The sequence below is a fragment of the Arthrobacter sp. FW306-07-I genome (assembly GCF_021800405.1).
GTDB lineage: Bacteria > Actinomycetota > Actinomycetes > Actinomycetales > Micrococcaceae > Arthrobacter.
The window spans coordinates 2,564,749-2,678,682 of the sequence record NZ_CP084550.1 but is presented as its reverse complement, the minus strand read 5'-3'; the positions used below and the strand labels follow the sequence as shown (position 1 = coordinate 2,678,682).

104 protein-coding genes, 5 tRNA genes, 1 other RNA gene and 1 riboswitch (1 of these 111 only partly in view) are annotated in these 113,934 nt (G+C 66.6%); of the genes, 75 read left to right on the top strand and 35 right to left on the bottom strand.

Going from position 1 to position 113,934, the window contains the following annotated elements:
- Positions 1–116: 116 nt before the first annotated feature.
- The 6 genes from serA to LFT46_RS12370 all read left to right on the top strand — a co-directional run bounded on the left by serA (position 117) and on the right by LFT46_RS12370 (position 9,440).
- Positions 117–1,706, top strand: coding sequence for a phosphoglycerate dehydrogenase (gene serA, locus LFT46_RS12395; RefSeq protein ID WP_236798694.1), 1,590 nt, complete (start codon positions 117–119; stop codon positions 1,704–1,706).
- Between the two features lie 234 nt (positions 1,707–1,940).
- Positions 1,941–4,739 carry an ABC transporter permease gene (locus tag LFT46_RS12390; protein ID WP_236798693.1) on the top strand — a complete coding sequence of 933 codons (2,799 nt, stop codon included), beginning with the start codon at positions 1,941–1,943 and terminating at the stop codon, positions 4,737–4,739.
- Positions 4,736–5,491 (top strand): ABC transporter ATP-binding protein, encoded by a 756-nt coding sequence (locus LFT46_RS12385; protein WP_141160114.1) that lies wholly within the window; start codon positions 4,736–4,738, stop codon positions 5,489–5,491. Before LFT46_RS12390 ends, LFT46_RS12385 begins: the two co-directional genes overlap by 4 nt.
- A gap of 34 nt (positions 5,492–5,525) precedes the next feature.
- A complete protein-coding gene (gene metG / locus LFT46_RS12380; protein WP_236798692.1) occupies positions 5,526–7,082 on the top strand; it encodes a methionine--tRNA ligase in 1,557 nt (518 codons plus the stop codon).
- A gap of 80 nt (positions 7,083–7,162) precedes the next feature.
- Positions 7,163–8,215, top strand: coding sequence for a 3-isopropylmalate dehydrogenase (locus LFT46_RS12375; RefSeq protein ID WP_236798691.1), 1,053 nt, complete (start codon positions 7,163–7,165; stop codon positions 8,213–8,215).
- Between the two features lie 112 nt (positions 8,216–8,327).
- Positions 8,328–9,440: a branched-chain amino acid aminotransferase gene (locus LFT46_RS12370; RefSeq protein WP_236798690.1), complete on the top strand. Its 1,113-nt coding sequence runs from the start codon at positions 8,328–8,330 to the stop codon at positions 9,438–9,440.
- Between the two features lie 81 nt (positions 9,441–9,521).
- Here the strand turns inward: LFT46_RS12370 and LFT46_RS12365 are convergent, their stop codons facing one another.
- Positions 9,522–10,115 carry a hypothetical protein gene (locus tag LFT46_RS12365; RefSeq protein ID WP_236798689.1) on the bottom strand — a complete coding sequence of 198 codons (594 nt, stop codon included), beginning with the start codon at positions 10,113–10,115 and terminating at the stop codon, positions 9,522–9,524.
- Between the two features lie 120 nt (positions 10,116–10,235).
- On the opposite strand from LFT46_RS12365, the gene LFT46_RS12360 reads away from it, so the two are divergent.
- The 4 genes from LFT46_RS12360 to LFT46_RS12345 all read left to right on the top strand — a co-directional run bounded on the left by LFT46_RS12360 (position 10,236) and on the right by LFT46_RS12345 (position 14,207).
- Complete coding sequence (locus LFT46_RS12360; protein ID WP_442863644.1) at positions 10,236–11,093, top strand: MBL fold metallo-hydrolase; 858 nt, start codon at positions 10,236–10,238, stop codon at positions 11,091–11,093.
- 5 nt (positions 11,094–11,098) lie between these two features.
- Positions 11,099–11,875 (top strand): fumarylacetoacetate hydrolase family protein, encoded by a 777-nt coding sequence (locus LFT46_RS12355; protein ID WP_236798687.1) that lies wholly within the window; start codon positions 11,099–11,101, stop codon positions 11,873–11,875.
- An 80-nt stretch (positions 11,876–11,955) separates the two neighbouring features.
- On the top strand, positions 11,956–13,470 hold the full coding sequence (gene gltX / locus LFT46_RS12350; protein WP_236798686.1) for a glutamate--tRNA ligase: 1,515 nt from the start codon (positions 11,956–11,958) through the stop codon (positions 13,468–13,470).
- Positions 13,470–14,207, top strand: coding sequence for an HAD family hydrolase (locus LFT46_RS12345; RefSeq protein ID WP_236798685.1), 738 nt, complete (start codon positions 13,470–13,472; stop codon positions 14,205–14,207). Before gltX ends, LFT46_RS12345 begins: the two co-directional genes overlap by 1 nt.
- 80 nt (positions 14,208–14,287) lie before the next feature.
- Here LFT46_RS12345 and LFT46_RS12340 read toward each other — a convergent pair whose 3' ends face one another.
- Complete coding sequence (locus LFT46_RS12340) at positions 14,288–15,850, bottom strand: hypothetical protein (protein ID WP_236798684.1); 1,563 nt, start codon at positions 15,848–15,850, stop codon at positions 14,288–14,290.
- Positions 15,851–16,152: 302 nt separating this feature from the next.
- Between LFT46_RS12340 and LFT46_RS12335 the strand changes: the two genes are divergently transcribed.
- The 4 genes from LFT46_RS12335 to LFT46_RS12320 all read left to right on the top strand — a co-directional run bounded on the left by LFT46_RS12335 (position 16,153) and on the right by LFT46_RS12320 (position 19,999).
- A tRNA-Gln gene (locus tag LFT46_RS12335) sits at positions 16,153–16,224 on the top strand.
- Positions 16,225–16,351: 127 nt separating this feature from the next.
- Positions 16,352–16,427, top strand: a tRNA-Glu gene (locus LFT46_RS12330).
- Between the two features lie 171 nt (positions 16,428–16,598).
- The gene (locus tag LFT46_RS12325; RefSeq protein ID WP_373462113.1) at positions 16,599–18,386 is read left to right on the top strand and encodes a dynamin family protein; all 1,788 of its coding nucleotides are present in this window, start codon (positions 16,599–16,601) and stop codon (positions 18,384–18,386) included.
- The gene (locus LFT46_RS12320) at positions 18,383–19,999 is read left to right on the top strand and encodes a GTPase (protein WP_236798683.1); all 1,617 of its coding nucleotides are present in this window, start codon (positions 18,383–18,385) and stop codon (positions 19,997–19,999) included. The genes LFT46_RS12325 and LFT46_RS12320 overlap by 4 nt, the downstream gene beginning before the upstream one ends.
- Here LFT46_RS12320 and LFT46_RS12315 read toward each other — a convergent pair.
- A complete protein-coding gene (locus LFT46_RS12315) occupies positions 19,996–20,556 on the bottom strand; it encodes a DUF1697 domain-containing protein (RefSeq protein WP_236798682.1) in 561 nt (186 codons plus the stop codon). The two genes, LFT46_RS12320 and LFT46_RS12315, sit on opposite strands and share 4 nt — an antisense overlap.
- A 43-nt stretch (positions 20,557–20,599) precedes the next feature.
- On the bottom strand, positions 20,600–21,319 hold the full coding sequence (locus LFT46_RS12310; RefSeq protein ID WP_009356552.1) for an IclR family transcriptional regulator: 720 nt from the start codon (positions 21,317–21,319) through the stop codon (positions 20,600–20,602).
- 113 nt (positions 21,320–21,432) lie between these two features.
- Here LFT46_RS12310 and leuC point away from each other — a divergent pair, with 113 nt between their 5' ends.
- The 6 genes from leuC (at position 21,433) to LFT46_RS12280 (ending at position 27,949) form a co-directional block, all read left to right on the top strand.
- Positions 21,433–22,887 carry a 3-isopropylmalate dehydratase large subunit gene (gene leuC / locus LFT46_RS12305; protein WP_236798681.1) on the top strand — a complete coding sequence of 485 codons (1,455 nt, stop codon included), beginning with the start codon at positions 21,433–21,435 and terminating at the stop codon, positions 22,885–22,887.
- Between the two features lie 10 nt (positions 22,888–22,897).
- Positions 22,898–23,500 carry a 3-isopropylmalate dehydratase small subunit gene (gene leuD, locus LFT46_RS12300; RefSeq protein ID WP_142133504.1) on the top strand — a complete coding sequence of 201 codons (603 nt, stop codon included), beginning with the start codon at positions 22,898–22,900 and terminating at the stop codon, positions 23,498–23,500.
- 146 nt (positions 23,501–23,646) lie between these two features.
- Positions 23,647–24,972: a UDP-N-acetylglucosamine 1-carboxyvinyltransferase gene (gene murA / locus LFT46_RS12295; protein ID WP_236798680.1), complete on the top strand. Its 1,326-nt coding sequence runs from the start codon at positions 23,647–23,649 to the stop codon at positions 24,970–24,972.
- 9 nt (positions 24,973–24,981) lie between these two features.
- Positions 24,982–25,752 (top strand): lysophospholipid acyltransferase family protein, encoded by a 771-nt coding sequence (locus LFT46_RS12290; protein WP_236819897.1) that lies wholly within the window; start codon positions 24,982–24,984, stop codon positions 25,750–25,752.
- Entirely contained in the window at positions 25,749–26,798 is a 1,050-nt protein-coding gene (locus tag LFT46_RS12285; RefSeq protein ID WP_236819894.1) for an NAD(P)H-dependent glycerol-3-phosphate dehydrogenase, read from the top strand. Before LFT46_RS12290 ends, LFT46_RS12285 begins: the two co-directional genes overlap by 4 nt.
- A gap of 2 nt (positions 26,799–26,800) precedes the next feature.
- A complete protein-coding gene (locus tag LFT46_RS12280) occupies positions 26,801–27,949 on the top strand; it encodes a D-alanine--D-alanine ligase family protein (protein WP_236798677.1) in 1,149 nt (382 codons plus the stop codon).
- 49 nt (positions 27,950–27,998) lie between these two features.
- Here the strand turns inward: LFT46_RS12280 and LFT46_RS12275 are convergent, their stop codons facing one another.
- Positions 27,999–28,502, bottom strand: coding sequence for a DUF3515 domain-containing protein (locus LFT46_RS12275; protein WP_236819893.1), 504 nt, complete (start codon positions 28,500–28,502; stop codon positions 27,999–28,001).
- Positions 28,503–28,571: 69 nt separating this feature from the next.
- On the opposite strand from LFT46_RS12275, the gene thiL reads away from it, so the two are divergent.
- Genes thiL through rsmD form a run of 4 tightly spaced genes read left to right on the top strand, consistent with a single transcriptional unit; the run spans position 28,572 to position 33,556 of the window.
- Positions 28,572–29,618 (top strand): thiamine-phosphate kinase, encoded by a 1,047-nt coding sequence (gene thiL, locus LFT46_RS12270; protein WP_236798675.1) that lies wholly within the window; start codon positions 28,572–28,574, stop codon positions 29,616–29,618.
- Positions 29,619–29,640: 22 nt separating this feature from the next.
- Positions 29,641–30,627: a DAK2 domain-containing protein gene (locus LFT46_RS12265; RefSeq protein ID WP_236802882.1), complete on the top strand. Its 987-nt coding sequence runs from the start codon at positions 29,641–29,643 to the stop codon at positions 30,625–30,627.
- Positions 30,617–32,884, top strand: coding sequence for an ATP-dependent DNA helicase RecG (locus LFT46_RS12260; RefSeq protein ID WP_236819891.1), 2,268 nt, complete (start codon positions 30,617–30,619; stop codon positions 32,882–32,884). The genes LFT46_RS12265 and LFT46_RS12260 overlap by 11 nt, the downstream gene beginning before the upstream one ends.
- 42 nt (positions 32,885–32,926) lie before the next feature.
- On the top strand, positions 32,927–33,556 hold the full coding sequence (gene rsmD / locus LFT46_RS12255; RefSeq protein WP_236802881.1) for a 16S rRNA (guanine(966)-N(2))-methyltransferase RsmD: 630 nt from the start codon (positions 32,927–32,929) through the stop codon (positions 33,554–33,556).
- Here the strand turns inward: rsmD and LFT46_RS12250 are convergent.
- Both LFT46_RS12250 and LFT46_RS12245 read right to left on the bottom strand, forming a co-directional pair.
- Positions 33,553–34,341: a spermidine synthase gene (locus LFT46_RS12250; protein ID WP_236798673.1), complete on the bottom strand. Its 789-nt coding sequence runs from the start codon at positions 34,339–34,341 to the stop codon at positions 33,553–33,555. The genes rsmD and LFT46_RS12250 overlap by 4 nt on opposite strands.
- The gene (locus LFT46_RS12245) at positions 34,341–35,570 is read right to left on the bottom strand and encodes an aminotransferase class I/II-fold pyridoxal phosphate-dependent enzyme (protein WP_236798672.1); all 1,230 of its coding nucleotides are present in this window, start codon (positions 35,568–35,570) and stop codon (positions 34,341–34,343) included. The genes LFT46_RS12250 and LFT46_RS12245 overlap by 1 nt, the downstream gene beginning before the upstream one ends.
- Before the next feature lie 43 nt (positions 35,571–35,613).
- Between LFT46_RS12245 and coaD the strand changes: the two genes are divergently transcribed.
- The 5 genes from coaD to mutM all read left to right on the top strand — a co-directional run bounded on the left by coaD (position 35,614) and on the right by mutM (position 38,724).
- Positions 35,614–36,114: a pantetheine-phosphate adenylyltransferase gene (gene coaD, locus LFT46_RS12240; RefSeq protein WP_236798671.1), complete on the top strand. Its 501-nt coding sequence runs from the start codon at positions 35,614–35,616 to the stop codon at positions 36,112–36,114.
- A gap of 122 nt (positions 36,115–36,236) precedes the next feature.
- On the top strand, positions 36,237–36,761 hold the full coding sequence (locus LFT46_RS12235) for a YceD family protein (RefSeq protein WP_236822036.1): 525 nt from the start codon (positions 36,237–36,239) through the stop codon (positions 36,759–36,761).
- A 36-nt stretch (positions 36,762–36,797) separates the two neighbouring features.
- A complete protein-coding gene (gene rpmF, locus LFT46_RS12230; protein WP_009356569.1) occupies positions 36,798–37,001 on the top strand; it encodes a 50S ribosomal protein L32 in 204 nt (67 codons plus the stop codon).
- A gap of 20 nt (positions 37,002–37,021) precedes the next feature.
- Positions 37,022–37,750 (top strand): ribonuclease III, encoded by a 729-nt coding sequence (rnc, locus tag LFT46_RS12225; protein ID WP_236798669.1) that lies wholly within the window; start codon positions 37,022–37,024, stop codon positions 37,748–37,750.
- A gap of 5 nt (positions 37,751–37,755) precedes the next feature.
- Positions 37,756–38,724 (top strand): bifunctional DNA-formamidopyrimidine glycosylase/DNA-(apurinic or apyrimidinic site) lyase, encoded by a 969-nt coding sequence (mutM, locus tag LFT46_RS12220; RefSeq protein ID WP_236798668.1) that lies wholly within the window; start codon positions 37,756–37,758, stop codon positions 38,722–38,724.
- 30 nt (positions 38,725–38,754) lie between these two features.
- Here mutM and LFT46_RS12215 read toward each other — a convergent pair whose 3' ends face one another.
- Genes LFT46_RS12215 through LFT46_RS12205 form a run of 3 tightly spaced genes read right to left on the bottom strand, consistent with a single transcriptional unit; the run spans position 38,755 to position 43,411 of the window.
- On the bottom strand, positions 38,755–39,726 hold the full coding sequence (locus tag LFT46_RS12215) for an NAD-dependent epimerase/dehydratase family protein (RefSeq protein ID WP_236798667.1): 972 nt from the start codon (positions 39,724–39,726) through the stop codon (positions 38,755–38,757).
- Positions 39,723–42,395, bottom strand: a complete 2,673-nt coding sequence (locus tag LFT46_RS12210) for an alpha/beta fold hydrolase (RefSeq protein WP_236819889.1) — start codon at positions 42,393–42,395, stop codon at positions 39,723–39,725. The genes LFT46_RS12215 and LFT46_RS12210 overlap by 4 nt, the downstream gene beginning before the upstream one ends.
- Complete coding sequence (locus tag LFT46_RS12205; RefSeq protein ID WP_236798665.1) at positions 42,389–43,411, bottom strand: 3-oxoacyl-ACP synthase III; 1,023 nt, start codon at positions 43,409–43,411, stop codon at positions 42,389–42,391. The genes LFT46_RS12210 and LFT46_RS12205 overlap by 7 nt, the downstream gene beginning before the upstream one ends.
- Before the next feature lie 230 nt (positions 43,412–43,641).
- On the opposite strand from LFT46_RS12205, the gene smc reads away from it, so the two are divergent.
- The gene (smc, locus tag LFT46_RS12200; protein ID WP_236819887.1) at positions 43,642–47,235 is read left to right on the top strand and encodes a chromosome segregation protein SMC; all 3,594 of its coding nucleotides are present in this window, start codon (positions 43,642–43,644) and stop codon (positions 47,233–47,235) included.
- Positions 47,236–47,340: 105 nt separating this feature from the next.
- Positions 47,341–48,546, top strand: a complete 1,206-nt coding sequence (gene ftsY / locus LFT46_RS12195; protein ID WP_236819885.1) for a signal recognition particle-docking protein FtsY — start codon at positions 47,341–47,343, stop codon at positions 48,544–48,546.
- 60 nt (positions 48,547–48,606) lie between these two features.
- Here ftsY and LFT46_RS12190 read toward each other — a convergent pair whose 3' ends face one another.
- On the bottom strand, positions 48,607–49,848 hold the full coding sequence (locus tag LFT46_RS12190) for an MFS transporter (protein WP_236819883.1): 1,242 nt from the start codon (positions 49,846–49,848) through the stop codon (positions 48,607–48,609).
- A gap of 226 nt (positions 49,849–50,074) precedes the next feature.
- Between LFT46_RS12190 and LFT46_RS12185 the strand changes: the two genes are divergently transcribed.
- The 3 genes from LFT46_RS12185 to LFT46_RS12175 all read left to right on the top strand — a co-directional run bounded on the left by LFT46_RS12185 (position 50,075) and on the right by LFT46_RS12175 (position 52,840).
- Positions 50,075–51,427, top strand: a complete 1,353-nt coding sequence (locus LFT46_RS12185) for an ammonium transporter (RefSeq protein WP_236798661.1) — start codon at positions 50,075–50,077, stop codon at positions 51,425–51,427.
- A complete protein-coding gene (locus tag LFT46_RS12180; RefSeq protein ID WP_159631736.1) occupies positions 51,424–51,762 on the top strand; it encodes a P-II family nitrogen regulator in 339 nt (112 codons plus the stop codon). Before LFT46_RS12185 ends, LFT46_RS12180 begins: the two co-directional genes overlap by 4 nt.
- 109 nt (positions 51,763–51,871) lie before the next feature.
- Positions 51,872–52,840 (top strand): IS481 family transposase, encoded by a 969-nt coding sequence (locus LFT46_RS12175; protein WP_236801834.1) that lies wholly within the window; start codon positions 51,872–51,874, stop codon positions 52,838–52,840.
- 124 nt (positions 52,841–52,964) lie between these two features.
- On the opposite strand, the gene LFT46_RS12170 is transcribed toward LFT46_RS12175, so the two are convergent.
- Positions 52,965–54,368, bottom strand: coding sequence for a glucose-6-phosphate dehydrogenase (locus LFT46_RS12170; protein WP_236819881.1), 1,404 nt, complete (start codon positions 54,366–54,368; stop codon positions 52,965–52,967).
- A gap of 84 nt (positions 54,369–54,452) precedes the next feature.
- Here LFT46_RS12170 and ffh point away from each other — a divergent pair, with 84 nt between their 5' ends.
- Positions 54,453–56,036 (top strand): signal recognition particle protein, encoded by a 1,584-nt coding sequence (gene ffh, locus LFT46_RS12165; RefSeq protein ID WP_236819874.1) that lies wholly within the window; start codon positions 54,453–54,455, stop codon positions 56,034–56,036.
- Between the two features lie 103 nt (positions 56,037–56,139).
- Entirely contained in the window at positions 56,140–56,874 is a 735-nt protein-coding gene (locus LFT46_RS12160) for an alpha/beta fold hydrolase (RefSeq protein ID WP_236819872.1), read from the top strand.
- Here the strand turns inward: LFT46_RS12160 and thiC are convergent.
- Positions 56,871–58,697 (bottom strand): phosphomethylpyrimidine synthase ThiC, encoded by a 1,827-nt coding sequence (gene thiC, locus LFT46_RS12155; RefSeq protein ID WP_442863643.1) that lies wholly within the window; start codon positions 58,695–58,697, stop codon positions 56,871–56,873. The genes LFT46_RS12160 and thiC overlap by 4 nt on opposite strands.
- Positions 58,693–58,800: riboswitch (TPP riboswitch) on the bottom strand. Its footprint overlaps the gene before it by 5 nt.
- Positions 58,801–58,880: 80 nt before the next feature.
- Here thiC and LFT46_RS12150 point away from each other — a divergent pair.
- The 17 genes from LFT46_RS12150 to LFT46_RS12070 all read left to right on the top strand — a co-directional run bounded on the left by LFT46_RS12150 (position 58,881) and on the right by LFT46_RS12070 (position 72,232).
- Positions 58,881–59,963: an amidohydrolase family protein gene (locus tag LFT46_RS12150; protein WP_236819870.1), complete on the top strand. Its 1,083-nt coding sequence runs from the start codon at positions 58,881–58,883 to the stop codon at positions 59,961–59,963.
- A gap of 99 nt (positions 59,964–60,062) precedes the next feature.
- Complete coding sequence (locus LFT46_RS12145) at positions 60,063–60,938, top strand: VOC family protein (protein WP_236819868.1); 876 nt, start codon at positions 60,063–60,065, stop codon at positions 60,936–60,938.
- A gap of 144 nt (positions 60,939–61,082) precedes the next feature.
- Entirely contained in the window at positions 61,083–61,535 is a 453-nt protein-coding gene (locus LFT46_RS12140; RefSeq protein WP_236819866.1) for a hypothetical protein, read from the top strand.
- A 225-nt stretch (positions 61,536–61,760) separates the two neighbouring features.
- Positions 61,761–62,183 carry a 30S ribosomal protein S16 gene (gene rpsP / locus LFT46_RS12135; protein ID WP_236798655.1) on the top strand — a complete coding sequence of 141 codons (423 nt, stop codon included), beginning with the start codon at positions 61,761–61,763 and terminating at the stop codon, positions 62,181–62,183.
- 1 nt (position 62,184) lies between these two features.
- Complete coding sequence (locus LFT46_RS12130; RefSeq protein WP_018759999.1) at positions 62,185–62,427, top strand: RNA-binding protein; 243 nt, start codon at positions 62,185–62,187, stop codon at positions 62,425–62,427.
- Between the two features lie 118 nt (positions 62,428–62,545).
- Positions 62,546–63,094 carry a ribosome maturation factor RimM gene (gene rimM / locus LFT46_RS12125; protein ID WP_236798654.1) on the top strand — a complete coding sequence of 183 codons (549 nt, stop codon included), beginning with the start codon at positions 62,546–62,548 and terminating at the stop codon, positions 63,092–63,094.
- Positions 63,095–63,907, top strand: coding sequence for a tRNA (guanosine(37)-N1)-methyltransferase TrmD (gene trmD, locus LFT46_RS12120; RefSeq protein WP_236819864.1), 813 nt, complete (start codon positions 63,095–63,097; stop codon positions 63,905–63,907). It abuts the gene before it with no gap.
- 235 nt (positions 63,908–64,142) lie between these two features.
- On the top strand, positions 64,143–64,502 hold the full coding sequence (gene rplS / locus LFT46_RS12115; RefSeq protein ID WP_018768283.1) for a 50S ribosomal protein L19: 360 nt from the start codon (positions 64,143–64,145) through the stop codon (positions 64,500–64,502).
- Between the two features lie 82 nt (positions 64,503–64,584).
- Positions 64,585–65,265 carry a signal peptidase I gene (gene lepB / locus LFT46_RS12110; protein WP_236819862.1) on the top strand — a complete coding sequence of 227 codons (681 nt, stop codon included), beginning with the start codon at positions 64,585–64,587 and terminating at the stop codon, positions 65,263–65,265.
- The gene (gene lepB, locus LFT46_RS12105) at positions 65,266–66,087 is read left to right on the top strand and encodes a signal peptidase I (protein WP_236798651.1); all 822 of its coding nucleotides are present in this window, start codon (positions 65,266–65,268) and stop codon (positions 66,085–66,087) included.
- 2 nt (positions 66,088–66,089) lie between these two features.
- Positions 66,090–66,893 carry a ribonuclease HII gene (locus LFT46_RS12100; protein ID WP_236802879.1) on the top strand — a complete coding sequence of 268 codons (804 nt, stop codon included), beginning with the start codon at positions 66,090–66,092 and terminating at the stop codon, positions 66,891–66,893.
- Between the two features lie 48 nt (positions 66,894–66,941).
- On the top strand, positions 66,942–67,268 hold the full coding sequence (locus LFT46_RS12095; RefSeq protein ID WP_056335405.1) for a DUF2469 domain-containing protein: 327 nt from the start codon (positions 66,942–66,944) through the stop codon (positions 67,266–67,268).
- Positions 67,269–67,366: 98 nt separating this feature from the next.
- A complete protein-coding gene (locus LFT46_RS12090) occupies positions 67,367–67,723 on the top strand; it encodes a YraN family protein (protein WP_236798650.1) in 357 nt (118 codons plus the stop codon).
- Positions 67,723–69,267: a YifB family Mg chelatase-like AAA ATPase gene (locus LFT46_RS12085; RefSeq protein ID WP_236798649.1), complete on the top strand. Its 1,545-nt coding sequence runs from the start codon at positions 67,723–67,725 to the stop codon at positions 69,265–69,267. The genes LFT46_RS12090 and LFT46_RS12085 overlap by 1 nt, the downstream gene beginning before the upstream one ends.
- Positions 69,268–69,383: 116 nt before the next feature.
- A complete protein-coding gene (gene dprA / locus LFT46_RS12080) occupies positions 69,384–70,520 on the top strand; it encodes a DNA-processing protein DprA (protein ID WP_236802878.1) in 1,137 nt (378 codons plus the stop codon).
- A 46-nt stretch (positions 70,521–70,566) separates the two neighbouring features.
- Positions 70,567–71,493 (top strand): tyrosine recombinase XerC, encoded by a 927-nt coding sequence (locus tag LFT46_RS12075; RefSeq protein WP_236798648.1) that lies wholly within the window; start codon positions 70,567–70,569, stop codon positions 71,491–71,493.
- Positions 71,494–71,728: 235 nt separating this feature from the next.
- The gene (locus LFT46_RS12070; RefSeq protein WP_236798647.1) at positions 71,729–72,232 is read left to right on the top strand and encodes a DUF3145 domain-containing protein; all 504 of its coding nucleotides are present in this window, start codon (positions 71,729–71,731) and stop codon (positions 72,230–72,232) included.
- A 111-nt stretch (positions 72,233–72,343) separates the two neighbouring features.
- Here the strand turns inward: LFT46_RS12070 and fabF are convergent, their stop codons facing one another.
- The 6 genes from fabF to aceE form a co-directional block, all read right to left on the bottom strand.
- A complete protein-coding gene (gene fabF / locus LFT46_RS12065) occupies positions 72,344–73,579 on the bottom strand; it encodes a beta-ketoacyl-ACP synthase II (RefSeq protein WP_236798646.1) in 1,236 nt (411 codons plus the stop codon).
- Positions 73,580–73,754: 175 nt separating this feature from the next.
- A complete protein-coding gene (locus tag LFT46_RS12060) occupies positions 73,755–74,000 on the bottom strand; it encodes an acyl carrier protein (RefSeq protein ID WP_009359314.1) in 246 nt (81 codons plus the stop codon).
- Positions 74,001–74,077: 77 nt separating this feature from the next.
- Positions 74,078–75,139 carry a beta-ketoacyl-ACP synthase III gene (locus tag LFT46_RS12055; RefSeq protein WP_236798645.1) on the bottom strand — a complete coding sequence of 354 codons (1,062 nt, stop codon included), beginning with the start codon at positions 75,137–75,139 and terminating at the stop codon, positions 74,078–74,080.
- Entirely contained in the window at positions 75,136–76,065 is a 930-nt protein-coding gene (locus LFT46_RS12050; RefSeq protein ID WP_236819860.1) for an ACP S-malonyltransferase, read from the bottom strand. Before LFT46_RS12050 ends, LFT46_RS12055 begins: the two co-directional genes overlap by 4 nt.
- An 88-nt stretch (positions 76,066–76,153) precedes the next feature.
- On the bottom strand, positions 76,154–77,398 hold the full coding sequence (locus LFT46_RS12045; RefSeq protein WP_236798643.1) for a PucR family transcriptional regulator: 1,245 nt from the start codon (positions 77,396–77,398) through the stop codon (positions 76,154–76,156).
- Positions 77,399–77,569: 171 nt separating this feature from the next.
- Positions 77,570–80,311: a pyruvate dehydrogenase (acetyl-transferring), homodimeric type gene (gene aceE, locus LFT46_RS12040; protein WP_236819858.1), complete on the bottom strand. Its 2,742-nt coding sequence runs from the start codon at positions 80,309–80,311 to the stop codon at positions 77,570–77,572.
- Between the two features lie 427 nt (positions 80,312–80,738).
- Between aceE and LFT46_RS12035 the strand changes: the two genes are divergently transcribed.
- The 5 genes from LFT46_RS12035 (at position 80,739) to LFT46_RS12015 (ending at position 83,136) form a co-directional block, all read left to right on the top strand.
- Positions 80,739–81,158, top strand: a complete 420-nt coding sequence (locus LFT46_RS12035; protein WP_236798641.1) for a DUF3052 domain-containing protein — start codon at positions 80,739–80,741, stop codon at positions 81,156–81,158.
- Positions 81,155–81,649, top strand: coding sequence for a peroxiredoxin (locus LFT46_RS12030; protein WP_236819856.1), 495 nt, complete (start codon positions 81,155–81,157; stop codon positions 81,647–81,649). The genes LFT46_RS12035 and LFT46_RS12030 overlap by 4 nt, the downstream gene beginning before the upstream one ends.
- A gap of 6 nt (positions 81,650–81,655) precedes the next feature.
- Complete coding sequence (locus LFT46_RS12025) at positions 81,656–82,576, top strand: NAD-dependent protein deacetylase (protein WP_236819854.1); 921 nt, start codon at positions 81,656–81,658, stop codon at positions 82,574–82,576.
- 93 nt (positions 82,577–82,669) lie between these two features.
- Positions 82,670–82,745: transfer RNA gene (locus tag LFT46_RS12020), tRNA-Val, on the top strand.
- 100 nt (positions 82,746–82,845) lie between these two features.
- Positions 82,846–83,136 carry a hypothetical protein gene (locus tag LFT46_RS12015; protein ID WP_236798638.1) on the top strand — a complete coding sequence of 97 codons (291 nt, stop codon included), beginning with the start codon at positions 82,846–82,848 and terminating at the stop codon, positions 83,134–83,136.
- A 212-nt stretch (positions 83,137–83,348) separates the two neighbouring features.
- Here the strand turns inward: LFT46_RS12015 and LFT46_RS12010 are convergent, their stop codons facing one another.
- Positions 83,349–84,074: a FadR/GntR family transcriptional regulator gene (locus LFT46_RS12010; protein ID WP_236819852.1), complete on the bottom strand. Its 726-nt coding sequence runs from the start codon at positions 84,072–84,074 to the stop codon at positions 83,349–83,351.
- Positions 84,075–84,331: 257 nt separating this feature from the next.
- Here LFT46_RS12010 and gndA point away from each other — a divergent pair, with 257 nt between their 5' ends.
- Complete coding sequence (gene gndA, locus LFT46_RS12005) at positions 84,332–85,768, top strand: NADP-dependent phosphogluconate dehydrogenase (RefSeq protein ID WP_236798636.1); 1,437 nt, start codon at positions 84,332–84,334, stop codon at positions 85,766–85,768.
- A gap of 83 nt (positions 85,769–85,851) precedes the next feature.
- Here gndA and epsC read toward each other — a convergent pair whose 3' ends face one another.
- The 3 genes from epsC to msrA form a co-directional block, all read right to left on the bottom strand.
- A complete protein-coding gene (gene epsC / locus LFT46_RS12000) occupies positions 85,852–86,436 on the bottom strand; it encodes a serine O-acetyltransferase EpsC (RefSeq protein WP_142133583.1) in 585 nt (194 codons plus the stop codon).
- A gap of 39 nt (positions 86,437–86,475) precedes the next feature.
- Positions 86,476–87,411, bottom strand: coding sequence for a cysteine synthase A (gene cysK, locus LFT46_RS11995; protein ID WP_236819850.1), 936 nt, complete (start codon positions 87,409–87,411; stop codon positions 86,476–86,478).
- Positions 87,412–87,475: 64 nt separating this feature from the next.
- Entirely contained in the window at positions 87,476–88,000 is a 525-nt protein-coding gene (gene msrA / locus LFT46_RS11990; protein ID WP_236798634.1) for a peptide-methionine (S)-S-oxide reductase MsrA, read from the bottom strand.
- A gap of 101 nt (positions 88,001–88,101) precedes the next feature.
- On the opposite strand from msrA, the gene LFT46_RS11985 reads away from it, so the two are divergent.
- Together LFT46_RS11985 and LFT46_RS11980 are read left to right on the top strand one after the other, a co-directional pair.
- Complete coding sequence (locus LFT46_RS11985; RefSeq protein ID WP_236798633.1) at positions 88,102–89,025, top strand: Nif3-like dinuclear metal center hexameric protein; 924 nt, start codon at positions 88,102–88,104, stop codon at positions 89,023–89,025.
- Between the two features lie 90 nt (positions 89,026–89,115).
- Entirely contained in the window at positions 89,116–89,853 is a 738-nt protein-coding gene (locus tag LFT46_RS11980; RefSeq protein WP_236798632.1) for a zinc ribbon domain-containing protein, read from the top strand.
- A gap of 39 nt (positions 89,854–89,892) precedes the next feature.
- On the opposite strand, the gene LFT46_RS11975 is transcribed toward LFT46_RS11980, so the two are convergent.
- A complete protein-coding gene (locus LFT46_RS11975) occupies positions 89,893–90,657 on the bottom strand; it encodes a YaaA family protein (protein ID WP_236798631.1) in 765 nt (254 codons plus the stop codon).
- A gap of 56 nt (positions 90,658–90,713) precedes the next feature.
- On the opposite strand from LFT46_RS11975, the gene rnpB reads away from it, so the two are divergent.
- The 5 genes from rnpB (at position 90,714) to LFT46_RS11950 (ending at position 94,654) form a co-directional block, all read left to right on the top strand.
- An RNA gene (rnpB, locus tag LFT46_RS11970) (RNase P RNA component class A) lies at positions 90,714–91,102 on the top strand.
- 45 nt (positions 91,103–91,147) lie between these two features.
- Positions 91,148–91,681, top strand: a complete 534-nt coding sequence (locus LFT46_RS11965) for a TspO/MBR family protein (protein WP_236819848.1) — start codon at positions 91,148–91,150, stop codon at positions 91,679–91,681.
- 304 nt (positions 91,682–91,985) lie between these two features.
- Positions 91,986–93,428, top strand: coding sequence for a glyceraldehyde-3-phosphate dehydrogenase (locus tag LFT46_RS11960; protein WP_236822034.1), 1,443 nt, complete (start codon positions 91,986–91,988; stop codon positions 93,426–93,428).
- Positions 93,429–93,502: 74 nt separating this feature from the next.
- Positions 93,503–93,712, top strand: a complete 210-nt coding sequence (locus LFT46_RS11955; protein WP_236798628.1) for a hypothetical protein — start codon at positions 93,503–93,505, stop codon at positions 93,710–93,712.
- A gap of 126 nt (positions 93,713–93,838) precedes the next feature.
- Positions 93,839–94,654 carry an HNH endonuclease family protein gene (locus LFT46_RS11950; RefSeq protein WP_236819846.1) on the top strand — a complete coding sequence of 272 codons (816 nt, stop codon included), beginning with the start codon at positions 93,839–93,841 and terminating at the stop codon, positions 94,652–94,654.
- Positions 94,655–94,717: 63 nt separating this feature from the next.
- Here LFT46_RS11950 and def read toward each other — a convergent pair whose 3' ends face one another.
- The 3 genes from def to orn form a co-directional block, all read right to left on the bottom strand.
- A complete protein-coding gene (gene def, locus LFT46_RS11945) occupies positions 94,718–95,290 on the bottom strand; it encodes a peptide deformylase (protein ID WP_236798626.1) in 573 nt (190 codons plus the stop codon).
- A gap of 131 nt (positions 95,291–95,421) precedes the next feature.
- Positions 95,422–95,494: transfer RNA gene (locus LFT46_RS11940), tRNA-His, on the bottom strand.
- Between the two features lie 129 nt (positions 95,495–95,623).
- A complete protein-coding gene (orn, locus tag LFT46_RS11935; RefSeq protein ID WP_236802877.1) occupies positions 95,624–96,211 on the bottom strand; it encodes an oligoribonuclease in 588 nt (195 codons plus the stop codon).
- A gap of 197 nt (positions 96,212–96,408) precedes the next feature.
- Between orn and mptB the strand changes: the two genes are divergently transcribed.
- Positions 96,409–97,965 carry a polyprenol phosphomannose-dependent alpha 1,6 mannosyltransferase MptB gene (gene mptB, locus LFT46_RS11930; RefSeq protein ID WP_236819844.1) on the top strand — a complete coding sequence of 519 codons (1,557 nt, stop codon included), beginning with the start codon at positions 96,409–96,411 and terminating at the stop codon, positions 97,963–97,965.
- Between the two features lie 10 nt (positions 97,966–97,975).
- Here the strand turns inward: mptB and LFT46_RS11925 are convergent, their stop codons facing one another.
- Positions 97,976–98,680 (bottom strand): DNA alkylation repair protein, encoded by a 705-nt coding sequence (locus LFT46_RS11925; RefSeq protein ID WP_236819842.1) that lies wholly within the window; start codon positions 98,678–98,680, stop codon positions 97,976–97,978.
- A gap of 79 nt (positions 98,681–98,759) precedes the next feature.
- Between LFT46_RS11925 and LFT46_RS11920 the strand changes: the two genes are divergently transcribed.
- On the top strand, positions 98,760–99,662 hold the full coding sequence (locus LFT46_RS11920; RefSeq protein ID WP_236819833.1) for an aldose 1-epimerase family protein: 903 nt from the start codon (positions 98,760–98,762) through the stop codon (positions 99,660–99,662).
- Here LFT46_RS11920 and LFT46_RS11915 read toward each other — a convergent pair.
- Both LFT46_RS11915 and LFT46_RS11910 read right to left on the bottom strand, forming a co-directional pair.
- Positions 99,659–100,429, bottom strand: a complete 771-nt coding sequence (locus LFT46_RS11915; RefSeq protein ID WP_236819831.1) for an alpha/beta hydrolase — start codon at positions 100,427–100,429, stop codon at positions 99,659–99,661. The two genes, LFT46_RS11920 and LFT46_RS11915, sit on opposite strands and share 4 nt — an antisense overlap.
- A complete protein-coding gene (locus LFT46_RS11910; RefSeq protein WP_236798621.1) occupies positions 100,426–101,505 on the bottom strand; it encodes a LacI family DNA-binding transcriptional regulator in 1,080 nt (359 codons plus the stop codon). Before LFT46_RS11910 ends, LFT46_RS11915 begins: the two co-directional genes overlap by 4 nt.
- 168 nt (positions 101,506–101,673) lie before the next feature.
- On the opposite strand from LFT46_RS11910, the gene LFT46_RS11905 reads away from it, so the two are divergent.
- The 3 genes from LFT46_RS11905 to LFT46_RS11895 are packed head-to-tail and all read left to right on the top strand — an operon-like array spanning position 101,674 to position 104,893.
- Complete coding sequence (locus LFT46_RS11905) at positions 101,674–102,843, top strand: Gfo/Idh/MocA family protein (protein ID WP_236819829.1); 1,170 nt, start codon at positions 101,674–101,676, stop codon at positions 102,841–102,843.
- Complete coding sequence (locus LFT46_RS11900; protein WP_236819827.1) at positions 102,843–104,057, top strand: dihydrodipicolinate synthase family protein; 1,215 nt, start codon at positions 102,843–102,845, stop codon at positions 104,055–104,057. The genes LFT46_RS11905 and LFT46_RS11900 overlap by 1 nt, the downstream gene beginning before the upstream one ends.
- Complete coding sequence (locus tag LFT46_RS11895; RefSeq protein WP_236819825.1) at positions 104,054–104,893, top strand: sugar phosphate isomerase/epimerase family protein; 840 nt, start codon at positions 104,054–104,056, stop codon at positions 104,891–104,893. Before LFT46_RS11900 ends, LFT46_RS11895 begins: the two co-directional genes overlap by 4 nt.
- A 138-nt stretch (positions 104,894–105,031) precedes the next feature.
- On the opposite strand, the gene xylB is transcribed toward LFT46_RS11895, so the two are convergent.
- Together xylB and xylA are read right to left on the bottom strand one after the other, a co-directional pair.
- Positions 105,032–106,456: a xylulokinase gene (xylB, locus tag LFT46_RS11890; RefSeq protein ID WP_236819822.1), complete on the bottom strand. Its 1,425-nt coding sequence runs from the start codon at positions 106,454–106,456 to the stop codon at positions 105,032–105,034.
- A gap of 116 nt (positions 106,457–106,572) precedes the next feature.
- Positions 106,573–107,760, bottom strand: coding sequence for a xylose isomerase (gene xylA / locus LFT46_RS11885; protein WP_236819820.1), 1,188 nt, complete (start codon positions 107,758–107,760; stop codon positions 106,573–106,575).
- 147 nt (positions 107,761–107,907) lie between these two features.
- Between xylA and LFT46_RS11880 the strand changes: the two genes are divergently transcribed.
- Positions 107,908–109,134, top strand: a complete 1,227-nt coding sequence (locus LFT46_RS11880) for an ROK family protein (protein ID WP_236819818.1) — start codon at positions 107,908–107,910, stop codon at positions 109,132–109,134.
- Positions 109,135–109,183: 49 nt separating this feature from the next.
- On the opposite strand, the gene LFT46_RS11875 is transcribed toward LFT46_RS11880, so the two are convergent.
- Positions 109,184–109,256: transfer RNA gene (locus tag LFT46_RS11875), tRNA-Arg, on the bottom strand.
- A gap of 207 nt (positions 109,257–109,463) precedes the next feature.
- Between LFT46_RS11875 and LFT46_RS11870 the strand changes: the two genes are divergently transcribed.
- The 3 genes from LFT46_RS11870 to ettA all read left to right on the top strand — a co-directional run bounded on the left by LFT46_RS11870 (position 109,464) and on the right by ettA (position 112,572).
- Positions 109,464–110,018, top strand: coding sequence for a single-stranded DNA-binding protein (locus LFT46_RS11870; RefSeq protein WP_236798614.1), 555 nt, complete (start codon positions 109,464–109,466; stop codon positions 110,016–110,018).
- Between the two features lie 222 nt (positions 110,019–110,240).
- On the top strand, positions 110,241–110,828 hold the full coding sequence (locus LFT46_RS11865) for a DUF6993 domain-containing protein (protein ID WP_236819811.1): 588 nt from the start codon (positions 110,241–110,243) through the stop codon (positions 110,826–110,828).
- Between the two features lie 61 nt (positions 110,829–110,889).
- The gene (gene ettA, locus LFT46_RS11860; protein WP_236798612.1) at positions 110,890–112,572 is read left to right on the top strand and encodes an energy-dependent translational throttle protein EttA; all 1,683 of its coding nucleotides are present in this window, start codon (positions 110,890–110,892) and stop codon (positions 112,570–112,572) included.
- A gap of 90 nt (positions 112,573–112,662) precedes the next feature.
- Here the strand turns inward: ettA and LFT46_RS11855 are convergent, their stop codons facing one another.
- Both LFT46_RS11855 and LFT46_RS11850 read right to left on the bottom strand, forming a co-directional pair.
- Positions 112,663–113,631, bottom strand: a complete 969-nt coding sequence (locus tag LFT46_RS11855; RefSeq protein WP_236799412.1) for an IS481 family transposase — start codon at positions 113,629–113,631, stop codon at positions 112,663–112,665.
- A 109-nt stretch (positions 113,632–113,740) separates the two neighbouring features.
- A protein-coding gene (locus LFT46_RS11850) for an acyl-CoA thioesterase (RefSeq protein WP_236819810.1) crosses the window boundary here: on the bottom strand, positions 113,741–113,934 show its end. The gene runs 727 nt beyond the window's last position; 194 of the gene's 921 nt are visible here — the last part of the coding sequence; its start codon lies beyond the right edge, outside the window; its stop codon occupies positions 113,741–113,743.

Genomic DNA, 113,934 nt, shown 5'->3' with positions numbered 1-113,934 from the left:
CCAACCATATAGAACGCCACCGGTGAGGCCGGGCTCACACTTAACAATGTGAGCCCGGCCTTTCCGTCGGCCTAGACTTGTTTCCATCCCCAGGACTGCAACGCAGAGGATCAGCCGTGTCAAAACCCGTAGTACTGCTCGCCGAAGAACTTTCCCCCGCCACCGTCGAGGCCCTCGGCCCGGACTTTGAAATCCGCCAGACCGACGGCGCCGACCGTTCCCAGCTGCTCTCGGCGATCAGTGACGTAGACGCCATCCTGGTCCGCTCCGCCACCCAGGTGGACGCCGAAGCGATTGCCGCGGCCAAGAACCTCAAGGTCATCGCCCGCGCCGGCGTCGGCCTGGACAACGTGGACATCAAGGCCGCCACCCAGGCCGGCGTGATGGTGGTCAACGCCCCGACGTCCAACATCGTTTCCGCCGCGGAGCTCACTGTGGGCCACATCCTCAGCCTGGCCCGCCACATTCCGCAGGCCAGCGCCGCCCTCAAGGACGGCGAATGGAAGCGCTCCAAGTACACCGGCATTGAACTGTTCGAAAAGAAGATCGGCATCATCGGCCTTGGCCGCATCGGCGCCCTGGTGGCAGCCCGGCTCAAGGGCTTCGACACCAAGATCCTGGCCTACGACCCCTACATCACTTCGGCCCGCGCAGCGCAGCTGGGCGTTCAGCTGGTCACCCTGGACGAGCTGCTGGCCCAGTCCGACTTCATCACCATCCACATGCCCAAGACACCGGAGACGGTGGGCATGCTGGGCGCCGACGCCTTCAAGAAGATGAAGAAGACCGCCTATGTGGTGAACGTGGCCCGCGGCGGGCTGGTGGACGAGGAAGCACTCTTCACCGCACTGCAGGACGGCGAAATCGCCGGTGCCGGCGTTGACGTCTTTGCCAAGGAGCCCAGCACCGACCTGCCGTTCTTCAAGCTCGACAACGTCGTGGTCACCCCGCACCTGGGCGCCTCCACGGACGAAGCCCAGGAAAAGGCCGGCGTCTCCGTGGCCAAATCGGTCCGCCTGGCCCTCGCCGGCGAGCTGGTCCCGGACGCGGTCAACGTCGCCGGCGGCGTCATTGCCCCGGACGTCCGCCCGGGCATCCCCCTGATCGAGAAGCTGGGGCGCATCTTCACCGCGCTTACCCACGCATCCCTGACCCAGTTCGACGTGGAAGTGGCCGGAGAGATCTCCACCCTCGACGTCAAAGTCCTGGAGCTGGCGGCGCTGAAGGGCATTTTCGCCGACGTCGTGACCGAGCAGGTGTCCTACGTCAACGCTCCGGTCATCGCCGAGCAGCGCGGCATCAACGTCCGCCTGATCACCACCCCGGACACCGAGTCCTACCGCAACGTGCTGACCCTGCGCGGCGCCCTCAGCGACGGCAGCCAGATCTCCGTGTCCGGCACCCTGACCGGACCCAAGCAGATCGAGAAGCTGGTGGGCATCAACGGCTTCGAGGTCGAGATCCCCATCAGCGAGCACCTGGTGGTGGTTGCCTACACCGACCGTCCCGGCGTCATCGGAACCATCGGCCACATCCTGGGCATGAACAACATCAACATTGCCGGCATGCAGGTGGCGCGCTCCAACGAGGGCGGCCAGGTCCTGGCGCTGCTGACCATCGACAGCTCCGTGCCCCAGCAGGTGCTGGACGCCATCAAGGCCGGGATCGGCGCTGAAATGGTCCGGGAAGTGGATCTGGAAGACTAGCGCCGCAGGACCAGCGCGACACACCGGCCGAAACGCCGAAGCCGCTCCTCCTCCGCAAGGGCACGCCCAAACGGAGCCACATATGATTGGCCGGTCTGCTTACAATGGCTAGGTCCTGATTCAGGACCGTAGCCGGCAGACCGGCCAATACCTTTTGCACATCCGTCCGTCATTGTCCACGTCTGCCCGGGCGGATGGACGTGTGCGCACGCAATCCAGGTTTCAGGGAGTTCCATGAACGCCGTCCAGAGGTTCATCAGAAGCAGGGTGCTGCTGTTGACCGCGGCCATCTTGATCGCAGCCATGTGCTTGTCGGTCCTCGTCCAAAGCCAGTCACAGGCTGCGCTCCACCGGACGGTCGATGAAAACTCAAGGGGGCTCTACGACATCCTGGTCCAGGCCAAGGCTCCCTCCGGGGCACTCCTGCAGCCGGAGATCGCCAACGGCGCCGGCGGCATCGGCTTCGACCAGCTGGACTCCATCCGGAAGCTGTCCGGCACCTCTGTCGCCGCCCCGATCAGCCTGGTCTCGCGCGTCACCCAGAACCTTGAGACGCCCCGGTTGGACGCCATGGACTACCTGGGCTACAACGCCGGCCTGGCCGGCACCGCCACGTCCGACCAAGCAGCGGGCGCCACCGCCCCGGACAAGTGGCCCGCAGCCGAATCCGTGCTGACGGACTCGGCAAAGAAGTACCGTCTCACGGCCAGCGCCGTCAGCTCCGACGGCAGCTCCGAACAGACGCTGTTCAAGACCACCGCCGAAGGAACGCTGGGCAAGGCCAAGCTCGTGGAGGAGAAGGCGGCCGGCGGCAGCAGCATCCGCATCGCCGCACCCGCGGGGGAGACCGGCATCAAGTTCCCCGCCCCGGCCGGCGGCTCGGAGCACAACCTCTTCAACCTCTCGGTGGCACTCCCGCTTGCCCCTGAGGTCACTGAATCCGTGGTGGCCGTTGACCCCGCCGCCGAACGGTCCCTGCTTGGCTCGGCCGGCGACTTCCTGGCTCCGCTGGAAAAGGCGCCGCCCGCCGACGCCCGCGGCGCCGGCGCCGTGGGCCGCTACCTGGAAGGCCTCTTCACCAGCGGCATCAGCATGGACCAGCTCAAGGAAGGCCCCGACTTCCTGGGCGTCAAGCTCAAGTACTGGGCGCCCCTGATGACCCAGTACCAGCAGGCAAAGCGCACCGGACAGCTGACCAGCGCCTCCCAGGCCGTCCCGCTGATCGTCCGTTCCGGTACTTCGCTGGACCTGAAGTACAACGTCAAGATCGAGGAAATTGACGACGCCGGCAAGGTGGTCAAGGACGTCGGGACCGTTTCGAAGTCCCTTGGCAAGGACTACCTGCCGTTCGTCTCCAAGGATCCGTTCACGCTGTCGTGGCCGGGTTCGACCGACCATTCCTCGCTGCTGGGCGCCAACGGCAACTTCAACCCGGGCCTCTACACGCCGGCCAGGTGGAGCACCAATTTCGCCGGCGCCCCGAAGTACACCGACGGCGGCACCGCCTCCAACGGGGCCGTGGACAAGACGGCTGTGCCGGGCGAATGGGTCACCGTCAACCGCCTGCCGGACAAGGCGTCCAACGGCGCACCCGTTGACCAGACCCAGCGCAACCCGGTGGACGAGCGGTCCTACCGTGACAACCTGCCCACCGGCCAGCAGCAGGCTGCGCAGCCACTGCCCATGGTCTACGGCACATTCGACCCCGCTGCCGTAGAGGCGGCCTCGGGCGATGTCAACAAGCTTCCGCTGGGCGGGTACGACCCCACCCCGTTCACCCTGGTCAAGGACGCTGCCGGGAAGGACGTTCCCGAAGCCCAACTGAAGCCGTCGCTGAGCGCGACGGGACTCGCCAGCCAGTCCGCCGGTGCCATCACCGACTACTACGGACTCGCCGCAGCACGTGGCTACAAGCAGAACGCGGCCGTCATCGACGCCGTCCGCGTCCGGGCCAAGGCACCGGGCAGCTGGAAGGACGCCCAGCCCGAGGTGGAGAAGCTCGCCGCCGAGATCCGGGACATGGGCCTGGACGCGACCGTAGTGGCCGGTTCGGCCCGCGAGGACACCAGCATCTTCGTCCCCGGCTACTCCAAGGACGGAGCGGGCAAGGAATCGGCGCTGGGCACCGTCCAGCAGTCCTGGGTCCGGCAGAACGCGGCCGAGGCCGTCACAGGAGCATTGTCCGGAACCAACACCACCCTGCTCTTCCTGACACTGTGCGGGGCAGCCCTGCTGACCGGTGCATCGACCGTCAGCTACATCCGGAAGCGCCGCAGCGAAGCGGGCACTTTGCGGGCCATGGGCTGGACACAGCGGCGGATCCGCAGCTGGGTGCTTGAGGAATTCGGCGTGGGAGCCGTGCTGCTCGCCGCCGCCGGGCTCGTGCTCACCCTGCTGAGCTGGAGCCTTGCCACCGCTTTGGTGTGTGCCGCCGTCCTGGTGCTGTACTGCGCCGCGGCCTTCTTTGCCGCCCAGCAACTGCGCCACCGCGATGTGATCGACCAGGAGCCGCAGCATGACGAACGGCTCATCCAGGTCGATTCCCCGCTGACTTTCGCCAACCGGCAGCTGAGCACCAACAAGTTCAACACCCTGTCCCTGGCTGTCGCCGTCGGCGTCTTCGGTGCCGCAGTCGGCGGGCTGATCGCACTGCTGATCGACATCCCGCGGGCAGCCGGCGCCAGCGCCCTCAGCGGCCTGGCCGCAGCCAGCGTGACGCTGCCCAGCATCCTGCTGGCGCTTGCGGGCGTGGCCGTGGGCCTGGTGCTGACCCTGGTCACCGGCCGGTTCGAGCTCAATGCCAAGCGGCAGTACCTGGGCATCCTGCAGGCCATGGGCTGGAACCCGGACATGCTCCGCCAGGTCCGGTTGTTCGAAAATGCGCTGGTGGGAACCGTGGCCCTGCCACTGGGCGTGCTGGGCGCCCTTGGCATTGGCCTGCTGCTGGCCCCCTATGCAGCCATCTGGGCTGCCATAGCCGGGCTTGTGGCTGTAATTTGCTGGATACCGATTGCAACGAAAGTGGTCCAATGACAAACCCGACGAACGTCCAGCGGAGCCGCAGGAGCGGCTCCAACGAGGTCCCCCTGCAGACCCGGGCCAACACCATCGTCAAGTCGGCCGACCATGCCACCCCGCTGGAGATGCGCGACATCACCATCCGCTATGGCGGCGGCAAGGGCGGCGCCGAGGCCGTGAGCGTGGTGGAGGGCTTCGACCTGACCCTGCACGCGGGCGAGATGCACTGCGTTGCCGGCCGAAGCGGCTCCGGCAAAACCAGCATCCTGACTGTCGGCGCCGGGCTTACCCTGCCCACGTCGGGCCGCGTCTTCTGGGAAGGCGATTCCCTCGAAAGCATGGGCGACGACGAAATCGCCGACCGCCGTCGTGCCCTCATCGGCTACGTCGACCAAGGCGGTGCACTGATCGACGGAATGAGCGCCCTGGAGAACGTGCTCCTGCCTGCCGTCCCGGACGGCGAGGTGGACCAGCGCCGCGACATGGCCAAGGACCTGCTGGACCTGGTGGGCCTGGGCCGGCGCATGCGGCACCGTCCTGCCCAGCTGTCCGGCGGCGAACGGCAGCGCGTGGCCATCGCCCGCGCACTGATCCTGGGCACCAGGGTGCTGGTGGTGGACGAGCCCACCGCCTCGCTGGACCGTGCCTCCGCCAACCGCATCATCAGCATCCTGAAGGACACCACCTCGGACGGGATCGCCGTCCTGGTGGCCTCACACGACCACGAACTGGTCCGCCTGAGCGATACCCTGACAGAACTGATCTAGCCCACTCCACCGCACCGAAGGTAACCGTCCAACCGTGACTGCTCCAGAGAAAACGCCGTTCTACATCACCACGGCCATCACCTACCCCAACGGCGTGCCGCACATTGGACACGCTTACGAGTACATTGCCACCGACGCCATGGCGCGCTTCAAGCGGCTGGACGGCTATGACGTGATGTTCCTGACCGGCACCGACGAGCACGGCATGAAGATTGCCCAGACGGCGGAAAAGGAAGGCATCACGCCCAAGGAGTTGGTGGACCGGAACGCCGGAATTTACCAGGCGGCGCACTCCGCCCTGGGCATCAGCTACGACCGGTTCATCCGCACCACGGACGCCGACCACTACGCTGCGTCGCAGGCCATCTGGAAGAAGATGGAAGCCAACGGCGACATCTACCTCGACAAGTACGAGGGCTGGTATTCCGTCCGGGACGAGGCGTTCTACGCCGAGGACGAGACGGTGGTGAAGGACGACGGCGTGCGCTACTCGAAAGAGACGGACACCGAGGTGACTTGGACGGCGGAGGAGAGCTACTTCTTCCGGCTGTCCGCCTACCAGGACAAGCTGCTGGCCCTCTACGAGTCCCACCCCGAGTTCGGCGCCCCGCAGTACCGGTTCAACGAGGTGATCAGCTTCGTCAAGCGTGGCCTGGAGGACCTGTCCATCAGCCGCACCACCTTCGACTGGGGCGTCCCTGTCCCGGGCAACGACAAGCACGTGATGTACGTCTGGGTGGATGCGCTGACCAACTACCTCACCGGTGTGGGCTACCCGGACGTGGACTCGGAGAAGTTCCGGAAGTACTGGCCTGCCGACGTCCACATCATCGGCAAGGACATTTCACGGTTCCACGCCATCTACTGGCCCGCCTTCCTGATGAGCGCCGGGCTTGAACTGCCCAAGCGCGTCATGATCCACGGGTTCCTGCACAACAACGGGGTCAAGATGTCCAAGTCCCTGGGCAACGTAGTGGCCCCGGCGGACTTCGTTGCCCGCTACGGCCTGGACCAGGTGCGGTTCTTCTTCCTGCGCGAGGTCCCGTTCGGGGCGGACGGCAGCTACAACCACGAGGCCATCGTGGGCCGGATGAACTCCGACCTGGCCAACAACTTCGGCAACCTGGCCCAGCGTTCGCTGTCCATGGTGGCCAAGAACTGCGCCGCCTCCGTGCCCACGCCCGGTGCGTTCACCGCGGAGGACGACGCCATCCTGGCCCAGGCCAATGGGCTGCTGGAGGCGGCCCGCGCCGCCTTCGACAAGCAGGAATTCAGCCGCGCCCTCGAAGCCCTCTGGGGTGTGCTGCACCACACCAACGCCTACTTCGCCGAGCAGGCGCCCTGGGTGCTGCGGAAGACCGACGTCGAACGCATGAACACCGTGCTGTACGTGACGCTGGAGGTGCTGCGGATTGTGGCCATCCTGGCCCAGCCGGTGATGCCGAACGCCACGGCCAAGCTCCTGGACGCGCTCGGCCAGCCGGAAGGCGACGCGCGGCTGTTCAGAGCAATTGCCACCCCAATCGTGCCGGGAACTGGGCTGCCCGCTCCCACCCCCGTGTTCCCCAAGTTCGAGGAACCCGCGGAGTAGCAAAAGCAGGAGCGATGCGCTCGTGTCCAAAAGCTGAGACAGCTTGACCACCATATGGATGTCTTGGCTACCCTGAAAACATGAGCGCATCCTCCATCGATCTGGCAGTAATTCCCGGCGACGGCATCGGCCCCGAGGTCATCGCCGAGGCCCTCAAAGTCCTGGAAAAGGCGGTGGCCGCCGAGGGCGTGCAGCTCAAGCCGACGCACTACGAACTCGGCGCCGGACACTGGCTTGCCACGGGGGAGACCCTCCCCGAGCATGTCCTGGAAGACCTGAAAAAGCGCGACGCGATCCTCTTCGGCGCCGTGGGGGCCGCCCCGGGCGACACCCGCATCCCGTCCGGTCTCATCGAGCGCGAACTGCTGCTCAAGCTCCGTTTCAGCCTGGACCACTACGTCAACCTGCGGCCGTCACGCCTTTACGGCACAGTGGGCAGCCCGTTGGCCAACCCCGGGACAATCGACTTCATCGTGGTGCGCGAAGGCACCGAAGGCCCCTACGTCGGCAACGGCGGCACGCTGCGGGCCGGCACGCCGCATGAGGTAGCCACCGAGGTCTCGTTGAACACCGCCCACGGCGTGGAGCGCGTGGTCCGCGACGCGTTCCGCCGCGCCAGTGCACGGGAGCGCAAGCACGTCACCCTGGTGCACAAGCACAACGTCCTGGTCTACGCCGGGCACCTGTGGAAGCGCACCGTCGAAGCCGTCGCCCGGGAATTCCCCGAGGTCACCCACGACTACCTGCACATCGATGCCGCCACCATCTTCATGGTCACGGACCCGTCCCGCTTCGACGTGATTGTCACCGACAACCTCTTCGGCGATATCATCACCGACCTTGCCGCAGCCGTCACCGGCGGCATCGGCCTGGCGGCATCAGGCAACATCAATATGGACCGCACCGCACCGTCGATGTTCGAGCCGGTCCATGGTTCCGCACCGGACATCGCGGGCCAGGGCAAGGCGGATCCCACCGCGGCCATCCTCTCCGCGGCACTCCTGCTGGACCACCTGGGCTACACCGATGCCGCCCGGAAGATCGAAGCGGCGGTGGTTGCCGACGTCGAAAAGCGCGACGGCACCGCACGCAGCACCAGCGCCGTGGGCGACGCCATCACCGCCGGCCTGTAGCTGTACTGCCCCGGCGGGTTGCCGCCGGCTTCGGGCGTAAGCTTGTCTCGAATCACCAAATGCCGCCTCGTTGTTCAGCGCTGAGCCCCGGGCGGCCGATCGTGGAGGAACCATGACTCAGACCGCCCATGGCGTCGAATTCACCCGGCAGCCCTCGGAGAACCCGAAGTCCGCCGAAGAGCGTGCAGCCATCCTGGCGAACCCGGGATTCGGCAACTACTTCACCGACCACACCGCCATCGTCGATTACAGCGTGGACGCGGACGGCAACGGCGGCTGGCACGATGCCCGGATCGAACCTTACGGTCCGATCGTCCTGGACCCCTCGGCCGCCGTCTTCCACTACGGCCAGGAGATCTTCGAGGGCCTCAAGGCCTACCGGCACGCGGACGGCTCAATCTGGACCTTCCGCCCGGAGGCCAACGCGGCACGCCTGAACAAGTCCGCCCGCCGCCTGGCCCTGCCCGAACTGCCGGCCGAATACTTCCTCACCGCCATCCGTGAACTGGTGGCCGTCGACAAGGAATGGGTGCCCTCCGGCGACGGCGAAGCCCTGTACCTGCGGCCCTTCATGATCGCCACCGAGGCTTTCCTGGGTGTCCGGGCTGCCCGTGAGGTGTCCTTCCGGGTCATCGCTTCGCCTGCCGGCAACTACTTCGGCGGCGAGCTGAAGCCGGTTTCGATCTGGATCTCCCGCCAGTACGCGCGCGCCGGCCGCGGCGGCACCGGTGATGCAAAGTGCGGCGGCAACTATGCAGCCTCGCTCATTGCACAGCAGGAAGCGGAAGCCAACGGCTGCAAGCAGGTGCTGTTCCTCGACCAGGCCAACGACAACGCCGTCGAAGAACTGGGCGGCATGAACGTGTTCTTCGTCCTGAAGGACGGTTCCCTGGCCACGCCCGCGCTCACCGGCACCATCCTGGAGGGCGTCACCCGCATGTCCGTGATCCAGGTGGCCAAGGACATGGGCCGCGAAGTGGCCGAGCGCAAGATCACCCTGGACGAATGGCGCGACGGCGTAGCCTCCGGCGAGATCACCGAGGTGTTCGCCTGCGGCACGGCCGCGGTCATCACCCCCATCGGGGTCCTCAAGGACGACACCGAGTTCATCGGCTCCGAGGACGCCAAGGCCGGCGAGGTGACCATGGCCATCCGCGAAAGGCTCCTGGGCATCCAGACCGGCGTGGAACCGGACACCCACGGCTGGCTGACCCGCCTGGCATAGCCGGGAGTCTTCAAGTACGACGGCGCCTGCCGGACTTTGGTCCGGCAGGCGCCGTTCTGCCTTCCAGCCGACGGCGGGCGGTCAGCGCCGCGCTGCCTTCCGGGCGGCGTTCTTCATCGCCTTGCGCGAGACCGGCTTGAGTGCCTTGCGGGCAGCTTCCTCGGCGAGAGCCCGGTTGCGGCGGGCGTCGATGATGTCGTTCCAGAGCGTGGTGGCAAAAACGCCGCCGTCCTGGGCGTAGACGTCATAGGGGTAGCCGGCGTAGACGGAGGGCGTAGCGCCGCCAGTGAACAGGTCCTGGCTGTTGGCCTTGGCCACGGCGTCAGCCACTGCCCAGGCACGGGTCAGGTGGCGGGTCAGGTTTTCCTGGACGAACACGTTGGCGTCGCTGGACCGGGATGCCTGGTCCAGCAGGGCTTCCAGGTCTGCGGCGAGAATGGCAGCGCCGGCCTGCTCCGCAGGTGCGGGGGCCGCATCCAGTTCCGCCGTGATCCCGGAAACGGCTTCCGTCCAGTCCGCCGTGTCACGGAATTTCTTCCAGGTGGGAAACCAGACGATGCTGCCGGTGGCGTGGTTGTGGATGTGCAGGAGGCCGGTGGCCTTCTCGGTTGCCGAGTGGTCGTGGCCGTCCGCGTCCGCCTGGGCGAGAAGGTCTGCGAGTGTTGCTGTGCTCATGGGAGGGTATCCGGCTTCCTGGTGGGGATCGTAGGGCTGTCACTGGGTGCCAACTCCGGGCTGCTGCCGTTCTATTCCGCCGGTGCGTGGCGGACGCAGGCTGGGGAGCGGCCGACCTGAATGCAGGGAGGCCCCGCATGCAAGGATGGGTTCGTGACCTCTGATTCCGGCCCCTCCCTGCAGCGCAGCTCCGCGCTCACCCAGTTCATCCTGGCCCCCAATCCCGGACCCATGAGCCTGGACGGCACCAATTCCTACCTCCTGCGCGCCCCGGGCCATTCCCGCATAGTCGTGGTGGACCCCGGGCCCCAGGACGAAACGCACCTGGAGGCACTCGCCGGGGCCGGCGCCGTCGAACTCGTGCTGGTCACCCACCGGCACGCGGACCACACGGCCGGTTCCGCCCGCTTGCATGCGCTGACAGGCGCACCGGTCCGCGCCAAGGACCCGCTCCATTGCCACGGTGGGGGAGCACCGCTTCTGGACGGCGAACTGATCCGGGCGGCAGGGCTGGAGATCACCGTGCTGTCCACGCCGGGGCACACATCGGACTCTGTCTGCTTCCACCTGCCGGCGGACGGGGAATCCGGTGCAGTGCTGACCGGCGATACCGTCCTGGGCCGGGGAACCACCGTCCTGGACTACCCGGACGGCACACTGGGTGACTACCTCGCGTCCCTGGACCGGTTGGCTGCGCTGGGCCCTGCAACCGTCCTGCCGGCGCACGGTCCGGTGCTGCCGTCCCTTGAAGGCATCGTCCGCGACTACCGGACGCACAGGGAGGAGCGGCTGGCGCAGATCCGCGCTGCGCTCCACCGGCTGGGCCGGGACGCGTCCGCAGGGGAAGTGGCTGACGCCGTCTATGCCGACGTCGGGCCCTCCGTCCGGCGTGCTGCGGAACTGTCCGTGGCGGCGCAGCTTTCCTACCTCCGCGGCGGGAATGGCGGGAAGGACGACGGCGGCGGGACGGTAGGGTAGGAGCCATGCGTATTGCCAGGTTTGTAGTCGATTCCGATCCCCTGTACGGCGTCGTGGAAGGTGAACCCGGCAGTGAGGAAATCACTGTCATCCACGGCGACCCCTTCTTCAACGGCGTGGAGCGCACCTCCGTGCGCCACAAGCTGGAGGACGTCCGGCTGCTGGCGCCCATCATTCCCCGAAGCAAGGTGATCGGCGTGGGCCGGAACTTCGTGGAGCACGCCAAGGAGCTGGGCAACGAAGTGCCGGCCCAGCCGCTGCTGTTCCTCAAGCCCAACACGGCTGTCGTGGGCCCTAATGATCCCGTGGTGCTGCCCGAGTTTTCCGAAGAGGTCTCCTTCGAAGCGGAACTCTGCGTGGTGATCGGCCGCATCTGCAAGGACGTGCCGGAAGAGCGTGTGGACGACGTCATCTTTGGCTACACCTGCGGCAACGACCTCACCGCGCGTGACGTCCAGAAGACCGACCTGCAGTGGACCCGTGCCAAGGGCTTCGATACCTCCGCCCCGCTGGGACCGTGGATCGAGACCGACCTGGACACGGAGGACCTGCAGATTACTGGCAGGCTGAACGGCGAGGTGCGCCAGGATGGCAGCACCAGCCAGATGATCCGCGGCGTACGCGAGCTGGTGTCGCTGGTGTCGCAGGCCTTCACCCTGCTGCCTGGCGATGTCATTATGACCGGGACGCCCGCGGGCGTCGGCCTGGTCAAGGAAGGTGACCGGTTCGAGGTGGAAATCGAGGGCATCGGGCGCCTGTCCAACCCCATCGTCCGCCGCTAGCGCCCTCCCGGGCCCCGGCCTGCCAGGGTCTTGCCGGGCGGAAGGCCGGGCCCGGCCAGGCGGGTAAAGTTGAAGCCACTATGAGTATCGCTTCTTCGTCACCTGCCGCCTCCATCCCGCCCGTCACCGCCGAAACGCCCGTCCGGGTCCGTTTCTGCCCTTCACCCACGGGAACCCCGCACGTCGGACTGATCCGCACTGCCCTGTTCAACTGGGCCTACGCTCGCCACACCAAGGGCACGCTGGTCTTCCGGATCGAGGATACTGACGCGGCACGGGACAGCGAGGAAAGCTACCACCAGCTGCTGGATGCGCTGAAGTGGCTTGGCATCGACTGGGACGAGGGCGTTGAGGTGGGCGGCCCGCACGAGCCCTACCGTCAGTCCCAGCGCGGCGACATCTACCAGGACGTCATCAAGCGGCTGCATGAGGGCGGGTTCATCTACGAGTCCTTCTCCACTCCGGAGGAGATCGAGGCACGCCACCGTGCCGCGGGCCGGGACCCGAAGCTTGGCTACGACGGCTTTGACCGGCACCTGACCGAGGAGCAGCTGGCCCAGTACCGGGCGGAGGGCCGGCAGGCTGTCCTCCGCCTGCGCATGCCGGATGAGGACATTACGTTCAATGACCTGGTGCGAGGCGAGATCACCTTCAAGGCCGGATCCGTGCCCGACTTCGCGGTGGTGCGGGCCAACGGCGCGCCGCTGTACACCCTGGTCAACCCCGTGGATGACGCGCTGATGGGCATCACCCACGTGCTGCGGGGCGAGGACCTGCTCAGCTCCACGCCACGCCAGGTGGCTCTCTACCGGGCGCTGTACGCCATTGGCGTTGCCGAGTACATGCCGGAGTTCGGCCACCTGCCCTACGTCATGGGACAGGGCAATAAGAAGCTCTCCAAACGCGACCCCGAGTCCAGCCTCTTCCTGCACCGCGAGCGGGGCTTTATCCCCGAAGGGCTGCTGAACTACCTGTCCCTGCTGGGCTGGTCGCTCAGCGCCGACGAGGACATCTTCACGGTGGAGCAGCTCGTTGAGCACTTCGACATCCACGACGTCCTGGGCAACCCCGCGCGCTTCGACCTGAAGAAGGCCGAAGCCATCAACGGCACCCACGTTCGCATGCTTGAGCCCAAGGTGTTCCGCGACCGCGTGGCGCACTACCTGCGCGAGGCAGGCCTGGTGGGGGAGATCCTGACCGACCGCGAGGAAGAGATCCTCACCGAAGCCGCACCCCTGATCCAGGAGCGCATCACCCTGCTGGGCGAGGCGCCGGAGATGCTGGCGTTCCTGTTCAAGGCGGACGACGCCATCGATATCGCCGATGACGCGCGCAAGGGCCTTCCGGCCAACCTTCCCGAGGTGCTGGATGCCGCCATCGCCGCCCTCGAACCGCTGGCTGACTGGACGGCGGAGGACATCCAGGCTGCCCTCAAGCAGGCCTTGGTGGAGGACATGGGCATCAAGCCGCGGCTGGCCTTCGGCCCCGTGCGGACGGCTGTTTCCGGCCGCCGCGTGTCGCCGCCGCTGTTTGAGTCCATGGTGATCCTGGGCAAGGAGTCTTCGCTGCGCCGGCTCCGCGCCTTCCGCGGCTGATGTCCGCTCCCAGCCAGGCACATGCCGCCGCGCTGACCACACCGTTCGGGGTTATCCGGGGCGTCCTGTTCGACATTGATGACACCCTGGTGGACCTTGAGTACTCCATGACCACCGCCCTGCGGGAGGTCAGTGAACACCTCCTGCCAGGCCTGGACCAGGCCGGATGGGAACGCTTCGGGCGTATCTTCACCCACGAAACCACGCACTACTACGACCGCTACCTTGCGGGGGAGCTGACGTTCAATGAACAGCGCCTGCTCCGGGGGCGGGCCGCGTTGGGGCACTTCGGAGTGGAACTTGCCGATGGTGAGGAATCGCACCGATGGCTGAGTGCCTATATGGAGAAGCAGCCTGCGTACGTCAAACCGTTTCCGGACGTGCTGCCGCTGCTGGATGTCCTGGACGCGGCGGGCATTCCTTACGGTGCCGTGAGCAACAACGTGCACGACTACCAGCGGGCCAAGCTGGACGGGGCCGGACTTGAACGGGTCACCCATCTGGTGGGTACCGACACCCTTGGCGTGGCCAAGCCGCATCCGGCAATGTACCTGGAAGGCGTCCGGCTGCTGGGAACCGCCCCCGCTGAGACGCTTTACGTGGGCGACAACCGGCTGCTGGACGCGGAGGGCTCCACGGCGGCAGGGTTGGTGGGCGTGTGGCTCAACCGCTCGGGCGAGGTCGTAGAGGATTTCGACGGTGGCATGGTGGCTTCCCTGAACCAGCTGTTGCAGTAGGCCTGCTGCACAGGGCCTGTGCGGCGGCCGCAGCCCTTCGCGAAGGACTGCGGCCGCCGCAGGTGCGGTTCGGGCCGCCGTCAGGCGGTTTCCAGGCCGACAGCCCGTCGGCGAAGGACCAGGTAGGCGGCGACGGCGGCAGCCACCAGCAGTGCCACGAGCAGCAGCGCGACCGCGGGGCTGTTGAGCCACGACGACGGCGATACGGCCGCCACCTTCGTGTGCAGTTCCTCGGTCCCGGCCGCGATCCTCGAGTTGCCGTCCGCCAGCTTGCCGGCGCCATCGGCGAGTTTGCCCGATCCATCGTCCAGTTTGCCGTTGCCGTCAGCCAGTTTTCCCGTGCCGTCGGCCAGCTGGGCGGAGCCGGACTGCAGCTGGCCCGTGCCCTTGCTTAGGGTGACCGTGCCGTCGGAGAGCGCCTGCGTCCCGGCCAGCAGGCCAGGGTTGGCGGGGTCCCCATCGCCGTTGACTCCTGCGCTGAGTTTGGTGGTGCCGTCCTGCAGGCTGTTGGCGGCGTAGATCAGGCCGGGGCGGTCCGGGTCGCCCGGAACCCCGTCCATGCCAACCCGGATTTTTGTGGTGCCCTCCGCCAGCATCGTGGTGCCCAGCACCACTCCCGGGTTCTGCGGGTCCGTCGCATTGAGTTTCTCGGCCAAGGTGGCAAAGCCTGCCTTCAGCCGGCCTGCGCCGTCGTTCAACTGGCCGGCTCCCGTGCCCAGCTTGTCCGTTCCGGCCTTCAGCTGCGCGGCGCCGTCGTTCAGCTTCGCCGCACCCGCATCGAGCTGGCCCGCCCCTGCGTAGGCCCGGCGCCCGCCGTCGGCCAGCTTGGCAATCTGGTCCTTGATCACTGCCAGCGGCACCAGGCCCTGAGGACCGTTCGCCGCCGCCTCAAGCTGGTCGAGGCCCTGGCTGAGCGCAGCGAGCCCATCACCCTTGGTGGGATCGTTGCCTGCACCCGGGTAACCCTTCAACTGGGCTGTTCCGCTCTTCAGAGCCGCAGTTCCGGCGCTGAGGCGGCCGGCGCCGGCATCCAGTTGGCCGGCTCCCGCCGCCAGCTGGTCCGTGCCTGCAGCCAGCTGCCCGGCGCCGTCGGCGAGATTGTTCGGCGCGTTTCCGGCGGCCGTCGGGGTCAGGGCCGCTGAAAGGGCCACGGCGCCGGCCTGGAGTTTCTTTGCGCCGTCGTCCACCTGGTAGACGCCCGGTACGAGTTTGTTCAGGACATCATTCTGCAGTTTGGTGGTACCGGCATGGAGCTTGTCCACCCCCGGCGCCAGCTGGTCGCGGACTCCGGAGTAGATTTTCCCGGCGCCGGTCTGCAGTTCCGCCGCGCCCGCGTTCAACGCGGCGCTGCCGTCCTTTACTTTGCCGGCGCCGTCCCTCACCTGCGCCGCTCCCTTGTTGGCTGCGCCCGCGCCTGTGGCCAACTGGCCCGAACCGTCCTTGAGCTGGGCAGCTCCGGCAGCGGCCTGCTCCGCTCCATCCATGAGCTGGGCGGCACCGTTGGAGATCTGGCCTGTGAGATAGGTGTAGAAGGCAAGAAAGAGTGCCAACAAAAGGGACAGGGCGATGATCGCGATGGACTGGGAGCGGAGTCTGGGTCTGGCTGCTGCGATGGATGCTGTGCGGGTTGTCAACGCTGACACTTCCTATCTCTCCGCCGGACGACGCTGCCCGGCGGTGTGAACCGTGGTTGGTAAGGCGTTCCCGTTTTCCTCATGGGTGCCCGATGGGTAGGGCGGGGAGGTTGTTACCGATGGGTAACTTACTCGAGAGTAACCACACGGCTGGATGGTGGGCAAGGGTTTTGCCGGAATGCTTTTGGCGGGAGGCTGGGCGCGCTTGGGATGTCGATTTGTGCGAGCTGAAAGTCTCAGGTAAAGTAATTTCTCGTGCTGAGGCGCACGGAGCAGGGAAAACGCCCTGAAAACCGGCCCGAAAGTATCATTGGGATATGGTGTAATTGGCAACACTACGGTTTCTGGTACCGTCATTCTAGGTTCGAGTCCTGGTATCCCAGCTCTGGTTTGAGGGCTGATTTCAGCCGCAAACAGAAGGTTTCCACCCGGTTCGCCGATTTGAAACCTGAGCGAAGTGTGTGAAATACTCACTGAGCTTGAGCAGCGGAAACGCTGCCGGAAGTACGCGGCCCCATCGTATAGCGGCCTAGTACGCCGCCCTCTCACGGCGGTAACGCGGGTTCGAATCCCGCTGGGGTCACCATCGAAATGGTCCCGGGCATCAGCCCGGGACCATTTTTGTTTCCCCACTATGGCTGCACGGCCAAGGCGCGCCATCACGTCTGCGGTAGAACAGCGCACGCCGCCGCGGATCAAGCCTGGCCGACGCGCCGCGGCAGGCCAGGCAAATGGACTGAACTGGCATGATGTTGCTGTGACCTCCCACAACGATTACCACCGGTCCGCACAGACGGACCGCGCCCCCCAGACGGCGCCGCAGGCCGCGGCGGCGGTGACGCTGCTGGAAGAGGTCCGTGCCGGCCTGGAGGATGTCGCGCTGCCGCTGGCCCTGCCGGGTGCCGAGCAGGCGCGGCGGGAGACGTCCGCGGCGAGAGCCCAGCTGGATGACTACATCCTTCCCCGGTACCGCAGCCTGGACGCCCCGCTGCTCGCCGTCGTCGGCGGTTCCACCGGAGCGGGAAAGTCCACCCTGGTGAATGGCCTCGTGGGCCACCCTGTGACCCGCGCCGGCGCCATCCGTCCTACCACCCGCCAACCCATCCTGCTGCACAACCCCGCTGAGGCAAGCTGGTTTGATGGCCAGCGCGTCCTGCCGGGACTGAGCCGGATCCGGGGCACCCTGGCGGCCGGTCCAGTGCCCATGGCTCCGGCCGGCGCTCCGGACAACGCGGTCGACTCGCTGGTCCTGCTGGCCGATCCGGCGGTGCCGGCGGGCATCGCGCTCCTTGACGCACCGGATGTCGACTCCATTTCCGACCAGAACCGCCTGCTGGCAGGGCAGCTGCTGGCGGCGGCGGACCTGTGGGTGTTTGTTACCACCGCCAATCGGTACGCGGACGCCGTTCCCTGGAAGCTCCTCCTGGACGCCGCCTCCCGGGACATCACCGTGGCGGTGGTGCTGGACCGCGTGCCCCAGGGCGCTGAGGCCGAAGTGAGCCAGGACCTTCGCGGACTCCTCGACCGCGAAGGACTCTCCGGAAGCCGCCTCTTCGTCATCCGGGAAACCGCCCTGGACCAGGGCGGCATGCTGCCCGCGGGAACAGTCGACGAGCTGCGCGGATGGCTGTCGTCGCTGGCCGCTGACGCCGCCGGCAGGGCCGACGTCGCCCGGCGGACCCTGAACGGCACCGTCCGCGCCCTGGCCCAGCGCATGACGGAGATCGCGGAGGCAGTCCGCGAACAGGAACGGGCAGCTGCACGGCTCGAAGCGGACGCCGTGGCAGCCTACGGTGATGCGGCCACCCGGATCCTCGACGCCACCAGGGACGGAGCGCTGCTGCGCGGCGAAGTGCTGGCGCGCTGGCAGGACTTTGTGGGCACCGGTGAATTCTTCCGGACACTTGAGCAGAACGTGGGCCGGTTCAGGGACCGCATGGGCGCCTTCTTTAGGGGTGAACCGGCGCCCGCGGTCCGGGTTGAAGCAGCCATTGAGACCGGGCTGCAGGCGGTGATCGTCGACGAAGCAGCCAATGCCGCAGAGGACACGGACCAGCGTTGGCGTTCAGATCCGGCAGGCCGCCAGCTGTTGGGCCGGGAGGATTTGTCCGGCACGGCCCCAGGCTTCGCCGACCGCGCGGCAGCCGAAATCCGCGCCTGGCAGGAAGCGTTAATGGAGCTGATCCGCACGGAAGGGCAGGGCAGGCGCACGCAGGCACGGTGGTTGTCCTTCGGCATCAACGGGCTCGGTGCCGCGCTGATGATCGTGGTGTTTTCGATGACGGCCGGACTGACTGGTCTTGAGATCGGTGTCGCGGGCGGCACCGCCGTCGTGGGCCAGCGCCTGCTCGAGGCCGTGTTCGGCGAGGACGCGGTGCGCCGCATGGCGGACAAGGCCCGTGAGGACCTGGCGGCTCGCTGCCAACAACTGCTGACGGATGAACAGCAGAAGTTCCTGCAGCGGCTGCCGGAGGACAATCCCAACCTCGCGCAGCGGCTTGCCGGCCAGGCCGGGGAACTCGCGCGGCTGGCGGGAAAGGCGTGAGCCGCCACAGCGGGGCACGCGGGTCAACGCGGCTGGACAGCCGGCTCCAGGCCCTCCAGGACGCCCACGAACTGGGGGAGGGCGTGGTCCCGGACGAGGCGCTGCAGGAAGCATTCGACGTCCTGGAACGCGCCAGTTCACGCCGCTCATTGTCCGCCGACCACACCGTGGTGGGGTTTTTCGGAGCGACAGGCAGCGGCAAGTCCTCCCTTTTCAATGCCGTCAGCGGCGCGGAAATCGCAACGGCGGCCGCCCGCCGTCCCACCACATCGGAACCACTGGCGGGGGTGTGGGGAGCAAAGGGGAGCGAGGCGCTGCTGGACTGGCTGGAGGTTGGAAACCGGCACCACGCCGCACCGGTGGAGGGCTTCGCCGATGAACAGACCGGGCTGATCCTGCTGGATTTGCCGGACTTCGATTCGACCCGTGCCGCGAACCGCGAGATCGTGCAGCGGATGGTGGGAATGGTGGACGTCCTGGTCTGGGTGCTCGACCCGCAAAAATATGCCGACGCCGCCGTGCACAACGGATTCCTGGCACCCCTTGTCACCCATGGTGCCGTCACGCTCGTGGTCCTGAACCAGGTGGACCGGCTGCCTGCGCATGATCTGCAACCGGTGCTCGACTCGCTGCACGCGATCCTTGCAGGGGAAGGGCTGGGACAGGTGCGCGTGCTTGCCTCGTCGGCAGTGACGGGAGCGGGAATCCCGGAAGTGCGTGCCGCCATACGGAAGGTTGCCGTCCAGCGCCAGGCCCAGTCCCGGCGCCTGGAGGCCGATGTGACCAAGGCAGCGGAGGACCTGCGGCGCGTTTCCGGCGAGGGGGAGGCTGCGGGGGTGCGGACCGCGGCAAAGACGAGACTGGCTGAGGAACTGGCCCTGGCGGCAAACGTCCCTGCCGTGGTGCGGGCGGTAGGCCAGTCCTACCGTCTGGAGTCGGTGCGCAGGACGGGCTGGCCTGTAACCCGCTGGCTCTCCCGTTTCCGGCCGGACCCACTGCGGCGGCTCAACCTGCGGCGGGATACTCCTGCCGAGCTGAACAGGACATCGCTGCCGCCTGCCGGTGCGCCGGAACGGGCCAGGACGGATGCGGCGGTCAGGGAATTTGCGGATTCGGCCAGCGCGGGCGCGCCGGGACCCTGGCGGGCCGCAATCCGGGGAACAGCAAGGGCAGGAAGGGACAGGCTGCCCGACGCTCTGGACCAGGCCATCGCCGGAACCGACCTGGGAGCCAACCGCAAAGCCTGGTGGTGGGGGCTCTTCAACATCCTGCAGTGGCTCGCGCTGCTGACGGTCCTGGGTGGCCTGGGCTGGCTCGGCGTGCTGGCCGGGCTGGCGTACCTGCAGTTGCCGGTACCGGAGGTACCGCGAGTGGAGGGGTGGCCGGCGCCTACGCTGATGATTGCGCTGGGCGTGGTGTTGGGGATCTTCCTGGCCATCACCGGCCGCTTTATCGCGGCAGGTGCTGCCCGCGCGCGTGCTGCAAGGGCCCGACGCCGGCTCAACAGTGCCGTTGCAGGTGCAGCCCAGGAACTGGTGGTGGCCCCAGTGGAGGCCGGGATTGCCCGGCTTGCAGCCTTCAACAAGGCCCTGAAGAAGGCAGGGCCAGGCTAGGAGCTTGTTGCCTGGGCGGCGGCGAGGGCAGCCGCGGCATCGCGGATCTTAATCAGGGTGCGCAGGTTGCGGGTGGTAGTGGCGGCCTTTAACTTTGCCTTGGCACTGATCTTGCTGAACGGGCTGTCCAGGGTTCCACCCACCGGGGCCAGCCAGGCAAGGGCTTCCGGCCCCAGCCGCCGCTGGTCATGCTTTTCCAGGGCGGACCCTCCTGCTTCCAGCTCATCCAGCACCTTGGCATCCGACGAGAGGGTGATGTAGGTGTGGGTGGACTTGTCGTCTTCGGGGAAGGGGCAGGCTTCCACCAGCTGGGCCACCCTCCCGGCATCCAGGACCACCACCCACGCCTCATAGCCAAACGCTGCACGCAGGCACTGCTCGCATTCCTGTTTGACGGCGGCTGCGTCCAGGGTACTGGAGAGCACCACGTTTCCGCTGGCCAAAAGGGTCTTGGCATCGGTGAAGCCGCGGTTCTTCAGTGCGTCCCGAAGATCGGCCATCTTGATATTGATTCCGCCCACATTGATGCCGCGGAGGAACACTGCATAGCTGCCCATGGCCACAGCCTAGCGGCGTGAACGGGCGGGAGAGCGGACTTTGCTAGTCGTTGTTTTTCCGCAGCGCCTCGGTGAGGATCCGGCCGGCGTTGCACACCACTTCCGCGTGCAGGCGCCCCGGTTGGCGGGTCAGCCGCTCGATGGGTCCGGAAATGGAGACGGCGGCAATCACCCTGCCGGACGGACCGCGGACGGGGGCCGAGACGGAGGCGACTCCCGGCTCGCGTTCGCCAAGGCTCTGTCCCCAGCCCCGCCGTCGTACCCCTGCCAGGACGGTGGGCGTGAAGCGGGCTGACTGCAGGCCCTCAAGGAGCCGGTCGTGGTCCTCCCAGGCGAGCAGGACCTGGGCGGCGGAGCCGGCTTTCATGGACAATTGCGTGCCGACGGGGATGGTGTCGCGCAAACCGATGGGGCGTTCGGCGGAGGCGACGCAGACGCGCCAGTCGCCCTGTCGGCGGAAGATCTGCGCGCTCTCGCCGGTGGCGTCGCGCAACTGCATCAGCACGGGCCCGGCGGAGGCGATCAGGCGGTCCTCGCCGGCTGCCGAGGCGAGCTCAACGAGCCGGCTGCCGAGGACGAACCGGCCCTGGATGTCGCGGCTGACCAGCCGGTGGTGCACCAGCGCCAAAGCGAGGCGGTGGACAGTGGGCCGGGCCAGTCCGGTAGCGGCCACCAGCTGCGCCAGCGTGGTGGGACCTGCCTCGAGTGCGTCGAGCACCTGGGCCGCTTTATCAATGACACCGACTCCACTAGAATTGTCCATGTAATGATATTGCCGTCTCAGTATCTGAGATGCAAATCTTTCGGCTGGCGCAGCGCGGAGCCGTCTTGATTCAGTTGGACTAATCAGCCAAACAGCAGTGAAGGGAGATGGCCATGGCAAAGACATTGGCCGAGAAAGTCTGGGACGCGCACGTGGTGCGCAAAGGTGACGGCGAAGGAGCCAACGCCCAGCCAGACCTTCTGTTCATCGACCTCCACCTGGTCCACGAAGTCACGTCCCCGCAGGCCTTTGAAGGCCTTCGGCTGGCCGGCCGCAAGCTGCGCCGGCCGGACCTGACCATTGCCACCGAGGATCACAACACCCCCACGCTGGACATCGACAAGCCCATTGCTGATTTGACCAGCCGCACTCAGATCGAGACCCTGCGCCACAACTGCGCGGAGTTCGGTGTCCGGCTGCACAGCCTGGGCGACGCAGAACAGGGCATTGTCCACGTGGTCGGTCCGCAGCTGGGCCTCACCCAGCCGGGCATGACGGTTGTCTGCGGCGACTCGCACACTTCCACCCACGGCGCCTTCGGTGCCCTGGCCATGGGCATCGGCACCTCCGAGGTGGAGCATGTCATGGCCACCCAGACCCTGTCGCTCAAGGCGTTCAAGACCATGGCCATCAACGTCGAGGGCACCCTGCGTCCCGGTGTCACGGCGAAGGACATCATCCTGGCGGTCATCGCCAAGATTGGCACCGGCGGCGGGCAGGGCTACGTCCTGGAATACCGCGGCTCCGCGATCCGGGCCCTGTCCATGGAAGCCCGCATGACCATCTGCAACATGTCCATCGAGGCCGGCGCCCGCGCCGGCATGGTGGCCCCGGACGAGACCACGTACGCCTACATGAAGGGCCGCCCGCACGCTCCGGAAGGCGCTGACTGGGATGCCGCCGTCGAATATTGGAACACGCTGAGGACCGACGACGACGCCACCTTCGACGTCGAGGTGGATCTGGATGCTGACACGTTGGAGCCCTTCGTCACCTGGGGCACCAACCCAGGGCAGGGCGTCTCCCTGTCCCAGGCCGTCCCGAACCCGGCGGACTTTGGTGACGAGAACGCCAAGGCTGCCGCGGAGCGGGCCCTGCAGTACATGGGCCTGGAAGCCGGCACCCCCATGAAGGACATTCGCGTTGACACCGTCTTCCTGGGCTCCTGCACCAACTCGCGCATCGAGGACCTGCGCGCTGCGGCGGACATCATCCGCGGGCGCGAAAAGGACCCGAATGTGCGGATGCTGGTGGTACCGGGTTCGGCCCGTGTCCGGCTCGAGGCCGAGGCCGAGGGACTGGACCGTGTGTTCAAGGACTTCGGCGCCGAATGGCGTTTTGCCGGCTGCTCCATGTGCCTGGGCATGAACCCGGACCAGCTGGAGCCGGGGGAGCGCTGCGCCTCCACGTCCAACCGCAACTTTGAAGGACGCCAGGGCAAGGGCGGTCGCACGCACCTGGTCTCCCCGGTGGTGGCTGCAGCCACGGCGGTGCGCGGCACGCTCAGCTCGCCGTCGGACCTTGAACCGGCCCCCGAACCCGCCGCCATCCGCATCGACGCAGCCTAGGACAGACATCATGGAAAAGTTCACCAAGCACACCGGCATCGGCGTCCCGCTGCGCCAGAGCAATGTTGACACCGACCAGATCATCCCCGCGGTGTACCTCAAGCGCATCACCCGGACCGGCTTTGAGGACGCCCTGTTCTCCGCCTGGCGCAAGGACCCGTCCTTCATCCTCAACCAGGAGCCCTACAACGCCGGCTCCGTGCTGGTGGCCGGACCGGACTTCGGCACCGGTTCCTCCCGCGAGCATGCAGTGTGGGCCTTGAAGGACTATGGCTTCAAGGCAGTGCTGTCCTCCCGCTTCGCCGACATCTTCCGCGGCAACTCCGGCAAGCAGGGGCTGCTGGCCGCGCAGGTGGCGCAGGACGACATCGAGCTCATCTGGAAGGAACTCGAGAACGCTCCGGGGACCCAGGTCACGGTGGATCTCGAGTCCAAGACCGTGGTGTGCGGCAACATCGTGGCGCCGTTCGAGATCGACGACTACACCCGCTGGCGGCTCCTGGAGGGGCTGGACGACATCGGGCTGACCCTCCAGCACGAAGCCGACATCACCGCCTACGAGGCGACCCGCCCGGCGTTCAAGCCCAAGACCCTGCCGGCAAAGCTCTCCTAGCTGCCCGGACCATTCCGGCGGCAGGGGCGGGTGCGCCACGCCCCGCCGCCGGTGCCCCCTTATTTCGGTTCGGTAACGCGACCTCCTATGCTTGGTTGGAGCCTTTGCAAGGTTTTGGGGGCTAGTGATCGTGAGGAAACCGGTATATGAGTAGTGTTCTGACAATCCGCGGCGGTGTCCCGCTTACAGGCCGCGTCAGCGTCCGTGGGGCAAAGAACCTTGTCCCGAAGGCAATGGTTGCGGCGTTGCTGGGCAACGAACCGTCGGTGTTGCGGAACGTGCCGGAAATCAAGGACGTGGAGGTGGTTACCTCCCTGTTGCAGCTGCACGGCGTGACCGTGGAGAAGGATCCGGTCAACGGTGACCTCACCCTCGATCCCAAGGCCGCGAAGACGGCATCCAGCACTGCCATCGATGCGCATGCCGGGGACTCCCGCATCCCCATCCTGCTGTGCGGGCCACTGATCCACGCCATCGGCGAAGCCTTCATCCCGGACCTGGGCGGCTGCAAGATCGGCGACCGGCCCATCGACTACCACCTGGACGTCCTGCGGCAGTTCGGCGCCGTGGTGGAGAAGCGCCCCGGCGGCATCCACATCTCCGCACCCAAGGGCCTGCACGGCGCCAAGATCTCGCTGCCGTACCCGTCCGTCGGCGCCACCGAACAGGTCCTCCTCAGCGCCACACGTGCCGAGGGCATCACGGAGCTTTCCGGTGCGGCCACCGAGCCGGAAATCATCGACCTCATCGCCGTCCTGCAGAAGATGGGCGCCATCATCAGCGTCCAGACGGACCGCACCATCCGCATTGAGGGCGTCCGCGACCTGGGCGGCTATAACCACCGGGCCCTCTCGGACCGCAACGAATCCGCGTCCTGGGCTTCGGCAGCGCTGGTGACCCGCGGAGACATCTTTGTCGAGGGTGCTTCGCAGCGCGACATGATGACCTTCCTGAACACCTACCGCAAGGTGGGCGGCGGCATGGACATCGGCGAGGACGGCATCCGCTTCTACCACAAGGGCGGAAAGCTGAGCCCGCTGGTCCTCGAGACCGACGTCCACCCCGGATTCATGACTGACTGGCAGCAGCCCCTCGTGGTGGCGCTGACCCAGGCCGAGGGTGTCTCGATCGTCCATGAGACGGTCTACGAGAACCGCTTCGGCTTCACCGATGCCCTGATCCGCATGGGTGCCAGCATCCAGGTGCACCGCGAGTGCCTTGGCAGCGTTCCGTGCCGGTTCGGCCAGCGGAACTTCCTGCACTCCGCCGTCATCTCCGGCCCCACCCAGCTCAAGGGAACGGACATCGACGTTCCGGACCTCCGCGGCGGCTTCAGCCACCTGATCGCCGCCCTGGCCGCCACGGGAACCTCGCGGGTCACCGGCATCGACATCATCAACCGCGGCTACGAGCGTTTCACCGAGAAGCTTGCCGGCCTCGGTGCCGATTTCGACATCACCACCACGAAGTAGAGCGGAACTGTGAAGGAATCTGCCAAGAGCAGGGCCACATTTGTGTTCATCGCCGGCATCGCCCGGCCGCTGCTGAACCTCATGATGTCCAAGACGTGGGAGGGAACAGAAAAACTTCCCGCGGGCGGCTTCATCGCCGCTCCCAACCACTGCACGGAGATTGACCCCCTGGTGGTGGGCCACATGCTGTACAACCAGGGACGGGCCCCGCACTTCCTCGCCAAGGCGTCCCTGTTCAAGGTCCCCGGCCTGGGCCCGCTGCTGAGAGCCACCAAGCAGGTGCCGGTGGAGCGTTCGACGGCGGGAGCGAACCGTTCGCTGCAGGTGGCCCAGGAGATCGTGGCTGAGGGCGGTGCCATCATCATCTACCCCGAGGGCACGCTGACGCGTGATCCCGACCTGTGGCCCATGAAGGGGCATACCGGCGCTGCACGTCTGGCCCTCGAAGGCGGAATCCCCGTGGTGCCCATCGCCCACTGGGGTGCCCACGAGGTGTTCCCCAGGTACGGCAAGCGTTTCCACCTGTTCCCGCGGAAGCGATCACGGGTACTGGTGGGGGACCCTGTGGACCTCAGCGCGTTCGACGGACGTCCCCTGGACAAGGCAACGCTGGCGGAGGCCACGGAAGTCATCATGGCTGCGATCACGGGGCTCCTTGCGAGCCTGCGCGGTGAGCAGCCGCCGGCGGAACGGTGGGACCCGGCCAAGCAACAGCAGGCCAAGCAGGGGCGGTTCGTGGAACGCGGACAGCAGCACGGTGCAGGAACGGAAGCTCCGTGACCGCTGACGCAAAGCCGGGAGCGGCCCGCACGGTCGCCGTTCTTGGCGCGGGGTCCTGGGGGACCACGTTCGCGAAAATCCTCGCAGATGCAGCCATCGCCACGGGAACGCCTCGTGCCATCAAGCTGTGGGGCCGGCGCGCCGAAGTGGTGGAGGAGATCAACACCAGCCACCGCAACAGCGACTACCTCAAGGACATCGTCCTGCCAGAGAACATCACAGCGTCTACCGACGTCCGCGAGGTGTTGGCGGGAGCCGAACTTGTGGTGATCGCCGTTCCGGCCCAGTCACTGCGTCCGCAGTTGCGGGAGTGGAAGGCCATGATCGCCCCGGGTGCCGTCGTCGTCTCCCTCATGAAAGGCCTTGAGCTGGGAACCGACGCCCGGATGAGTGAGGTCATCAGCCAGGAACTGGACCTGCCGCTGGAACGCATCGCCGTCGTCTCCGGACCCAACCTCGCCATGGAAATTGCCCGGGAGGAGCCCACGGCGTCCGTCGTTGCCTGCACGGACTCCGCCACCGCCGGCTGGCTGGCCAGGACCTGCACCGCTCCGTACTTCCGGCCCTACACCACATCGGACGTCGTCGGCGTCGAAATCGGCGGCATCGTCAAGAACGTGATCGCCCTTGCCGTCGGCATCTGCGAGGGCAGGCAGATGGGGGACAACACCAAGGCCTCGGTGATCACCCGGGGGCTGGCGGAAACATCCCGCCTCGCGCTGGCGCTGGGCGGAGAGGCCAAGACCATGGCCGGGCTCGCCGGGCTGGGCGACCTCGTCGCAACCTGTTCGTCCGCCCTGTCCCGGAACCATACCGCCGGCAGGCTGCTCGGCCAGGGACTGACGCTGGAGGAGGTGGGCCGCAAGATGACCCAGACCGCCGAAGGTATCAAGTCGGGCCAGGCCGTCCACGAACTCGCCGGCAAGCTCGGCGTCGAAATGCCCATTACTGCCGCCGTGGTTGCGGTGCTGGCAGGCAAGCTGTCCGTTGACCAACTGGGGCCGGTTCTGCTGTCCCGGGAATTGAAACCTGAAGGCGATTACTGACCATGTCCCACGACACAAACACCCCCGGGGAAACGGCACCCAACAGGAAACCGCGCGTTGCGGTGCTCTTCGGCGGCCGCTCCAGCGAGCATGCGGTGAGCTGTGTGACTGCCGCCGGTGTCCTGGGCGCGATTAACAAGGACAAGTACGAGGTAATTCCCATCGGGATTGCCAAGACCGGCCAATGGGTCCTGGCCCCGGCGGAAACGGCCCAGTGGTCCCTGTCGGCCTCAGCCCTCCCCGAGGTCGTGCCCTCGTCGGAGACCGTCACCCTGGCCGAGATCGGCGGGGAACACCAGCTGATTGTGGCGTCGCCCAACCAGGTGCCGCAGGAACTGGGCGCCGTGGATGTGGTCTTCCCGCTGCTGCACGGCCCTTTCGGCGAAGACGGCACCATCCAGGGACTCCTTGAGCTTTCCGACACCCGGTATGTCGGCGCGGGGGTCCTTGCCTCGGCGGTCGGCATGGACAAGCACTACATGAAGGTGGTTTTCGAAGCTGCCGGACTCCGCGTCGGCCCCTATGTCGTGGTCACCGACAGGCAGTGGCGCCGGGACCCCGAGTCCGTCCGCAAGCAGGTGGACCGGCTCGGGTTCCCCGTGTTCGTCAAGCCGGCCCGTGCGGGCTCCTCGATGGGCATTTCGAAGGTTGACTCCCTGGACGACCTGGATGCCGCCATCGAAGAAGCCCGCCGCCACGACCTGAAGCTCGTGATCGAAGCCGGGATCGTGGGACGCGAAATCGAGTGCGCCGTCCTGGAAGGCAGGGGCACCGACGCGCCCCGGACCTCCATGCCGGGCGAGATCTCCGTATCCGGGGGAACGCACGAGTTCTACGACTTCAACGCCAAGTACGTCGAGGATGACGCCGCGGCCCTGAGCTGCCCGGCGGACATCCCTGCCGAAGCGATCTCCCGGGTCCGTGAGCTCGCTGCCGCCGCATTCGATGCCGTCGGTGCCGAGGGCCTGAGCCGGGTGGACTTCTTCTACACGCCCGAGGGTGAGTTGATCATCAACGAGATCAACACCATGCCCGGCTTCACGCCCAAGAGCATGTACCCGCAGATGTGGGCCGCTTCAGGCCTGGGCTACGCCGACCTGATCGATGAACTCATCTACCTGGCCCTGAACCGCAAGACCGGACTCCGCTGATCCCGGGGACCCGGCCGGCGTGGGCCCACGGTGGGTGGCCTGGCGGAACCTACTGGCTCTTTGGCAGGTTCTGCAGGTCTTCCTGGCCCACGCAGTTCCGGACGGAAGGGACCTTCGCTGCCGCTGCCGCCAGGTCCGCGAGCACAGTCGCGGAGCTGATCTTGTCCGGGTCCATCAGGATTTCCGTGGCAGGCTCCCGGCCGTAGGTGGTCAGCGTCCACACCGGGTCGCCTTCCTTGATGACCCAGTCGACGCCGTTAACGGTCACGCAGCGGTCGGTGGTGGGCCCCGGCACGTTGACTCCGCACCGCAGGATGACCAGCGAAGGATCCCCCCACGCCGCGGTGGCCTGGCTGTTGGTCTTCCGCAGCTTTGAATCGCCAATGGAATCAGGCAGCGCCAGCATCATCGGCGCACACGCCGGGTTGGCCGCGTCCTTGGCGGCAGTGACGTCCACTGCCGGTGAGCAGGCGGTCAGGGAAAGGGCGGCCATCGCTCCAACCATCGCCATCCTGGCGGCGCGGGCGGACAGGGGCAGGTGGTGGTGGTGCATGCTTCCAGCCTATCGCCGCCGCAGTGCCCGCCCGGACACAATGTCAGTCCGGCGCGGTAGCGTAGTGGCGTGCCTGAAGACCTCCGTAACCGCGTTGACCGCCAGCCCACCGTCGACGGCCTTTCCGAAGCCGACCTGCTGGCCCGGATCTTTCCGCGCCTGCGCATGGAGGCCGGGCACACCGCCAGCACACTGCTGGGACCTGGGGATGACGCCGCCATCGTCGCCGCCCCGGACGGCAAAACGGTCATCAGCATCGATACCCAGGTCCAGGACCAGGATTTCCGGCTCCTGTGGCCCAACGGCTACCGCACCACCGGATTCGACGTCGGATGGAAAGCAGCCGCGCAAAACCTCAGCGACATCAATGCCATGGGCGCACAAGCCACGTCCATGGTTGTCAGCCTCACGCTTCCCGTCCACACGCCCGTGAGCTGGGTGGAGGACCTGGCGGACGGCCTCACGGCCGGAATCCGGGAGCTCGGAGCAGTCCGCTGTTCCGTGGCCGGCGGGGACCTGGGCCGCGGGCGTGAAATATCGGTGACGGTGGCGGTGCTGGGAACGCTCGACGGCGGGCGGCCAGTCCTCCGGTCAGGCGCCCAGCCAGGGGACGTCCTGGCGTTGGCCGGCACGGTTGGCCATGCTGCTGCGGGGCTGGCCCTGCTGGAAGCGGATATTCCGGCGGACACCCTGGGCCCGGCGGAAAGAGTCTTCATGGACCTGCAGTGCCGCCCGCGTCCGCCGCTCGCGGCAGGTCCGGCAGCCCGCGCCGCAGGGGCCACGGCAATGCTCGACATCTCGGACGGGCTCCTGCGCGACGGCAGGAGGCTGGCTGCAGCCAGCAGCGTTGCCGTCGCCCTGGATCCCGCGCGCCTGGCCGAACTGGCGGAGGTCCTGGTTCCTGCGGCCGCCCTGTTGGGAGCCGATCCTGAGCAGTGGGTGCTGGGTGGCGGTGAGGACCACGGGCTGCTGGCCACATTCCCTGCCGATGTTCAGCTGCCACCCGGATTCACTGCGCTAGGCTCGATACATGCACTCGGTACCGACGATGGCCCGGGCGTCTTGACAGCGGGTCCGGCCGCGGGCACCGGGGGATGGGATCACTTTGCACACTAAGGTTGCCGCCAACGCGCTGGCGATGAAGAGGTGGCTGGGCAAGGCTGAAACTGCCCTCGGCAACCACAGCGACCGGCTGAACGCCATCAACATCTTCCCGGTAGCTGACGGCGATACGGGCACCAACCTGTACCTCACCGTCCGCGCTGCGGCCCGTTCCCTGGTGCTTGGCGAAGACCAGCCCGCCCCGGTTGACGTCGGGGAAGTCCTCGCCACCGCAGGGCAGGCAGCCATGGAGGAGGCACGCGGAAACTCCGGAACGCTCTTTTCGGTGTTCCTCTGCGCCGCGGCCGAGCCGTTGGCCGGACACACCAGGATGACGTCCACGCTCCTCGCCGCGGCCCTCAACCGTGCCCAGATCCGCGCCTGGTCCGCCCTGAGCGACCCCGTTCCCGGAACCATGCTGTCGGTCATGGAAGCGGCAGCCCGCGCTGCAGCAGCCGTCGACGCCGGCCAGGACGGCGATGACAGCAACCATGCCCTGGGCCTCACCCTCGACGCCGCCGTGGAGGGAGCGCTGGCCGCGGTGGTCCACACGGAGGAGCAGCTCGATGCCCTGCAGTCCGCCCGGGTGGTGGATGCCGGCGGCGTGGGCATGCTGCTGATCCTCGACTGCCTTCGCTCCGCCGTGATGGGCCAGGAACTGCAGGACGAACTCCTCGACGGACTGCACGGCTACGACGTCTCCGATCCCCACATCCACGCTTCCATGCCGGACGACGACGGCGTGGAAGTCATGTGCACCATCACCCTTTCGCCCCTGAACGCCGCCACCCTGCGGCAGCGGCTCGACGAGATCGGCGAGTCCGTCATCATGAGCCAGGTGGGCAGCGGCCCGGACACCGACGGCAACTACCGGTGGCGGGTCCACGTCCACGTCCCGGAACCGGACCCCGCCGTGGACATCATCCGGTCCCTCGGTGAACCATCCCAGATCAGCATCAGCGAGCTGGCGCTTCCCCGGGACGCTGCCGTGGATGCGGTGAATACCGGCGGGCATGAACGCTGAGCTGGACCTGGCCCTTGAACGGCGGATCGGAAAGCGGTCCGCCGCGGTCATCGAGAAACACCTCGGCATCACCACCGTCGAAGGCCTGCTTAACTACTTTCCCCGCCGCTACCTGACCCGCGGTGAACTGACACCCATCAGCGGGCTTCCGCTTGATGAGGAAGTCACCCTCATCGCCCGGGTATTGTCCAGCAGCACCCGGCACATGCAGGCACGCCGCGGAACCATCACGGACGTCATAGTTTCCGACGACGACGGGCAGCAGGGGCTGCGGCTGGTGGGAGGCCAGGACTACCACGGCAAGGTGCCGGGAACGCTGAAGATCAGCTTCTTCAACGGTTACAAGGCAAAAGCTGAACTCCTTCAGGGCCGGCGCGCCCTGTTCTCAGGAAAAGTCACCCGGTTCAAAGGGCAACTGGGCCTCACCAACCCGGACTTCCTCATCCTGGACGAGGACCCCTTCGCGCCGGGCAGTGATGATCCGGAGAAACTCGCAGCCATGCCGATTCCGGTGTATCCGGCTACGGCCAAGCTCCCCAGCTGGAAGATCCAGAAGGTGATCGCCACGCTGTTGGAGACCGCTGACCTCGGCTCTATGGCGGACCCGCTTCCCCCCGCAGTGGCAGACCGGGAGGGCTTCCTTCCCGTGGCCCACGCCTACCGGCTTATCCATGCGCCTGAAACAGCGTCTGACTGGAAACGCGCCAGGGACCGGCTCCGCTACCAGGAGGCCCTGGTTTTGCAGTCCGCACTGGCCCGCCGCCGTGCCCAACTCGCCGCCGAGGAAGCCACCGCGCGGCGCCCCGTCAACGACGGGATCCTGTCCGCGTTCGACCAAAACCTGCCGTTCACCCTCACAGCCGGCCAGGCCGCCGTCGGGAAGACGCTGGCAACGGAACTGGCACAGGACACGCCCATGAACCGGCTGCTGCAGGGCGAGGTGGGCTCCGGCAAGACCGTCGTGGCACTCCGGGCCATGCTCCAGGTGGTGGACAGCGGGGGACAGGCCGCGCTGCTGGCACCCACCGAGGTGCTCGCCGCCCAGCACTACGACTCCATCCGCCGCACCCTTGGCCCGCTGTCCAGCGACGGACTCCTGGGTGGGCTGGCCGGCGGCGGGTCTTCCGTGCAGGTCACTCTACTGACGGGCTCCATGCCCACCGCGGCCCGGAAGCAGGCCCTGCTGGATGCCGCCTCAGGGACGGCGGGAATCATCGTAGGAACCCACGCCCTGCTCAGCGACAACGTGTCCTTCTACGACCTCGGCCTGATCGTCGTGGACGAACAGCACCGCTTCGGCGTGGAACAGCGCGACGCCCTGCGGGCCAAGGCCCGGAAGCCGCCGCACCTGCTGGTCATGACCGCCACACCCATTCCCCGGACCGTGGCCATGACCGTGTTCGGCGACCTCGAAACCTCCACCCTCGATGAACTGCCCAAGGGCAGGGCCCCCATCGCTACCCACCTCGTGGGCCTTGCGGAGAACCCCGCCTGGGCGGGACGGATCTGGGCCCGCGCGCGGGAGGAGATCGACGCCGGCCACCAGGTGTACGTGGTCTGTCCCAAGATCGGAACGGACGACGACGGCGACTTCAGCCCGGGGGAGGCTGCGCCTCCGGGCGTGGAGGCGGAGGAGGGACGGGAGCTCGCATCGGTCACCGGCGTCGTGGACTATTTGCTGGCTGAACCCTCACTGGCAGGGGTTGCCCTGGCCCCGCTCCACGGGCGCCAGGACCCGGAGCTGAAAACGGACACCATGGCCGGGTTCACTGCCAACCGCATCAAGCTGCTGGTCTCCACCACGGTGATCGAGGTTGGCGTGGATGTGCGCAACGCCACCCTGATGGTCATCCTGGACGCCGACAGGTTCGGAATCTCGCAGTTGCACCAGCTGCGCGGCCGGGTTGGCCGCGGCGGCCTGCCCGGGACTTGCCTGCTGGTCACTGCCCTGGAACCGGGCCACCCCAGCAGGAGACGGCTCGAAGCCGTCGCCGCCACCACGGACGGCTTCGTCCTGTCGCAGGAGGACCTCAAGCTCCGGCGCGAAGGCGACATCCTGGGCGCTTCCCAATCCGGCGGACGGTCAACACTGAAGCTGCTGCGGGTCCTTGAGCATGAGGACATCATTGCCCGGGCCAGGGAAGACGCCCAGACCATCGTCGGCCAGGATCCGCTGCTGTCCGCCCACCCCGAACTTGCCGATGCCATCGAGAAGTACCTCAACCCCGAGAAGGAGGCGTTCCTTGAACGCGGTTAGCAACCAATGCCTGCAGGGCGCCGGCGGATCGCGGTGGTCGCGGTGACCCGGATCATTGCAGGTGCCGCGGGCGGCACTCCGCTGACAGCGGTCCCGGGATCCCTGACCCGGCCCACCACTGACCGCGTTAAGGAAGCATTGTTCTCCCGCCTCGATGCCTTCGATGTGATCGCGGGTTCCCGCGTGCTGGATCTGTATGCGGGCTCTGGCGCGCTGGGTGTGGAAAGCGGCAGCCGGGGAGCCCTGACGGTGGACCTGGTGGAATCCGATGCCAAGGCAAGCGGCGTGTGCCAGCGGAACGCGGACCTGATCAACGGTGTTCTGGGCCGCAAGGCGGTGACCGTGCACCGCGCCCGGGTGGAGCCCTTCCTCGACCGCGCCCCCGAGGCCACGGCATGGGACCTGGTGTTCCTGGACCCGCCGTACCCGCTGGAGGAGGCCGGGCTGTCCGGGGTGCTGGAGAAACTCGCCGGGCACCTGGCCCCGGGCGCCGTCGTCGTAGTGGAACGCTCCTCCCGCTCCCCTGAACCGGGGTGGCCGCAGGGCCTGACCAGGTTCGCCGAGAAGAAGTATGGGGAGACCCGGCTGTGGTACGCGGAGCCGTTCGTGCCCGATGCAATCGCCGCCGAGGACTTGCCCGGGACGGACGGGCCGGATTCCCTGCGGGCCTAGCCCGAGAAGGGGTCCAGGTCCACCCCGGCCAGGACCCGCGCCGGGTGCGGGCCCCGCGCGGTCAGTTCGGCCGTCCAGGCTTCCGGCCAGGGGCCCTGCGTGCCCGCCAGGATAATGTTGCCCGGGTACCGGCCCTCAAACATCCCCGCTTCGGCGAAGGCGCCGACATCGGCCATGGCCTCACGCATCGCGGCCACCTGGCTCCTGACCAGCGTGAGGGCCGCTTCGTCGCCGACGTTGACAATAAGCAGCCCGTCCGGGCGCAAGCGGTGTCTGGCCTCCCGGTAGAAGCCGCTGGTGGCGATGTGGCCCGGTGCTTCAGGACCGGAAAAGATGTCCAAAATGACGACGTCGAACGTAAGGTCCGGAGTAAGCGCGCCGAGTGCCTCGCGGGCGTCGCCGATGATCGTGGTGAGGTCCGTTCCCTCAGGCATGGGCAGGTGCCTGAGGACAAAGTCGAGCAGTTCACGTTCCAGCTCAACTGCATACTGGATGGAACCGGGGCGGGTGGCCTGGATGTACCGTGCCAGGGTCAGCGCCCCTGCTCCCAGGTGCAGGGCCCTGATGGGTTCTCCCGGCGGTGCCGCGAGATCCACCAGATGCCCGATCCTGCGGAGGTACTCATAGAAGATCTCCGCCGGGCGGTCCAGGTTCACGTGGGACTGTTCGGCTCCGCCGATGGCGAGGAGATAAGCGCCATCAGTAAACGCGTCAGGTTCGATGGTGGCATGCTGGCCTGTTGTCCGGAGGAACCTGCTGATGGCCCCGCCACTGCCGCCGGGCATCAGAGCCTGCCGCGCAGCGTTGCCAGCCGGGCGGCAGCCTCCTCCAGGACCTCCGTCTTTTTGCAGAAGGCAAACCGGAGCAGGCTTCGCGTGCGTTCGGCTCCATCCGGATGGCAGAACACCGGAACGGGGATGGCGGCCACCCCCACCAGTGCGGGCAGCCGCCGGGCGAGGTCCAGGGCGTCCGTGATGCCCAGCGGCGCCGTGTCCACGTTGACGAAGTAGGTGCCCTTGGGGGTGAATACGTCAAAGCCCGCGGCCCGGAGCCCGGCGCTGAGGATATCGCGCTTCTGTTCCAGGGCGGCGGCGATGCCGGTATAGAAATCGTCCGGCAGGGCCAGGCCCGTGGCGATCGCGGCCTGGAACGGAGTACCCGAACTGTAGGTGAGGAACTGCTTTACCGTGCGGACGGCCGAGACCAGTTCCTCGGGACCGCTCAACCAGCCGATTTTCCAGCCGGTCAGGGAAAAGGTCTTGCCGGCGGAGGAAATGGTGATGGTCCGGCCCGCGGCTCCCGGGAGCGCCGCCACCGGCGTGTGGCGGACGCCGAAGGTGAGGTGCTCGTACACCTCATCGCTGATGATGATGGTGTCGTGCTTCTGCGCAAGGTCCACCACGCGCTGCAGGATCTCCGCAGGGAAAACGGCACCCGTGGGATTGTGCGGATTGTTCAGCAGGACCACCCGCGTCCGCTCATTAAAGGCAGCTTCCAGTGCCGCAGGGTCGGGCAGGAAGTCGGGCGCGGCCAGGGGCACGGTGGCGTGCGTGGCGCCCGAGAGGCCGATGACCGCGCCGTAGGAGTCGTAAAACGGCTCAAAGGTCAGGACCTCGTCGCCGGGTCCGGCAAACGCCAGGAGGGACGCAGCGATCCCTTCGGTGGCACCGGTGGTGATAATGACCTCGGTTGCGGGGTCCGGCGCCAGCCCATAGAAGCGTTCCTGGTGCGCGGACACCGCCTCCCGAAGTTGGGGCAGCCCCTTGCCGGGTGCGTACTGGTTGGCCCCTGCAGCGATGGCTGCCCGGGCGGCCTCCCTGATTTCTGCCGGCCCGTCTTCATCGGGGAAGCCCTGACCCAGGTTAATGGCGCCGGTCTGGACGGCCAGGGTGGTCATCTCCTCGAAGATGGTGACGCCCAGGCCGCCGTCCGGAGCGAGGAGGTTGGCTCCGAGGGCTGTCCGCTGCCAGGGAGCAGGTGCCAGGGGGGTGGAAAGTTCCCGTGGTGGATGCATTCAGTCATGTTATCCCGGCCTTTCCATGGGGTAGGTTCGAAGCATGCGACGCGCTGTGTGCCCCGGATCCTTCGACCCCATCCACAACGGCCATCTTGAGGTCATTGCAAGGGCTGCGGGTCTTTTCGACGAGGTCATCGTGGCCATCTCCACCAACTACGCGAAAAAGTACATGTTCAGCCTCGAGGAACGGCTGGAGATGGCGCGCGAAACCCTCGCGTCCCTCAAGGGCATCGTGGTGGAGCCGGTGGGCGAGGGCCTCCTGGCCGAGTATTGCCGCCAGCGGGGTGTGTCCGCCATCGTCAAGGGACTGAGGTCATCGTCGGACTTCGACTACGAGCTTCCGATGGCCACGATGAACCGCCAGTTGAGCGGAGTGGAGACAGTTTTCCTCCCGGCCGAGGCAAGCTACGTCCACCTGTCCTCCACGCTGATCAAAGAGGTGGCGGTCCTGGGCGGCAGCGTCACGGACTACGTGCCCCGGTCGGTGCACCGCCGTATGGTTGCCGGCGAGCCTTCGGCGGATCAGCAGCCAAGGCGGTAGGCTGGATCGGTACTTCGGCGCTGCCTCCTGCCGGTTTGAGTCACCATGGCTCTTCAGGCTAAGATGGTACGTCGGTCATATGTTCAACAGGAGTTCTCATTAACAGAGATGCTGGTTCGCCCCTGGCGTTCGACGTCAAGGACCTCGGGCGCAGCCCGGGAAGCATGCGGACGCTGAAGGAACATGTACCCGCACCGGGTGATCTTGGTGTGGCGCTTATTGGTGTTCAGGAAGGCTCGGATGTCGAGCTCGACCTGAGGCTTGAGGCCGTACACGAAGGAATTCTGGTATCAGGAACCGTTGTCGCTGAAGTAACCGGCGAGTGCGGCCGATGCCTGGATCCCCTTGCGTATGACCTTGAGGTCAATGTGCAAGAACTTTTCTTCTACGAGGGCGCTGAGTTCTCGGACGGAGAAGAAGATGAAGAGCAACGTCGAGTCGAGCACGATGTAATCGATCTTGAACCGGTGTTGCGGGACGCGGTTGTCACCAATCTGCCGTTCCAGCCGGTGTGCCGGGAAGACTGCCAGGGCCTTTGCTCCGAATGCGGAGCTCGCCTGGAAGACGAGCCGGGGCACCACCACGAGGTCCTGGATCCTCGCTGGGCTGCCCTAGCTGATATGGCTAAGCCTGACCGGCAAAATTGATTTGTACGTGTTTGTCTAGAGAGAAATGAGTTAGCCGTGGCTGTTCCCAAGCGGAAAATGTCTCGCTCGAATACCCGCGCCCGCCGCTCGCAGTGGAAGGCGACCGCCCCTCACCTGGTGAAGACCGTTGAGAACGGCCAGGTCACCTACAGCCTGCCGCACCAGGCAAAGGTCGTTACCGACTCTGCTGGCACCGCGCTGTTCCTTGAGTACAAGGGCCGCAAGGTCGCTGACGTCTAATCGGCCCAACAGGCTGACTGATGTCTTCAACTGAAGAGCTTCTGAAGCGTCTCGGTGTCTCTATTGACGCCGGGACGCTTCGTCTTGCGCTCACGCACCGTTCGTACGCCTACGAGAACGGCGGCATCCCCACCAACGAGCGGCTCGAGTTCCTGGGCGACTCCATCCTGGGGTTCTCCGTGACCGACGCCCTCTACCGGGACAACCCGAACCTGCCCGAGGGCGAACTCGCCAAGCGCCGGTCCGCCGTCGTCAGTACCCGTGCGCTTGCCGGCATCGGCCGCAGCTTGGGCATCGGGGAATTCATCTATCTTGGCCAGGGCGAGAAGCTCACCCATGGCAAGAACAAGGCTTCCATCCTGGCGGACACCATGGAAGCCCTGATCGGTGCCACCTACGTCTCGAACGACATCGAGACGGCGCGCCAACTGGTCATGCGGCTAATTGGTCCGCTGCTGAAGGATGCCGCCGTCCTGGGCGCCGGCACCGACTGGAAGACCAGTATCCAGGAACTCGCAGCCAGCCGGCAGCTGGGCAGCATCCACTACGCAGTGGAGGGTTCCGGGCCTGACCATGCCCGCACCTTCACCGCTGTCCTGAATATCGGCGGAACCGCCTACGGCAAGGGTTCCGGTCACTCCAAGAAGGAAGCGGAACAGGAAGCCGCGGCAGACGCGTGGCGGGTGCTTTCCGGCGCTGGGGCCCAGGAGGCCTCCAGTACCGGCGCAAGCTCCGTGGCCGCCCAGTAGCGTCCATGCCCGAACTGCCCGAGGTGGAGGTTGTCCGCCGTGGCCTGGTGAACTGGGTCCGCGGCAGGACCATCCGTGATGTTGAAGTCCTCGACCCACGCTCCATCCGCCGCCATGCCCTTGGCGTCGGGGACTTCATCGGCAACCTCGAAGGTGCCACTGTCTCCGACGTCGTGCGCCGGGGAAAGTTCCTCTGGATGCCGCTGGTGGACAGCTCTGCTGCCGGATTGGACACCCCGGAGACCGATTGCCTGCCCCACGTTGCCCTTATGGCGCACCTGGGCATGAGCGGGCAGCTGCTGATGCAGGACCCAGCCGTCCCCGATGAAAAGCACCTTAAAGTCCGGTTCCGGCTCAGCCCGCGGGACGGGATGCCGGATCAACTGCGGTTCGTGGACCAGCGGATCTTCGGCGGCCTCTTCGTCACCACGCTGGTACCCACTGACGACGGCGGACCAGGCGGCCTGGCGGAATCCCCTCTTCCCCTGATTGCAGAGGAAGCAGCACACATTGCCAGGGACCCCCTGGACCCTGCCTTCTCCTTTGACGTCTTCTACCAGCGCCTCCGCAAGCGCAAAACGGGGCTGAAGCGGGCGCTGCTGGACCAGGGACTGGTGTCCGGCATCGGCAACATCTACGCCGACGAAGCACTGTGGCGTGCCCGCCTGCACTTCGCCCGGGCCACCGACACCCTGCGCAGGAGTGAAGCCCAGCGCGTCCTCGACAGCGCCCGCGAGGTAATGCTCGATGCCCTGGCAGCAGGCGGGACCAGCTTTGATTCGCTGTACGTCAACGTCAACGGCGCCTCAGGCTACTTTGACAGGTCCCTCAATGCCTACGGCCGGCAGGGCGAGCCCTGCAGGAGGTGCGCCGCAGCGGGTATCAATGCGACCATCCGCCGGGACCAGTTCATGAACCGTTCCTCCCACACCTGCCCCGTCTGCCAGCCGCGGCCCCGCAACGGCCGCTGGTAGCGGCCGCCCAACCCCGCCTGGCAGGCCCGCTCAGCGGGAGCCGTAGTATTCCGTGAGCCGGGCGAGGCCTTCGTCGATGGGTACTTGGGGAGTCCAGGCGAGTAGCGTGTGGGTTTCGCGCTGGTCGAACCAGTGTGCCGTGGACAACTGCTCTGCGAGGAACCTGGTCATGGGCGGCTCGTCCTGCTTGCCGAGCCGAAGCCACGCCCGCTCCACCACTGATCCTGCCAGCCGCGCCAGCGGGCCGGGGACGGACCAGGCCGGCGCGGGTACGCCGCCGGCAGCGCAGATCCCTGCAATGAGTTCGCCCACGGGCCGGGGCTCACCGTTGGTGACCACCAGCGCCCGGCCGCGGATATGCCCCATCCGCTCCAGCGCGGCAACGATGGCGGCCGCCGCGTTGTCCACGTACGTGGTGTCGATCAGGGCAGCCCCGGCATCCAGCAGCGGCAACCGCTTCCGGGCCGCCCGTGCCAGCACCCGTTCCACCAGCTGGGTGTCCCCGGGACCCCACACCACGTGCGGCCGCACCGCGGCGGCACGGAAGTCCGGTGCGTCTGCGGCAAGGGCCAGCAGTTCCGCCTCGGCTTTTGTGCGGGAGTAATCGCCGTGGGCATGTACCGGGTCGGCCGGCTCAGCGCCCAGCCCTGCGATGGCGGCCCCCGAGTTGGCCACCGACGGCGAGGACACGAAAACGAAGTCCCTGACCCCGGCGTCGCGTGCTGCCTGGAGCAGCCGCCGGGTTCCCTGGACGTTCACTTCGTTGAATTCCTGCGCACGGCCGGTAAAGGAAACCTTGGCGGCCAGGTGGATGACGCCCTCAACGCCCCGGACGGCTGCCGAAACCGCCGCCTCATCGGTGAGGGAGCCACTGCGGTCCGTCACGCCGTCGACCCTTGACGAACGCCGCTGGAAGGTGGTGACCGCATGGCCCTTCCGCACCAACAGGCCTGCCACCTCCCGGCCCAGCAGCCCGCTGGCGCCGGTGACCAGCACCCTCATGGCGTCCCCGGGCGGCCGCCGGCCAGGACGGACGAGGCCCACTGGGACAGCCGCGTCCGGTCGATCTTGGCGTTGTGGCGGATGTCGGTGGGCTGCACAGGGACAACCAGGACGGCGGCGACGGACACGCCCGCGCCGCGTGCTGCGGCCCGCACCTTGCCCGCCAACTCCGGACCGGCAAGGCCGGCTTTCGGGGCCGGCGGAACGGTTTCGACGACGGCGGTGACGGCCTGCGTCCCTGCCGGTCCCACCCCCACCACGGCTGCCATGCCGACGCCGTCCAGGCTTTCGATGGCCTGTTCCGGGCCTACGGGGGTCACTGCGCCGCCAGGTGCAGTGACGACGTGCGCAAGGCGTCCTTCCACCCACAGCCGTCCCCGGGCGTCGAAATGGCCCACGTCCCCGGTGCGGTGCCATCCGGCGGGACCGCTGCTCAGCTCCTGGGTCAGCCAGAGGCGGTCGTAGGCGTCCTTGACGTGCGGCGCATTCACCAGGACCTCTCCCGTGATGCCCGCATCGGTGACGGGCAGGGAGCCAGGGGCGGTGCCGTCTCCTGCCAGGGGGACAACGGCTACGCGGGCACCGTGGACGGGCAGGCCCACACACACGCCGTTGCCCGCGCCCGTCATCGTTCCGGCAGCGGCATCAGCGGCGGCGGCCTGGATTTGTTCGAAGCTGATGTCGGTGACGGGCAGCGCCTCGGTCATCCCGTACGGGGTGTGCAGCGAAGCGCGGGGCACCAGCTGCTGCACCTCCGCGAGGAGTGCTTCCGGAACGGGCGCACCGGCGGAGAGGAGCAGGTCAACGCGCTCGAGTGCGGCCGTACCCTCCGGCGTGGGTCCGCCATGTGTGGCGACGACGTTGCGCAGGGCAGCGGGGGACGCGAAGACCACCGTGGCATCGATGGCCGCCGCGGCATCGGCGAGGGCACGTGCAGTCAATGTGCGGGGTGCGGTGACATCCATCGCCGGCGTCACCGAGACGGCCCCCAGGGCTGGCCCCAGCAGGGCAAAGGGCGCGAAACCCGCCACCAGGCGCTGGCCGGGACGGATCCCAAAGGTTTGGGCCACGGTGTCCCGCATGGCGGCAAGCTGCCGATGGGTATACAACACGCCCTTTGCAGGACCGGTGGAACCGGAGGTGAAGAGCACCGCGGCGGGGGAGTCCGGGCCCGGCAGGATCGGCGCAACACTGCCCGCAGCCCCGGCCCTTTCCGAACCTGCCCTCGCCAGGGCGGCAAGGGAGGTTTCCACCCCGAGGAGGCGGCGGCGTCCCGCCGGGAGCTCCTGCACACTGATGCGCCGGGCTGCCCACCCGAGGGCCCGGGCGGCGGCCAAGGCCTTGTCGATCCCAATCAGGACATCGGGAGTGGCTCCCTTGACGGCCCGGCTCAGGCCCCTGGTGCCCAGGCCGGCGTCGGCCACCACCACCACAGCACCGAGCCGCAGGCAGGCATACAGGGCCACGGTGAGGTCCACCCCCGGCGGAACCATCAGGCTCACCCGGCTGCCCGACCCAACGCCCGCCTCCTGCAGGCCCGCGGCAAGGTGTCCAACCGCCGCCTCCAGCTGCTTCCACGTCAGGAAGCGGGCCACGGTGCCGTCCGTTGCCATTTCGACGACGGCCCTCCCGTCGCCCGCTGGTCCCGCCGCCAGTTCGGCAAGCGGCGCCCACAGGGGCTCAAAGCCGTCGGTACCCTGTACGGCGGCGGGGGCATCGGCAGCACGGGTGCCACCACCGGTAACGCGCCCCGCGAGCCACTCGAAGACCGGCGTGGCAATGTCCCGGTCCTCGGCCACCAGGTGCCCCGCGCCCTCGTAGCGGTGCACGTCCGCATGCGGGAGCCGGGTGATGAGGTCCTTGAGGTAGCGGTCCGAGAAGATGGGGTCGCGCGGACCCCACAGCATCAGGGCTGGAACATCCAGCCCGCGCACCCCCTCCGCCACCCCGGTGAGCGCGGTAAAGCTTGGGTGGGATGCGTCAACGGGAATGTCCGCAACAAAGTTGCCCACCCCGGCGCGCCGGGACGCCCCGCGGTAAGGGGCCATGTAAGCGGTCCGGACCTCCGCGGACAGTGGCGGGTGTGCCAGAGAATGCGTCACCCGCAGGAAGGCATCCGAGGTGATGGTGCCCCATTTGTGGACGGCGGGGTGCAGGGCAAGCCGCAGCGCTGCCGGAATGGGAGAGCCTTCCGGCTGGTGCACCGCGGTGTTGGTCAGGACCACCCCGGCCAGCTGGTGTTCGTGCGCCAGGGCCCAGCCGAGGCTGATGACGCCGCCCCAGTCGTGGCCTACGGAAACCACTGGCCCCTCCAGGGCCAGGGCGTCGGTGAGGTCGCCCAGGTCGTTGATCCTGTCGGCCAGCCGCCGGACCGTCCCGGTGCGCTCGGAAAATCCCATGTCCAACTGGTCCACGGCCACCACACGCCATGGATGGGCCGCGTCGGATCCGCCGGCCAGCAGGGTCCGCCACAGGTAGGACCAGGTTGGGTTGCCGTGCACGCACAGCAGGGTCCCCAGGGGAGCCAGTCCGCGGCGGGCAAGTTCTGCACCGTTATCCAGCAGGTGCCAGCGGTGCACGGTGCCGGGGGCATCAGCGCCGGAGGTGGAGGGGACTTCGAGTTCGCGTGACCATTCGGCGTTGACGCCGGGCCAGTCCGCGATCACCAAACGATTTCCAGCATGGCGGTGTTCAGGCCGGATCCCACGCCCATGCACAGGACCCGGTCACCGCTCCCCAAGGACTGGGCCTCGGCTGCCAGCGTCATGGGAAGGGAGGCAGGCCCCACATTGCCCCAGTGCGGGAACGTGATGGGCACCTTGTCCGGGTCCAGGTCGATCGCCTCGATAATTGCCTGCGTGTAGGCGTTGCTGACCTGGTGGGTGACGTAGCGGTCCATGGCAGCCCAGTCCCACTCGGGCTGGGCCTCATGCCAGGCTTCGACGACCAGCTGCAGGCCGCCGTCGAGCAGTCCCTTTGTATCGGTGTGCATGCCGTCGATGCCGCCCACGCACAGTTCGTGGTGTTCGGTGCCGGCCCGCATCACGCCGCCCACCACGCGGTGGGCGCCGGGGTGCTGGTCCGCCGGTCCCAGGACGGCGGCGGCGGCTCCGGAGCCCAACGTCAGCGTGGCGAACTCACGGTTGAAGTCGGCCCGGGTGGTTTCGGGCCGCTGGAGGCGCTCCAAGGTGGCCTCCTGGGTCAGCTGGGCGTCCTCGCCATTGACAATCACGGCGTACCTGATCTGGCCCGAATCGATCATGTTGCCGGCCAGGGTCAGGGCATTGACGAAGCCCAGGCAGGCGTTGGCAAGGTCGAAGTTCATGGCCGACGACGGCAGGCTGAGTCCGTGGTGGATCTTCACCGCGACGGACGGTTCCAGGTTGCGCCTGGTCACCGAGGTGTTGATCAGCAGGCCGACGTCGGATGCCTCGATGCCCGCCTCGGCCAGGGCCTTGGCACCGGCTTCCACCGCAGCGTCATCGAACGACGTGCCGGCGGCCCACCAGCGGCGGTGCGTGATGCCTGCGACGCGTTCCAGCAGCCGCGGCGGGAACTTCAGCCGCTGCAGGGTTGACGCCAGGCGCCGGTCAAAGTCCGTGGAACTCACAATCCTTGGAGCTTCAACGCTGCTCACGGAGAGCAGCGCGGTGTTGCTGTGGCGGAAGGTTGCATTACCTGCCAATTCAAGCCCCTCTTCGTTTCTGTCCCGCATTCCTGCGGTGACTGTACCCACAAAAACGCAGGCTCAAGAGCTTAACTATGCCTTTGCCTGCCCGGAACATGCATATTCACGCGTGGCGCAGGCGTTGGCTTCCGGGCGCTGCTGCGGGGAAATGTCGGTCCTGCGCAGTAGATTGTAGTGAGCCGGTTCCCGCAATCCTGCCCTATCCGCTCCAGGAGACCAGAAAAGCCTTGCACCTCAAAAGCCTGACCGTCCGGGGGTTCAAGTCCTTTGCGTCTGCCACCACCTTCGACTTCGAACCCGGCGTCACCGCCGTGGTGGGTCCCAACGGATCCGGGAAGTCCAACGTGGTGGACGCCCTGGCCTGGGTCATGGGCGAGCAAGGCGCCAAAACCCTCCGCGGCGGCAAGATGGAGGACGTCATTTTCGCCGGGACGTCCGGGCGGCCGCCCCTTGGCCGGGCACACGTTTCGCTCACCATCGACAACGCCGACGGCGCCCTGCCCATCGAATATAGCGAAGTCACCATTTCCCGGACGCTGTTCCGTACGGGCGGCTCCGAGTACGCCATCAACGGTGCCGCCTGCCGGCTGCTGGATATCCAGGAACTGCTTTCCGACTCCGGGCTGGGCCGGGAGATGCACGTCATCGTCGGCCAGGGCCAGCTGGACCGCGTGCTGCACGCCACCCCCGAGGACCGCCGCGGCTTCATCGAGGAGGCAGCAGGGATCCTCAAGCACCGCCGGCGCAAGGAACGCACGGTCCGGAAACTGGAGGCCATGCAGGCCAACCTCCAGCGCCTCACCGACCTCACCGGGGAAATCCGGCGCCAGCTGACGCCCCTGGGCAAGCAGGCGGAGGTGGCCCGCCGCGCCCAGCGCGTCCAGTTCGACGTCAGGGACGCCCGCGCCCGCCTGCTTGCCGACGACCTCGTCCAGTTGCAGCTGGCGCTGGAGCGGGACGTGGCGGACGAGGCTGCGCTCAAGGCCCGGCGTGCCGCCGTCGAGCAGGAACTCGAAACGGGCCGCAGGCGGCAGGCAGCGCTGGAGCAACTTGCGGCAGAGGCCACACCGCGCCTTAATGCCGCCCGTGACACCTGGTACCGGCTCTCCACTGCCCGGGAGCGGCTTCGCTCGCTCGGCTCGCTGGCCACTGAGCGCAGCCGCCTGCTGGGTTCGGAAGATGCCGCGCCACCGCCGGGCAGGGACCCCGAACAGCTCGAACGCCAGGCAGCCCGGGTGCGGCAGGAGCTCGCCGAGCTCGAACAGGACATTGAAACCAGGCGCAATGCCCTGGAGACGGCCAGCGCCGCAAAGGCCGAAGCGGAGCAGGCGGCCCTGGCCGAGGACCAGCGGCTCACCGCCCAGCTCCGGGCGGCAGCCGACCGGCGGGAAGGGCTGGCACGGCTTGCCGGCCAGGTGGCGGCCGCCAGGTCCCGGGTGGAGTCCGCGCAGGCGGAACTGGGACGGCTGCGCGAATCCCTTACCGCCGGAACCGAACGCCGCGCCCGTGCCCAGGCCGAGTTCACGGCGTTGGAGAACCAGGTGGCGGGCGTGGAGGAGGGGGAAGAATCCCTCGACGCCACCTATGAGGCTGCAAGCGAGGCCCTGGACGCTGTGCTCCAGGAGATCACGGACCTCAAGGCCGCCGTCAACGAAGGAGTCCGGAAACGGGATGCCCTGGCCGCGCGGCTCGACGCCCTCAAGCTGGGGCTCGACCGCAAGGACGGCGCCCGGCACGTGCTGGAATCAGGCCTTCCAGGGGTGCAGGGAAGCGTCGCCGCCACGATCACGGTGCAGGCCGGTTATGAAGCGGCCATCGCCGCCGCCCTGGGACAGGCATCTGAAGCAGTGCTGGTCAAGGACAAGGACACGGCCGTCGCAGTGCTGCAGCGGCTCAAGGACGACGACGCCGGGCGGGCATCGCTGCTCCTCGCCTCGGCTGCGGCGGGCCACCAGAGGGACGGCGACCACCCTGCCGTCCGGCTGCCCGAGGGGGCGCAATGGGCCGCCGACCTCGTGGAGGGGCCCGCGGGGCACCTCGCCCTGGTCCGGCACCTGCTGGCCGGGACCGCCGTCATATCCGGCATCGACGCCGCGTCCACCCTCGTGGCCTCGGTGCCCGGCCTCACGGTGGTCACCGGCGAGGGTGACGTCTTCACGGCGTTAACGGCGGCCGGCGGTTCTGCCAAGGCACCGTCGCTGCTCGAGGTACAGGCGGCAGTGGACGACGCCGACCGCAGCCTTTCTGCGGTCACCGCGGACCTGGAGCGGAACAGGTTCGCCCTGGCCGGCGCCGAGGCGCGGCGCGCAGGTGCGCAGGAGGAAGCGGACGCCGCCCTGGACAAGCTGCACGAATCCGATGCCCGCCTCGCGGCGGTCGCTGAACGCCTGGGCCACCTGAACTCCGTCCTGCGCAGTGCCGTGGGCGAGAGCGAACGGCTGGCCGCGTCCTTGGCGCGGGCGGAAGGGAATGTCGCTGCCGAGCAGGAAGCGCTCGCGGCCGTTACCGCCCGCCTGGCGGCAGCCCAGGAAGCACCCGTTGAAGAGGAGCCCTCCACCGAACAGCGGGACGCCCTGGCACATGCCGCCTCCGCCGCCCGCGCAGCAGAGGTGGAGGCACGGTTGTCCCTGCGCAGTGCCGAGGAGCAGGTGGCCGCCACGCGCAACCGGGTGGCATCACTGGAACGCGCCGCCGCCACCGAACGCCGTGCCCGCGAGGAAGCTGCGGAGCGCGCCCGGCGCCGCCGGATCCAGGCCAAACGGGCAGCCGCCGTTTCCGCAGGCGTGGAACTGGCACTCGGCTACGTGGATGTCTCGGTGGACCTGGCACGGCACGAACGGGACCTGGCCGAGGAGAACCGGGAGCTGCGTGACCGCGGGCTGCGCGACATCAGGGAAGCGAACGACGCCCTGGCCCGGGAACTGGCCGACCTCACGGACAACGTGCACCGCGACGAGCTCGCCCGGGCCCAGCAACGGGCCAGGATCGAGGCAGTAGAAACCCGTTCCGTGGATGAACTGGGCATTACCCCCGAGGCCCTGGTGGAGGAATTCGGCCCGCACGTCCCCGTGCCCGTGCCTGCGGAGGAATCCAGCGACAAGTGGGCCGCCCTCCGCGCCCCCGTTGACGCGGGAGGGCAAGAGATCGTGGAAGGAAAGCCCTACGTCCGGCAGGAGCAGGAGAAGCGGCTGCGGAAGGCAGAGCGGGATCTGGCAAGCCTGGGCAAGGTCAACCCCCTGGCCCTTGAGGAATTCGCGGCACTGGAGGAACGGCACCAGTTCCTCAGCACCCAGCTGGAGGACCTGAAGGCCAGCCGCCGGGACCTGCTGGACATCATCAAGGAAGTGGACGACCGCGTCCAGCGCGTCTTCGCCGAAGCCTTCGAGGACACCCAGGCGCAATTTACCAGGGTGTTCGACCGACTTTTTCCCGGCGGCGAAGGCCGGTTGGTCCTCACCGACCCCACGGACATGCTGACCACCGGCATCGAGGTGGAGGCGCGTCCGGCGGGCAAGAAGATCAAGCGGCTGTCGCTGCTCTCCGGCGGTGAGCGGTCCCTGACCGCGGTGGCGCTGCTGGTGGCCATCTTCAAGGCCAGGCCCTCGCCGTTCTACGTCATGGACGAGGTGGAAGCGGCACTGGACGACACCAACCTGAGCCGGTTGATCACCATTTTCGAAGAGCTCCGGGAATCCAGCCAGCTCATCGTCATCACCCACCAGAAGCGCACCATGGAAGTGGCGGACGCGTTGTACGGGGTAACGATGAGGGGCGACGGCGTCTCGACAGTGATCAGCCAGCGCCTCGGCGCGGAGGTTTAGCAGCGCCGCAGAGGAATATCAGCAGCGCGGGCGGCGGCGAAAAGGGCAGGTCAGCTGCGCGGCAGGCGCCGGAAGGGGGCAAGCCGTTTGTGAGAAGCTAGGGGAGTGAATGACATCCTTCCCATTGTCCTGTCCATTCTTGCTGCGCTGGTGGTCATCGGCGCCTTGATCCCGGTCCTGATCAAGACGCGGAGGAACATCACCAGGTACCCCGGTACACGGGACGCCAATGACCCCGAAATCCGCTCCGGCGGAAGTACCGCAGTGGCGGACCGCGAGGGAACCATCGAGCGCGCGGCCCCGCAGGGCGCCGACCTCGATGAGCTGGACACCACAATGGTTCCGGACAATGCTGCCGGGCTGGAAACCATCCCCGTTGAAACCCCGCTCCCGGTCGCGGGACGCCTCACCCGCCTGCGCGAACGGCTGGTCCGCTCGAACAACATCATGGGCAAGGGGCTGCTGGCCCTGCTGTCCAGCGACCGCATCGACGAGAGCGTCTGGGACGAAGTGGAGGAGACACTCCTGCTCGCGGACCTGGGCACCGAGCCCACCATGCAGCTGGTGGATGCCCTCCGGGAGCGGGTCAAGGTCCTGGGCACCCGGACCCCGGAACACGTCAAGGCCATGCTGCGCGAAGAGCTCATCAAGCTCGTGGATCCCACCATGGACCGCAGCCTGAGCGTCCAGCGGCATGCCGACAAGCCCGCCGTGATGATGGTGGTGGGCGTGAACGGCGTGGGCAAGACCACCACGGTGGGCAAACTGGCACGTGTGCTGGTGGCCGAGGACAAGGACGTCCTGCTGGGCGCCGCGGACACGTTCCGCGCCGCCGCCGCCGAGCAGCTGGCCACGTGGGGCCAGCGCGTCGGCGTTCCCACCGTGAAGTCGGACATCGACGGCGCCGACCCCGCCTCCGTTGCCTATGAGGCAGTAAAGGCAGGCATCGAGCAGGAAGTGGACGTTGTCATGATCGACACCGCCGGCCGCCTGCAGAACAAGGTTGGCCTGATGGATGAACTGGGCAAGGTCAAGCGCGTCGTGGAGAAGCTGGCAGAGGTGGATGAGGTCCTGCTGGTGCTGGACGCCACCACCGGCCAGAACGGACTGAACCAGGCGCGGGTCTTCTCCGAGGTGGTCAACGTCACCGGCATCGTCCTGACCAAGCTGGACGGAACCGCAAAGGGCGGCATCGTCGTGGCCATCCAGAAGTCCCTCGGTGTGCCGGTCAAGCTCATCGGTCTGGGCGAAGGTGCCGACGACCTGGCACCGTTCGACACCGAAAGCTTCGTCGACGCCCTGCTGAACTAGCTGACCGCTGAACCGGGTGACTCCTGAACCGGCCTGGTTCCAGAACTCCGGCAGGGCCTGCTACGGCCCTGCCGTACGGAGCGATTCCCGGGTGGGAAGCCAGGCGACGGCGGCCAGGAGCATGATGCCGCCGGTGACCCCAAAGGCCCAGCCGAAGCCCAGCCGGTCCGCCAGCAGCCCTGCCACGACCGGCCCAACGATCGCGCCGACGTCGGACATCATCTGGTAGACGGCCAGCACCTTGCCGCCCGAGCGGCCATTTCCGATGACATCGGCCACTGCAGCCTGCTGGGCTGGGCCGAAGAGGCCCGACCCGACGCCGGCCAGCGTTGAGGCCGCAAGGAACCAGGGCAGGTCCGTGGTGATCCCGATTGCCGCGGTTGCCAGGGCTGCCACCAGCAAACCCGCGATCATCATGGGCTTGCGCCCCACCGAGTCGGCCAGGCGCCCCGAGAAGGTGAGCGCGGCGGCGTTGCCGGCAGCGAACACGGCCAGGGCCAGGCCGGCAGCCTGCGGGCCTGCTCCGAAAGCGGCCGCCGCAAACAGCGGCACGGTTGCCATCCGCACGCCAAAGGTGGCCCAGCCGTTGGCGAAGCTGGAGGCGAGGGCCGAACGGTAGGTGCCCGCGCCCAGGGCTTCGCCGAAGCGCATGTCCGGTGACCGCTTCTGTGCGTCTCCGCCGTCCCTGCGCTGATGGCTGAGCTGGGTCTGAACCACGAAAGCGGCAACGAGCAGGGCGGCGGCGTAGGCGAGGAACGGAACCCGCAGGCCCAGCCCCGCCAGGAGGCCTCCCACGATGGGCCCGCACACGTTCCCGATCAGGAACGCTGAGGCGTAGGCTCCCGAGACCCTTCCCCTGCTTTGAGGCGGCGCCAGCCGGACCACCAGGGCCATGGATGCCACGGTGAACATCACCGAGCCTGCCCCGCCAAGGCCGCGGAACAGCAGCAGCTGCCAGTAGTCCTGGGCGAAGGCGCACGCCGCGGTGGACAGCGCCACGATCAACAGCCCGGCAACGTAGATGGGGCGTTCGCCCCGCTTGCCGATCAGTGCACCGCCGGCCGGGGCAAAAGCCAGGCGCATGAACGCAAAGATCGCCACGATGACGGCAGCCTCGGTGTTTCCCACTCCAAAGGTTGTGGCGAACTGGGGCAATACGGGCGCAACAAGCCCGAATCCAAGCGCGATGAGGAAGGCCGCGGCCAGCATCACCTTGATGTCGCGGGGGAGCCTTTCGCGCTGCGGCCGCAGCCGCGCCCAAAACCTTGAGGTGGCGCCGTTGGCGCGGGGTGGTGCCGTCATGCTGGGGAAATCCTCGCTGGAAAGGGAGCCGGGTGGCTGCGCGGGTGCGGAAACATAACCGTAACAAGGCGGATATGCAGCATTTACTTCCTAGAGGTTGTTGTAACAGGCCGGCAATCTAAATCCTCCGCGGGCGAAACACGCCACCCACACACTCTTTACAGGACGCAAAAGGCGTTGGCAGGCGGAGTAATTCCGCAAGGTTCGATGAGAGAGGACGTGCACCATGGAACTTACCGCAGGTCACGTTTGGGTCATGGTGGCGGCAGCCCTCGTGCTGTTCATGACACCCGGTCTGGCATTTTTCTACGGCGGCATGACCCGCGCCAAGGCAGCCCTGAACATGATGATGATGAGCTTCATCTCCATCGGCATGGTGGGCGTCGTCTGGGTCCTGTGGGGCGCCTCCATGAGCTCCGGGGAAGGGTTCATGGAGATCGTCGGCAACCCGTTCGCCACCTTCGGCCTTGAGGGAATCACCACCCCCGATGGCCTGATCAAGGTTGGCTACGCCGCCACGTTCGCCATCATCACGGTGGCACTGATCAGCGGCGCCATCGCAGACCGTGCCAAGTTCGGCGCCTGGTCCGTGTTCGTGCCCGTGTGGGTCACGCTGGTCTACTGCCCGCTCGCCTACATGGTGTGGGGCGGCGGCCTCTTCGGCCCCGAAGGAGCCATCGGCAAGGCCCTTGGCCCCGCCATCGACTTCGCCGGCGGCACGGTGGTCCACATCAACGCAGGTGTGGCCGCGCTCATCCTGGTCCTGATCATCGGCAACCGCAAGGGCTTCGGCAAGGACCCCAACCACCGCCCGCACAACATTCCGTTCGTCATGCTCGGCGCGGCCATCCTCTGGTTCGGCTGGTTCGGCTTCAACGGCGGTGCAGCCACCACTGCCGAACAGGGCGGCCTGATCTGGGTCAACACCCTCGCAGCCCCGGCAGCTGCCATGCTCGGCTGGCTGGTCACCGAGCGGATCCGCGACGGCCACCCCACCTCGCTCGGCGCAGCATCCGGCGTGGTTGCCGGCCTGGTTGCCATCACTCCGGCCTGCGCCAACGTCAGCCCCGTGGGCGCCCTGGGCCTGGGCGTCGTGGCAGGCGTAGCTTCCGCCCTGGCAGTCGGCCTGAAGTTCCGTTGGGGCTTCGATGACTCGCTCGACGTTGTGGGCGTGCACCTGGTATCCGGCATCATCGGCACCGTGGCGCTGGGCTTCATCGCCCTGCCCACCGACGGTGTTGGCGGCGGCCTCTTCTACGGCGGCGGACTGGCACAGCTCTGGGCACAGCTCGCGGCAGCCGGCATCGCCATTGCCTACTCGGCGATCCTGACCACCATCATCGCCCTGGCCATCCACAAGACAATGGGCTTCCGCGTCTCGCAGGAACAGGAAACGGTGGGTGTGGACCTCAGCCTGCACGCCGAGACTGCCTACGAGTTCGGCGTCAGCGGCCACGGCGGAAGCTTCCAGCCGCTGCATGACCTGATCACCGGCAAGGGCCTAACCCCTGAAGCCGCGCAGGCAGCGGAAGCGCAGAAGGCACAGTCAGCAACAGGCAAGGAAAGCGTGGGGGCATGAAACTGATCACTGCAATCGTCAGGCCGGAAAAGCTCGAAGCCATCAGGGAAGGGCTGGAAGCCTACGGCGTCCAGGGCCTGACGGTCAGCGCGGCCAGCGGCTACGGCCGGCAGCGCGGCTACACCGAGGTTTACCGCGGGGCGGAATACAACGTGGACCTCCTGCCCAAGATCCGGGTGGAAGTGCTGGCAACGGACGAACAGGCCGATGACATCCTGGACGTGATCATTGCCAGCTCCAATACCGGCAGGGCAGGGGACGGCAAGGTCTGGACCATGGACGTCCACGAAGCAGTGCGGGTCCGTACAGGGGAACGCGGAGTGGCCGCCATCTAGGTGTATTGACCACGGAGGTTAGGAACATGCGGCGTGGTTAGGTGACAAAAAGAAGACCTCCAAGTGGAGTGGGGCTTGTCTAAGAGTCCGATCCACAAGGAGGTCTTCAATGTCCCATGCTAACGCGCTTCTGACGCCGAAGGGACGGCTCCGGCTGGCCCGGTGCATCGTCGATGACGGGTGGCCGCTGCGCCGTGCTGCTGAGCGGTTCCAGGTGTCGGTGACGACCGCAGCGCGGTGGGCGGCCCGTTACCGGGAGCACGGGGAGCACGGGACGGGTGATCGTTCCAGCCGGCCCATCAACTCCCCGCGTCGGACCTCCACGCGGCGGGAGCGGCGGATCGTCGCGATCAGAGTCAACCGGCGCTGGGGCCCGGCACGGATCGGCTATCTGCTGGGCATTCACCCCTCCACGGTGCACCGGGTGCTGTCCCGGTTTGGGCTGGCGAGGCTGGCGTGGATGGACCGGGCCACGGGCCGGGTGATTCGCCGGTACGAGCACCACAGCCCCGGGGACCTGGTCCACGTCGACATCAAGAAACTTGGACGGATCCCTGACGGCGGCGGACACCGCAGTGTCGGCAGGGCCGCCGGAAACCGGAACAAGACCGGTACCGCGGCGAACCGGAGACCGGGTCACGCCTTCTTGCACAACGCCGTCGATGATCACTCCAGGCTCGCCTACACGGAGATCCTGACCGATGAGAAAAAGGACACTGCGGCCGGATTCTGGGAACGCGCCAATGCCTACTTCGAGTCCCACGGGATCACTGTCAAACGGGTCCTGACCGATAACGGATCCTGCTACCGCTCCTACGCATTCAAAGACGCTCTGGGCCCGGACATCAAGCACAAACGCACCCGCCCCTACAGGCCTCAGACAAACGGCAAAGTCGAGCGCTACAACCGCACCATGCTCGACGAATGGGCCTACGCCCGTCCCTACGCCTCCGAGGCCGAGCGTGTTGCCGCTTTCGCCGACTGGCTCCATCATTACAATCATCATCGAGGCCACACCTCACTCAACGGTCAGCCACCGGCCAGCCGCGTCACCAACCTCTCAGGTCAATACATCTAGGCCTCACCACTGCGGCCCCCAGCGGACGGCAGGAACTGAAAACGAAAGCAGGGCGGGCGGGAACCGGAAGGTCCCGCCCGCCCTGCTGACGTTTAAGGCGCCAAACCGGCCTTGTGTGGACGGCTCAGTCCTGACGCCGGTTGGTGGGCCAGGACGCCGGCCCGGCCGACCCGGCGTCGTACTCCTCCAGCGGGACCTCACCTTTTTCCCATGCCTTCAGCACCGGTTCAACAATCCGCCAGCAGTCCTCAGCCGTGTCGCTCCGGACGGACAGCAGCGGATCCCCGGACAGCACCCCCTCCAGCACCTCACCGTAGGGCAGCAGGTCGGAGGCACTCAGTTCGGCTTCCAGGGTGACCCGGCCCAGGCTGAAAATGTTCCCGGGACCGTTGACATCCACGTCGAACTCCAGCGTGTCAGGGCCAAAACCGATCCGCAGCTGGTTGGGGGAGTCCACCCCGGTGAAACCCTGGGGGAGGTGGGGCACCGGCAGGAAAGTGACCACCGCCTCCTTCCGCTTGTCGCCCAGGGCCTTGCCCGAACGCAGGATGAAGGGAACGCCACGCCAGCGCCAGTTGTCGATGCCCACCTGGATCTCCGCGAGGGTCTCGGTTTCCCGGTCGGCGTCCACGCCCTCCTCCCTGGCGTAGTCGGGGACCTTCTTGCCTGCTACAGTGCCGGCGGTGTAGCGGGCCCTGCGCGTTGACTTGGTGAAGGGGGCGCTGACGCTGCTGGCGCGAAGGACGGTGGAGACCGCATCGCGGAGGTCGCGCTCGCCAATGGTGGCCGGAGGCTCGATGGCCATCACGGCCATGACCTGCAGGAGGTGGCTTTGGATCATGTCGCGCAGGGCGCCGGCGCCGTCGTAGTAGCGGGCACGTCCCTCCAGGGCCAGATCCTCGTCGAAGAAGATTTCCACCTTTTCCACGTGCTGCCGGTTCCACACCGGCTCCAGGAAGTTGTTCGCGAACCGCAGGCCCAGGATGTTGAGGACTGTGGCCTTGCCCAGGAAATGGTCCACCCGGTGGATGTGGTCTTCCGGGACGAGGCGCGCCAACGTCTGGTTGAGGGAGCGCGCGGACTCTTCGCTGGAGCCGAAAGGCTTCTCCATCACCAGGCGGGTACCGGCCGGCACCTCCCCTGGCTGAAGCGTCTCGCAGGCCAGCTGGCTGATCCGGGGCGGCAGAGCGAAGTAGACGGCCACCGGGCCTTCCAGGGTTTTCAGCAAGGCCGCCAGGGCGCCATTGGCCGTGACATCCAGCTGGTGGTACACCGTCTCCTTCTGCAACAGCTCGAGGGCTTCCTTGCCCGGCTGGTCCGCTGCACCGGCTGCCGCCGCGAACGATGACTGCACGCGCTCCCGCCACTGTTCAGGCGTCCAGGGGTCCGAACCGGCCCCCACCAGGCTGAGGCCCTCTGCACGGCCGGCGGCAAGCAGCCGCGCCAGCCCCGGCAGGAGGAGGCGGCCGGTGAGGTCGCCCGAGGCGCCGAGGATGAGCAGGGTCTTGACAGTTGTTTGGCTCGTCATTTTGCCAGCATGCCATCTTAGGTGTCTGACTTGATACCCTAGATAGTCGAGTCCCGATCATCTCCTGAAAGAAGTTCACGGCGCGTGTTCAATTCACTCTCTGACCGGTTGACAGCAACCTTCAAGAATCTCCGCGGCAAGGGCCGCCTCACGGAGGCCGATGTTGATGCCACCGTCCGCGAGATCCGCCGTGCCCTCCTGGACGCCGATGTCGCCGTACCGGTGGTCCGCGAATTCACGGGACGGGTCCGCGAACGTGCGCTGGGTGCGGAGGTCTCTGCCGCTCTGAACCCCAGCCAGCAGATCGTGAAGATCGTCAACGAGGAACTCCAGGAGATCCTCGGCGGCGAGACCCGGCGGATTCGCCTGGCCAAGAACGGCCCCACCATCATCATGCTCGCCGGCCTCCAGGGTGCGGGTAAGACCACCCTCGCGGGCAAGCTGTCCAAGTGGCTGAAGGCCCAGGGCCACAGCCCCATGCTGGTGGCCTGCGACCTCCAGCGCCCCAACGCCGTCACCCAGCTCCAGGTAGTGGGCCAGCGCGCCAACGTCCCCGTCTTCGCACCCCACCCGGGCGCCACCTCGACTGAGCTGGACCAGCCTGCCGGCGACCCGGTCGCCGTGGCGCGTGCCGGCGTCGAGGAAGCACGCCAGAAGCTGCACGACGTGGTGATTGTTGATACCGCCGGCCGCCTTGGCGTGGACGCCGACATGATGGAGCAGGCCCGCCAGATCCGCCGGGCCATCGTGCCCAACGAAGTCCTGTTCGTGATCGACTCCATGATCGGCCAGGACGCCGTGAACACGGCCCTTGCCTTTGACGAAGGCGTGAACTTCACCGGCATCGTGCTTTCCAAGCTCGACGGCGACGCCCGCGGCGGTGCCGCGCTTTCCGTCGCGTCGGTCACCGGCAAGCCGGTCATGTTCGCCTCCACGGGCGAAGGCCTGGACGACTTCGAGCTCTTCCATCCGGACCGGATGGCCTCGCGCATCCTGGACATGGGCGACATCCTCACGCTCATCGAACAGGCTGAGAAGGCTTGGGACAAGGATGAAGCGGCCCGGATGGCGAAGAAGTTCGCCGACCAGGAAGACTTCACCCTCGAGGACTTCCTCGCCCAGATGCAGCAGATCCGCAACATGGGCTCCATGAAGAAAATGCTCATGATGATGCCTGGCGCGCAGAACATCCGGCAGCAGCTGGAGCAGTTCGACGAGCGGGAGATTGACCGCGTCGAGGCAATCGTGCGGTCCATGACCCCCCACGAGCGGCTTGCCCCGAAGATCATCAACGGCTCGCGGCGCGCCCGCATCGCCCGTGGTTCCGGCGTCCACGTGTCGGAGGTCAACGGCTTGCTGGAGCGGTTTGCGCAGGCCCAGAAGATGATGAAGAAGATGGCCCAGGGCGGCATGCCGGGAATGCCCGGGATGCCCGGCCTGCCTGGTGCCGGCGGCGGTGCCCGGAAGAACGCCAAGAACGCGCCCAAGAAGAAGGCAAAGTCCGGCAACCCGGCCAAGGCTGCGCAGGAGCGCAAGGAAGCCGAAGCCCGGCGCGCCAATGCGGCCAAGGCACTGCCCACCGGGGCCGCCTTCGGCCAGCAGGGCGGCGACTTCGACCCGTCCCAGCTGAACCTTCCCAAGGGCTTCGACAAGTTCCTGGGCAAGTAGCAGTTCACCATCATCGTGCAGCGCCAGGTGTCGTTTTGATTGCTCAAGACGACACCTGGCGCTTTTCGGTGGGGATGTCGGCACCGTGGAATAGGGTTGGGACATGTTCAAGCAGAGGGTAGTGTTCGTGCACGGCGCCGGAAACTTTGGTGCTGCCGCGTGGCCCCGCCAGCACGGCATGGCACTGTCCTATGACGCCCTGTTCCTCCGGCGGCACGGCTACGATGCCGTCGCGGAGCCGCTGGAGTCCTCCTTCGCCGCAGACACCGCCATCATCCTGCGCTCCCTCGCCGATGACGGCCGCGGCGCCGCCGGCGGGCACGTTGTGGCCCATTCCCAAGGGGCAATCGCCGCCATGATGGCCGCGGTGGAACGCCCGGACCTGGTCTTCTCATTGACCCTGGTGGAACCGGCGTGCCTGTCGCTGACCGCGGAACTGCCGGCCACAGCCGCCCACATCAGCTTGATGCAGCCCCTCTTCGAGGTGCGCCACCAGCTAAGTGACGAGGACTTCCAGCGCGAATTCGTCCGCCGGGTCTACGCCACGGACCTCCAGGAGCCGGCCACCGCCGAGGAGAAGAGGTCCGCCCGCAGGCTCCGGCTCCAGTCGCCGTCGTGGGAGGCGCCGCTGCACATCGTCCCCGGCGTGCCCACGCTGGTCCTGACCGGCGGCTGGGAGCCGCTGTATGAGGAAATCGCCGGGTACCTCCGGGAAACCGGCGCCCTGCACCGCGTTGCCGCGGGAGGGCACCGGCCCCAGGACTCCCCGGAGGGGGACCAGGCAATCCGGCAGTTCATTCGACAGGTCAGCCGGAGCCAGCCGGCCCGGGCGTCCTAGCTTTCCGCGGGAACCCGCAGCTCCGGCAGGTACACCTTGCCGCCCGCGGCCAGGAACTCCTCGCTCTTCTCCCGCATCCCCGATGCCACGCCGGCAAGCGCCGCTTGGGCCTCCGCGGAGCCGAATTCATCACGGATGTCCTGGCTGATCCGCATGGAGCAGAACTTAGGCCCGCACATCGAGCAGAAGTGCGCCGTTTTGGCGGGCTCGGCCGGCAGCGTCTCATCGTGGAACGCCTCGGCGGTGACAGGGTCCAGGGACAGCGCGAACTGGTCCCGCCAGCGGAACTCGAAACGGGCCTTGGACAGCGCATCGTCCCGCTCGTGCGCGCCCGGGTGGCCCTTGGCCAGGTCCGCAGCATGGGCGGCGATCTTGTAGGTGATCACGCCGGTCTTCACGTCGTCCTTGTTGGGCAGGCCCAGGTGTTCCTTCGGGGTGACGTAGCAGAGCATCGCGGTCCCGTACCGGGCAATCTCGGTGGCACCGATGGCCGACGTGATGTGGTCATAGCCCGGGGCAACATCAGTCACCAGCGGGCCCAGGGTGTAGAACGGCGCGCCCTTGCACAGCTCTTGCTGGCGCTCGACGTTTTCCCGGACCAGGTGGAAGGGGACGTGGCCAGGGCCTTCCACCATCACCTGCACGTCGTATTCCCAGGCGCGCTGCGTCAGCTCGGCCAGCGTGTCCAGCTCCGCGAACTGGGCGGCGTCGTTGGCGTCAGCGGTGGAACCGGGGCGCAGACCGTCACCCAGGGAAAACGCAACGTCGTACTTCGCGAAGATCTCGCATAGCTCATCGAAGTGCGTGTACAGGAAGTTTTCCTGGTGGTGGGCCAGGCACCAGCCGGCCATGATCGAGCCGCCGCGCGAGACGATGCCCGTTACGCGGTTGGCTGTGAGCGGGACGTACCGCAGCAGCACGCCGGCGTGGATGGTCATGTAGTCAACGCCCTGCTCGCACTGTTCAATGACAGTGTCGCGGAAAATCTCCCATGTCAGCGCGTTGGCCTCGCCGTTGACCTTTTCCAGGGCTTGGTAGATCGGCACTGTCCCGATGGGGACGGGGGAGTTCCGGATGATCCATTCCCTGGTGGTGTGGATGTCGTCGCCGGTGGACAGGTCCATGACGGTGTCGGCGCCCCACTGGGTGGCCCACTGCAGCTTGTCCACCTCCTCCGCGATGGAGCTGGTGACCGCGGAGTTGCCGATGTTGGCGTTGATCTTCACCAGGAAGGCCTTGCCGATGATCATCGGCTCGGACTCGGGATGGTTGATGTTGCTGGGGATGATCGCGCGGCCGGCGGCCAGCTCGCTGCGGACCAGCTCGACGTCGCAGTTTTCCCGCAGCGCCACGAACCGCATTTCCTGGGTGATGATGCCCTGCCGGGCATAGTGCATCTGCGTCACTGTCCGGCCGTCGACGGCGCGGCGGGGCACCGGCCGGGCGCCCTTCCATTCTGCAGAGGCGGCACCCCGGCGGACTGCCGAGCGGCCGTCATCGAGCAGGTTGCGCTCCCTGCCGGTGTACGCCTCGGTGTCTGCCCGTGCCTCAATCCACTCCGAACGGAAGGGCTGAAGGCCCCGGACGGGGTCGCTGCCCGGCCCCGCTGTCCGGTAGGTGCGGAACGGTTCGTTGGGCCGGCCGTTGGGGGATGGCTCAAGGGAAATTTCCGTTACCGGCACCCGGATCCCGGCGCCGGGATCTTCGATGAAGGCCAGCGAATGCGACTTCAGGGACTGGGTCGCCTGGAGTGTTGTCTGAGCGTCCGTTCTTGTTTCTGCCTGGATTTGGGCAGCGTTCAACTGGGTGTTTTGTGTACTCAAGGGAATACTCACTTCCTTCGCCGGCATTACCCGGACAGGTTCAACGGTCGCAGGCCGCGTCAGCCCGATCTCAGCCCCTGCAGGGGCACCCGTGTGGTCAGGAACGAAGCTACCACAGGCCCCTGGGACGGCGTTGTCACAATCCGCGGTGCTAGCCTGTCCGGGCAGCGAAAGGAAGTCCTGATGCCACAAGTGATTGAATTCAGCGGACCGGTCCTGACCGGTCCGGACACCGTCCGGAACGGGCTCTGGTCAGTGGACGGCAGGCTCAGCTTCAACAAGCCTGCGGAGGAGCCGGGCAGGGTCCTCCATGGCTGGGTACTGCCGGGTTTCGTTGACGCGCACTGCCACATCGGGCTGGGACCGGGCGGCCCCGTTGAAGCCGCCACGGCTGCGGAGCAGGCCCTGGCTGACCTCAACGCAGGAACCCTGCTGGTCCGTGACGCCGGTTCACCGGCCGACACCCGCTGGATGCAGGGCGGCAGGGATTTCCCGCTGCTGATCCGTGCCGGGCGGCACATCGCCCGAACGCGGCGCTACCTGCGCGGCTTCGCGGAGGAAGTGGAGCCGGAGGGCCTCGTGGAGGCCGTCCGCAAGCAGGCGCGCGACGGCGACGGCTGGGTCAAGCTGGTGGGGGACTGGATTGACCGCGGCGCCGGTGACCTGGCCCCTTCCTTTCCCGCCGCCGTCGTCCGTGACGCCGTCCAGGCAGCGCATGACGAAGGTGCCCGGGTGACCGCCCACTGTTTCGCCGAGGACACCCTGGACCTGATGCTGGATGCCGGAATCGACTGCATTGAACATGCCACGGGCCTCCTGCCCCGCCACCTGCCCCGGTTCGCCGAACAGGGCATACCGATCGTGCCCACCCTCATCAATATCGCCACCTTTCCGGACATCGCGGCGCAGGCGGATTCCAAGTTCCCGCGCTACGCCGCCCACATGCGCGCCCTGTGGGAACGCAGGCTGGAACGGGTGGCCGAGGCCCACGCAGCCGGCGTGCGCATCTTTGCCGGAACCGATGCCGGCAGCACAATCCGCCACGGCAGGATCGCGGACGAAATCCTTGAACTGCACGGCGCCGGCCTGCCAATGACTGCAGCACTGGATGCCGCATGCTGGGCCGCCCGGACCTGGCTGGGGGCGGGCGTCCTGGCGGAAGGAGCGCGGGCCGACGCGGTGGTGTGCCGGGAAGACCCCCGGGCCGTGCCGGAGACCATCAGGTCGCTTGAGCATGTGGTGCTGGGCGGCCGCATCATCCGCTGACCAGAGGGCCCTTGGGGACTTGGAATAAATTGAAGGTTCAAGTAATTTTAATGTGTGACAGGCCGCCATTGGGACGGCCTCCAACACAAGGAGCCATCAATGACCGCAGCAGCCAGCAGCCAGGATCTTCTTCCTGCCGACCTCGCCATGGGCACCGTGATGCTCAAGGTGGGCGACATGAAGCTCATGGCCGACTACTACCAGCGCGCGCTGGGACTCGAGGTGGTGGCTGAGCAGGACGGCGGACTCTACCTTGGCCGGCTCGGCAGGCCGCTGGTCCACCTGGCCCCGGCGCCGGGACTGCATATTCCCGGCAGGGGAGAGGCGGGCCTGTTCCACACCGCCCTGCTGTTCGAAGACCAGGCTTCCCTGGCCGCCACCGTCGCCACGGCCGCCCAGTACGAGCCGCGGTCCTTCACCGGCAGCGCCGACCACTTGGTGAGCGAGGCCTTCTATTTCACCGACCCCGAGGGCAACGGCATTGAACTGTACTGGGACCGCCCGCGCAGCAACTGGTCCTGGAACGGGACGGACGTCGTCATGGACAGCCTTGCCCTCCCGCCGCAGCGCTACCTGGAGCAGTACCTCACCGAAGAGTCGCTGGAAGGCCAGCGCCGGACAACCGCAGGCGTTGGCCACGTGCACCTCCAGGTGGGTGACGTCCAGGCCGCCCGGGACTTCTACGTGGGAACCCTCGGCTTCGAAAAGACGGCCGGCTGGCACGGGCAGGCATTGTTTGTTTCCGCCGGCCGCTACCACCACCACATGGCAATGAACGTCTGGAACAGCCGCGGTGCCGGGCCGCGCAAGGACACCCTGGGGCTCGGTGAGGTGCTGATTGAAGTTCCTTCAGGGGACGACGTCGGGGCGCTGGCGGACCGCCTCAAGGTTGCCGGAGTGGCCTCGCACCACACCGGTGCCGAGCTCCGCTTCGAGGACCCGTGGCGCAACCGGATCCGGGTAGCCGTCCGCTGACGGGTGGACTTGGCCCCCGTTTGCACGGCGGGGCAGCACAGAAAGGGTCCGGCGTGCGCGGGCAGGCGGGCAACTACTAGGCTGATCCCGTACGGCCGGGCAGCGCCCGGCGCGCTGTCCCGCCAACGGAAGAAGGGCAACCCCATGGGCTTCACCGAGATCTTTGTCGCCACCCATGACGCCGCGCTGAAACGCGCCGGCATCCTCGACGAGGGCAGCGGCTCCGCGGCTGGCGGCCCTGCCGCCCATGCGGTGCGGATCCAGGGAATCAGCGACTTCGAGGTTGAGCAGCTGGGCGACCTGGCGGGAACGGCCGTCCACGCGGGCGGCGCCGACTACGAGCTGACCATGGTGGACGTTGCCAGCGATTCGCTCCTCGCCGTGCCGCCGGCTATGGTCCGCGCCCTGGCGGATCTGCTCTCATACGAAACCGAAGGCGAAGGCAACGTCCTCGACGACGTTGCCGAACAGTGGGCCGCCCAGGAGGACATGCCCTTCGACACAGGCCAGGCCCGGACCTATGTGCAGCAACTGGCGCAGCTCGCCGCCGGAATCGACGATTCAGAACGGACCGGACTGTACGTCTGGTCCGCCTGAGCCGGGTCCTGGAACCCTTCGGCGCTCCCCGTATGGCCGGCGCGCCAGCCACGCCCGCGCCAAGTCGAATTAACCGCGCTCATCTGGCACAATGGACAGGTACTCGATCTGCGCGGCCCCTCTCTCCGCGTCCGGATCCTGTCCCTCGAGCCCGCAAGTACGGCCCGCCCCACGGGTGCAGAAAGCCGGGTTCACCCCTTTTCTGAAACAGGAGTGACCACAAAAGTGGCCGTAAAGATTCGCCTTAAGCGCTTCGGTAAGATGCGCGCACCGTACTACCGCATCGTCGTCGCGGACTCACGCACCAAGCGTGATGGCCGTGCCATCGAGGAGATCGGCAAGTACCACCCCACCGAAGAGCCCTCATACATCGAGGTCAACTCAGAGCGTGCCCAGTACTGGCTGTCCGTCGGCGCCCAGCCGTCCGAGCAGGTTGCCGCGATCCTGAAGATCACCGGTGACTGGCAGAAGTTCAAGGGCCTGCCGGGCCAGGAAGGCACCCTCAAGACCAAGGTCGAGAAGGAATCCTTCGTCGCCCCGGAGAAGGGCTCGGTCATCATCCCGGAAGCCATCACCAAGAAGGCCTCCAAGTCTGACGCTGCCGAGGCCCCTGCCGACGCCGAAGCTGAGACCACCGAGGCTGAGTAGATTGCTGGCAGAAGCGCTGGAGCACCTGGTCCGTGGAATCGTCGATTCCCCGGATGACGTCAAGGTCAGTTCGAAGAACAACCGCCGCGGGGATACCCTCGAGGTGCGCGTTCACCAGGATGACCTCGGACGGGTGATCGGCCGCCAGGGCCGCACGGCACGCGCACTGCGCACCGTGGTGGCAGCACTGGCCGGTGGCGAACCGGTACGCGTCGACGTCGTCGACACCGACCGCCGCCGCTGAGCGCTCGGCAACATTCAGTTCTTGCTCCGGCCCCTCCACCATCAGGTGGAGGGGCCGGTTTGCTTTCAACAACACAGTCCTTTCATCAGAAACACCACAACCCGGAACAGAGGAACAGATGCAGCTTCAGGTGGCGCGGATCGGCAAGCCGCACGGCATTCGCGGGGAAGTCACGGTCCAGGTGCTGACGGACGCCCCGGAGGACCGGTTTGTCCCCGGTACCACGTTCGTGGTTGAGCCTGCTGCGTCCGGTCCCCTCACTGTGAGCAGCGCCCGCTGGAACAAGGACATCCTGCTGCTCGGATTCGAGGAAGTGGCTGACCGCAACCAGGCTGAAACCCTTCGCGGCGCCAAGCTGTTCATCGAAACCGAGGAGCTTGACGAGGACGACGATGACGAGGGCTGGTACGAGCACGAACTGGTCGGCCTTGAGGCCAGGATCGGCTCCCGGGTGGTGGGCAAGGTGACGGCGCTGAACACCATGCCCGTCCAGGACCTGCTCATGGTCACCACCCCCGGCGGTGAAGAAATCCTCATCCCGTTCGTGGAACAAATCGTGCCGGAAGTCAACGTCGAGGAGGGCTACATCCTCCTCACCCCGCCGGACGGGCTCTTCGAACTGAACTCCGACGAAGCTGCTGCCCTCGAAACGGAAGGCAGGGACTAGATGCGGATCGACGTCGTCAGCATCTTTCCTGAATACCTTGCCCCGCTGGAACTCTCGCTGATCGGCAAGGCCCGCCAGGATGGAATCCTGGACCTGCACGTCCACGACCTGCGCAGCTTCACCGCTGACAAGCACCGTTCCGTGGACGACACCCCGTACGGCGGTGGCGCTGGAATGGTCATGAAGCCCGAGCCCTGGGCGCAGGCCCTCACCGCCGTGGCGGAAGGGCGCCCGGATCCGCAGCGCAAGCCCGTGCTCATCGTTCCGTCCCCTGCGGGCGAGCGGTTCACCCAGGCCCTAGCCTATGAACTGGCGGAGGAGCAGCATCTGGCGTTTGCGTGCGGGCGGTACGAAGGCATCGATGAACGCGTCATCGAATGGGCGCAGGAACACTTCACCGTCCGCCCCGTCAGCCTGGGCGACTATGTGCTCAATGGCGGGGAAGTGGCCGTCCTTGCCATGGTGGAGGCCATCGGCCGCCTGCTCCCCGGCGTTGTCGGCAATCCCGAGTCCCTAGTGGAGGAATCCCACTCCGACGGGCTCCTGGAATACCCGGTCTACACCAAGCCTTCGGTCTGGCGGGACCGCGAAGTGCCGCCGGTGCTCCTCAGCGGCAACCATGGCAGGATCGCCCAGTGGCGCCGCCACGAACAGTACCGCAGGACGGCTGAGCGCCGCCCGGACCTCCTGCAGGGGTTCGACGCCGGCAGCCTCCCACGTGCCGACCGCAGCGAATTGCACAACCTGGGCTACGACGTCGTGGACGGCCGCCTGGTCCGCCGCCCGGAACCGGACGCCGCACAGGAGGGTTAACCCCGGCGGAATTGGCGTAACCCTGCTGCTGTGGCAAAATTAACCCTTGTGTCTGCTGGGTCCGCACCTGCCACAGGGGGTAGCGCGGCCAACAGCGTGGCAACCGGCCCCATCAAGCCTTGAAGCGGCCGGACTACTTTACTTCGGCGGTGATGCCCGGCCTGCTTTCCAGTGGGCCGACTTGCCTGCCGTTACCCAAAGTGAATGACCTGTGGCGTTCACCAGGAGTGCAATCATGCATATTCTCGACTCCGTCGATGCAGCCTCGCTGCGCAACGATGTTCCCGAGTTCCGCGCGGGCGACACCCTCAAGGTGCACGTGAACATCATCGAAGGCAAGAACACCCGTGTCCAGGTCTTCCAGGGCTTCGTCCTGGGCCGCCAGGGCGATGGCGTTCGCGAAACCTTCACCGTCCGCAAGGTTTCCTTCGGTGTCGGCGTGGAGCGTACCTTCCCGGTGCACTCCCCGATCATCGAAAAGATCGAGGTTGTCACCAAGGGTGACGTCCGCCGCGCCAAGCTGTACTACATGCGTGCACTGCGCGGTAAGGCCGCCAAGATCAAGGAAAAGCGCGACTTCAGCTCCGCCAAGTAAGTCCAGCCCGGACTCACTGCCACGCCGGAGCACGGCCGTAGCCGGCAAGCGCCGGAGCAACACCAGCGCCAGGATACAGACCATGCACCAGACAAAACGCCAGCCCCGCAAAAAGGGCTGGCGTTTTGTCGTTGCAGCGGCGTTGCTCCTTGCTGTTGCCATCAGCGGACTGGTCCGGTCACTGTGGCTGGATGTCTACTTCATCCCCTCGCAGTCCATGGAGCCGCTCCTGGAAGGCGGGGACCGCATCCTGGTATCGCGCACGGACTTCCAGTCCGAACCCATCCGGCGCGGGGACGTTGTCGTCTTTGACGGCCGCGGCAGCTTCGCCCCGCTGAACAGCGGCAAGGGCCCCTTCGCGGACGCCGCGGCGTCCGCCCCGCAGTGGCTCGGCGTCGCCGGCAGCGACACCACCTACGTCAAAAGGGCCATCGGCGTTCCAGGCGACACAGTGGTCTGCTGCGACGCTGCCGGGAAGGTCACCGTCAACGGCGTTCCCCTTGACGAGCCCTATGTTTTTCCGGGGGACGTGCCCAGCACCCAGAAATTCAGCACCCTGGTTCCGGAAGGCAGGCTATGGCTGATGGGGGACCACCGCTCCGTCTCCGCCGATTCCCGCAGCCTGCTCGGCGCCCCGGGCGGTGGCCTGGTGCCGCTGGACCGGGTGATCGGCCGGCCGGTCCAGATCCTTTGGCCGCTTGATAGATTTGCTCCTGTAGCACGGCCGCCCGCAACGGGGCCAACAACACAGAACGGACGGTAAATGCCCGAGAACCACGCGCGGAAACCTGAACCGCGCCACGACGGCGCTTCAGAAACGCCCGCCGTCCAGGCCTCCTCCACGTCGGCTCCGGGGGAGGATCCGGAGTCAACCGCACCCGTCCACCGGCGGAACCGGGCGGAGTCCAAGGCTGCCGGCAACCCCTTCCTCGGGTGGCTGAAGGAAATCGCCACGGTGGTGGTCATCGCGGTGGTGCTGTCCTTCCTCATCAAGACCTTCCTCTTCCGGGCATTCTTCATCCCCTCCGAATCCATGGTGAACACCCTGGACGTGGACGACCGCATCTTCGTCAACCTCCTGGTCCCGGAACCGTTTGCCCTGAGCCGCGGGGATGTTGTGGTGTTCCGTGACACCAAGGGATGGCTGCCTCCGGCACCGGCCAAGGCACAGGGCCCGTTCACCTGGGTCCAGGACGGCCTCACGTTCGTTGGCCTCCTGCCGGACAACTCGGAGCAGCACCTGGTCAAGCGCGTCATCGGACTGCCGGGCGACCACGTGGTTTGCTGTGACGCCGGCGGTAAACTGACCCTTAACGGAACCTCGCTCGACGAGACCTACATCAATCCCGCCGAGGTGCCGCAGGTCCGCAACTTTGACGTCACCGTCCCGGAAGGCAAGGTGTGGGTGATGGGTGACAACCGGAACCACTCCGCCGATTCGCGCGCCCATATGGAGACCGACGGCGGATTCATCGACCTCAAGGATCTGGAAGGCAAGGCCGCCGTGATCGCGTGGCCGCTGAACAGGATCAAGACCTTGGACAACTACCCGGACGTGTTCAAGAACGTCCCGGCGGCGAAGTGACCATGTCCCCGGCAGTGCATGCTTCTCCGGCAATACAGGCTGCTCCGGCGACGAAGGCGCGCGCAGCCTCGAAGCCGGCGGCACGTGGTGCCAAGGCGCCCACCCTGCGGCATGAGCGGACCTTCAAGGCCCAGGGCGTGCGATTCCTGGCCGGGGTGGACGAGGTGGGCCGCGGGGCCCTCGCCGGCCCTGTCAGCGTGGGAATCGCCGTCGTCGACCTGGAACGCCAGAAGCCGCTGGCAGGCGTGCGGGACAGCAAACTGCTCAGCCCGGCCGAGCGGGAACGCCTGAATCCCCTGGTGCGGCGGTGGAGCGTCGCCTCAGCGGTGGGGCACGCCAGCGCGGACGAGATCGATTCCCTGGGGATCATTGCCGCCCTGCGGCTGGCGGGAACCCGCGCCTGGGGGAGCATCCTGGACGCCGGAACCATCCCGGACGCTGTGCTGCTGGACGGAAGCCACAACTGGCTTTCCCCGGCGGAACAGCTGTCCCTGTTTGACCAGCCCGTGCTGGAGGCGGGCTGCGAGGCGCCGGTCCACACCAAGGTCAAGGCGGACATGCAGTGCCTCAGCGTGGCCGCCGCCAGTGTCATCGCCAAAGTGGAGCGGGACCGCATGATGCGGGAACTGCACAGTGAGTATCCCACTTATGGATGGGACATCAACAAGGGCTACGCCACCGCTGGCCATCGGAACGTGCTGCGCGCTGCCGGCCCCACGCCCTACCACCGGGTCAGCTGGCGGCTGCTCGGCGGGGAGCTGCAGGGCATGGACGTCCCTGACGGGGAAGAGCCGTACGAAGACTGACTCCTGCGCCCGGCGCCAGGCGCGCCGCACATGGTGCAAGATGGAAGCATGAGTGCTGAAGATCTTGAGAACTATGAAACCGACATGGAGCTTCAGCTCTACCGTGAATACCGGGACGTCGTCGGCCTGTTCAGCTACGTTGTCGAGACCGAGCGCCGCTTTTACCTTGCCAACCACGTGGACCTCCAGGCCCGCAGCGCCGACGGCGAGGTCTACTTCGACCTGACCCTCCAGGACGCCTGGGTGTGGGACGTCTACCGTTCGGCCCGGTTCGTCAAAAGCGTCAGGGTCCTGACCTTCAAGGACGTCAACGTCGAGGAACTGCCCCGCAACGAGGAGCTGGCCCTGCCCAAGGATGTGGACCTGGGCAACTAGCGCCACCACTTTCCCTCCACACCAGGCCCTGTCCACATACGGCAGGGCCGTTCTGTCTCCCGCAGACCTCCGCCGCCAGGCTGGTTGCGGAGGTAGAAATGAAATCAAAAGACCTGTTGGGCAGGCACGGCGAGGACCTCGCCGCCGGCTTCCTTGAAGCTTTGGGCATGCTGGTGGTGGAGCGCAACTGGCGGTGCGCCGAGGGCGAGATTGACATCGTTGCCCTTGACGGCGATGCCCTGGTCATCGCCGAGGTAAAGACCCGCCGCTCCCTGGACTATGGCCACCCTTTCGAGGCAGTGGGCCCGGAAAAGCTGGCACGGCTGCACCGTTTGGGCGCTGCTTGGTGCCGGGACCGGGAACTGCGAATGCCGCTGCGCCGGGTGGACGTCATCGCCGTAGTGGACGACGGCGGCGGCGAACCTGTGGTGGAGCACCTCAAGGGGGTGGGGTGATGGCGCTTGGCCGCACCTACTCCATCGCCCTGGTGGGACTGAATGGCTACCTGGTCGAGGTCGAGGCGGACATCGGCCAGACGCTGCCGGCGTTTGTCATTTTGGGCCTGCCGGATGCTTCGCTGAACGAGGCCAAGGAGCGTATCCGTTCCGCCGCCAAGAACTCCGGCATCCCGCTTAGCCGCAGGAAGATCACCGCCAATCTCATACCCGCCTCGCTGCCCAAGCGGGGATCCGGGTTCGACCTCGCCGTGACCATGGCGGTGCTCCGGGCAGCGAACGACATCAAGCCCACCGGACGCACTGTCTTCATCGCTGAGCTGGGACTCGATGGAAGGCTGCGGCCCGTCCGTGGCATTCTGCCTGCAGTCATGGCGTCGGTCCAGGCAGGCTACTCCGAGATCGTGGTGGCACAAGCGAATTTTGCCGAGGCTTCCCTCGTCCCGGGTGCCAGTGTTCGCGGGTACCGCACACTGGCGCGGCTGGCCCTCGACTTCGGCGCTGATCCCCAGGAGCTTGCCCTGGATTTCGAACCGGACGACTCCGACGATGACGCGGATGGTGCTTCGCCGCCGGGGCCGTGTCCGGACATGGCAGATGTCTCCGGCCAAGGCGACGCCCGCAGGGCATTGGAAGTTGCAGCCGCAGGGGCACATCATCTGCTTCTCACTGGGCCGCCGGGTGCGGGCAAGACCATGCTGGCCGAGCGGCTGCCCGGTTTGCTGCCGGATCTTGGCGACCAGGAGTCCATGGAGGTCACCGCCATCCACTCGCTGTGCGGCCTGCCGGCCTCCGCGGTGCAGCTCCTGCGCCGCCCGCCCTTCGAAAACCCACATCATTCAGCCACCGCTGCAGCCATCATCGGCGGCGGCTCGGGTCTGCCCAGGCCGGGCGCTGCGTCCAGGGCCCACCGCGGTGTGCTTTTCCTAGACGAGGCCCCCGAATACGAACGGCGGGTCCTGGATGCCCTGCGCCAGCCGTTGGAGAGCGGAGAACTGGTGATCCACCGGTCTGCGGGCACGGCGGCCTATCCGGCCCGGTTCCAGCTGGTGCTCGCCGCGAATCCCTGCCCCTGCGGCAAGGCCTCGGGGAAGGGCCTGGACTGCACCTGCACGCCTATGATGCGCCGCCGTTACCTCGCCAGGATGTCCGGGCCGCTACTGGACCGGGTGGACATCCAGCTGCAGGTGGAGCGTGTGTCCCTGGCTGAGTTCGGACAGGCCGGTACCGAAGAGGACACCGCATCGATCGCGCGCCGGGTGCTGGACGCCCGTGCCAGACAGGCCGAACGCCTGCACTGCTTCGGCCTCGAGACGAACTCGCAGGTGCCGGGACGGGTCCTGCGTGGTGTCTTGCGGCTCCCGGCAGGTGCCACCCGGATCCTGGACCAGTCCCTGGAACGGGGAGTGCTCACCGCGCGGGGGTATGACCGGGTCCTCCGGCTTGCCTGGACCCTGGCGGACCTGGGGCACCGGGACGCGCCGGACACAAACGACATCGGGCAGGCGTTGGGCCTGCGGCAGGCCGCGGCGGTTGCGGCATGACAGGAGTGGCAGGACGGAGCGGGTTGAAGGAACTGGGTGTGGAAAAGGAACCGGGTGTGAAGAAGGAAACGGGTTTGGACGCGGAACGAGTGGCCCGGGCCGCGCTTTCGCGGCTGATGGAGCCGCAGGATACGGCCGGCCTGGCCCTCGTTCAGATCGCCGGGGCAATTGACGCCCTGCGCATCGCCACCGGCCAGATATCGGCAGGTCCCGACCTGGAGCGCGAGATCACCCTTCTGCTGGCGGACAGTGGTGCCGGCGGAAGCTGGGCGGGGCTGGCCGCCGCGCTGAAGCGCTGGCAGCCACGGCTTCCCGACCTTGCGCCGGAACGCGACCTTGCCACCATGGCACGCCTTGGTGGCCGTCTCATCATTCCAGGCGATGAGCTGTGGCCGGTCCAACTCGCGGACTTGGGAATCCAGGAGCCCATCTGTCTCTGGTGGCGCGGCCAGCAGCAGCCGTTGCCGGCCGTGGACAAATGCATCGCCCTTGTGGGATCAAGGGACAGCACCAGCTATGGAGCAGCCGTCACAGGGGATCTCGCGTACTCGCTGGCGCAGCGCGGCTTTACCGTGGTTTCAGGCGGAGCCTACGGGATTGATGCCCACGCCCACCGGGCAGCGCTTGCCGGTGGCTCCGCCGCCGTCCCCACCATCGCCGTCATGGCCGGGGGAGTGGACCGGTTCTATCCATCGGGCAACGATGATTTGCTGCGTTCTGTGGCAAACCAGGGCGCGGTACTGGCCGAGGTGCCGCCTGGGTCGGCACCGACCCGCTTCCGGTTCCTGCAACGGAACCGCCTGATAGCTGCCCTCTCCGCGGTGACCGTGGTGGTGGAGGCACGCTGGCGCTCAGGAGCACTCAACACGGCCCACCACGCCGAAACCCTGGGCCGCGCCGTCGGTGCCGTTCCCGGCTCGGTCCACAGCGCCAATTCCGCCGGCTGCCACCGCCTGCTTCGGGACGGGGGTGCCGTCTGCGTCACCGATGCAGCCGAGGTGGCCGAGTTGGCTTCACCCAGCGGAACGGCCCTGCCGGAACAGCGTACGGCGGAAGCCGCAGTGCAGGACGGGCTGACCCTGGAGGACCTGATCCTGCTGGACGCGCTGCCGCTGCGTTCCACCACTTCCGTGGAAAAGCTTTCGGCGGTGGCGGGCCTTGGCCAGGATTCGGTCCGGGCAGGACTGGGGAGGCTGGGGCTGCTTGGACTCGCTGTCTCCGAGCGGGGCGGGTGGAAACGCGGCAGGGGATGACCGTGTCTGCCTGGGGAGGAAGCCATGCAACTGGGAAGGTAGAGGAGTGGATAATGATGAACTGCCCGCGGAGCTCAGCGCGGCCCTGGACGGCTTTGCCGGTTACTTGTCAGGGGAACGTGCGGTATCGGCCCATACCCGGCGCGCTTACCTGGGTGATCTGCGCAGCCTCCTGTCCCATGCGGCATCAGAAGGCGTGGCAGGGCTGAACGACCTTGAACTGGGGACATTCCGCCGCTGGCTGGGCAATCAAAGCTCATCGGGGGCCTCCCGGGCGACCCTCGCGCGCCGGGCTGCTACGGCCCGGACGTTCACCGCCTGGGCGCTCCGTGAGGAACTCATCGACGTGGACCCTGCGCTGCGGCTCAAGGCACCCAAACGCGAAGGATCCCTGCCTGGCGTCCTGCAGGCCTCCCAGCTCACGCGGATCCTGGAGCGGCTCGAGATCTCGGCCTTTGAGGGCGAACCCATCGCCGTGCGGAACCGGGCCATGGTCGAACTCCTCTACGCCACGGGTATCCGGGTAGGCGAACTTGTGGGCCTGGACATCGATGACCTGGATCCGGACCGCCGGACGCTGCGGGTGATCGGCAAGGGCAACAAGGAACGTACCGTCCCGTTCGGAGTTCCCGCAGCCGTGGCCCTCGACGACTGGCTCCGGCGGGGACGCCGGGCACTGGCCAAGGACACCAGCGGACCGGCCCTTTTTCTCGGCGCCCGCGGTGCACGGGTGGACCAGCGCCAGGTCCGCGCCCTGGTCAATATGCTCTTTGAAGCACTGGGAGATACCTCCGCGACTGGACCCCACGCGCTCCGGCACTCTGCCGCCACCCATCTGCTCGACGGCGGAGCCGACCTTCGCGCGGTGCAGGAGATTCTGGGCCACAGCAGCCTGGCCACCACCCAGATCTACACTCACGTCTCGGTGGACCGCCTGCGGAAGAGTTATCAGCAGGCCCATCCCAGGGCTTGACCACCGCAGCTAATCGCACTGGCGTAATTCCATGAGGTACGGCACAATAAGAGTCACGTCCGGCAACTTTCAAGTACCGCTTGAAGCCCCTGTGGTTTCGTTCGGCGCGGCAAGTCCGGACACAGCTTTATCTGATACATCTGAATACAGGGAACCACCGCCGCAGTGAAGGCATGGCAGTTCCATCCAGGCAGAGGTCGTTGGGGAAGACGTACCTAGAGCTATGGAGGATGGAATGTCTATTGCAACGACCCGTGGTGTGCTGTTCGTTCACTCGGCCCCTACGGCGCTGTGCCCCCACGTTGAGTGGGCGGTCGGCGCTGTGGTGGACAAGCGGACGGACCTTGAGTGGACCGCTCAGCCAGCCGCGCCCGGAATGTTCCGGGCCGAGCTGTCCTGGACCGGCGCGCCCGGTACAGGTTCGAAACTGGCGTCCTGCCTCCGTGGCTGGGCGCACCTTCGGTATGAGGTTACTGAGGAGCCCAGCCAGGGCGTGGACGGCGGCCGCTGGTCGCACACCCCCGAGCTGGGAATTTTCCATGCTGTCACTGACGTCCATGGCAACATCATGGTGTCCGAGGACCGCATTCGGTACGCCTATGAGTCCGGCGCCGGCGACCCATCCGCCGTCTACCATGAACTGTCCCTCGCCCTGGGCGAAGCCTGGGATGAGGAACTTGAGCCGTTCCGCCATGCTGCCGAAGGCGCCCCGGTCCGCTGGCTCCACCAGGTGGGCTGACCGCCGTCGTCCATTCCCGGGCGGCTAAAACAGCAGCAACACTTCCATAGCACAAAGGAGGCCCCGCCAGCCGGCGGGGCCTCCTTTCGTATCCGGGACAACCCGCACGGACTACACGCTGCGGATGGCCACCACGGCGTTGTGACCGCCGAAGCCGAACGAGTTGCTCAGCGCCACGATGCTGCCTGCGGGCAGTTCGCGGGCGGAGGTGACAACGTCGAGCGGGATTTCAGGGTCCTGGTTTTCAAGGTTGATGGTGACCGGGGCCTTGCGCTCATGGACGGCCAGGACGGTGAGGACAGCCTCCACGGCACCGGAGGCGCCCAGGAGGTGGCCCATCTGCGACTTGGTGGCGGAGACGGCCACGTTCTCCACGTGGGCGCCCAGGGCGGCACGCAGCGCCGTGTACTCGGGCTTGTCGCCAACGGGGGTGGAGGTGGCGTGCGCGTTCACGTGAACCACGTCTTCAGCGTGGATCCGGCCATCGAACATGGCAGCCTTCAGCGCGCGGGTGGCGCCCAGCCCTTCGGGGTCCGGGGCCGTGATGTGGTAGGCGTCCGCCGTAACCGAGGTACCGGCGAGCTCGGCATAGATGCGGGCTCCACGGGCAAGCGCGTGTTCCTCTGCTTCGAGGACCAGGGCGCCGGCGCCTTCACCCATGACGAAGCCGTCACGGGCAGTGTCGTACGGACGGGAGGCGCGCTCGGGCTCGTCGTTCCGGCGGGACAGGGCCTGCATGGATGCGAACGCTGCCAGCGGCATGGGGTGGATGGCGGCTTCCGCGCCACCGCACATCACCACGTCTGCCTTGCCGGAGCGGATGAGTTCCAGGCCGAGGTGCATGGCCTCGGTGCCCGAGGCGCAGGCAGATACGGGTGTGTGGGCGCCGGCTCGGGCGCCAAGATCCAGGCTGACGGCCGCGGCAACGCCGTTGGGCATCAGCATGGGGACGGTCATGGGCAGGACGCGGCGCGGGCCTTTTTCCTTGAGCGTGTCCCAGGCGTCCAACAAGGTCCAGACGCCGCCGATGCCGGTGGCAAAGGCCACGGCAAGCCGGTCCTGGTCGAATTCCGTGATGCCGGAATCAGCCCAGGCTTCGCGGGCGGCGATGACGCCGAACTGCGTGGAGGGGTCCATCCGCTTGGCTTCAACGCGGCTCAACACGTCGAGGGCCGGCGTGCTGCACCGGGCGGCGAAGTGGACAGGGAGCTCGTACTTGGCTACCCAGTCGTCCTCGAGGGTGCGGGCACCGGAGACCCCTTTTAGGGCGTTGTTCCACATGGTGGGAACATCGCCGCCGATGGGCGTGGTGGCACCCAGACCGGTAATGACTACTTTGCGTGTCATGGGATCACTCTTTCGTCGGTGGGGAATCCGGCTGCGTCCGCCGCAGGGTCCCGCACATGTTGATGATCGGCCAGTCCCGGTCGGGGTACTGCGCCGGATAAATGCGGCGGGCTGCCGGTCCGGTCAATCCGGACCGGCAGCCCTGCCAAGCCGTAAGACGGCGAAAAGCCTGTGACTAGGCCTGTGCTCCGGCAATGAAGCTGACAGCGTCGCCAACAGTCTTGAGGTTCTTGACCTCTTCGTCCGGAATGCGGACGCCGAACTTTTCCTCGGCGTTGACCACGATGGTCATCATGGAGATGGAGTCGATGTCCAGGTCCTCGGTGAAGGACTTGTCCAGCTCGACGGCCTCCGGGGCCAGGCCGGTTTCCTCGTTGACGATTTCAGCCAGGCCGGCCAGGATCTCTTCGTTGCTAGCCATGTGTGGCTCCTTTTCTTGTATTGCCGGCAGAGGCTGCCGGAAACGGTCCAGGCCGCGGTTGCGGCCCTTGGGCGTATCTAGGGAAGGACAACTACCTGTGCGCCGAACACCAGGCCGGCACCGAAACCGATCTGCAGGGCCAGCCCGCCGCTCAGTCCGGGGTTCTCCTGAAGGAGCCGGTGCGTTGCCAGCGGGATGGAGGCAGCGGATGTGTTGCCGGCCTCGGCAATGTCCCGTGCCACTGTAACCGTCTCGGGCAGCTTCAGCTTCTTCACCATCTCGTCGATGATGCGCATGTTGGCCTGGTGGGGGATGAAGGCCACCAGGTCTTCGGCCTCGATGCCGGCGGCGTCGAGTGCCTGCTGGGCCACCTTGGCCATCTCCCACACTGCCCAGCGGAAGACGGTCTGGCCGTCCTGCCGGAGGGTGGGGTACAGCTCCTGTGCCTCTTCCAGAAGCGCGAGGTCGCCCGTGGAGTCGGACTGGCGGGCGGCGAGTCCCAGGTCGCGGACATCCAGCAGGGAGCGGGTCATGCCAATGGCATTCCACTTGCTGCCGTCAGAACCCCACACCGATGGGGCGATGCCCGGGGTGTCGGAGGGGCCGACGACGACGGCGCCGGCACCGTCCCCAAGGAGGAAGGAAATGGTGCGTTCGCGGTTGTCGATGACGTCCGACAGCTTCTCTGCGCCGACCACCAGGACATACTTGGCGGCGCCGGAGCGGACCAGGGCGTCCGCTTGGGCAATGCCGTAGCAGTAACCGGCACAGGCCGCGGAGATGTCAAAGGCAGGAGCCGGAGTGGCCCCGATCCTGTCGGCCAGGCTGGCTGCGGCGGAGGGCGTGGCGTAGGGGTGGGTCACGGTGGAGACAATCACGGCACCCAGGTCCGAGCCATCAATGCCGGCCTTCTCCATGGCTTCGCGGGCCGCTCCCTCAGCCATGTCGATCACGCTGACGTCGGCAGCTGCGCGGTGGCGGGTGATGATGCCCGTGCGCTGGCGGATCCACTCATCAGAGGAATCGATCCACTGGCATACGTCCTCGTTGGTGACGATGACATCCGGCCGGTAAGCCCCCAGTCCCACGATCCGGGTGTGCTCCTGGATGGGAGCCTGCTTCAGTGTGGGAACGCTCATGCGTTGCCCTCCAGTTCTGCGAAGAGCGCCAGCGCGGCGGAGAGGTCGTCGGGGGTCTTGACTGCAACGGTCTTGACGCCGGGCATCCCGCGCTTGGCGAGTCCGGCCAAGGTGCCTGCAGGAGCCAGCTCGATCAGGCCGGTAACGCCGCGCTTCACCATGGTCTCCATGCACAGGTCCCAGCGCACCGGGCGGGACACCTGGGCGATCAGGCTTTCGACGGCGGCGCCTCCGTCGGTGACTTCCCCGCCGTCGTAATTCGACAGGAGGGGCACCTTCGGGGCCACCGGGTTCAGCTGCGGCGCCAGCGCTTCCAGGGCGGTGACTGCAGGGGCCATATGGCTGGTGTGGAATGCGCCGGCAACCTTGAGCGGAATGACGCGCGCCTTGGCCGGCGGGTTGTCAGCAAGCGCTTTGAGCTGTTCAAAGGTACCTGCGGCAACTGTTTGGCCGGCACCGTTGACATTTGCCGGTGTGGCACCGGATGCCTCGATCGCGGCAAGCACCCCTGCGGGGTCACCGCCCACGACAGCGCTCATGCCGGTGGGTGTGACGGCTGCCGCGGCGGCCATGCTGTTGGCGCGCTCCCGGACGAACGTCATGGCTTCCTGCTCCGTCAGCACTCCGGCGAGGGCGGCAGCGGTGATCTCACCCACCGAGTGGCCGGCCAGGATGACCGGAAGGGAGTTGAGTTCAACATCGAAGAGGGAGGCGGCGGTGACCAGCCCCGCGGCAACGATCAGGGGCTGCGCCACGGCAGTGTCCTTGATGGTTTCCTCGTCGGAGGTGGTCCCGTGGGCGATCAGGTCGATCCCTGCGATGTCACTCAGGGAGGCCAGTTGGCCTGCCACCGAGGGTAGTTCCAGCCAAGGGGCCAGAAAACCCGGGGTCTGTGAGCCCTGTCCAGGGCAGACTATTGCAAGCACGTAACCAGCTTTCCAAATTACTGTGTGATCCAGCGGTGTTTCTCCGCACCAAGCTCACGGGGTCAGGTTGTAGGAAGTCTACAATGCCTCAGGCCTGGTTCCGGGAAGCCTGCCGCTCCGTGGCGGCCTTCGGCGGGGCTGAAAGACGGCCCACGACCAGTGCCGCCTGCAGCACGAACGCCTCCCGCGGGAGCAGCGGGTCCCAGCCGGTGACGTCGCAGACCCGCTTCAGCCGGTACCGGACGGTGTTCGCGTGGACGAAGAGTTCGCGCGCCGTGGCCTCCAGCGAGTGGCCCAGTTCCAAGTACGTTCCCAGCGTTTCCACCAGGCCGTTGGAGGCCGCCAGGAGCGGCCGGTAGATGTTCTTCACCAGGGAACGGCGGGCAGCGTCGTCGCCGGAAATAACCCGTTCCGGCAGCAGGTCATCGGCGGCCACCGGACGGGGTGCGGACGGCCAGGCCCGGGCAGCGGTCAGCCCGGCAAACGCCGATTGGGCGGAGCTGCTGGCCTCCAGCAACGAGCTGGCCTCCGGGCCATAGACCACGGGCCCGGGGGCGAACATGTCGCTCAGCTTCACGTACGCGGTTTCGCGGTCCTGGACCCCGCCAAGGATGAGGATCAGCCGGTCGCCCTGGATCCCCACCAGCGCATCCTCGGCGTACCGCCCAGCCATTCGGCGCAGCTCGCTGACGTAGCTGGCGCTGGGTTCGGACGGCGAATTGCCCACCATGACCGTGAACCGTTCCTGCGCCTTCCAGCCAAGCGCTGCAATGCGTGAGCGCAGTGCGTCGGTGTTTTCGCCGCGCAGGATCGCATCCACGATCAAGGCTTCCAGGCGCGTGTCCCAGGATCCGCGGGACTCGGCAGCCCTGGCGTAAACATCTGCGGCTGCAAAGGCGACTTCCCGCGAGTAGCGCAGCACCGCCTCGCGAAGGGACGGCTGGTCTGCCTCCGGTGCGATGACCGGCACCTGGTCCTCCACCACCTCCACCACGATCCTGATCAGCTGCAGTGCCTTCTGGAGGCTGATGGAACGGGTCAGCTCAGTGGGGGCGGTCCCGAAGACGTCGGTGAGAATCCACGACGGCGAGCTGGGCCGCTCATACCAGGTGACAAAGGCCGCGATTCCGTTCTGCGCCACCATGCCCAGGGCCGACCGCTCGTCAGCGCTGAGCCGGCTGTACCACGGCAGCGACTGCTCCAGCTTGCGCATGGTGGCGGTGGAGAGCTGTCCCACATTGGCACGGAGCTGCTTGAGGGTCTCGGACTTCTCCGGGGTGACCTTCGGCGCGGGCGGTTTCCGCTTCGAAGACGGGCTTGCTGGTGCTGGCATTCTTTGAGCATACGGCCACCGCCCCGCAAGCTCCATTTGTGCGAAGGCTACAATCCGCTTTGCCCTGCGTCACAGCGCTCCTGCTGCTTTTGAAACGAACGACGGCGGCCCTCACCTTGTGGGGTGAGGGCCGCCGTCGTTCGCTGCTGGTTCCGCTGTCCAGCCCGAAGGCTAGGCTTCGCCTCCGGCGTTGCCGGTGGTGCCGGCATTGACGTTGAGCAGCTTGTACTTCTCGATCGCCTTCACCGGGGCGTCGACATCCACCTCGCCGCGGCGCGCCAGCATTTCAAGGGCACGGACCACGATGGAGTGGGTGTCGTTCTTGAAGTAGCGGCGGGCTGCTGCGCGGGTGTCGGAGAAGCCGAAGCCGTCGGCGCCGAGGGTGGCGAATTCGTTGGGGACGAACTGCCGGATCTGGTCCGGGACTGCCTTCATGTAGTCGGACACGGCGACGATGGGGCCGGTGGCTCCTTCGAGTTGCTGGGCGACGAAGGGGACGCGGGCGGGCTGGCCGGGGTTGAGGAAGGCTTCTTCTTCGGCGGCGAGGCCGTCGCGGCGCAGTTCGTTCCAGGAGGTCACGGACCAGACGTCGGCGGAGACGTTCCAGTCATCTGCCAGTACGCGCTGGGCTTCGAGGGCCCAGGGTACGGAGACGCCGGAGGCGAGGATCTGGGTGCGGGGACCGTCGATCTTTGCCGGGGCGAGCAGGTAGATGCCCTTGATGACGCCTTCGACGTCGAGGTTCTCCGGTTCTGCGGGCTGGATGATGGGTTCGTTGTACACGGTGAGGTAGTACATGACGTTCTTGTCCGTCGAGCCTTCCCCGTACATCCGTTCCAGGCCGGAGCGGACGATGTGTCCGATTTCGTAGCCGTAGGCGGGGTCGTAGGTGAGTACGGCCGGGTTGGTGGAGGCCAGCAGGGGGGAGTGGCCGTCGGCGTGCTGGAGGCCTTCGCCGGTGAGGGTGGTCCGTCCCGCGGTGGCGCCGATGATGAAGCCGCGGGTCATTTGGTCCGCTGCTGCCCAGAAGGCGTCGCCGGTGCGTTGGAAGCCGAACATGGAGTAGAACACGTAGACCGGGACCAGGGGGATGCCGTGGGTGGCGTAGGAGGTTCCGGCGGCGGTGAACGCTGCCACGGCGCCGGCTTCGTTGATGCCGGGGTGGATCAGCTGGCCCGCGGGGGACTCCTTGTACGCCAGGACCAGGTCACGGTCCACCGACAAGTAATTCTGGCCCTTGGGGTTGTAGATCTTCGCCGTGGGGAAGAACGCGTCCATGCCGAAGGTGCGGGCTTCGTCGGGGATGATCGGGGCGATGTGCTTGCCGAAGTTCTTGTCCCGCATCAGGTCCTTAAGCAGGCGGACGAACGCCATGGTGGTGGCGGCCATTTGCTTGCCCGAACCGCGCTTGGCCACCTCGTAGGACTTCGCCTCGGGCAGCACGATCTCAGCGTGGGTGTTGCGGCGCTCCGGGACTGATCCGCCCAGCGCAGCACGGCGCTCCATCATGTACTTGATTTCCGGGGCGTCGTTACCGGGGTGGTAGTACGGCGGCCGGTACGAGTCGTTCTCCAGCTGCTCGTCCGTAATGGGGATCCGGAGGTGATCGCGGAATTTCTTCAGGTCGTCCAGAGTGAGTTTTTTCATCTGGTGGGTGGCGTTGCGGCCTTCGAAGTGGGGGCCGAGGCCGTAGCCCTTGACGGTGTGGGCGAGGATGACGGTGGGTTTGCCCTTGAATTCGGTGGCGGCCTTGTAGGCGGCGTAGACCTTGCGGTAGTCGTGGCCGCCGCGTTTGAGGTTCCAGATCTGGTCATCGGTCAGGTCCGCGACGAGGTCTTTGGTTTGCGGGGTTTTGCCGAAGAAGTGTTCGCGGACGAACCCGCCGGATTCGGCCTTGTAGGTCTGGTAGTCCCCGTCGACGGTTTCGTTCATGATCTTCACCAGGGAGCCGTCGGTGTCGCGGGTGAGCAGGTCATCCCATTCCCGGCCCCAGACGACCTTGATCACGTTCCAGCCCGCGCCGCGGAAGAACGCTTCGAGTTCCTGCATGATCTTGCCGTTGCCCCGGACCGGCCCGTCCAGGCGCTGGAGGTTGCAGTTGATCACGAAGTTCAGGTTGTCCAGGTTCTCGTTCGCGGCGAGCTGGAGCAGGCCGCGGGACTCGGGCTCGTCCATTTCCCCGTCGCCCAGGAACGCCCAGACCTGCTGGTCGGAGGTGTCTTTCAGGCCGCGGTTGTGCAGGTAGCGGTTGTTCTGGGCCTGGTAGATCGCGTTCATCGGCCCGATGCCCATGGACACGGTGGGGAATTCCCAGAAGTGCGGCATCAGGCGCGGGTGCGGGTAGGAGGACAGGGCGTGGCCCTGGCGGGACTTTTCCTGCCGGAACCCGTCCATGTCTTCCTCGGAGAGCCGGCCTTCCATGAATGCCCGGGCGTACATGCCGGGGGAGGCGTGGCCCTGGAAGAAGACCTGGTCCCCGCCGCCGGGGTGATCCTTGCCGCGGAAGAAGTGGTTGAACCCGACCTCGTACAGGGTCGCCGCGCCGGCGTAGGTGGAGATGTGCCCGCCGACGCCGATATCGGGCCGCTGCGCCCGGTGCACCATGACCGCGGCGTTCCACCGCATGTAGGCCCGGTAGCGGCGTTCGTACTCCTCGTTGCCCGGGAACTCTGCTTCCTGGTCCACCGGGATCGTGTTCACGTAATCGGTGGTGGTCACCATCGGCACACCCACGCTCTGCGCGCCCGCGCGCTGCAGCAGGCTCCGCATGATGTATTGGGCACGCTCGGTACCCTGTTCCCTGATCAACGCATCCAGGGACTCAACCCACTCGGCAGTCTCTTCCGGATCACGATCAGGCAGCTGGTTAGTCAACCCGCTGAGGATATGGGAGGTCTCTTCTCCTGCAGCCACGTCCAACCTCTCTTTGCGCGCATGAATCGGCGCACTCAGGCCAGGCAGGGTGACTGCCCGGCGTATATACGCCGTGTGCGACGTATCGGTTACAACAGCCCGGTCATGTGTGCCGGGCAGCTTCCTAGCGCTCCTATGTCTGCACGGAGTCACACGGTTGTCGTCCCGCAGGCATAGTTGTCACCAGCCACTCTAGCCCTGACGCGAACCCGATGCGTAGCTGCGGCCCCGGCGCTCCAGTTGTATTTCGTTCGTCATACTGGTTGTGTGACCAAAAGCCCCTGCGACGGGGCTGTTGTCGCGGGATGTGACGCAGAATATGCGCAATCCCGGGGGCGGCAGCTTGAAGCGCAGGCACAAAGGGTGTTGGCTTGGGAGTAATGGAAATCACTATGCACACCGCATATATGAGGTATTGGAGGAACACGTGAGCGAGGCCGACGCCGCCACTTCGGTAAATGTGGCGGAAAAATTGGGTTTCAAAAACGGGGATCTGATTCAGGAGTTCGGTTACGACGACGATGTCGATTTCGACTTGCGTGACGATATTGAGGACTTCACCGGTTCCGAGATGCTGGACGAGGACGACCATGAAGTGGCGGACGCCGTCATCCTGTGGTGGCGCGACGGCGACGGAGACCTGGTGGACAGCCTGGTGGACTCCCTCACCACCCTGAGCGAAAGCGGCGTCGTCTGGGTCCTCACCCCCAAATCCGGCAGGGATGGCTACGTCTCACCCGCAGACATCCAGGAGGCCGCACCAACCGCCGGCCTGCATGTCACCACTTCCGCCGGAGTTTCGAAGGACTGGAGCGCCACCCGCCTGGTCAGCAGGAAGAACAAGTGACGGCAGCGGTTGAGGCCGCTTCTCCAGCTGTCCCTGCGCTGGGAGCAACAGCACCTGACTTCGAGCTCGCCAACCAGTATGGCGAGCCGGTGCGGCTGTCATCCTTCCGCGGGCAAAACGTGGCGTTGGTTTTCTATCCCTTTGCGTTCTCCGGCATCTGCACCGGCGAACTGGGCGAAATACGGGACAACCTGGGCATGTTCGAAAACTCGAACGCGGTGGTCCTGGGCGTGTCCGTGGACAGCAAGTACAGCCTCCGCGCGTACGCGGCCCAGGAAGGCTACAACTTCGACCTCCTCGCCGACTTTTGGCCGCACGGAGCGGTGGCCACAGCCTACGGAGTGTTCGACGCCGGCAGCGGCATGGCCAAACGGGCCACCTTCATCATCGATTCCCAAGGCAAGGTCCGCTACAGCGTGGTGAATCCACGGGGCCAGGCGCGCGACTTCAACGAGTACCGCACCGCCTTGGCGGACCTGAAGCAGGCCTGAGCCGTCATGCCCGGGCAGCGGCGGGGGACGGGCCTTACCGGCTTTGCCAGCAGGCCGCCGGTGCTCCCTGTGCCGCCATCCGGGGAGGAACTGGCGGTTCTGGTCCAGATCCGGGACCTGCTCGCCGGCGCCCCGTTCGCCCTGCTGACGGGCGCCGGGCTCAGTACCGACTCCGGCATTCCGGACTACCGCGGTCCGGACTCGCCGCCCCGGTCGCCCATGACGTACCAGGAGTTCGTCCGCCACGCAGCAAACCGGCAGCGTTACTGGGCCAGGAACCACATCGGATGGTCGCACATGCGGCACGCCGACCCCAACCAGGGCCACTACTCCGCCGCCGAACTGGAACGGCGCGGCTACCTCACCGGGCTTATCACGCAGAACGTTGACCGGCTGCACCAGGACGCGGGCAGCTCAAACGTCGTCGACCTCCATGGCAGGTATGACCAGGTCATCTGCCTTGACTGCGGACGTACCTACTCGCGACGGCTCCTTGCCGGTGTTTTCGAGGAACTGAACCCGGATTTCCTGGAACGGGCCGCAGCCACCGGCCTGGTGGAAGTGGCGCCGGACGCTGACGCCACCGTTGAAGACCAGGCCCTCATTGACAGCTTTGTGGTGGCTGTTTGTCCTGCCTGCGGCGGAACCCTGAAGCCGGACTTCGTCTACTTTGGGGAAAATGTCCCTAAAGACCGGGTTGAACGCTCATACGCCATGGTGGACCAGGCAGCTGCCCTGCTGGTTGCCGGTTCGTCCCTGACGGTCATGAGCGGCCTGCGGTTCGTCAGGCACGCCGCCAAGGAGGGCAAGCCCGTGGTCATCATCAACCGTGGTGCCACCCGGGGCGACGACAAGGCAACCATCAAGCTCGAGGCAGGGGTCAGCCAGGCGCTGCAATACCTTGCGGCTGAACTTCCCTCCCTTTAGGAAGCGTTTCCTGCCGATTCGCGTTTCCTGCCTCCAGTCCGGTAGAGTCTATGTTCGTTGGTTGCGGCGGAACGGCCGGGATCAACGCGATTTGGGTCTTTAGCTCAGCTGGTAGAGCGCCACGTTTACACCGTGGATGTCATCGGTTCGATCCCGGTAGGACCCACCAGCAAAACCCCGTTGCCCGCCCACCCGGCGAAGGCAGCGGGGTTTTTTCTTGCCGGTCCTCCTGTAGGCCGATTGTCTGACCCTTGCCATAGGTTGCAGCAATGGAACACGTCATAGTGCACACAGACAGCGACGGGATGCCGACGGCGGTGCTGAGCAGGGGCAGGGAATGGGCCGTGGGTGCCGAGCCAGTCAGATGGTTCGAGCGCATCAACTGGTGGGAAACCAGCCGCCGGATGCCAAAGGGCAGCGGCGGAGTGGACGTGGAGGTCCTTCAGCTGCAGGTCAGGCTGGGAAACAACGCCAAGTCGGCCCTGGCCACCATGTACCTGCAGCGCGACGGCCTGGGAGGCGGGTGGCGGCTGAGGGAATCCGCAGCAGGGGCGGCCTGAGGAGCCGCTCGCTGCCAGCCGGTCGCGGGCATTGGAAAACCCTCCACCGCGACTATTGGGGGATGCCGCGGGGGAGGGCTTGGGATGAATATACCGTGAACTGCCGGAAACAAAAAGCTGTCCGCATTTCATGACTGTCACTTGGGCATGGCGCCCATGGCTTTGGGAGGAGCTTTGGCTGCGACAGTGGGTACCGCTTATTGCCGGACGGGTTATTGCCGAACGGGGATGAACACCCGTGGCTGCTCCGTCCAGGTATCGGCCATTTGGGACATAGTGCGCCGCATGATCCGGTCGGACGCTTCACGGGCAGCTTCGGCGTCACCCCTGGCGATCGCCTCCGCCAGGTCCTCATGCCACTGCAGGGCTGCCTTGTGCGGGTGGTCGGGCATCAGTCCGTGGACAGTACGTCCGGTCAGGGTTTCGGCCACCTGGCCCATGAGGTTGGCGAACATCTCGTTACCCGAACCCGAGAGCAGCAGCGAGTGGAACCGGATATCCAATTCCAGGAAGCGGGAAACTTCCCCGTTGTTGCCGGCCTCCCGCATGGCATGGGCAACATCCACGAGCTCCATCCGCAACGGGGCCGGCGCGTTCTGTGCTGCCAGTTCGGCAGCCGCCGGCTCCACCGCGGCCCGCAGTTCGGCAAGGGAGCGCAGCTGCGCGCCGCGGGCATCGCTGGCCAGCCGCCACCGGATTACCTGCGGGTCGAAGGGATTCCAACGGCTTGCCGGCAGTACCCGGATGCCCACCCGCTTGGTGGTCTCCACCAGCCCCAGCGACTGCAAAACCCTGACTGCTTCCCGGATTACCGAACGGGAAACCTTCAGTTCATCCTCAAGCTGCTCGGCGAGCATGACGTGGCCGGCAGGGAGGTCCCCCGAGATAATCCGGGTGCCCAGGTTTTCGATGGCACGGTGGTGGAGGCTGCTGGTCATGCTGCTAAGCCTAGTTGTTGGAAACCCCGCGTTTGCAGCCGGGAACTGTGCAGGCCGGTCGTCTGGGGAAGGGAGCGGGGTGGGTTCCGGGCAGTCGTCCTAGACTGGCAACGACACACAATGGGTTCCATGACGCGGACGTTACTTTCGCGTCACCGCCAGAATATATATGCTTTATTCCGACCCCCTGATCTGCCCCGGTGACTTCCCGCCTGCGGAAGCCGGCAGCCGAGGCGAACAATGAATTGGAGTTATTGATGTCTGCACACATCGGTGTCACCGGCCTCGCCGTCATGGGCGCCAACCTGGCGCGCAACCTGGCCCGCAACGGATTCACGGTTGCCCTGCACAACAGGTCCGTGGAGAAGACGGACGCGCTGCTGGAAAAGCACGGTTCGGAGGGTGACTTCATCCGGACTGAAACCCTGCAGGAACTGGTTGATTCCCTGGAGAAGCCGCGCCGCGTGCTCATCATGGTGAAGGCCGGCAAGCCCGTGGACTCCGTCATCGAGCAGTTGGAGCCGCTGCTGGAGCCGGGCGACATCATCATCGACGCCGGCAACTCCCACTACGAGGACACCCGCCGCCGGGAAGCGGCGCTGGCCAAGAAGGACCTGCACTTCGTGGGCGTCGGTGTCTCCGGCGGCGAGGAAGGCGCCCTGAACGGCCCGTCCATCATGCCCGGCGGCTCCAAGGAGTCCTACAAGGCCCTTGGCCCGCTGCTGGAGAAGATCTCCGCAAAGGTCGACGGCGAGCCCTGCTGCGCCTGGATCGGCACCGACGGTGCGGGGCACTTCGTCAAGATGGTCCACAACGGCATCGAGTACGCCGACATGCAGGTCATCGGCGAAGCCTTCGACCTGCTCCGTTCCGGCGCAGGCATCGAGCCCGCGGAGCAGGCGAAGATCTTCTCCGAGTGGAACAAGGGCGAGCTGTCCTCCTTCCTGATCGAGATCTCTGCCGAGGTCCTGGGCCACGTTGACGCCAAGACCGGCAAGCCGTTCGTCGACGTCGTCGTTGATGCCGCAGGCCAGAAGGGCACCGGCCGCTGGACTGTTATCTCCGCGCTGGAACTTGGCTCGCCGGTGTCCGGCATCGCCGAATCGGTTTTCGCCCGCGCCCTCTCCTCCCAGGCCGCACAGCGCAAGCTGGGCCAGGAACTACTGGCCGGCAACGAGGCAACCGTCGAGATCCCCGAGACGTTCGTTGAGGACGTCCGCCAGGCCCTCTACGCCTCCAAGCTGGTCTCCTACGCCCAGGGGCTGGACATGCTGACCTCCGCTGCCAAGGAATACGGCTGGGACCTGAAGCTTGACGAAATCGCCTCCCTGTGGCGCGCAGGCTGCATCATCCGGGCCGAGCTGCTCAAGGACATCACCAAGGCCTATGCCGCTGACGAGAAGCCTGCAAACCTGCTGTTCGCCCCGGCGTTCACCAAGGCCATCGCCGACGCCCTGCCGGCCTGGCGCCGCGTCGTTGCCACCGCCGTCCAGCTCGGCATTCCGGTGCCGGTGTTCTCCTCATCGCTGGCCTACTACGACGGCCTGCGCCGCAAGCGCGTAGCCGCCGCCCTGATCCAGGGCCAGCGCGACCTGTTCGGTGCACACACCTACGGACGCATCGACACCGAAGGCACCTTCCACACCCTGTGGGGCGAAGACAAGTCCGAAGTTGAAGCGGTGGACACGCACTAGCAACTGCCGCCGTACAGCAAGAGGCGGGCATTTCCCCGGTTTCCCGGTGGAACTGCCCGCCTCTTGCTGTACCTGCTATTGGATCAAATGCGGTATTCGATGTCATACTCGGCCGGATCAACCGCGGGCTTGGTTTCCCGCTGCGCATCCCGGTGCCGCCACTTGGCGGGAACCCCGGTGACGATTGATTCCGGCGGCGCGTCCTTGACCACCACTGCGTTGGCGCCTATGGCACTGTCGCGGCCGATGGTGATTGGCCCCAGGACCTTGGCTCCGGCCCCGATGGTGACCCGGTCGCCGATGGTGGGGTGCCGCTTGATCCTGGCCAGGGAGCGCCCGCCGAGCGTCACTCCGTGGTAGATCATCACGTCCTCGCCGATCTCGGCGGTCTCGCCAATCACCACGCCCATGCCGTGGTCAATGAAGAACCGCCGGCCGATCGTGGCGCCGGGATGGATCTCGATACCGGTCCAGGAGCGCCCCAGCTGTGACAGGAGCCGCGCCGGGAAACGCAGGGCGGGGTTCTGCCACATGCGGTGGGTCAGCCGGTGGATCCAGATGGCGTGCAGGCCGGAATAGGCGAAAAAGTTCTCAAAAGAACCTCGAGCCGCCGGGTCATGGGACCGGGCGGCGTCGAGGTCTTCCTTCAGTCTTGCGAAAAAGCCCACAAAGTTCTTTCTACAGGAAACGGGCGGACAGCGGACTGATCAGCCGCGGATGTCGTCATAGAGCGCGGTGGAGATGTAACGCTCACCGAAGTCACATACGACCGCCACGATCAGCTTGCCCGCGTTCTCGGGACGCTTGGCCAGTTCCAGCGCACCCCAGACGATGGCGCCGGAGGAGATGCCACCCAGGATGCCCTCCTTGATGCCCAGGTCGCGGGCCACGCGGACGGAATCTTCCAGCGTGGCATCCAGGACCTCGTCGTAGACGTTGGTGTCCAGCAGTTCGGGGATGAAGTTGGCGCCCAGGCCCTGGATCTTGTGCGGGCCGGGGGCGCCGCCGTTCAGGATGGCGGAGTCCTTCGGTTCCACGGCCACGATCTGTACGCCGGGCTTGCGCTCCTTCAGCACCTGGCCGACGCCGGTGATGGTTCCGCCGGTGCCGATGCCGGCGACGAAGATGTCCACGGCGCCGTCGGTATCGGCCCAGACCTCCTCAGCGGTGGTCTTGCGGTGGATCTCCGGGTTGGCTTCGTTGGCGAACTGCTGCGCCCAGATGGAGTTCTCGGTGTTGGCGACGATTTCCTGGGCCTTTTCCACGGCACCGCGCATGCCCTCGGAACCCGGGGTCAGGACGATCTCGGCACCGAAGGCGCGCAGCATGACCCGGCGTTCGGTGGACATGGTCTCTGGCATGGTCAGGATGACCTTGTAGCCGCGGGCAGCACCCACCATGGCAAGGGCGATGCCCGTGTTGCCCGAGGTGCCTTCGACGATGGTGCCACCGGGCTTCAGGGCGCCCGACTTTTCAGCGGCGTCGATGATGGCAACACCGATGCGGTCCTTGACGCTGTTGGCCGGGTTGTAGAACTCCAGCTTCACGGCAACGGTGGCGTCCAGCCCCTCGCTGAGCCGGTTCAACCGAACCAGCGGGGTCCCGCCGACCAGTTGCGTCACATCGTCATAGATCCGTGCCATGTACATACGCCTATCTCTAAGGGGTGGATACTGAGGTCAGCCTAACGAGGCCGTGTAACGGTGGCTAAGCGTTAAGCCATGCAGAGTAATATTTCCGCGCCTTGGCCAGCTTAGGGTTGATGATCACCTGGCAGTATCCCTGTTCCGGGTGTTTGGCGTAGTAATCCTGGTGGAATTCCTCCGCCACGTGGAAACGGGGCAGGCGGCTGACTTCCGTGACGATCGGGTGGGACCACAGAGCCTGGTTGCGGTCAATCGCTTCCTCGAACAGGACCTTCTCCTCGTCGGTTTCGTAAAACATCGAGGAACGGTACTGGGTGCCCACGTCGTATCCCTGGCGGTTCAGGGTGGTGGGGTCATGCAGGGCAAAGAACATGTCCAGGACGACTTCGGCAGGGATGACCTCCTCATCAAAAGTCACCGCCACAACCTCGGCGTGCCCGGTGGTGCCGCTGCAGACAGAGTAATAGTCGGGCTCGGGATCGTGGCCGCCGGTGTAGCCCGATACCACCGAGGTCACGCCCCTGGTCTTCTGGTAGACGGCGTCAAGGCACCAGAAGCAGCCTCCGCCCAGAACAAAAGTTTTCATGACCTCTTCAATGGTTGGCGGCGCCGGATCATTCCCGGCACCCTGCAGCGCGCCCGGCGCAAACTGCGGCGGCCCGAAGCCGATGGGGTAAAACTAAGACTATGCAACCTGAGGACACCGACGATACCGGCAAGGCAGATCACGACGGCGAAGCCTCCTCCGACACGCCGGCTCCGGCCGGTTCCGCGGAGGCTCCCACCCTGGCCGAACTGCTCCTCGCGGTGGAGGAACTGTGGCCGGAGTCCCTGGCGGAGGGATGGGACGAGGTTGGGCTGGTGGCAGGGCACCCGTCCGCGCCCGTATCCAAAGTGATGTTCGCGGTCGACCCCACGCTCGAGGTCATCGAGGAAGCCGTTGAGTGGGGCGCCGAACTGTTGATCACCCACCACCCGCTGCTGCTGAAGGCCGTCACGTCGGTGGCCGCCACGTCGGCCAAGGGCCGGGCTGTCCACCGGCTCATCGAATCGGGCACGGCGCTGCTGACCGTGCACACCAACGGGGACTCCGCCGTCGGAGGTGTTTCCGATGTCCTGGCCGACGCCTTGGGGCTCCAGGACGCGGCCCCGCTCACCACTGCCGCCAACGGCTTGCCGGAGGAAGGCATTGGGCGGGTGGGCGACCTGGCTGAAGCCATGAGCCTGGGTGACTTCGCGGCGCGCGTGTACGGGATTCTTCCGTCCGTTGCCGGGGGAGTGCGCGTCTCCGGAGACAAGGACGGACTGGTGCGGCGCATCGCGGTGTGCGGAGGTGCAGGGGACTCGCTGTTCGCTGAAGTACGGGCCAGCAACGCCGACGTCTACGTCACCGCCGACCTTCGCCACCACCCGGCATCGGAGGCACGCGAGGCTGCCCTCAACGGCCGGCCCTACCTGGTGGATGTCTCGCATTTTGCCAGTGAGTGGCTCTGGCTGCCTGCCGCGGCAGCAGCTTTGGGCAACGTCCTGGCTGACCAGGGCCATGAGGTGGAGCTCCGGGTCAGCACCACCAACACCGATCCCTGGGACTTCATCCTGACTCCCGGCTAAGCGAGGCGGGGGAGCAGGGCAGGCGCTAGAGTCTAGGAAGCGCCGGTACGGTGCCCGGCCCCGGCCGGAAGGAATCTAGCGGAGGTAACAGTGGCCAAGGCAGCACCGGCGGAACAGTTGAAGTTGCTCGAACTGCAGGGCCTTGATGCAAGGCTGAAGGGCCTCGCCAACCGCCGCCGGACGCTGGAAAACGATCCCCGCATCAAAGACCTTGAGGCCGCGCTGTCCGTAGCGAACGGTGAACTGGGCGCGGCCAAGGTGGCCGTGCACGACGCCGAGGCCGAGCTGAAGAGGGCCGAGGCCGACGTCGAACAGGTTGCCTCGCGCATCGAACGCGACGAGGCCCGGCTCAACAGCGGTACCGGCCTTTCCAAGGACCTGGTGGCCCTGCAAAAGGACATCGCTTCCCTGAACAAGCGCCGCTCGGACCTGGAAGATGCGGAACTGGAAGTCATGGAGCGGCTCGAATCGCTGCGGGAACGCCAGGCGGCCCAGCAGCAGATCGTCGATGACATCAAGGGCTCCTTCGGCACCATCCGGGCCGAACTTGATGGCGCCTTGGCCGAGGTGGAAAGTGAAGCCGCAGGGCTGCGCTCCCAGCGCGCCGAATTCGCCGCCGGCCTGGACGCGGCCATGCTCGCGGTCTACGAAAAGACCCTGGCGAAGCGCGGAGTGGGCGCGGCACGGCTCTTCCACGGCACCTCGGAAGCCTCCGGCATGAAGCTCAGCCCCGGCGACCTCGCCGAGATCAAGGCTGCAGCTGCCGACGAGATCGTCTTTTGCCCGGACTCCGGCGCCATCCTGGTCCGCTCCGACGAGTGGTCCTGAGCGCCCGGTGGCCTAGCCCGGCTTCATCAACCCGACAGATCAGCCGGTCAGGATGATGTTGAGGGCGTGCGGCTTGCGGGCGGTGCCCGGCACGAGTTCTGCATCCCACTTTTCGCGGGCGGCCTTCAAGAGGTCCGACGGCGCGGCGGGGGCTTTTCCGCGGCGTACCAGCAGGTGCCGCGCCAGTTCGCCGCGGGTGTGCTTGGCGAAGTGGCTTACCACCTTGCGGACCCCGCCGGTCTCGGTCAAGACGTTCACGGAGACCGTTTGTTCGGGCGGAGGCGCCCAGGCAGCGGCATAGGTGCTGGACCTGCAGTCGACCAGCAGGTGCCCCTGGGCTGCGGCGCCCAAAGTATCGGTGAGCTGCGCCTTCCAGAACGAAGCGAGCCGGCCGACGTCGGGCAAGGCCGTCCCCATGGACAGGCGGTAGGCGGGAACGGTGTCGGAAAAGCGCAGGGCCCCCCACAGCGCCGAGATCACCAGGACCGATTCATCGGCCTTGCGGCGCTGGGCCGACGTCAGTGTCCGGTAACCCAGCGCGTCGTAGAGGACGCCGGAGTAGATGCTGTGTGCCGGCGCCGCCGGTTCGGCGTGCAGGCGCGTGTTGCGTTCGACGTCGCCACGCAACGACGCACCCACGCCCAGCATGGCGAGGGCGTCCTGGTGTGCGCTGACAGTTCCCAATGCCTCAAGGACCTTGGCGCGGTATGGGTTGAGCTCCGGGAAACCCAGGGCGGACCAGTCGATGGCGGAACCACGCAGGGCGGGCGTCTTGCCTTCGGAAGGGGGAAGCAGAATCAGCACCGTCCGATCCTACCGGCGACGAAAGCGGCCGGCCGCGCCGGTAGACTGGACGCGGATGGGACAGCCAGACGGCCGCGCGCTACGCAAGTGGCTCGAGGAACGTCCGGGCTCCGCAGGGCAGGGTGGTGGGTAACGCCCACTCGGGGTAACCCGCAGGCCAGTGCCACAGAAAACAGACCGCCCGCATTTCCGGTTCCGGCCGGGGAGAGCAGGTAAGGGTGAAACGGTGGTGTAAGAGACCACCAGCTTCCCGGGTGACCGGGAAGGCTAGGTAAACCCCACCCGGAGCAAGGCCAGACAGGACACGTTCGAGGGCTGCCCGCCCGAGTGTCCGGGTAGGCCGCTGGAGGGTGCCGGCAACGGCACTCGTAGATGGATGGCCGTCGCTCCCACATCCGGTAACGGAGGGGGAGAACAGAACCCGGCGTACCGGCTGTCCCATCCGCAAACCCGTGTTTGACCACGGGCAACGTGTCGGGGATGCTGAACCGTGCCCGTAATTCCTGAATCCCGCCCCGCACCTGCCGCGGGCATTCCCGGCGCCCGTTCACAAGGTGTGGCGCTCGCCGGTTTCCTGGGCCTTTCCGCCCTGGCCTGCGTCCTCGCCTCCCTTCCGATCGTCCTCAACTCCAACGGCTGGTACGCAACGTCACTGAAGGCCCCGTGGATGCCGCCGTCGTGGATGTTCCGGACCACCTGGATGGCGCTGTATGCGGGTGTGGCCGCTGCCGCCTGGCTGGTCTGGCGCAAGGGCGGACTCACCGGAGGCGTCCTTGTCGGCTACGCACTTCAGCTGCTGCTCAACACCGCGTGGCCGGTGACCTTCTTTGCCCTGTACCCAATGCTCGGAGAGGTGGCCCTGTGGTCTGCCTTCGCGGTCATCTGTGCCCTCACCGCAACCCTGGGGTTCCTCGTCCTGAGGTTCGGACCGGTGGACGCCGCCGCCGGATACCTCGTGCTGCCGTACTTTTCCTGGCTGGTGTTTTCCGCCAGCCTCAACCTGTATTCGGCCATCCACAACTGAGGCGCCGCTGCAGCCTTGCGGGCGGGCCGGGCCTGTGTGAGTGATTTCACGCAGTGCAAGCGTGTTCCCCGGGGCGCGCCAAATTAGAATGGAACCCGGACGCAGGAGTTCTACCGCCGAAAGTTGCGTTCGCAGCCGGCGGTTTTTCTTTGCACGCGATCCAGGCGCCTGGGGGTCATCCCTGCAGGTGCCGGTGCCCCTGGACATCATCAGGTGGCCAACATCTGTGTACGAGGACGTACACGGCTGAACCGAGGAAGGTATTTCTGTGAGCCAGACGTCTGATTCTTGTCTTGATACGTGGATGGGCCGGGAGGCCCTTGCCGAGGCCATGATCCCGGTCATCGGCAGGCTGTACCGCGAAAACAACGTGGTGACCAGCATCCACGGACGGAGCCTGATCAACAAGTCCACCATGAACATCCTCAAGGCACACCGCTTTGCGCGCCGGATGGCCAAGGACGAACTGCTCCTGGAGGAGACCGCACCCCTGCTGAACACCCTGGCCGAACTCGAGCTGGGCGCCGCCGCGATCGACATCGCGCGGCTGAACCAGAAGTTCAAGGAAGAAGGCAACGGCGCCACCCTTGAAGAATTCCTGCGGGACGAGCTGGCAGAGATCGTAGGCAAGCGTGGTGCCGACGACCGCACCAGCACCGACGTCGTGCTCTACGGCTTTGGCCGCATCGGGCGGCTCCTGGCACGGCTCCTCATCGAAAAGGCCGGCGGCGGGCACGGCCTGCGGCTGCGCGCCATCGTGGTGCGCCGCGGCTCCGACAACGACCTTTCCAAGCGCGCCAGCCTCCTGCGCCGGGACTCCGTCCACGGCTCCTTTGAAGGAACCATCCGGATCGACGAGGAAGCCAACACCATCACGGCCAACGGCGTCCGAATCCAGGTCATCTACTCGAACGACCCCGCCACGATCGACTACACGGCCTACGGAATCAACAACGCCCTGGTGGTGGACAACACCGGCCGCTGGCGCGACGCCGAAGGGCTTGGCCAGCACCTGCAGAGCAAGGGCGTTGCCCGGGTCCTGCTGACGGCCCCCGGCAAGGGTGAGTTGAAGAACATCGTCCACGGCATCAACCACCGGGACATCACTGATTCGGACAAGATCGTTTCCGCGGCGTCCTGCACCACCAACGCCATCACGCCGGTCCTGAAGGCCATCAACGACAAGTTCGGCGTGGTCCATGGCCACGTCGAAACCGTCCACTCGTTCACCAACGACCAGAACCTGATCGACAACTTCCACAAGGGCGACCGCCGCGGCCGTTCCGCAGCGTTGAACATGGTCATCACCGAAACCGGTGCCGCGAAGGCAGTGGCCAAGGCCCTGCCCGAACTCCTGGGCAAGCTCACCGGCAGTTCCATCCGCGTTCCCACCCCGGACGTGTCCCTGGCCATCCTGAACCTCACCCTGGAGAACGGCACCACCAAGGACGAGGTCAACAACTACCTGCGCGAGATGTCGCTGCACTCTGACCTGCGCAAGCAGATCGACTACATCGACTCGCCCGAGGTTGTCTCCACCGACTTCGTTGGTTCACGCCGCGCCGGCATCGTGGACGGCCTGGCCACCGTGTCCACGGACAAGAACCTTGTCCTCTACGTCTGGTACGACAACGAGTTCGGCTATAGCTGCCAGGTGGTCCGGGTCATGGAAGAAATGGCAGGGGTCAACCCGCCCTCGTTCCCTGCCAAGGAAAGCGCCGCCGCCCTGGCCGCGATCGCTGTCTAACGAGTTAGGTGTCGTCCTGCGAATTCCCGGCTGGTTCTCTGGAATCAGCCGGGAATCGGGACCACACTGGTGGCATGGACAACGAATCGACACTTCAGCACGAAACCACCCTCGAACACGCCCTGGACGTAGCCAAGGCCAACCACAAGGAAGCCGTCCGGCTGCTGGAGCGTGCCCGCGCCGCGCAGAAGACCGGCGACGTCTCCGACGAGCGGGTGCGCCAGCTCGAGGGACTGCTGGCCATCGCCGAGGAAGACCTCCGCAGGGTCACCAAGGAGCAGTAGCCCAGTACTCACCGCCCGCCGTGTGACCCATCACTCGTCCCCAACAGTGTGGATATCAACGGCGGGACGGGCTCTTTGTCCTAAGCTCGCTGGGGTGCCCGACTATTCCCTTCCGCCCTCCACCCCGTGACCGTCAGCTGGTCCGCCTACCGCCGCGCACGCCGCCGTTCCCGGCAGGCCTGGGGATTGCTCATCACAGCGGCCGCCGGCATCCTGGCCGCGCTCTTCTGGTTCTTCACCGCCGGCCAGTTCGCCGCGGCCGGACCCGCACAGCAGGGACCAACTGAGGCACCGGTCTTCGACGCCGCGTGGATGAAACCGGTACAGGAGCCAAACCCCGTACCTGCCGGGACCGCCGCATCCGCGCTGGAGGGCCTCGCCGTGAAGGGCCGGGCGCCCAACACCGGTTACAGCCGGGAGGCTTTCGGGCAGGCCTGGCTGGATGTTGACCGTAATGGCTGCGACACCCGCAACGACATCCTGCGCAGGGACCTTGCCGATGTGGTCTTCGCCGAGGGGTCCACGTGCAAGGTAACGGCCGGGCACTTCCGCGAACCCTACACAGGCCAGGATGTGGACTTCCGCCGCGGCTCCGACAGCAGCCGTGCCGTCCAAATCGACCATGTGGTGGCCCTCGGCGATGCCTGGCAAAAGGGAGCCCAGGGACTGGGGCCGAAGGCACGCCAAAGCCTGGCGAACGACCCCCTCAACCTCATTGCCGCCGACGGCGCTGCCAATCAGCAAAAGAGCGCGGGGGATGCAGCCACCTGGCTGCCGAAAAACACTGCCATCCGATGCCATTACGTTGCACGACAAATCTCGGTGAAGGCGGCTTACGGCCTTTGGGTGACGGCAGCTGAAAAGGACGCCATGAAACGTGCCCTCTCATCCTGCCCCCAGCAGCAAACCATCAGGGTGCAGCAGGCCGTCACTGCCCGCTAAGCAACGCGCTGTCCAAGGGCCATTGGGCCTTTGCGCGTGTCAGTGGAAAGGGGCTTTCAAGCCTCAGTGGCCGAACGGGTCGGGATCAACGCCCGGCATCCACGTCAGTCCGGGCACGCCCCATCCGTTCTTCTTGGCCTGCTTCATGGCCTTTCGGGAATAGCGGTCCATCAGGCGGTTGACGTAGAGCTTGCCGTCCAGATGGTCGTATTCGTGCTGGATGACCCTGGCGAACCAGCCTGTCGCCTCGAACTTCACCGGGTTTCCGTGCCCGTCAAAGCCCTCCACCCGTGCCCACTCTGCCCGTTTGAGCGGATACTGCTCACCGGGGAAGGACAGGCAGCCCTCTTCCTCCTCGTCGGGGTCGGGGGCGGCACCGGAGACCTTGGACAGGGTCAGGACGGGATTCACCACCACGCCTGTTGGGGGAGCGCCGTCGTCGTTGGCGTACTTGTACACGAAGATCCGCTTACCGACGCCGATCTGCGGGGCCGCAAGGCCCACGCCGTTGGCGGCGTCGTTGGTTTCGAACATGTCGGCTATCAGGCTCCGCAGTTCGTCGTCGAAAACCTCCACCTCGCTGGCGCGCCGGTGCAGGACAGGTTCGCCCCAGATGGTGATCGGCAGAACAGTCATTTCAGTCGTCCTTCGGCTTCGCGGTGTCCCCGGCTGCAGTGCACGTACCCCGGTGGGGCACGACAAAGGAGGCCGCACCGGATATCCGGTGCGGCCTCCTTTGTTGACGGCTGCATATGCCGCCCCGTGAGGGTGAGCGACGGGGGTTGAACCCGCGACCTCCTGGACCACAACCAGGCGCTCTGCCAACTGAGCTACGCCCACCATGTGCCTCAGGGGATTTCCGCCTTAGCGGCTCCCCGGAAACGCAACTCAAATAGCTTACCTGCTCGGAAGGGGTGCTTTGTCCACTTTCTGCGATTTGGAGCAAAAATCATTAAAACGTGGCGCAGATTACTCCGCGGGCTGCCCGGCGGCGTCTCCGTTGACGATTCCCTGGGCGATCTTCTGGGCCGTGGCACTGTCCGGTCCGGGCGCGGGCACGAAGACCGCTTCGCGGTAGTACCGCAGTTCGTCGATGGAATCCTTAATGTCCCCAAGCGCGCGGTGGCCGCCCTTTTTTGCCGGCGACTGGAAGTAGGCCCTGGCGTACCAGCGGCGCGACAACTCCTTGATGGTGCTGACGTCGATCACGCGGTAGTGCAGGTGCTCCACCACGGCCGGCATGTCACGTGACAGAAACACCCTGTCGGTGCCCACGGAGTTGCCGCCCAGCGGTGCTTTCCGCGGATCCGGAACCCAGGCAGAGATGTACTCCATCACGGCGGCTTCTGCTTCTGCCATCGTCTTGCCGTGCGGGAGTTCCGCCAGCAGCCCGGACTTGGTGTGCATGTCCCGGACAAAATCGGACATCTGGGCCACCGCGGCATCGTCGGGCTTGATCACCACGTCCACGCCGTCACCCAGGATGTTCAATTCCGAATCGGTGACCAGGGCTGCCACCTCAATGAGGGCGTCGTTCTTGATGTCCAGACCGGTCATTTCACAGTCGATCCAGACGATTCGTTCGTTAGATATAGGCACCGGACCAGCCTACCGTTACACCTCTCGGCGCCCGGCCGATGCTAGGATTTCGGGTACGCGGCGGGTCGCCCTTCGACCCTGAACCATGTCCCGGCCCGGCCCGCATGGCCCGCCGGGCGAACCGCGGAAACACAAGAAGATTGGACGATCCTGAGATGACGGCGCCTGTGCCCGCAACGGGGGAGATGGCGGCGGCCGGCATTGCCGGAGACGGCAGTGCCGAGGTGGACAATCCGCGCTCACCCCTGATTGCCGGTTTCGTGGGCTCCATGTTCATGCTGGTCGGATCCTTCGGCGTGGGCTGGCTGGCCCCCGTCTCGGAACTGCGCCGCATGCCCCTCTTCATCTGGATGCGCACCGAAGCCCCCGGTGTCGCGCTGTCCATCATCCTGGTGGCTGTGGGTGGCATGCTTCTGGTGCGCGCGTGGCTGCGGCTCGGCCAGAAGGTCCGGGTGTGGGGCGGAGAGGCGCGGAGGGCAACCCTGGCCGCAGTGGTGGCCTGGGGCCTGCCCATGATGTTCAGCGTGCCGCTGTTCAGCCGCGACGTCTACGCCTATATCGGGCAGGGCCGGCTGATGGTGGAGGGGTTCAACCCTTATGAAAACGGCATCTCCGCACTGTCCAACTACTTCCAGCTCGGCGCAGACAAGATGTGGACCGAAGCGCCCGTTCCCTATGGCCAGCTGTTCCTGTGGATCGAGCAGTTCGTCGTCTGGGTGACCAATGTCCAGCCGGAGGCCTGCGTCATGCTCTTCCGGCTGGTGGCACTGGCCGGCGTGGTGCTGTGTGTCATTTATGTCCCCCGGCTGGCCGAGCTGCACGGCATCAACCCGCACCGCGCCCTCTGGCTCACCGTAGCCAACCCACTCTTCCTGACCAACTTCATCGCCAGTGTCCATAACGACTCCCTGATGATCGGGCTGGCCCTGGCCGGACTGTACTACTCAGCCACCCGGCGGCAGCTCAGAGGCATCCTGCTGGTGACCCTGTCCATTGCGGTGAAGCCCATCACCATTGTCTTCCTGCCGTTCATCGGGCTGCTGTGGGCGGGCAGGAATGCCGGGTGGCTGCGGAAGGTGGCGTTCTGGGCGATGACGGCCGGCCTCAGCCTGGTCCTGCTGACCGCGATGAGCATGGTTAACGGTTTCGGCTTCGGCTGGATCAACGGGCTTTCCGCCCCGGGCAGCATCTCCATCTGGTACGCCCCGGTGGGTTTGATCGGCATGGTGGTGGGGTCGCTGGCCGGTGCGCTTGGCTTTGACGGGTCGGTGCCCGCAGGGTGGGTGTTCGACGCCGGGAAGTTGGTTGCCGTGGGCATCATCGCCTGGCAGATCTTCAAGGGGGATTACGACCGGCTGATGCGCCGCCTGACGCTTTCCCTTGCCGCCGTGGTCCTGCTGGCCCCCATCATCCAGTCCTGGTACGTCGTGTGGCTGATTCCGCTCTTTGCCGTGACGGGCATCCGCAACGACTGGCAGGTCAAGGCACTGTACTTTGTGGTGTCGTTCTTCATGATCTACGCCATCTCCGATCAGCTGGACGTCTTCCCGTACCTCCAGACCCAGGATCTGGGCTTCGCGCTGGCCCTGGCCCGCGTGGCTGCGGCGCTGACAGCCCTCCTGTTTGCGCTGTACCTGATCTTCTGGGACCCCGGCACCCGCCGGCTGTTCCGCAAGACGCGCGGGCCCGTCGTCGAACGTCCGGTGATCTAGCGGCCTCCGCTTACTGCTGTACGCCGGCCGACAGCCGGCGCAGGGCTTCCTTCCGTGACAGCGGGCTCATATCCGCGCTGTGCCGGATGACGAATCCCTCCACCCACTCCGGCGCCGTCTTGGCGTACTCGCGCAGCGCCCAGCCGATCGCCTTCCGGATGAAGAACTCCCGGTCTGAGAGGTTCGGCTCAATGACGGCGGCGAGCAGTTCCGGATCGGTGGCCTCTTTGGCCCTCAACTGTGAAGTGATGGCGGCCCTGCGGATCCACAGGGCCGGATCCCGGCTCCATTGGGTGAGCACCCTGGCCATCTCGGCGGGGTGGGCCAGCAGCAGGGTGCAGATCCGGCCGGACACCCCGTCGGCGAAATCCCACCAGGCGCCTGTGCGGATGATTTCCTCGTAGACCGGCAGCATGGCCAGGTCCGCGACCAGCATTCGGTGTGCCGTCAGGTCAATAGCGGCGTAGCGCTCCTCCCTGAAGGTGGAGCTGCGCCACAGCTCCAGGACTGTGGTGCGCAGCTGCCCGGCAGAGGCCGGTGGAAACTCCCGGGCAGCCCGTGCGGCGATGCGCCTCACGTCGGGAACCCGCACACCCAAACAGGGGAGTGAGGACTTCATGTACGCTTGGGCGCCTGCCGCCCGTTCCGGATCGGCGAGCTCCCGGAGCCCACCTCTGACGGCGGCAACGAGGTCCTGGTCAGCGGCCGTTTCCATGTGCGCCACTTTAGCCAGTATTGGCGGCCTGCGTACGGTACGCTGGTGAGCGCTAACACGTAGGAAGCAGAGGGAACCCATGCCCGGAACCGAAGTCCACCTGGCCCACGGAGCCTACTCCGCCGTCGTCACCGTCCGAGGAGGAGCGCTTCGCAAACTGCGCCATGGGGACAGGGACCTGGTGGTGGGCTTCGGCCCGGACGGCGCCGTACCCGACTACAGGGGCGTCATCTGCGCGCCTTGGCCCAACCGGCTCGCGGACGGCACCTACACCTACGCCGGAAAGGCATATGCTGCGGCGGTCAACGAACCGGAACGCGGCTCCGCCCTTCACGGCCTCGCGATCCACCAGGCCTGGGAGGTTAAGGAAGCGGCCGGCGACCGGGCGGTCCTGGGCTGCCACATCCCATCCGGTCCCGATTACCCCGGCGACCTTGAGCTCACGGTCACGTACTCCCTGTCGGACGGAGGGCTCCACGGCATGGTGCATGCGGTCAACACCGGATCCGCTGCGGCGCCGTACGGCGTATGTCCCCACCCCTATCTGGTGGCCGGGCCCTCCCCGCTGGATGACTGGTCGCTGGAGCTTCCTGCCGGCACCTATCTGGAGGTCACGCCCGACCGGCTGCTGCCCATAGGCTTGCGCCAGGTTGCCGGGGACGCCTTCGACTTCCGTTCGGTCCGGCGCCTGGGACAGGTCAAGATCGACCATGCCTTCACCGACATTGCGCGGGACGCTTCCGGGCTGGCGCGCGTGCGGGTGCACGACCCTTCGGGCACCGGAGTGGAGCTGGAATGGGGGACCGAGTGGCCCTGGGTCCAGGTGCACACCGGCGACAAGCCCATCGGCCCGGACCGGCTGGGGCTGGCCGTTGAACCCATGACCTGCCCGCCGGACGCCCTGCACTCAGGAACGGACCTGGTACACCTGCAGCCCGGCCAGTCCCATTCAGCTGCCTGGACCATCCGGGCCCTGCACTAGCGCCGGCCGGCCGGGGCGGCCCCCGCGCGGGCGTCCGCCCACCCGGCCCGTTCCAGCCACGCGGCGCACAACGAAGTCCACTGCTCCGGCCCTGGCTCGCCCGGGGCAAGTCCCAGTCCGTGCCATCCGTGCGGGAAGACATGGAGCTCGGCATGAACACCGGCAGCGAATAGGGCTCTGGCGTAGTTCAGGCTGTTGCTCACCGGCACGGCTTCGTCGTCGGCGGTGTGCCAGAGGAACGCCGGGGGAGTCCTGGGCGTGACGTTCAGTTCCGCCGACAGGGCCGCCAGGAGGTTCGACGGCGGTGGGTCGCCAAGGAGGTTCGCTACCGAACCCTGGTGCGTTTCGTGGGTCAGCGACGCCACGGGGTAGCACAGCACCGAAAGGTCCGGCACCGCGGCGGGAAGGTCCAGCTCCGGATTCCCCGTGGCCGCGGCCGTGCTCAGGGTGGCGGCCAGATGTCCCCCGGCCGAGAAGCCCAGCACGCCCACGCGGTCTGGGTCCACAGCGAGGCCGTGCTGCCCGCTCCGGATGTGGAGCATGGCTTCCTTGGCGTCTTCCAGCGGCGCCGGATGCCGGTGCGGTGCCACGCGGTAGCGGAGTATGAAGGCGTGGATGCCAAGGGAAGCGAGCCACTCCGCCACTGGTTCGGCTTCATGATCCGCCTGCCGGGCATAACCTCCGCCGGGGAGGACCAGGATAGCCGGCCGGGGTCCCGCAGCCTCCGCATGTGCGGGAACGGAGGTTAGCCCGCGGGGCGCCGTCACGCTGCCGCTTCCGTGCTGCGCCGCAGCGTGACCTCGCCGGTTACGTCACCGGGGAGGGCGTCCTCCGCGTCTTCGCCGTTGGGCTGCGGACCCGTGGCCCGGGTGGCAAAGCGTCCAATGTCTTCCAGCGGCAGGCGGACAGTGGAAAGGGCCGGCCGGAAGTCCCGGAGGGTTTCGATGTCATCGAAGCCGGCGATCGCAGCGTCCCTCGGGATACGCAGCCCCTCAGCGCGGAGGGCAGCCGCCGTCCCTATGGCCATCACGTCGTTGACGGCGAAAATGCAGAGTTTCCCTTCCGCCGTCCCGCCGGACTGGGCGGCCTTGATCCGTCCGGCAAGTCGAAGCCCGGCCTCATATCCGCCGGACCGGTTGAATGCGGTCCTGAGCACTTCGGCCTGCCCCCGCCCTGCCCGCTCCAGTCCCTCCTGGAAGCCTCGCACGCGGTCATCGGAGGTCAGGAGGCCCTCGGGACCGGCGACAATGACGAAGCCGCCGTTCCAGCCTGCCGCAAGTTTGGTGGCCAGTTGGCCGGCGAGTTCCTGGTTGGGGACTTTGACCACGTGGTACCCCTCCTGGACGGTGGCACCCACCACGGGGTGTCCGACTACAGCCACCTGGCCGCCGTTCCGGCAGTACCGGTCAAGCTCCGCCGCCAGTTCGGCGTTGCCGTCCTGGTCCTCCTTTCGGCAGGAGCGGGAGCCGGCGATGACGATCGAATCTGCGCGGCGGGCAGCGAAGGCGGCCACCGCCTCCTTCTCCTCGGCCGGGCCACCCCCGGTGGCAGCCAGCAGCACCATCTTGCGCTGCTCCCTCGCGGCTTCTTGGACTCCCCGTGTGATGGCGGCGAAGTAGGGGTCCGCGATGTCGTGGACAATCAAGCCGATCAGGCCCGAGCTGGATTTCGCCAGCCCCTGGGCCTGCGCATTCGGAATGTAGCCGAGCGAGTCCGCCGCCTGCCGGACCCGCTCGGCGATGTCCTTGCCCGGCTTCCGGGCAGAGCCGTTCAGGACGCGTGAAGCCGTGGCGGGGGAGACGCCGGCAAGGCGTGCCACCTCGGTAAGGGTACTTGCAGCCACTGCATCTCCTGGTCGTCGTTCGGGGCTCAAAGGCTAAGCACATTATGGCAGTTCAAACTACTTCCGGAAAGCGCTTGCCAATAGGAACCGCGCCGTGCATCATTGAAGCAGCGGGAACGCGCTTTCCCAGTCAGCTTCAGTACATCGCTCACTCACCGTGGAGGACACATGGGTTTCGTAACGAAAACGATCCGCATCGCCATGAACGGCATCACCGGCCGGATGGGTTACCGCCAGCACCTGCTGCGTTCCATCCTCCCGATCCGCGACGCCGGCGGCTTCACCCTCGAGGACGGCACCAGGGTCCAGGTGGAACCCATCCTGGTGGGCCGCAACGAGGCCAAGATCCGCGAACTTGCGGAAAAGCACAAGGTCGCCGAATGGACCACCGACCTCGACTCGGTCATCAACGACCCCACCGTTGACGTCATCTTCGACGCCTCCATGACCAGCCTCCGCGCCGCCACCCTGAAGAAGGCCATGCAGGCCGGCAAGCACATCTTCACCGAAAAGCCCACCGCCGAAACCCTGGAAGAGGCCATCGAGCTGGCCCGCATCGGCAAGGAAGCAGGCGTCACCGCCGGCGTTGTCCACGACAAGCTCTACCTGCCCGGCCTGGTCAAGCTCCGCCGCCTGGTGGACGAGGGCTTCTTCGGCCGCATCCTCTCCATCCGTGGCGAGTTCGGCTACTGGGTCTTCGAAGGTGACATCCAGGCGGCCCAGCGTCCGTCCTGGAACTACCGAAAGGAAGACGGCGGCGGAATGACCACGGACATGTTCTGCCACTGGAACTATGTCCTGGAAGGCATCATCGGCCAGGTCAAGAGCGTCAACGCCAAAACCGCTACCCACATCCCCACCCGCTGGGACGAGACCGGCAAGGAATACAAGGCCACCGCGGACGATGCCTCCTACGGCATTTTCGAGCTTGAGACCCCGGGCGGCGACGAGGTCATCGGCCAGATCAACTCCTCCTGGGCCGTGCGCGTCTACCGCGACGAACTGGTGGAATTCCAGGTGGACGGCACCCACGGCTCCGCGGTTGCGGGCCTGAACAAGTGCGTCGCCCAGCAGCGCGCACACACCCCCAAGCCCGTCTGGAACCCGGACCTCCCCGTCACCGAGTCTTTCCGTGACCAGTGGCAGGAAGTTCCCGCCAACGCCGAGCTGGACAACGGCTTCAAGCTGCAGTGGGAAGAGTTCCTGCGCGATGTGGTTGCCGGCCGCGAGCACCGCTTCGGCCTGCTGTCCGCAGCGCGCGGCGTCCAGTTGGCCGAGCTTGGCCTGCGCTCCAGCGACGAACGCCGCACCATCGACATCCCGGAGATCACCCTCTAATGACTTCACTCATTCTTCCCTCCGATGACGGCGGCACCAGGGAGTACCGCCTGCAGGGCGGCAGTGCCTGGGCCCGGCCCACAGCCCCCCTGACGGCACGCCGTGCCTACGCGGCCGCCCACGTCATTCCCGAGGTCCTCGCCGACAACACCCCGGGCGCCCCCGCGCGCCTCGACTGGGACGCCACCATGGCCTACCGGCACGAGTTGTGGTCCTACGGCCTGGGCGTTGCCGATGCCATGGACACCGCCCAGCGCGGCATGGGCCTTGACTGGGCCGCCACGCAGCAGCTCATCAAGCGCACCGGCGTCGAGGCAGCCTCGGTCGTCACGGCGAACAACGCCGCAACGGCTGGCAAGTCCGTCCGGGACCTCGTGTCCTGCGGGGCCGGCACCGACCAGCTGGACATCGACTCCCTGCCCTCCGGTGAGGCCGGGATCAAGGCAGTCCTGGAGGCCTACCGTGAACAGATCGCCGTCATCACCGAGGCCGGACCCAAGGTCATCCTCATGGCATCCCGGGCCCTGGCAAAGGTGGCCAGCGGCCCGGAGGACTACCTCAGCGTCTACTCCACGCTGCTGCAGGAAGTGGACCAGCCGGTCATCCTGCACTGGCTGGGCACCATGTTCGACCCCGCCCTCGCAGGATATTGGGGTTCCGACGACGTCGCTGCCGCCACCGAAACCTTCCTGGGCCTGATCCGGGACAACGCGGACAAGGTGGACGGCCTCAAGGTCTCGCTGCTCGACGCCAGCCACGAGGTTGGCCTGCGCGCAGCCCTGCCCGAAGGCGTCCGCCTCTACACCGGCGACGACTTTAACTACCCCGAACTGATTGACGGTGACGGAACCCACCACTCCGACGCCCTGCTCGGCATCTTTGCCGCCATCTACCCGGCCGCCTCGGTGGCCCTGCAGAACTACGAGGCCGGAAACGCCGCCAAGGCACGCGAAATCCTGGACTCCACCCGCGACTTGGGCAAGCACATCTTCAGCGCCCCCACGTTCTACTACAAGACCGGCATAGCGTTCATGTCCTGGCTCAACGGCAAGCAGCCCGGCTTCCAGATGGTGGGCGGACTGCATTCCGGGCGCTCGGTGTGCCACCTGTCCAGGACCTTCGAACTGGCCGACCAGGCCGGCCTGCTGAAGGACCCGGCACTGGCAGCCTTCCGGATGTCGGACTACCTGCGGATCAACGGGGTGGGCGTATGAGCGACTTTTCGCGCCTCTCCATCAACAGCGCCACCACCAAGAAGTGGACGCTCGCCCAGGTCGTCGAGGGCTGCGTCAAGGCCGGCATCCCGGCCATCGGCCCCTGGCGCGACCGCGTCGAGGAAGCCGGGCTGGACAAAGCGGCACGCCTGATCAAGGACGCCGGCCTCCGCGTCTCGTCCCTGTGCCGTGGCGGGTTCCTTACCGCCGCCGACGCCGAGGGGCAGGCGGCAGCGCTCGCCGACAACCGCGCCGCCATCCTCGAGGCCGTGGCCCTGGACACCAGGGAGCTGTTCCTGGTGGTCGGTGGCCTGGCGCCGGGGGAGAAGGACGTGGTGGCGGCCCGGCAGCGCGTGGCAGACCGGCTCGCGGACCTGGTCCCCTTCGCGGAAGAGAACGGCGTCCGCCTGGTGCTGGAGCCGCTGCATCCGATGTACGCCGCTGACCGGGCGCTCATCTCCACCCTGGGCCAAGCCTTGGACCTCGCGGCGCCGTTCGATGCCGGGACGGTGGGTGTCGCCGTCGACACCTTCCATGTGTGGTGGGACCCGGAACTTAAGACGCAGATTGAGCGTGCCGGACGTGAGAACCGGATCGCCTCCTACCAGGTGTGTGACTTCAACATGCCCATCGCCGCAGACCCGCTGCTGTCCCGCGGGTACATGGGCGACGGCGTGGTGGACTTTGCCACCATTGGCACCTGGGTGCGTGACGCCGGGTACACCGGCGACATTGAGGTGGAAATTTTCAATCAGGAGATCTGGGACACGGACGGCAACATTGTCCTGGCCACGGTCAAGGAGCGGTACGCGGAGCTTGTCCTCCCGTACGCCTGACCTGATACCAGACCGCGGGCTCCTGCTACGTCACGGCAGGAGCCTGCGCCCCACATGGAAGGACCCGGGCCAGCGGTGGTTTCCCACCGCTGGCCCGGGTCCTTTTTCCTGCCCGTTCCCCGCTGCCCGCCCTTGCTGCTAGCCCTGGGCGTACAGCGAGGCGAACCTGCGGTACCTCGCCAGCACGCCGGCGTCGTCCGTTCCGTGTGGAAGGTCGACGGCGTCTGCCGCCCAAGCGGGGAACTGTCCGGTGAGTGCCGCGGCTGCCTGCCGTGCGGCGCCGTCGGCAACGTATTCACCCGGCTGGGGGACGGTGACGGCCGTTCCCAAAAGGCCTGCGGCGACTTCCTGCACGGCAACCGACTGGGCGCCCCCGCCCACCAGCAGGATCCGCTTTGGCTGCACGCCTTGCGCCTGCAGGGCCGCCAAACCGTCGGCCAGGGAGCAAACCACGCCTTCGACGGCGGCGCGCGCCAGGTTGGCGGGGGTGTAGTTGGCCCGGGTGATTCCATGAAGGGAACCTGTGGCGTCGGGCAGGTTGGGCGTCCGCTCCCCATCGAAGTAGGGGACCAGGGTGAGGCCTCCGGCGCCGGGCCCAGCGGACAGGGCAAGCCGGTTGAACTCCGGCAGGTCCACATACAGCAGCGCGGCCGTGGCATCGAAGATGCGTGTGGCATTCAACGTGCATACCAGCGGCAGGTAGTGGCCGTCAGCGGCGGCGAACCCTGCCACCAGTCCCGAGGGGTCTGCCGCCGGCTTATCCGAAACCGCAAACACTGTGCCGGAGGTGCCCAGCGACACCACCACGTCGCCCAGCCCCGCCCCCGCGCCAAGGGCCGCGGCCGCGTTGTCCCCGGCGCCGGCAGCCAGGAGAGCGCCTGCCGTCGTCTTTCCCGCCGCTTCCAAAGGCCCAAGGACCCTGGGGAGGACGGGCACGTGCCCAAGGGAGGCGGTGAGGACGTCAGGAAGGTATTTGCCCTCGGCCGTCGAGTAGTACCCGGTGCCTGAGGCGTCGGAGCGGTCGGTGGCCAGGGCGGCCAATCCCTCTTCTCCGCTGCCGGGGCCGTAGCCGGCGAGCCGCCACGTGAGCCAGTCGTGCGGAAGGCAGACGGCGGCCACCTTTGCGGCGTTGTCCGGCTCGTGGGCTGCCAGCCAGCGCAGCTTGGTCACGGTCAGGGATGCCACCGGGACGGTACCGGTGGCGTTGGCCCAGTACTGCGCTCCGGCGGCGGGATCGCCGCCGCCGGCACTTTCGATAAGTTCCGCCGCTGCGCCTGCGCTGCGGGTGTCGTTCCAGAGCAGCGCCGGACGGATCACCGCACCGTCGCCGTCCAGGCAGATCATGCCGTGCTGCTGGCCGCCGATGGAGACGGCGCTGACGTCGTCGAGCCCGCCGGCGTCGGCAATGGCTTTTTGCAGGGCCGTCCACCAGTGGTCGGGGTTGACCTCGGTGCCTTCGGGGTGGGCAGCGCGGCCCTGGCGGACCAGCGCTCCGGTGTCCGCGTCGCGGATGACTACCTTGCAGGACTGGGTGGAGCTGTCGACTCCGGCTACGAGCGGCATGGGGTTCTTTTCTTTGTGCAGGAATGTCTGAGTGCAGGAATGTCTCAGTGCAGGAATGGAAACGCTGCGGGGCCTGGAGGTTATGTCTCCCAGGCCCCGCAGCGGGTATCGGGTGGCTAGTGGGCGCCCAGGAGGTGCTCGATGGCCAACTGGTTGAGCCGGACGAACGCGAAGGAGCGCTCGGCGGCCTTGTCGGCGTCGAAGTCCTCAAACGCTGCGGCGTCAGCGAGCAGGTCCGCGGTGCTCTCACCGGCGGCGAGGGTGCTTTCGCCGAGTTCGAAGACGCCGGAGGTCTTGAGGGCTTCCTGCACCTGCGGGTCTGCGCGGAAGGCCAGGGCCCGTTCCTTGAGCAGGAGGTACATTGCCATGTTGGCCTTGGCGGATTCCCACACGCCGTCGTAGCCGTCGGTGCGGGAGGGCTTGTAGTCGAAGTGGCGCGGGCCGTCGTACTTCGGGCCGCCGTTCGGGAAGCCGTTCTCCAGCAGGTCCACGGTGAAGAAGGCGCTGGTGAGGTCGCCGTGGCCGAAGACCAGGTCCTGGTCGTACTTGATCCCGCGCTGGCCGTTGAGGTCGATGTGGAAGAGCTTGCCGGCCCACAGTGCCTGGGCGATGCCGTGGGTGAAGTTCAGCCCCGCCATCTGCTCGTGTCCGGTCTCGGGGTTCAGGCCCACGATGTCGCCGTGTTCCAGCTGGGCGATGAAGGCCAGGCCGTGGCCCACGGTGGGCAGGAAGATGTCGCCGCGCGGTTCGTTCGGCTTGGGTTCGAGGGCGATGCGGAGGTTGTAGCCCTTCTCCTTGATGTAGCCTGCGGCGGTGTCCACGCCTTCCTTCATCCGGTCCAGGGCTGCGGCGAGGTCCTTGGATCCGTCGTATTCGCTGCCTTCGCGGCCGCCCCACATGACGAATGTTTCGGCGCCGAGTTCGGCGGCGAGGTCGATGTTGCGCAGCACCTTGGACAGGGCGAAGCGCCGGATGGAACGGTCGTTGGAGGTGAAGCCGCCGTCCTTGAAAACGGGGTGGCTGAACAGGTTGGTGGTAACCATCGGAACCTTCAGCCCGGTCTCGGAAAGGGCTGCGCGGAAGTTCTTCAGGATCAGCTCCCGCTCGGAAGCGGAGGCACCAAACGGGACGAGGTCATTGTCATGGAAGGTGATGCCGTACGCGCCAAGTTCGGCCAGGCGGTGAACGGCTTCGACGGGGTCCAGCGCCGAGCGGGTGGCGACGCCGAACGGGTCGGCGCCGGTCCAGCCGACCGTCCAGAGGCCAAAAGTGAACTTGTCGGCGGGGGTGGGGGAAAGAGTCATGATGCGTCCTTGCGATCGAGCGCTCCGCGGGATTGCGAAGCATTAGTTCATTGCCTGAACTATATGAGCCGACGTAGGGTGGGGTCAAGAGGTCCAGCTTGCGACAGCCGGAAAAATTAACGGAGCCATAGACCGAGGAGCTTTGTGATGGTGATGCCGGTGCCTGCAGTGGCGGGGCCGGGAGGCGCAGCCCCCGGCAGTGTGGGGGACGTCCGGCGCAACAACCTTGCCCTGGTCCTGGGTGCAATCGCGGAATTCCCACGCGGCACCTGCCCCAGCCGCGCACAGATCGCGGGCGCCACCGGGCTGACCAAAGCGTCGGTGTCCAGCCTGGTGCTGGACCTCCTGGACGCCGGCATCATCCGGGAAGTAGGCCTGAACCCGCAGGGGCGCGGCCGGCCGGGCGTCGGACTGGAGCTTAACCCGGGCCGCGCTGTCATGGGGATGGAAATTAACGTGGACTACATCTCTGCGGCCGTGGTTGACCTGGCCGGCAGTGTCCTGATCCGGGAGGTGAAGGAGCGGGACAACCGCAACAGCCCGGACGCCCCGGTACTGGCGGCGCTTACAGTCCTGGCCGCCCGGGTACGGAGCGCGGCGGGGGAGCAGGGCGTCGAGGTCCTCGGCGGAGGGCTGGCCGTTCCGGGCCTTGTTGACCCTGCTGCGGCGCGGGTGCTCACCGCCCCTAACCTTGGCTGGGTCGATGTGCACCTTGACCTTGATGCGTTGCTGCCCGAAACGCCCCTGGGCGTGGCGCTCTTCAATGAGGCCAACGCAGCTGCCCTGGCAGAACTGCGGTACCGGCCGGACGGTGCCTCCGACTTCCTGTTCGTTTCCGGTGAAGTGGGCGTCGGTGGCGGGATCGTCATCGGGTCCGAGCTGTTCTCGGGCCCGGAAGGCCATGCCGGCGAAGTCGGACACATCGTGGTGGACCCGGACGGCAGTCACTGTTCCTGTGGGGGGACCGGTTGCCTGGAAACCGTCGCCGGCCAGGACGCCATTTTCGCTGCAGCCGGCCTGGCTCCGGACGCTGCGTCACGGTCCGCCAGCATGTCCGCGCTCCTGCAGGCGCTGGAGGCCGGAGACCCCAACGCGGTGTCCGCCGTCAAACAGGCGGGCCGCTGCCTGGGCATAGCGCTCGCGTCAACGGCCCGGGTGGTCAATATCCAGTCGGCGGTCCTGGGTGGACATTTCGCGGTCCTTGAGCCCTGGCTGCGCGGTCCGTTGCTCGACAGCGTGCAGAAGTACGCGCCGGGCAAGTACGCGCCGGAGCAGGTCACTGTCTCCGCCGTGGGCGAGTCGGGAGCCCTGCTGGGTGCGGCCGGCAGCGTCATCCGCTCCCTGGTGGAGGCGCCGCACCGGCTGCACGCTTAACCGGAATGCACAATGCCCCGGTCCGAAGACCGGGGCATTGTCCTCAAAGTGCCCCAGGAGGGAATCGAACCCCCGACCGGCGGATTAGAAGGCCGCTGCTCTATCCCCTGAGCTACTGAGGCATCGGCTTCCGACCTGCAAGCCGGCGCCTCAAAAAGTTTACATTGCCCGGGGCGCCGGAAGCGGCATTCTGCCGCCACCCCTCCTCCACACGTTCCTTGTCGGCGCTCGTTGTCCACATAGGAATATCCATGCCTGCCGTCCGGTGTTGTCCGGCGCGATGCTGGTCATGCCTGCTAAAGGCGCCACCATCCAGACAGGACGTAGACATGAGCGAAACGATCATCACCATCCGGGGCTTCGTGGCCACGGAGATTACGAGTTCCACCACGCCAGGCGGAGTGGCAACGGCCTCCTTCCGGCTCGGCTCCACCGCCCGTCGTTTTGACCGGGCATCCAGGACCTGGGGTGACGGACACACCAACTGGTTTACGGTCCAGGGCTACCGCAACCTTGCTGGAACCCTTGGCTGCAGCATCAGGAAGGGACAACCGGTCATCGTCGTGGGCAAGCTGAAGATCCACACTTGGGAGAAGGACGGCCGGGTGTACCACTCCACCATCATCGATGCTGAGGCCGTGGGGCACGATCTCACCTTTGGATCGGCAAACTTCATTCGTACCGCTTCCAGGCCGGCACTCTCCCTGGTGGAGCAGCCGCCGGTTCCTGACGACGCCGCCGGAATGGACCAGGTTCCGGATGACCTGGAGGACCACGAGGACGAACACCCCGAAGACCACGGCCAGCCCGCCGTCGTCATCGAGGACAGTGATGGTGCCCTCGCCTCGCTGGACCTGGAAACGGGGGAACTCGCCGAAGTCTAGGAATCACGTATCAGGTATCAGGTATCAGGTATCAGTGTCCCCGTTCATTCGCGGGCGGATGGACGGCGGCACCCCCCGGCCGCCCTCCGTCCGCCCGCCAAATGCCTGTTGGCCAGGCGCCTATTGCCGGCGATGCTTCCGCACGATGTGTCTCCCGCACGACCACGCCCGGTGCCGTTCACTCACCCCGGCCCGTGCCTGCGTCCATGGCAGAATGACTCCATGCGTCCCACCCCTTACCAACGGCCGAATAAACGCGCCGGTGCAGCGCTGGCATGCGCCGTCCTGGCGTTTGCCCTGTCAGGGTGTGTTGCCGGCCCTTCCGCAAGTCAACCGGTACTTGGATCCAGTGAAGGGCAGGGTTCGTGGCCGGCGACGGCAGCCGCCGGTGCAACGCAGGAGCCGGCCCAGGCCGCTGGCTCGGCCCCGGGCAGCAGCCGTCCCGGCGGAGAGCCGCTGGCCAGCACATCCGGCGGGGTCCCAGGCACATACGCTGCGGCCTCCGCGGCTGCGGCTGAAGCGGCCACCGACACGGTGAAGCGCACCGTTACGGACACCCTGACCAAATTGGCAAGCGGAACTCCAAAGCCTGCGACTGGCCAGGTCAGCGAAGCCTTAACGGGTGCCGGCATAGCGCCCGCCGTTCTCCAGGTCTCGCAAAGCCGGACGCCCACCGGACTGGAAGCAGATGCCATCGAGGCGGCTGTCCTGCAGGGGAGGGATTGCGTCATCGGACAGGTGCGCGAAGGAGCCGTAACCGTCACGGTCCTTCCGGTCCTGGCCAGCGGTAAATGTTTCGTCGGATCCTGATCGCGTCAGCCTGCCGGCCGCAAATGTGAGATCTGCCCGCCAACCCACTAGATTTGAGACCATGGCGGAATTTATCTACACAATGACCAAGGCCCGCAAGGCCGTTGGCGAGAAACTCATCCTTGATGACGTAAGCATGTCCTTCTTCCCGGGCGCCAAGATTGGTGTTGTGGGCCCCAACGGTGCCGGTAAGTCCACCATCCTCAAGATCATGGCCGGGCTGGACACGCCCTCCAACGGTGAGGCCAGGCTCAGCCCCGGCTACAGCGTGGGTATCCTGCTCCAGGAACCGCCCCTTAACGAGGAAAAGACCGTCCTGGGCAACGTCCAGGAAGGCGTTGGCGAGATCTACGGAAAGATCCAGCGCTTCAACGAGATCTCGGAGGAAATGGCCAGCCCCGACGCTGACTACGACACCCTCCTTGAAGAGATGGGCAAGCTGCAGGAAGCCATCGACGCCGCGGACGCCTGGGATCTCGACTCCCAGCTGGAACAGGCTATGGACGCGCTGCGCTGCCCGCCGGCCGATGCCGATGTCACCAACCTTTCCGGTGGTGAACGCCGCCGCGTGGCGCTGTGCAAGCTGCTCCTGCAGAAGCCGGACCTGCTGCTCCTTGATGAGCCCACCAACCACCTGGACGCCGAGAGCGTACTCTGGCTCGAGCAGCACCTCTCCAGTTACCCCGGCGCCGTCCTTGCCGTGACCCACGACCGCTACTTCCTCGACCACGTGGCTGAATGGATTGCCGAAGTGGACCGCGGCCACCTGTACCCCTACGAGGGCAACTACTCCACCTACCTGGAGAAGAAGCGCGCCCGCCTGGAAATCCAGGGTAAGAAGGACGCCAAGCAGGCCAAGCGCCTCGCCGAGGAACTCGATTGGGTGCGCTCCAACGCCAAGGGCCGCCAGACCAAGTCGAAGGCCCGCCTGGCCCGTTACGAGGAAATGGCCGCAGAGGCAGACCGCACCCGCAAGCTTGATTTCGAAGAGATCCAGATCCCACCGGGACCCCGACTGGGTGGCCTGGTGCTGGAGGCCAAGAACCTCCAGAAGGGCTTTGAGGACCGGGTCCTGATTGACGGGCTGTCCTTCACCCTGCCCCGCAATGGCATCGTGGGCGTCATCGGCCCCAACGGCGTGGGCAAGACCACCCTGTTCAAGACCATCGTCGGCCTGGAACCGCTCGACGGCGGCGACCTGAAGATCGGTGACTCGGTCAAGATCTCCTACGCGGACCAGAGCCGCGGCGGCATCGACCCCAACAAGACGCTGTGGGAGGTCGTGTCCGACGGACTCGACTTCATCCAGGTGGGCAACGTTGAAATGCCGTCCCGCGCCTACGTCGCCGCATTCGGCTTCAAGGGCCCGGACCAGCAGAAGAAGGCAGGCGTCCTCTCCGGCGGTGAGCGGAACCGGCTGAACCTCGCGCTCACCCTGAAGCAGGGCGGCAACCTGCTGCTGCTTGACGAGCCCACCAACGACCTCGACGTCGAAACCCTCAGCAGCCTGGAAAACGCGCTGCTCGAGTTCCCCGGCTGCGCCGTGGTGGTCTCGCACGACCGTTGGTTCCTGGACCGGGTGGCCACCCACATCCTGGCCTATGAAGGCGACGACGAAAACCCCTCCAAGTGGTACTGGTTCGAGGGCAACTTCGAATCCTACGAGGAGAACAAGGTCCAGCGGCTGGGTCCCGACGCCGCCAAGCCGCACCGCGTCACCCACCGGCGCCTCACCCGCGACTAGCAGGGCAAAGGAAGAAGGCCGGCGTCCGAGGTGAGCTTTTCACATCGGACGCCGGCCTTCTTTATGCGCGGCCCGTCGTCCCGACAGGGTCTAGGTGTATTGACCTGAGAGGTTGGTGACGCGGCTGGCCGGTGGCTGACCGTTGAGTGAGGTGTGGCCTCGATGATGATTGTAATGATGGAGCCAGTCGGCGAAAGCGGCAACACGCTCGGCCTCGGAGGCGTAGGGACGGGCGTAGGCCCATTCGTCGAGCATGGTGCGGTTGTAGCGCTCGACTTTGCCGTTTGTCTGAGGCCTGTAGGGGCGGGTGCGTTTGTGCTTGATGTCCGGGCCCAGAGCGTCTTTGAATGCGTAGGAGCGGTAGCAGGATCCGTTATCGGTCAGGACCCGTTTGACAGTGATCCCGTGGGACTCGAAGTAGGCATTGGCGCGTTCCCAGAATCCGGCCGCAGTGTCCTTTTTCTCATCGGTCAGGATCTCCGTGTAGGCGAGCCTGGAGTGATCATCGACGGCGTTGTGCAAGAAGGCGTGACCCGGTCTCCGGTTCGCCGCGGTACCGGTCTTGTTCCGGTTTCCGGCGGCCCTGCCGACACTGCGGTGTCCGCCGCCGTCAGGGATCCGTCCAAGTTTCTTGATGTCGACGTGGACCAGGTCCCCGGGGCTGTGGTGCTCGTACCGGCGAATCACCCGGCCCGTGGCCCGGTCCATCCACGCCAGCCTCGCCAGCCCAAACCGGGACAGCACCCGGTGCACCGTGGAGGGGTGAATGCCCAGCAGATAGCCGATCCGTGCCGGGCCCCAGCGCCGGTTGACTCTGATCGCGACGATCCGCCGCTCCCGCCGCGTGGAGGTCCGACGCGGGGAGTTGATGGGCCGGCTGGAACGATCACCCGTCCCGTGCTCCCCGTGCTCCCGGTAACGGGCCGCCCACCGCGCTGCGGTCGTCACCGACACCTGGAACCGCTCAGCAGCACGGCGCAGCGGCCACCCGTCATCGACGATGCACCGGGCCAGCCGGAGCCGTCCCTTCGGCGTCAGAAGCGCGTTAGCATGGGACATTGAAGACCTCCTTGTGGATCGGACTCTTAGACAAGCCCCACTCCACTTGGAGGTCTTCTTTTTGTCACCTAACCACGCCGCATGTTCCTAACCTCCGTGGTCAATACATCTAGGCGTCTTCCGGGAGGCTGGGAATCCGGACCATGCCCTCCTGCGCCACCGAGGCAACGTGGTGGCCCTCACGGTTGAAGATCTTGCCCGTGGCCAGGCCCCGGGCGCCATGGGCGCTGGGGGACTCCTGGACGTAGAGAAGCCATTCATCAACCCGTGCCGGGCGGTGCCACCACATGGCGTGGTCCAGGC

Bases quoted from the DNA above. Each gene is read 5' to 3' on its own strand.
- LFT46_RS12160 (WP_236819872.1), top strand. From the start codon at position 56,140: ATGTTCAAGCAGAGGGTAGTGTTCGTGCACGGCGCCGGAAACTTTGGT.
- LFT46_RS11895 (WP_236819825.1), top strand. From the start codon at position 104,054: ATGAGCGACTTTTCGCGCCTCTCCATCAACAGCGCCACCACCAAGAAG.
- mptB (WP_236819844.1), top strand. From the start codon at position 96,409: ATGACGGCGCCTGTGCCCGCAACGGGGGAGATGGCGGCGGCCGGCATT.
- LFT46_RS12345 (WP_236798685.1), top strand. From the start codon at position 13,470: ATGTCCGCTCCCAGCCAGGCACATGCCGCCGCGCTGACCACACCGTTC.
- LFT46_RS12370 (WP_236798690.1), top strand. From the start codon at position 8,328: ATGACTCAGACCGCCCATGGCGTCGAATTCACCCGGCAGCCCTCGGAG.
- LFT46_RS12215 (WP_236798667.1), bottom strand. From the start codon at position 39,726: ATGAGGGTGCTGGTCACCGGCGCCAGCGGGCTGCTGGGCCGGGAGGTG.
- LFT46_RS12090 (WP_236798650.1), top strand. From the start codon at position 67,367: ATGAAATCAAAAGACCTGTTGGGCAGGCACGGCGAGGACCTCGCCGCC.
- xylA (WP_236819820.1), bottom strand. From the start codon at position 107,760: ATGACTCTTTCCCCCACCCCCGCCGACAAGTTCACTTTTGGCCTCTGG.
- LFT46_RS12060 (WP_009359314.1), bottom strand. From the start codon at position 74,000: ATGGCTAGCAACGAAGAGATCCTGGCCGGCCTGGCTGAAATCGTCAAC.
- lepB (WP_236819862.1), top strand. From the start codon at position 64,585: ATGCACCAGACAAAACGCCAGCCCCGCAAAAAGGGCTGGCGTTTTGTC.
- xylB (WP_236819822.1), bottom strand. From the start codon at position 106,456: ATGCCGCTCGTAGCCGGAGTCGACAGCTCCACCCAGTCCTGCAAGGTA.
- LFT46_RS12185 (WP_236798661.1), top strand. From the start codon at position 50,075: ATGGAACTTACCGCAGGTCACGTTTGGGTCATGGTGGCGGCAGCCCTC.
- LFT46_RS12310 (WP_009356552.1), bottom strand. From the start codon at position 21,319: ATGGACAATTCTAGTGGAGTCGGTGTCATTGATAAAGCGGCCCAGGTG.
- LFT46_RS12250 (WP_236798673.1), bottom strand. From the start codon at position 34,341: ATGCCCGGCGGCAGTGGCGGGGCCATCAGCAGGTTCCTCCGGACAACA.
- mutM (WP_236798668.1), top strand. From the start codon at position 37,756: ATGCCCGAACTGCCCGAGGTGGAGGTTGTCCGCCGTGGCCTGGTGAAC.
- LFT46_RS12140 (WP_236819866.1), top strand. From the start codon at position 61,083: ATGGGCTTCACCGAGATCTTTGTCGCCACCCATGACGCCGCGCTGAAA.
- LFT46_RS11960 (WP_236822034.1), top strand. From the start codon at position 91,986: ATGGGCCGGGAGGCCCTTGCCGAGGCCATGATCCCGGTCATCGGCAGG.
- LFT46_RS11925 (WP_236819842.1), bottom strand. From the start codon at position 98,680: ATGGAAACGGCCGCTGACCAGGACCTCGTTGCCGCCGTCAGAGGTGGG.
- LFT46_RS12015 (WP_236798638.1), top strand. From the start codon at position 82,846: ATGGAACACGTCATAGTGCACACAGACAGCGACGGGATGCCGACGGCG.
- cysK (WP_236819850.1), bottom strand. From the start codon at position 87,411: ATGGCACGGATCTATGACGATGTGACGCAACTGGTCGGCGGGACCCCG.
- LFT46_RS12045 (WP_236798643.1), bottom strand. From the start codon at position 77,398: ATGCCAGCACCAGCAAGCCCGTCTTCGAAGCGGAAACCGCCCGCGCCG.
- LFT46_RS11855 (WP_236799412.1), bottom strand. From the start codon at position 113,631: ATGTCCCATGCTAACGCGCTTCTGACGCCGAAGGGACGGCTCCGGCTG.
- coaD (WP_236798671.1), top strand. From the start codon at position 35,614: ATGCGACGCGCTGTGTGCCCCGGATCCTTCGACCCCATCCACAACGGC.
- rimM (WP_236798654.1), top strand. From the start codon at position 62,546: ATGCAGCTTCAGGTGGCGCGGATCGGCAAGCCGCACGGCATTCGCGGG.
- LFT46_RS12265 (WP_236802882.1), top strand. From the start codon at position 29,641: ATGAAGAGGTGGCTGGGCAAGGCTGAAACTGCCCTCGGCAACCACAGC.
- def (WP_236798626.1), bottom strand. From the start codon at position 95,290: ATGACTGTTCTGCCGATCACCATCTGGGGCGAACCTGTCCTGCACCGG.
- LFT46_RS12070 (WP_236798647.1), top strand. From the start codon at position 71,729: ATGTCTATTGCAACGACCCGTGGTGTGCTGTTCGTTCACTCGGCCCCT.
- ettA (WP_236798612.1), top strand. From the start codon at position 110,890: ATGGCGGAATTTATCTACACAATGACCAAGGCCCGCAAGGCCGTTGGC.
- LFT46_RS12375 (WP_236798691.1), top strand. From the start codon at position 7,163: ATGAGCGCATCCTCCATCGATCTGGCAGTAATTCCCGGCGACGGCATC.
- gltX (WP_236798686.1), top strand. From the start codon at position 11,956: ATGAGTATCGCTTCTTCGTCACCTGCCGCCTCCATCCCGCCCGTCACC.
- LFT46_RS12010 (WP_236819852.1), bottom strand. From the start codon at position 84,074: ATGACCAGCAGCCTCCACCACCGTGCCATCGAAAACCTGGGCACCCGG.
- LFT46_RS12150 (WP_236819870.1), top strand. From the start codon at position 58,881: ATGCCACAAGTGATTGAATTCAGCGGACCGGTCCTGACCGGTCCGGAC.
- murA (WP_236798680.1), top strand. From the start codon at position 23,647: ATGAGTAGTGTTCTGACAATCCGCGGCGGTGTCCCGCTTACAGGCCGC.
- LFT46_RS12095 (WP_056335405.1), top strand. From the start codon at position 66,942: ATGAGTGCTGAAGATCTTGAGAACTATGAAACCGACATGGAGCTTCAG.
- LFT46_RS11900 (WP_236819827.1), top strand. From the start codon at position 102,843: ATGACTTCACTCATTCTTCCCTCCGATGACGGCGGCACCAGGGAGTAC.
- LFT46_RS12100 (WP_236802879.1), top strand. From the start codon at position 66,090: ATGTCCCCGGCAGTGCATGCTTCTCCGGCAATACAGGCTGCTCCGGCG.
- LFT46_RS12055 (WP_236798645.1), bottom strand. From the start codon at position 75,139: ATGAGCGTTCCCACACTGAAGCAGGCTCCCATCCAGGAGCACACCCGG.
- LFT46_RS12245 (WP_236798672.1), bottom strand. From the start codon at position 35,570: ATGCATCCACCACGGGAACTTTCCACCCCCCTGGCACCTGCTCCCTGG.
- rnc (WP_236798669.1), top strand. From the start codon at position 37,022: ATGTCTTCAACTGAAGAGCTTCTGAAGCGTCTCGGTGTCTCTATTGAC.
- msrA (WP_236798634.1), bottom strand. From the start codon at position 88,000: ATGAAAACTTTTGTTCTGGGCGGAGGCTGCTTCTGGTGCCTTGACGCC.
- fabF (WP_236798646.1), bottom strand. From the start codon at position 73,579: ATGACACGCAAAGTAGTCATTACCGGTCTGGGTGCCACCACGCCCATC.
- LFT46_RS12355 (WP_236798687.1), top strand. From the start codon at position 11,099: ATGCGTATTGCCAGGTTTGTAGTCGATTCCGATCCCCTGTACGGCGTC.
- LFT46_RS12175 (WP_236801834.1), top strand. From the start codon at position 51,872: ATGTCCCATGCTAACGCGCTTCTGACGCCGAAGGGACGGCTCCGGCTG.
- LFT46_RS12365 (WP_236798689.1), bottom strand. From the start codon at position 10,115: ATGAGCACAGCAACACTCGCAGACCTTCTCGCCCAGGCGGACGCGGAC.
- LFT46_RS12180 (WP_159631736.1), top strand. From the start codon at position 51,424: ATGAAACTGATCACTGCAATCGTCAGGCCGGAAAAGCTCGAAGCCATC.
- LFT46_RS12085 (WP_236798649.1), top strand. From the start codon at position 67,723: ATGGCGCTTGGCCGCACCTACTCCATCGCCCTGGTGGGACTGAATGGC.
- LFT46_RS12170 (WP_236819881.1), bottom strand. From the start codon at position 54,368: ATGACGAGCCAAACAACTGTCAAGACCCTGCTCATCCTCGGCGCCTCG.
- orn (WP_236802877.1), bottom strand. From the start codon at position 96,211: ATGACCGGTCTGGACATCAAGAACGACGCCCTCATTGAGGTGGCAGCC.
- LFT46_RS11880 (WP_236819818.1), top strand. From the start codon at position 107,908: ATGGTGATGCCGGTGCCTGCAGTGGCGGGGCCGGGAGGCGCAGCCCCC.
- LFT46_RS12385 (WP_141160114.1), top strand. From the start codon at position 4,736: ATGACAAACCCGACGAACGTCCAGCGGAGCCGCAGGAGCGGCTCCAAC.
- LFT46_RS11985 (WP_236798633.1), top strand. From the start codon at position 88,102: ATGCAACCTGAGGACACCGACGATACCGGCAAGGCAGATCACGACGGC.
- LFT46_RS11905 (WP_236819829.1), top strand. From the start codon at position 101,674: ATGGGTTTCGTAACGAAAACGATCCGCATCGCCATGAACGGCATCACC.
- LFT46_RS12275 (WP_236819893.1), bottom strand. From the start codon at position 28,502: ATGCACCACCACCACCTGCCCCTGTCCGCCCGCGCCGCCAGGATGGCG.
- LFT46_RS11865 (WP_236819811.1), top strand. From the start codon at position 110,241: ATGCGTCCCACCCCTTACCAACGGCCGAATAAACGCGCCGGTGCAGCG.
- leuC (WP_236798681.1), top strand. From the start codon at position 21,433: ATGGCAAAGACATTGGCCGAGAAAGTCTGGGACGCGCACGTGGTGCGC.
- LFT46_RS11955 (WP_236798628.1), top strand. From the start codon at position 93,503: ATGGACAACGAATCGACACTTCAGCACGAAACCACCCTCGAACACGCC.
- LFT46_RS11870 (WP_236798614.1), top strand. From the start codon at position 109,464: ATGAGCGAAACGATCATCACCATCCGGGGCTTCGTGGCCACGGAGATT.
- lepB (WP_236798651.1), top strand. From the start codon at position 65,266: ATGCCCGAGAACCACGCGCGGAAACCTGAACCGCGCCACGACGGCGCT.
- LFT46_RS12280 (WP_236798677.1), top strand. From the start codon at position 26,801: ATGTCCCACGACACAAACACCCCCGGGGAAACGGCACCCAACAGGAAA.
- LFT46_RS12260 (WP_236819891.1), top strand. From the start codon at position 30,617: ATGAACGCTGAGCTGGACCTGGCCCTTGAACGGCGGATCGGAAAGCGG.
- gndA (WP_236798636.1), top strand. From the start codon at position 84,332: ATGTCTGCACACATCGGTGTCACCGGCCTCGCCGTCATGGGCGCCAAC.
- LFT46_RS11920 (WP_236819833.1), top strand. From the start codon at position 98,760: ATGCCCGGAACCGAAGTCCACCTGGCCCACGGAGCCTACTCCGCCGTC.
- rplS (WP_018768283.1), top strand. From the start codon at position 64,143: ATGCATATTCTCGACTCCGTCGATGCAGCCTCGCTGCGCAACGATGTT.
- LFT46_RS12360 (WP_442863644.1), top strand. From the start codon at position 10,236: ATGCAGGGAGGCCCCGCATGCAAGGATGGGTTCGTGACCTCTGATTCC.
- LFT46_RS12190 (WP_236819883.1), bottom strand. From the start codon at position 49,848: ATGACGGCACCACCCCGCGCCAACGGCGCCACCTCAAGGTTTTGGGCG.
- leuD (WP_142133504.1), top strand. From the start codon at position 22,898: ATGGAAAAGTTCACCAAGCACACCGGCATCGGCGTCCCGCTGCGCCAG.
- dprA (WP_236802878.1), top strand. From the start codon at position 69,384: ATGGAGCCGCAGGATACGGCCGGCCTGGCCCTCGTTCAGATCGCCGGG.
- LFT46_RS12025 (WP_236819854.1), top strand. From the start codon at position 81,656: ATGCCCGGGCAGCGGCGGGGGACGGGCCTTACCGGCTTTGCCAGCAGG.
- LFT46_RS12145 (WP_236819868.1), top strand. From the start codon at position 60,063: ATGACCGCAGCAGCCAGCAGCCAGGATCTTCTTCCTGCCGACCTCGCC.
- trmD (WP_236819864.1), top strand. From the start codon at position 63,095: ATGCGGATCGACGTCGTCAGCATCTTTCCTGAATACCTTGCCCCGCTG.
- LFT46_RS12390 (WP_236798693.1), top strand. From the start codon at position 1,941: ATGAACGCCGTCCAGAGGTTCATCAGAAGCAGGGTGCTGCTGTTGACC.
- LFT46_RS12315 (WP_236798682.1), bottom strand. From the start codon at position 20,556: ATGGGCAGCTATGCAGTGTTCCTCCGCGGCATCAATGTGGGCGGAATC.